The following is a 98548-nucleotide window of genomic DNA, read 5'->3' as shown; positions in this document are numbered from 1 at the left end:
GTGTCGCCGTGGGTGGGTCGGCGCCCGCCCCCCGCGACGCTGAGGAATATGCCAACGATCGGCTGGACGCCCGCCGCCTTGCACGCCTCGCCGAACGCCATCGCGCCGTACAGCCCGTTGCGGTCGCAGATCGCTACCGCCGGAAATCCGCGCTCGCGCGCCGCTTTCGCAATGGCTTTCGGGTCGATCGCCCCCTCCAGCATCGTGTAACTGGAAAAGACGCGCAGGGGGACAAAGGGGCTGTAGGCCATCGAATGACGCTAGGCATATGTGACGATTCGGGGAAGGCCCGATACGGTCTCCCGCACTCATTTAATCGCGTCGCGCTCCGCCCATTTCCGCGCGATCATCGGCACGACATATCCGATCGCGAAGGCGACCGGCACGAGCAGGAGAACGCCTGTCCACCCGAAATTTTCGCGCACCACAAAATAGACGGCAAGCCATGCGCAGATGATCGCGAACCGCTTCAGGACCATCCGCGTCGTCCGCTTCATCCCCGCCACCGGCTACTCCTCAGCCCAGCAATTCCTCGATCTCTTTGCGCAGCGCTTCGGGCTTGGTCGTCGGCGCATGGCGCGACACCACCTTGCCGTCGCGGCCGACCAGGAACTTGGTGAAATTCCACTTGATCCCGCTGCCGAGCAGACCGGTCTGCTCCTTCTTCAAATGCTTGAAGATCGGGTCGGCATCGCTGCCATTGACGTCGATCTTCGCCATGAGCGGAAAGGACACGTCATAGGTCAAGGAACAGAAATTCGCGATTTCCGCCGCATCGCCGGGCTCCTGCGCGCCGAACTGGTTGCACGGAAAGGCGAGGATTTCGAGCCCTCGATCCTTATAGTCGCGGTACAATTCCTCCAGCCCCTCATATTGCGGGGTGAAACCGCATTTCGACGCGGTGTTGACGATCAGCAGCACCTTGCCCTGATAATCGCCCAGCGATTGCGTGCCGCCGCCCGGCAGCTTTGCCGAAAGATCATAAAGTCCCATCTCGCCCTCCCCTCAGATCCGCCATGATGATTTCTTCCTCGATCCGCCCTTCGTGCAGCCGCAGGACGCGGTCCATCCGCGCCGCGAGCCGCTCGTTGTGCGTCGCGACCAGCGCCGCCGATCCATTGTCGCGCACCAGCGCGACGAACTGGTCGAACACCCGGTCCGCGGTCGCCTCGTCGAGATTGCCGGTCGGCTCGTCTGCGAGCACCAGCAAAGGCCGGTTGGCCAGCGCACGCGCGACCGCGACGCGTTGCTGCTCGCCGCCCGACAGCTTGCTCGGCTTATGATGCAACCGCTCGCCCAGCCCCAGCCGGGTCAACAGTTCCTCGGCACGCGCCTCCGCCTCGGCTTGCTTCGCGCCGCGGATGAGTTGCGGCAGCACGACATTCTCGATCGCGTTGAAATCGGGCAGCAGGTGGTGGAACTGATAGACAAAGCCGATCTTCTCGCGCCGCGTCTTGGTGCGCTCGCCCTGGTCGAAGCGCGTCGCATCCTCGCCGTCGATCATGATCTTGCCGCCAAAGCCGCCTTCGAGCAGCCCGACCGCCTGCAGCAAGGTCGACTTGCCCGACCCTGAAGGGCCAAGCAGCGCCACGATCTCCCCCGGACGCAACCGCGCATCGATGCCGCGCAGCACATCGATGCGCGCGCCGCCCTGTTCGAAGTGGCGCGTCAGCGCTGTCAGCTGCAAAATATCATTCATAACGCAGCACCTGCACCGGATCGGTATTCGCCGCCTTGAACGCCGGATAGAGCGTCGCGAGGAAGCTGAAGACGATCGTCATCACCACCACCACCCCGATCTCGACCGGATTGGGTTTCGACGGCAATTCGGTCAGGAACCGCACCGATGGATCCCACAGATTCTGCCCCGACAAATAGCCGATCCCGTTCAATATCCCCTTGCGGAAATAGAGCGCGACAAAGCCGAGGATCAGCCCGACCAGCGTCCCGCCGACCCCGATCGCCACGCCGATCGCGACGAAGATGCGCAGCACCGAATCGCGCGGCGCGCCCATCGTGCGGATGATCGCGATGTCGCGCGTCTTGGCGCGCACCAGCATGATCAGCGACGACACGATGTTGAACGCCGCGACGAGGATGATCAGCGACAGGATCACGAACAGCGCGACGCGCTCGACCTCCAGCGCCTCGAACAGGCTGCTGTTGGTCGACCGCCAGTCGGCGACGATCGCCGTCGCCGCGAGTTTTTGCGACAGCGGCGCTAGGATTTCGCCGACCTTGTCGGCATTTTCGGTCTGGACCTTGATAATGCCGATCTGGTCGCCGGTCAGCAGCAGCAACTGCGCATCGGCCATCGGCATGATGATATAGCTTTTGTCGAAGTCATAGACCCCGATCTCGAAGATCGCCCCGACCGAATAGCTGATCTCGCGCGGCACCGTCCCGAACGGCGTCGAACGCCCGGCGGGATTGATGATCGTGATCTGCGACCCGACGTTCGCGCCCAGGTTGCGCGCCAGTTCGGACCCCAGCGCGACCTCGCCCGACCCGTCGGTCAGGCGATTGAGATTGCCCTGCAGCACCTCGCCCTTCAGCACGTCGTTCTTGCGGATGTCGTCGACCAGCATGCCGCGCACCGCAACGCCCTCGACCCGGCCGTTGAAGGTGGTCAGCAGCGGTTGTTCGATGATCGGCGTCGCCGACGTCACCCCGGGCGTCGCGCGTACCTCTTTCAGCACGTCGCGCCAATTATCGATGCGGCCGCCAAAGCCCTGCACCACCGCATGGCCGTTGAGCCCGACGATCTTGTCGAACAACTCGCCGCGCACCCCGTTCACGACGCTCATCACGATGACGAGCGCCGCGACGCCGAGCATTACCGCGACGAAGCTGAACGACGCGGCGACGAAGATGAACCCCTCGCCGCGCGCCGGAAGCAGATAACGTTTGAAGATGGTGCGCTCATAGGGACGCAGGATCATAGGGTCGGTCCGTGAAACGCGCTGGAAAATGCCATCATAGCGCCGCTTTAGGGGGCCTCCCGGTTGCTGGCAATGGGCGCCGTAAGCGGGGAGTCCTTGCGAGTGATTCGCAAAATCTGTTGCCCATCGGCCACAGGGCTGCGCAAAAGCATCGCAAGCTAACTGCCAGAGGGTGACAAGCGGTGCCCGGGAGCCTAGCCCGATGACTTCTGGATCACGCGGCTAAAGGCCCGGTTTCAGGGAGTGTGGACGCTTCGCCTCGTCCACGCAAAGGGGGATGGCGGTAGTTCGTCACAGGCGCCCGGGTCTCGAGATCGAGGCCCGGGCGTTGTGATTCTACCCCTCGCTCTCGCTGATATCCTCGAGCATGTCGGTATCGAGCACGCGCACCCGCCCCTGTTCGAGCGAGATGACCCCAGATTCCTCCCAGCTGCGCAATTGGCGGTTGATATGTTCGCGGCTCATCCCCGCGAAATTGCCGAGTTCGGTCTGGCTGAGTTCGACGCGGTGCGTCGTCTCGATGCTGTCCTTGCGAATCAGGCGCTTGAGGTAGCGCGCCAGCCGCGGCCCCGACGCATAGGCGCGGTCGCTTTCGATCGTCTGGTCGGCGGTGCGCAGCCGCCGCGCCAGCTGCTGCATCAGCGACCAGGCGAAATCGGGGTGGCTGGTAGCAAAATCGCGCAGCGCGTTGCGGCCGAGTTGGAGCGCGCTGCCGGCGCTCGTCGCGGTGACCGAAGCGGTGCGCTCGCCGCCGTCGAGCAGCGCGATCTCGCCTAGTACCGCGCCGGGTTCGGCATAGGCGAGCACAATCTCGCGTCCCCCGGCGGTCAGCATCGACACGCGCGCCGTGCCTTCGGTCAGGATCAGCATCATGTCGCCGGGATCGCCCTGGACGAGCAATTCCCTGCCCTTGACGAAGTTGATCTGCACCGCGCGGCTCGCGATGTCGGCCCAATCCTCGACCGACAGGCCGGAAAATATGCTGTCGGGACCCTGTAGCTCGGCGAGTTTCGCGTGATCCATAAGCCCCGTTGCCCCTGTTGCCCGGCGTCAGACCAGCCGGCTGTGCTTCACCGCCGCTTCGATGAACCCGGCGAACAGCGGGTGCGGATCGAAGGGTTTCGATTTGAGTTCCGGATGGAATTGCACCCCGATAAACCAGGGATGATCCGGCCGCTCGACGATTTCGGGTAGCATGCCGTCGGGCGACATGCCCGAAAAAACGAGACCGCCCGATTCGAGCCGCTCGCGATAGGCGCCGTTGACCTCGTAGCGGTGGCGGTGGCGCTCGCTGATCGCATTGGCGCCATAGACCGCCGCGACATGGCTGTTCGGCGACAGCTTCGCTTCATAGGCGCCCAGCCGCATCGTACCGCCAAGGTCGGTGTCGGCGCCGCGCTGCTGCAGCCCCTCATCGCTCATCCATTCGGTGATCATGCCGACCACCGGCTCGTCGGTCTTGCCGAATTCGGTGCTCGATGCCGCCGCGATGCCGCTCGTGTTGCGCGCGCCCTCGATGCACGCCATCTGCATGCCAAGGCAGATGCCGAAGAAGGGCACATTCCGTTCGCGCGCGAAACGCACGCTCGAAATCTTGCCCTCCGACCCGCGTTCGCCGAAGCCGCCGGGGACGAGGATGCCGTGCAGCGGCTCGAGATTGGCGGCGAGATCCTCACCGCTTTCGAACATCTCGGCGTCGAGCCAGCGGATGTTGACCTTGACCCGGTTCGCCATGCCGCCATGGACCAGCGCCTCGTTCAGGCTCTTGTACGCATCGGGCAGCGAGACATATTTGCCAACGACGCCGATCGTCACTTCGCCCTCGGGGTGCTGCTTGCGGTCCATGATGTCGAACCAGCGCGTCAGGTCGGGGTCGGGCGCATCGTGGATGCCAAAGGCGCGCAGCACTTCGTTGTCGAGGCCTTCGCCATGATATTGCACCGGCACCGAATAGATGCTGTCGGCGTCGAGCGCGGGGATCACCGCTTCCTTCCGCACGTTGCAGAATTGCGCGATCTTGGCGCGCTCGCCATCGGGCAGCGGCTTTTCGCAGCGGCAGAGCAGGATGTCGGGCTGGACGCCCAGCGACGCGAGTTCGCGCACGCTGTGCTGGGTCGGCTTGGTCTTCAATTCGCCCGCGGCGGCGATGTACGGCACCAGCGTGACATGGACCGACAGCGTCTTGTCGCGGCCCTCCTCGTTGCGCAGCTGGCGGATCGCCTCGATGAACGGCAGCGATTCGATGTCGCCGACCGTACCGCCGATTTCGCACAGCACGAAATCGAGGTCGTCGATGTCGGTCCGCGCGAACGCCTTGATCGCGTCGGTGACGTGCGGGACGACCTGCACCGTCGCGCCCAGATAGTCGCCGCGACGTTCCTTGGTGATGATCTGCTGATAGATGCGGCCCGAGGTGACGTTATCGCTCTGCCGCGCCGCGACGCCGGTGAAGCGCTCGTAATGGCCAAGATCGAGGTCGGTCTCGGCGCCGTCGTCGGTCACATAGACTTCGCCATGCTGATAGGGCGACATCGTCCCCGGATCGACGTTCAGATAGGGATCGAATTTCCGGATACGGACGCGATAGCCACGCGCTTGCAGCAAAGCCGCGAGGCTTGCCGCCATCAAACCTTTGCCAAGCGAGGAGACCACGCCGCCGGTGATAAAAATGAACCGCGCCATGGGAGGAAAGACTTACTCAACAGGAGGGGGACGGCGCAAGCCGTCGAATCGCAAACGGCGGAAATAATTCCGCCGCGCACGAATGCGGGCAGCGGGAGGCGCCTTGCGGCGCCGCCGCTTATTTCTTGGCGGGAGCCGGCGGTGCGGCGGGGGGCGTTTCGGCAGCGGCGGCCGCCGCGGCGGCGGCCAGCGGATCGTCGCTCGGCAGTGCCTGCGCCGGGGCGCCGTTCGCGGGGGCCTGCGCCGGGGCGGTCAGCCCGGTCGCCGCACCGCTTGCGGGCTGCGCCGATTTCGACAGCGAGGTGTCGAGCGTGGTGCTGCCCGAACCGCCGACCGAAGCCATGGCGGCGAGCACGATCGACAGGCCGACGAACGCCGTCGCGAGGATCGTCGTGGCGCGCGTCATGAAATCGGCCGCGCCGCGCGCCGACAACAGACCCGCGGGGCTGCCACCGACGCCAAGCCCGCCACCTTCCGACTTCTGCATCAGGATGACGCCGATCATCGCGGCCGCCACGACGGCCTGGACGACAAGCAGGAAGGTGAAGAGGTTCGACATCATATCATCCTGAAACGGGGTGCCGCAAATGGGCCAATCTGGCGGTGCACATAGAGATGGCGCGCGAAATCTTCAACCCGCAAGGACCAGCCAGGGTCCACGCAAGAAAAACGATGCTGTCGGCCCTCCCCTTTCCCATTCGTGTCGAGCGAAGTCGAGACACCCCGCGACCGCGCGCGACCGATCGGCATCTCGACTGCGCTCGATGCGAACGGACTTGGAAGCCTATTGAGAGAGGCTCCCTCCCGCCGCGACGATCGGCAGGAACTTGCCCGCCGTCAGGCTCGCCCCGCCGACCAGCGCGCCGTCGACGTCGCCGGCGCCCAGCAATTCGGCGGCATTGTCGCCATTGACCGACCCGCCATAAAGCAGCCGCAGCACGTCCGATCCCGTGCCGATCCGTGCGGACAGCGCGGCGCGGATCGATCCGTGCATCGCCGCGACATCCTCGGTCGTCGGCACCAGCCCGGTGCCGATCGCCCAGATCGGTTCATAGGCGATCGCGAGCCGCGTCGGATCGAAACTGTCGGGCAGCGATTCCCGCACCTGCGCCAGCACATGGTCGATCGCACCGCCCGATTCGCGGACGCTGCGCGGCTCGCCGACGCACAGGATGACATCGAGTCCGGCGCCCAGCGCCGCCTCGGCCTTCGCTTTTACATCCTGGTCGCTCTCGCCGCAGCCTTCGCGGCGTTCGCTGTGTCCGACGATCACCAGGCTGGCGCCGGCATCGGCCAGCATCGCCGCGGCGACCGACCCGGTGAAGGCGCCCGATGCGGCGCTGTGGCAATCCTGCCCGCCGACCGCCCCGCCCGGCACGGCGGCGACCATCGCGCCGATCAGCGTGAAGGGCGGGCAAAGCGCGACATCGACTGCCTTGTGCTCGGCGGCGGCGGCGAAGATCGCCTGCGCCTCGGCGAGCGATGCCGACACGCCGTTCATCTTCCAGTTGCCGACCACATATTTGCGCCGCGCCATCGCCATTTCCTCTCGCTGTTGTTCCGGTTGCGACGCCCCTAGCGGCGGGCGATGGCGCTAGGCAAGACGCGCCTGCGGCGCGCCGGGCCACTTTCGCGCCTTGATGCCGCTGCCCGACCCGCCTAAAGCCGCACCGAATTGCGCGCCCGCGCACCCTATTCGAAAGATTGCCCCTTCGATGATTACCGCGATCCGCAGCCTCTTTTCCTCCACGATCGGCAAGATTCTCGCCCTCGCCTTCGTCGCGCTCGTCGGCGTTGCCTTCGCGCTCGGCGATATCGGCGGCAATTCGCCGCTCGGCGGCGGGGTCGGCGGCTCCAATGTCGCACGCGTCGGCGATACCGACATCGGCTATGCCGAACTGCGCGACCAGGTGCGCCGCTCGTTCGATCAGGCACGCCGCGACCAGCCGACCCTGACGATCGACGCCTTTGTCGAGGCCGGCGGGCTCCAGCAGACGCTCGACCAGCTCATCGACGGCGCGGCCTTCACCCAATATGCCGACACCCTCGGCTTGGGGATCAGCAAGCGCCTGATCGACAGCCGCATCGCCGACCTGCCGGTGTTCAAGGGCGTATCGGGCAATTTCGACAAGACGGTGTTCGACGCGTTCCTGCGCCAGAACAACATCACCGAAGCCGCGCTGCGCAGCGACATCGCGCAGCAGATTTACGCCGAACAGCTCGCGGTCCCGGTCGGCAGCATGCCGCGCGTCGCGCCCGCGATGGCGCAGCCCTATGCCGCGCTGCTGCTCGAACGGCGCGAGGGCCAGGCGACCTATATTCCCTCCAGCAGCTTTGCCCCGACCGCCGATCCGGGCGACGCGGTGTTGCAGAAATATCTGGGCGAGAATCGCGCCCGCTTCAGCATTCCCGAGCGCCGCGTGCTGCAATATGCGGTGTTCGACCGCAGTATCGCGCCGGTCGCGGCGGTGACCGACAAGGAAATCGCCGACATCTACAAGGCGAACGCCGCGCGCTTCGCCGCGACCGAGACGCGCCGCTTCGCGCAGGTCATCGCGCCCGACCAGGCGAGCGCGAACAGCATCGCGGCCAAGGTTCGCGGCGGTTCGTCGATCGCCGCCGCCGCGCAGGCCGCTGGCCTCACCGCCGGTTCGTCGGGCGACGTCACGCTGACCGCCTATTCGGGCATGACCAACAGCGCCGCCGCCAAGGCCGCCTTCGCCGCCAAGCGCGGCGACATCCTCGGCCCGACACAGACCGGCCTCGGCTGGACCATCGCGCAGGTCGAGACGATCACCGCGACACCGGCCAAGACGCTCGCCGACGCCACCCCCGAAATCCGCGCCCAGCTTCAAAAGAGCAAGGCCGAAGAGGCGATCATCAGTTTCTACAACGGCGTTCAGGACGCGGTGAACGAGGGCGTGTCGATCGACGAGATCACTACCGACCGCAAGCTCACGCTCGTCGAAACCCCGGCCTTGCTGCCCAGCGGCCGGGCGCCTGCACAGCCCGCCTTCGCGCTCGCAGCCGACCTCGCGCCGATGATCAGCCAGGCGTTCCAGGGCAGCGACGCGGGCGAGACCCATCTCGCGACGCTGGTCGAGAACGAGAAATTCGCCGTCTATGCGATCAAGTCGGTCGTCCCCGCAGCGCCGCCGCCCTTCGCGCAGATCCGCGCCGACCTCCTCGCCGACTGGAAGCTCGCACAGGGCCAGAAGGTCGCCCGCGACAAGGCGCGCGCGATCGTCAAGGCGGTCGAGGGCAAGCAGAGCTTCGCCGACGCGGTGCGCGCCGCCGGGCCGAACATCGGCAACGTCCAGACGATCGGCGGGCTTCGCGCCGAACTCGGCGCGGGCGGCCAGCGCGTGCCCCCCGAACTCGCCCTGCTCTTCTCGATGGCACAGGGCAGCGTCAAGACGCTCGAAATCCCCGGCAACCGCGGCTGGATGGTGATCGCGCTCGGCAAGGTCGAGCGTCCGAACCCGAAGGATATCCAGCCCGAACGCGTCGCCGCGATCGCCGGCCCGCTCGGCCCGGCCTTCGGCAACGAACTCGTCGCCCAGATGATGCAGGACGCCCGCAAGCGCGTCGGGGTCAAGCTCAACCAGAAGCTGATCGACCAGCTGCGCAAGGAGCTGACCGGCGACGCACCGGTCGCCGAATAAGGGTGAGCCTGGAGGGTAGAGCTGCCGCGCTCGAAGCGCTGGCCGGGGGCCGCGGCGCGGTCGTCTGGCAGCGGCTGATCGCCGATATCGAAACCCCGGTGTCGGCGGCGCTCAAGCTGATCGCGCCGGGGCGCGGCGACTGGGTCCTCGAATCGGTCGAAAGCGGCGAGACGCGCGGCCGCTACAGCCTTATCGGCCTCGATCCCGATTTGATGTTCGAGGTACGCGGCGACGCCGCGCGCATAAACCGCGACTGGCAGCGCGACCGCGATAATTTCGCACCCGTCGCCGCTCCGGCGCTGCAAGCGCTGCGCGACCTCGTCGCCGAGTGCCGTTTCGACGTGCCCGACGCGCTGCCCAAGGCGCTCGCGACGCTCGTCGGCTTCTTCGCCTATGAAACCTTCGGCCTCGTCGAGCGCATCCCGCGCGCGCCGGGCGCCGGGCTCGGCCTGCCCGACATGGTCTTCGTGCGCCCAACGGTGATCCTCGTCTTCGACCGGCTCGCCGACGAACTTTTCCTCATCGCCCCGATTTGGCCCGACGACGATGCGCCGATCGACCGCGCGATCGACACCGCGCAGGACAAGCTCGACGCCATCGCCGCGCGCCTCGCGACCGGCAATCCGCATGCCGAGCACGCGACCGCGCTGACCGACCCGGCGACCATCACCGCCAATCCCGCGACCACGCCCGAGCATTTCGCCGCAATGGTGGCGACCGCGAAAGACTATATCGCCGCGGGCGATATCTTTCAGGTTGTGCTGTCACAGCGCTTCTCGACCCCGTTCGACCTGCCGCCCTTCGACCTCTATCGCGCGCTCCGCCGCATCAACCCCTCGCCTTTCCTCTATTTCCTCGACCTGCCGGGCTTCGCGCTGATCGGCTCGTCGCCCGAAATCCTCGTGCGGGTCAGGGATGGCGAGATCACGATCCGCCCGATCGCGGGCACCCGCCCGCGCGGGCGAACCAGCGCCGAGGACGCGTACAACCGCGAATCGCTGCTCGCCGATCCCAAGGAACGCGCCGAGCATCTGATGCTGCTCGACCTCGGCCGCAACGACGTCGGCCGCGCGGCAATCGGCGGCAGCGTCGCGGTGACCGACAGCTATACCGTCGAATTCTACAGCCATGTCATGCATATCGTCTCGAACGTCATCGGCCGCATCGCGCCCGACAAGGACGCGATCGACGCGCTGTTCGCGGGTTTTCCCGCCGGTACCGTCAGCGGTGCGCCAAAAGTCCGCGCCTGCCAGATTATCGCCGAACTCGAGGCCGACGCGCGCGGGCCTTACGCGGGCGGCGTCGGCTATTTCGCCCCCGACGGCAATATGGACAGCTGCATCGTGCTGCGCACCGCGATCGTCAAGGACGGCGAAATGCACGTCCAGGCCGGTGCCGGCATCGTCGCCGACAGCGACCCCGCCTACGAACAGCGCGAGTGCGAGGCGAAGGCCGGCGCGCTGTTCGCGGCGGCGCGCGAGGCGGTACGGCTCGCCGGAACGCCGGGTTACGGGCAGTGAAATACCGCGCGGCGCTCGTTCTGAGCGCCGTCGCGATCGCAACCGGCTATTTCGCGCTCCACGATAACACACCCACCGCGCCGTCGGCCAAGCCGCCGATCCCCGACGCCTGCAAACCGCTAACCTTCGAGGGCAAGCGCTTCACCGAATGCATCGCTGTGCCCCGCCAGCACCGCATCGGCACCCGGATCACCGGCTCGAACGGCGTCCTCTACCGCGGCTTCGCTGGGCTCGCCGAGGATGTAGACCCCGCCAGCGTCGCCTTTGCGGTCAACGGCGGCATGTACGACACCGGCAGCGAGCCGATCGGCTATTATGCCGAGGATGGCAAACGCCTTTACCCGATCAACACCCGCGATGCCGGCGGCAATTTCTACCTCAAGCCCAATGGCGTCTTCTTCGGCGACGCCGACGGCCAGTGGCAGGTGATGACGAGCGACGATTTTGCCGCCAAAGTGACCGCGCGCCCCACTTTCGGCACCCAGTCGGGCCCGATGCTGCTGATCGGCGGCAAGCTCCACCCCGACATCGCGCCCGACGGCACTTCGCTGAAAATCCGCAACGCGGTCGGTGTCGACGCGCAAGGCCGCGCGCATTTCGTCATTTCGGACGAACCGGTCTCCTTCGGCACCCTCGCCGCGCTGATGCGCGATCATGCAGGGGCCAGCGACGCGCTTTTCCTCGACGGCACCGTCTCAGCGCTCTGGGATCCGGCGAACGGCCGCATGGACGGCCGCTACCCGCTCGGCCCGCTCATCCTTGTCACTCATCGCTCCCCGGACTAGCCTCACGCCATGCACAAAATCCTCGCCCCTCTCGCCCTGCTGCTTGCCAGCGTCACCCCCGCCCACGCGCAAGTCGAAGGCGCGACCGAAGCCGATGCGATCCTCAAGGATTTCACCTTCGCGACCGGCGAGAAACTGCCCGAACTCAAGCTCCACTACGCCACGCTCGGCACGCCGCAGCGCGACAAGGCGGGCAACGTCACCAACGCGGTCATGGTCCTCCACGGCACCGGCGGCACCGGAAAGCAATTCTTCCAGCCGCAGTTCGCCAACGAACTCTATGGCCCGGGCCAGCCGCTCGACACGTCGAAATATTACGTCATCCTGCCCGACAATATCGGCCATGGCGGCTCGTCGAAGCCCAGCGACGGGCTGCGGATGAAATTCCCCAAATATGACTATGCCGACATGGTCGCGGCGCAGCACCGCCTGCTCACCGAAAAGCTCGGGGTGCAGAAGCTGAAGCTCATCCTCGGCACCTCGATGGGTTGCATGCACGCCTTCGTCTGGGGCGAGACCTGGCCCGGTTTCGCCGAGCGCCTCGCCCCCTTCGCCTGCCTGCCGGTCGAGATCGCAGGCCAGAACCGCATGTGGCGCACCTTGTCGATCGACGCGATCAAGGCCGATCCGCTGTGGCAGGACGGCAATTACGGCGCGCCGCCCGCCGCAGGCCTGCGCACCGCCGCCGCGCTCAGCATGATCGCGGGCGCCAATCCCTATGCGCTGCAGGCGCAATATCCGACCCGCGAGGCCGCCGAAAAATATAAGGATGAGGCCTTTGCCCGCACCTATGGCCGCAACGACGCCAACGACACGATCTACCAGCTTGAAAGCTCGCGCACCTACAATCCCTGGGCCGACCTCGAAAAAATCACCGTCCCCGTGCTCTGGATCAACAGCGCCGACGATTTCATCAACCCGCCGCTCTACGGCATCACCGAAAAAGCCGCCCCGCGCATGCCGCGCGCCAAATTCATCCTGATCCCCGCCAGCCCCGAGACCAAGGGGCACAGCACGCATACCTGGGCCAAATTCTGGAAGGACGATCTCGCGAAACTGATGGCGGAAAAGCCGTGAAGGCCCTCGTCCTCACGCGTTACGGCGGCCCCGAAGCGACCGAATTGCGCGACGTCCCGGCGCCGACGCCCGGCCCCGACGACATTCTCGTCCGCGTCCATGCCGCCGGGCTCAACCCCGTCGACTTCAAGATTCGCGACGGCATGCTGAAAGTCGTGCAGGGCTATAAAATGCCCGTCTTCATGGGCAATGAGTTCGCCGGGGTGGTCGAGGCGTGCGGCACGAACGTCACCGGCTTTTCGCCCGGCGACCGCATCTTCGCGCGCGTGCCCAAGGAGCGCATGGGCGCCTTCGCCGAACTCGCGGTCGTCCCTGCCGATCATGCTGCGTTGCTGCCTGCGTCGCTCGATTTCACCACCGCCGCCGGCGTCCCGCTCGCCGGGCTCACCGCGCTGCAGGCGCTCCGCGACGAACTCCACCTCAAACCCGGCAGCCGCGTCTTCATTCCCGGCGGCGCGGGCGGGGTCGGCACCTTCGCGATCCAGCTCGCCAAATGGCTGGGGGCAGAGGTCACCACCACCGCTTCGCCGCGCGGCCGCGACCTCGTCGAACGCCTTGGTGCCGACCGCGTCATTGATTACACGACGCAGGATTTCGCGAACGAAGTCCGCGACATGGACGGCGCCTTCGACCTGATCGGCGGCGACACGCTCGCGAAATGCTTCGCCGTCGTCAAACCCGGCGCCACCGTCGTCTCGGTCGCGGGGCTGCCCGAACCGCTCACCGCGACAAAGGATCTCGGCCGCGGCCCGCTCCTCGCCGCGCTCTTCTGGTTCGCAAGCTTCGGCATCCGCGCCAAGGCCCGCAAGCATGGCGCGATCTACCGCTATCTCTTCATGCACCCCAGCGGCGCCGAACTCGCCGAATTGGCGGCGCTTATCGAGCAAAAACGGCTCGAACCCGTGATCGACCGCGTCTTTCCCTTCGCCGCCATCGCCGACGCGATCGCCTATCTCGAATCGGGCCGCGCCAAGGGCAAAATCGTCGTCCGGATGGTCGACTAGGCCCGAAAAGCCGGACTTGCGCCTTCCCAAGCTTCTATCCCTTCCCCCACTCCCGCAAAATCGCTACCGCCCCATCCCATGATCCTCGTCATCGACAACTACGACAGCTTCACCTTCAACCTCGTTCATTATCTGATCGAGCTGGGCGCCGAGGTGCGCGTCGAACGCAACGATGCGCTCACGGCTGCGCAGGCCCTCGCCAGCGGTGCCGATGCGATCCTCATCTCGCCCGGCCCCTGCACGCCCAATGAAGCGGGAATCAGCCTCGACCTCGTCGCCGCCTGCGCCGACGCCGCGCGGCCCTTGCTCGGCGTCTGCCTCGGACATCAGGCGATCGGCCAGCATTTCGGCGGCATCGTGCAGCGCGGCCATCTGATGCACGGCAAGACCTCGCCCGTCTGCCACGACGGCAGCGGGCTGTTCGCCGGCCTGCCCTCGCCGCTCACCGCGACGCGCTACCACAGCCTCGAGGTGGTCGATATTCCCGCCAGCCTTGTCATCAACGCGACCAGCGACGACGGCGCGGTGATGGGGTTCCGCCACGCCGAGCTGCCGATCCACGGCGTCCAGTTCCACCCCGAAAGCATCGCCACCGAACATGGCCATGCGATGCTCGCCAATTTCATGGCGAGCGCGGGCCTGCCGGTGCGCGAACGCCAGTCGGCATGAGCCGCTTCGGTCCCTTCCCCGATCCGGCCGCGCTGCTCGATCATGACGAGGCCGCGCACGCCTTTGCGACGATGCTCGACGGCGGCGGCAGCGACGACGATATCGCCGGCTTCCTGGCCGCGCTGTCCGACCGCGGCGAGACGATGGTCGAAATCGCCGCTGCGGCGCAGGCGATGCGCGACCGGCTGATCGCGATCGAGGCCCCTGCGGGCGCGATCGACGTCTGCGGTACCGGCGGCGACGGCCATCATACACTGAACGTCTCGACCGCGGTCGCCATTGTCGTGGCAGCATGCGAGGTTCCGGTCGCAAAGCACGGAAATCGTGCCGCTTCGTCGAAATCCGGTGCGGCCGATACCTTGGAAGCCCTCGGCCTCGACATGGACCGCGCCGACCATATGGCGCAGGAACAGCTTGCCGACCTCGGCATCTGCTTCCTCTTCGCGGGAACCCGGCATCCGGCGATGAAGCGCATCATGCCGATCCGCAAGGCGCTCGGCCGCCGGACCATCTTCAACCTGATGGGCCCGCTCGCCAACCCCGCACGCGTCACGCGCCAGCTCGTCGGCATCGCGCGCCCCGCCTATGTCGCCGTCTATGCCGAGGCGCTGCACCGGCTCGGCACCGAGCATTCGCGCGTCATCTCGGGCGACGAAGGTCTCGACGAACTGTCGCTCGCGGGCGGCAACGAAGTCGCGGTGGTCACCCCCGAAGGCGTCGTCATGCAGCGCAGCCACGCCGCCGACGCGGGGCTGCCGACACGCCCGCTCGAGGAACTGCGCGGCGGCGACGCCGCTTTTAATGCGAAGGCCCTGCGCGGCCTGCTCCAGGGCGAGCCCGGTGCCTATCGCGACGCCGTCCTCTACAACGCCGCCGAGGCGCTCCTCGTCGCAGGCGCGGTCCGGACGCGAACCGAAGGCGTCGAGGAAGCCGCCGAAGCGATCGACAAGGGCCTCGCCAACGCACTGCTCGACTGCTGGATCGCTTACAAATGAACAAACTCACCCAGATCCTCGCCACGAAGGCCGAAGAAGTCGCCGAACGCCGCCAGTCGCGAACGATGGCCGATCTCGACGGCATCGACGCCGGCCCGGTGCGCGGCTTCGCCGCCGCGCTACAGGCAAAGATCGACGCCGGCGGCTTCGCGCTGATCGCCGAAATCAAGAAAGCTTCGCCGTCCAAGGGATTGATTCGCGAAGATTTCGATCCGACCGACCATGCCCGCGCCTATCAGGCCGGCGGCGCGGCGTGCCTCTCGGTGCTCACCGACGCACCTTATTTCCAGGGCCATGAAGAATTTCTGATCGCCGCGCGCACCGCATGCGACCTGCCGGTGCTGCGCAAGGATTTCATGATCGACCCCTGGCAGGTCGCCGAAGCACGCTCGATCGGCGCCGACGCGATCCTGATCATTGTCGCCGCACTGGAAGACGCCGAGATGCAGGCCATCGAGGCCGCGGCGATCGAACGCGGCATGGACGTCCTCGTCGAGGTTCATGACGAAGCCGAGCTAAGCCGCGCGCTGACCGCGCTCCAGTCGCGCCTGATCGGCGTCAACAACCGCGATCTCAAGACCTTCGAGACCGACCTCGCGGTCACCCAACGCCTCGCGAAGCTGGTTCCGGCCGGCACGCTGCTCGTAGGCGAAAGCGGCATCGCTACCCACGCCGACTGCCAACGCCTCGCGGCCAGCGGCGTGAAGACCTTCCTCGTCGGTGAAAGCCTGATGCGGCAGGCGGATGTGGCCGCGGCGACGAAAGCGTTGCTGGAGGGGTAGTGTCTGCTTTGGGGTGGGGAGCGGACATTCCGCCACGACCCGTTCCCCGGCGAAGGCCGGGGTCCAGAGCAGTATAAAGCCGACGTCGCGTTATGACGCCCTGGACCCCGGCCTTCGCCGGGGATCAGCTCTTCTATGCCCCCTTCCGCCCGGAACCGGTTTTCGTAACCCGCAGCAGAACCAGCTCGCCCCCCATCACCGACCGGTATCCTATGCGAACCGGTAATATCTCGCCGGTTACAGCAGGCGGTTACAAGAACCGGATCGACACCGGGAACCAGGGAAAGAAGGATGGCGGGAATCAATCGGCTATCATGGCTTTTGGCGCTGCCGATGGCCGCCCCGTTACTGGTTCAGGCGGCGTGGGGGCAGGAAAGTGGCTCGGCCCAAGCGGCCGAATGGCCGAAAACCATGTATCAATGTCGTCACCGCGCGCCCCTCGACGGCTTCGGCGGCACGCTCGAATTCGACACGCTGTACACTGAAGCGGGCGCGATCTTTTCCGAAAGCGGCCGATGGACGTCCGATTATCTGCCCAGGCGCGCCCCGCCCCTCCCGGCCGGCCTGATGGCGGAACGGTCCATCATCCTCCCCGCCGGACAGCCAAGCGGCATGACGGTCATGATCGAATGGCCCGGCGGCAATGTCTGGGACAAGACGCCTACGCCCGATCCGTCTGCCAAAGCGATGATCCGCATCGTCAATATCGACGGCGTCGCCCGGTCGATGCGGAAAAAGGAGCGCTGGCACCAATCGGTCGTGGTCCGCAACAGCGAAGTCCTCCCCTACGCGAACGGCAATGACCGCATGCTTTTCCTCAGCCCGCTCGAACCCGCGCTGATCAGCAATTATGGCGATACCTCCAACATGGACCTGACGATGCCGGTCGCGAACCTCCTGGCTTGGGGCAGCGGGCTCGAAGCGCTGACGGTCTTCGATGTATTCGTCGAACCCCGGAAATATGACCCGCATAGTTTTCCCAACGGACCCGCCGGACCGATGCGGGTCGTCGGCGAATATCACATCGACATGACCGCGCTCGCCGCAGGCTTCGACAAGATCCGTGCCGAGCACCGGTGGTGGCGCGCCGGCCTCGCCGATTTCAAGACGCGCTGCGAAGCGACGCAGGTGTCGGACCCATCGCTGGAAATCATCGTCACCTGACCGCCTGTCATTATCTCTACTTGCCTTTCCTCCGCAGCGTTGCTTGGCTTCATCGCCATGACCCAACGCCCGACTCATCTCGACGAAAGCGGCGCCGCCCATATGGTCGACGTCGGCGCCAAGCCCGCAACCGCGCGCCGCGCCGTCGCCACCGGCCGCATCACCATGTCCCCTGCAGCGCTCGAAGCCATCCGCACCGGCAACGCGCCGAAGGGCGACGTCCTCTCGACCGCGCGCATCGCCGGGATCATGGGCGCCAAGCGCACCGCCGACCTCATCCCGCTCTGCCATCCTCTCGCGCTCACCAAGGTCGGCGTCGAGTTCGAATGGGAGGAAACCGGCATTTCGGTCACCGCGACCGCCGCGACCACGGGGCCGACGGGGGTCGAGATGGAGGCGCTCACCGCCGCCTCGGTCGCGCTGCTCACCCTCTACGACATGGCGAAGGCGCTCGACCGCGCGATGGTGCTCGGCGATATCCGCCTGCTCGAAAAGAGCGGCGGCCGCTCGGGCGACTGGCACGCCGAATGAGCAAGCTGCTCCCCGTCGAGGAGGCGCAGGCACGCCTGCTCGCGCTCCGCGCGCCGCTTCCTCCAGAAAATATCGCCTTTTCCGAATCGCTTGGCCGATATCTTTCGCACGATGTCATCGCATTGCGCGACCAGCCTGCGGCGCCGCTTTCGGCGATGGACGGTTATGCGATCCGTTTCGCCGACCTGCCGGGACCATGGACGATCATCGGCGAAGTCGCCGCAGGCTCCGCGCCCGCCCTGCCCCTCGGCGCGGGTCAGGCGATCCGCATCTTCACCGGCGCGATGGTCCCCGACGGCGCCGACACGGTCATCCTGCAGGAAGATGTCGCCGCCGACGGCACGGTCCTGACGCTGACCGGCGATGGCCCGGAGGCCCAGGGCGCCCATATTCGCGACCGCGCCAGCGACTTCGCGACCGGCGCCATGCTCGTCGCCGCCGGAACCCGGCTCAACGCCGGTGCGATCGCCGCGGCGATCATGGGTGGCGACGCGCAGCTTGTGGTCGGCGCCCGCCCGCGTGTCGCGATCCTCACCACCGGCGACGAACTCGTCCAGCCGGGCCGTGCGCTCGCGCCCGGCCAGATCCCCGACAGCAACGGCACGATGCTCGCCGCGATGCTCGCCGCCGAGCCCGCCGTCGTCAGCATCCCGCTCCACATCCGCGACGATCGCGAAATTTTATCCAAGGTTCTGAAAGACCTGGCGCGACGTCACGACGTCATCGTCACCGTCGGCGGCGCCTCGGTCGGCGATCACGACCATGTCCGCGGCGCGCTCGACGATGCCGGCGGGCGGCTGGATTTCTGGAAGATCGCGATGCGCCCCGGCAAGCCGCTGATCGCGGGCACGCTCGGCGACGCGCTGCTGCTTGGCCTGCCCGGCAACCCCTCGTCGGCCTTCGTCACCGCGACCCTGTTCCTGCTCCCCCTCGTCCGCCATCTCGCCGGCGCGCGCGATCCGCTCCCGCCACTGCGCACGGCCCCGCTCGCGGCCCCCCTCGGCCCCGGCGGCGCGCGACGCGACTATTTGCGCGGACGGATCGACGACGGCCTTCTCTCGCCCTTCGACGGACAGGACAGCGGCCGCACCTTTCCGCTCGCCGCAGCGAACGCCCTCGTCATCCGCGAGATCGGTGCGCCGTCCCGCGCGGCAGGCGAAGCGGCGGATTATATCGACATCGCTTGACAAGTTCGCTTCTGTTCCATTATCGTTCTCCTTATGTCCGAAACCGGCATCATGGAGAACGCCCGATGTTGACCGCCAAGCAGCATGAACTGCTCCACTTCATCCAGCAAAAGCTCGACGCGAGCGGCATCTCGCCGTCGTTCGAGGAGATGAAGGAGGCGCTCGGGCTCAAGTCCAAATCGGGAATCCACCGCCTGATCAGCGCGCTCGAGGAGCGCGGCTTCCTCCGCCGCCTCCCCAACCGCGCCCGCGCGCTCGAGGTCGTCAAGCTTCCCGAGGGCGGCAAGGCGGCCGTCAGCACCGATCGCGACAATGTCGTGCCGCTGCGCAAGCCCGCCCCCGCGATGCGCCCGATCGCCGCGAACGACATCGTCGAGGTCCCGCTCCACGGCAAGATCGCCGCGGGTGTGCCGATCGAGGCGTTCGAAAATCATGACAATCTCGCGGTCCCCGCCGCGCTGCTCGGCTCAGGCGAACATTATGCGCTCGAAGTGTCGGGCGACTCGATGGTCGAGGCCGGCATCTTCGATGGCGATTATGCGCTGATCCAAAAGGTCAGCACCGCGCGCGAGGGCGACATCGTCGTCGCGCTCGTCGACGGGCAGGATGCGACGCTCAAATATTTCCGCCGCGAGGGCAAGATGATCCGCCTCGATCCCGCGAACAGTGCCTATGAGCCGCAGCGCTACGCCGCCGAGCGCGTCATCGTGCAAGGGAAGCTGTCGGGACTGCTTCGTCGTTACCACTGACCTGCGGCGGGCGGCGCCACATATGCTCGTCGCCCGCGCCTAGTGCCGTCACCGCGCGCGGTCGCTCACCGAGGTAAAGCGCCAGCCCGCCGGTCTGTGGCAACGTATCGCGATCGATCGTCAGCCAGCGGCCGGCGCATTCGCGCGGCAGCCAGCGCTCGCTGATCACCACATCGGCCGCGGCGCACGCCGCCGCCATGTCCGCCCCCTCGATCCGGTCGCGCCCGCGCGCCGCCAGGATGGCGCGGCCATCCTGCGTCCAGCGACAGAAATCACGATTGCAGTCGACATGATCGAGGTCGGTGAGCGCGGCGAGCGGCGCATCGATCCCCGCTGCCTCGGTCATGGCATCACGCACATAATCCCCCGCCCGCTCGCGCAGCAACGCATAGCTGCCGTCGGGCAGCGCCGCGGCGATATGCTTGCCGTCGCCGGTAATCAGCACATCGGGCCGCGGCTGGGCGAGCAGGACGGCCATGCCGAGGACCAGCGGCACCGCCCCCGCCCAGCGCCAGCGCGTCCGCCACAGCAGCAGCCATATCCCGCCGAAGATCGCGAGGCCGAACCCCCAGGGCGGGAACACCGGCAGCGTCGCGACCGCGCCGGGCGCATCGGCGACGCTGTGCGCGAGCCAGATCAGGGCGTTCAGCGCCTGCTCGGCGACCCACCAGAAGGGCGCGCCGAGCCCGACGCTGTCGAACAGCAAAGCCAGCGCCTCGGCGGGCATGATGACAAAGGTCGTCAGCGGGATCGCGACGACATTGGCGAGCGCGCCATAGAGCCCCGCCTTGTGGAAATGGAACAGCGCGATCGGCGCCAGCGCGACCTCGACCGCGAGCCCGGTGATCACCAGTCCCGCGACCCCGCGTCCCAGGCGAAACACCCATGGCTCCTCGCGCCGCGCCATGAACCGCTGCATCGCGCGGCTTTCGTGGAGCGCGACGATCGCGGTGATCGCCGCGAAACTCAGCTGGAAACTCGGCCCCGCCAGCGATTCGGGGCGCCAGATCAGCACGATCAGCGCGCCCGCCGCGACCAGCCGCAGCGTCAGCGCCTCGCGCCCGAGCAGGAACGCGATCAGCACCAGCAGCGCGGCAATGAACGAGCGCAAGGTCGGCACCTCGGCCCCCGCGAGCAGCGTATATCCCCCGCCCGCCAACGCCGCGACCGCCGCCGCCAGCGGCAGCACATAACCCGCCAGCGCCAGCCGCCGGCTGAGCGCGAGCAGGCTCATCGCGCTCAGCATCGCAAAGGTCACCACCGCGGTCACATGCAGCCCGCTGATCGACAGCAAATGCGCCAGCCCGCTCCGCCGCATCGCCTCCTCGTCGGCCTCGCTGATCGCGCCGCGATCGCCGGCGACGAGCGCCGCGGCGATCCCCCCCGCCGATCCGTCGATCTGCCCGTGGATATGATCGCTCAGCCGCGCGCGCAGCGTCTGCACCCCGTCCCCCGCACCCGGCGCCCGCCCGATCTCGCCGAGCACCGTGCCGACCGCGCCGATCCGGTCGAACCAGGCGCGCTGCGCGAAATCATAGCCGCCGGGCAGGCTCGCGGTCGGCGGCGGCATCAACCGCGCGCGCAGCCCGATCGCCTCGCCCGGCGCGATGCCCTTGCCCTGCTCGCCCGCCGCGGTGATCCGCAACCGCGGCGGCAGATCCGGTCGCTTCAGCGGCCGCACGATCAACCGGACCTGATCCTTCGCCGGCAGCGGCTCGACGCTTTCGACGCTCGCCGAAAATTCGGTCACCACCGGCAGCGCCAGCACGGGCCCGGACACCCACAATGCCCGTCCCCACACGAGCAACAACCCCAGCGCCATCACCGCGCACCCGACGACGACCGCGCGCCCGAACCGGCGTTGCCAGCCGATCAGCAGCCCGGCGAGCGCGCCGGCGCCCAGCACCAGCAGCAGCCCGATCCAGTGGGTCCGGGTGGGCAGCGCGAACCAGGCGGCGATCCCCGCGCCAAGCGCGACCGGCAGCCAAAGCGCGATCCGTTCGCGCTCGGCATCGAGCCGCGCTTCGATCGACTCGGGCATGCGCCGCACCATCGCCGCCGCGCGCAAACCAATGGGCGTTTGAAGCGGCCTTGTCGCCATGCTAGGGGCACCCCCGATCCCCGTCCCCGCCGTCCGCGGGGACCCGCAAAACTGAGTGAAAGAGGCCGTTGTGGCAACCGAAAATCAAACCATATCCGGCGAAGCGACCGGCGCCGATGTGGTGACGCGCTTCGCGCCGTCGCCCACGGGTTTCCTCCACATCGGCGGCGCGCGCACCGCGCTGTTCAACTGGCTGTTCGCGCGCCACCACGGCGGCAAGTTCCTGCTGCGCATCGAGGATACCGACCGCGCGCGCTCGACCGACGCGGCGATCGACGCGATCCTCGACGGGATGCGCTGGCTCGACCTCGATTGGGACGGCGACACCGTCTATCAATTCGCTCGCGCCGACCGCCATGCCGATGTCGCCGCGCAGCTGCTCGCCAAGGGCGATGCCTATCGCTGCTATCTGACCCAGGACGAACTCGCCGCGATGCGCGCCGAGGCCCAGGAAAAGCGCCTGCCCTTCCGCGTCCGCAGCCCTTGGCGCGACCGGAACGACGGCGACCCCGCCGTGCCGCACGTCGTCCGCCTGCGCGCGCCGCAGGACGGCGCGGTGACGATTCCGGACAAGGTCCAGGGCGACGTCACCGTCCAGAACGCCGAGCTCGACGACTTCGTCCTGCTGCGCAGCGACGGCACCCCGACCTATATGCTCAGCGTCGTTGTCGACGACAATGACATGGGCGTCACCCATGTCATCCGCGGCGACGACCATCTCAACAACGCCTTCCGCCAGCTCGCGCTGATCCGCGCGATGGACTGGCGCGAGCCCGTTTACGCGCACGTCCCGCTGATCCACGGCGCCGACGGCGCGAAGCTGTCGAAACGCCACGGCGCGCTCGGGGTCGACGCCTATCGCGACGAATTGGGCTATCTGCCCGAGGCGGTTAACAATTATCTGCTCCGCCTCGGCTGGGGCCATGGCGACGACGAGATCATCAGCCGCGCACAGGCGACCGAGTGGTTCGACCTCGCGCATGTCGGCCGTTCGCCGTCGCGCTTCGACTTCAAGAAGCTCGAAAATCTCAACGGCCATTATCTGCGCGAAGCCGACGACGCCCGCCTCGCCGCGCTCGTCGCGCCGATGACCGGCAAGCTTCTCGGCCGCGATCTCTCCGCCGCGGATCAGGCGCTGCTCGCGCAGGCGATGCCCGCGCTCAAGCCGCGCGCCAAGACGCTGCACGAGATCGCCGACGGCGCGTTCTTCCTCTTCGCCGACGAACCGCTGGTGATGGACGAGAAGGCCGCAGCGGTGCTACAGGACGCACCGGAGGGGATGCTCGCTTCGGTCGCCGACCGTTTGCGCGCGCTGTCCGGCTGGTCGCAAGAAATGGTGGAGGCCGCAATTCGCGAAGAGAGCGAAGCGGCCGGCGTCGGGCTCGGGAAACTGGCCCAACCGCTGCGGGCGGCCCTCACCGGGCGGACCGTATCGCCGGGGATTTTCGACGTGCTGCTGCTGCTGGGCCGCGATGCCAGCCTGGCGCGACTTGACGCAGCGCACAATAATCCGGCAGGGGCGTAGCCACAGCGACTCCCGCCGCCACAACAGGGGAAGAATATGACCGACCAGACCGCAAAGATCACCCTGGGGGACACCACCGTCGAGAACCCCGTGCTCAAGGGCACCGTCGGCCCCGACGTCATCGATATCCGCAAGCTTTACGCGCAGACCGGCGCCTTCACCTATGACCCCGGTTTCACCTCGACCGCGAGCTGCGAATCGAACCTGACCTATATCGACGGCGACGAGGGCGTCCTGCTCCATCGCGGTTATGCGATCGGCGACCTCGCCGAAAATAGCAGCTTCATGGAAACCTGCTACCTGCTGCTCAACGGCGAACTGCCGAGCGCGGACGAACTCGCCACCTTCGACACCACGATCACCCGCCACACGATGCTGCACGAACAGCTGTCGACCTTTTATCGCGGTTTCCGCCGCGACGCGCACCCGATGGCGGTGATGTGCGGCGTCGTCGGCGCACTCAGCGCCTTCTATCCCGACTCGACCGAGATCCACGACCCGCGCCAGCGCATGATCGCCAGCCACCGGCTGATCGCGAAAATGCCGACGATCGCCGCGATGGCGTATAAATATTCGGTCGGTCAGCCCTTCGTCTATCCCGACAATTCGCTGAGCTACACTGGCAATTTCCTGCGCATGACCTTTGGCGTGCCGGCGGAGCCCTATGAGGTGAACCCGGTCGTCGAACGCGCGCTCGACCGCATCTTCATCCTCCACGCCGATCATGAGCAGAACGCGTCGACCTCGACCGTCCGCCTCGCCGGCTCGTCGGGCGCCAATCCCTTCGCATGCATCGCGGCGGGCATCGCCTGCCTGTGGGGTCCGGCGCATGGCGGCGCCAACGAAGCCGCGCTCAACATGCTGCGCGAAATCGGCCGCCCCGAACGCATCCCCGAATATATCGCGCGCGCCAAGGACAAGGACGACCCGTTCCGCCTGATGGGCTTCGGCCACCGCGTCTATAAAAACTACGACCCGCGCGCGACGGTGATGCAAAAGACCGTGCGCGAGGTGTTCGACGCGCTCAAGGTCAACGACCCGGTGTTCGAAGTCGCGCTGCAGCTCGAGGAAATGGCGCTCAACGATCCCTATTTCGTCGAGAAGAAGCTGTTCCCGAACGTCGATTTCTATTCGGGCGTGATCCTGTCGGCGATCGGTTTCCCGACGACGATGTTCACCGCGCTCTTCGCCCTCGCCCGCACCGTCGGCTGGGTCGCGCAGTGGAACGAAATGATTTCGGACCCCGCCCAGAAGATCGGCCGTCCGCGCCAGCTCTACACCGGCCCGACGCAGCGTCCCTATGTGCCGGTCGACAAGCGCTGATCGAGCGACAGACGAAAACGAGAAAGGGGCCGGTTTTCGGCCCCTTTTTTGTGGGTGATGGCGACGGCCGGTAACGACCAAAACATGACGTCGCCCCCGCGAAGGCGGGGGCCGCTGTCGGCTTACGCAGCGATACGGAAATAGGCCGCTAGCGGCCCCGCCTTCGCGGGGGCGACGGTTTAAAGGAACGCCCGCTTCCCACCCCTAAGCGGTCAGTTCGCCGCAAGCGCTAAACCTCAATCCCGCGCCGGCAAACTCAGCGTAAACCGCGCCCCCTGCCCCGGCGCGCTGTCGACGGTCAGGTCGCCCTCCATCGCGCGCGCCAGTCGCCGCGCGATATAAAGACCCAGTCCCGACCCACCGCTGTCGGTACGGCCCAGCCGCTCGAATTTCTCGAACACCACCGCCTGCTGCCCGGCGTCGATCCCCTGCCCCTGGTCGGCGACGGTGACCATCGTGCGGTCGCCCTGGCGGTCGAGGCGGATCCAGATCAGCGAATTCTCGGGCGAATAGCGGATCGCATTGCCCAGCAGGTTGAGCAGCACCTGCAGCACGCGGCGGAACTCGCCGGTCGCCGGCATCCGCTCGTCGGTCGGCGGAGCATCGATGCGGATGCCCTTTTCTTCGGCTTTCATGCCCAGCAATCCGACCGCGCGGCGCGCCAGGTCACCAAGGTCGATCTCGTCGCGCGCCGCCTTGAACCCCGGACGCTCGATATTCTGGAGGTCGGCGAGGTCGTCGACCAGCCCGAGCAGGTGGCGCCCGGCATGCGCGATATCGCCGGCATAGCGGGCGTAATCGGCGCGGATCGGTCCGTCGAACTGGCCCGAAATCGTCTCGGCGGTCGCGATGATCCGCGCCAGCGGCCCGCGTAGCGCGCCGTCGATGCGGCGTCCAAAGGCCGGATCGGACAGCGGCAGCGAACCGAAGGCGGGGTCGGAAAGCGCCGCCGGGGCGGGTGCCGGGGTCGAAGCCCCCGCCTCGGGCAAGGCGGTCCCGCGAAAACCGGTGAACCGCCCGGTGGCGTCGAACAGCGGATCGGCGGCGAGCGTCGTCACCAGCCGCCCGCCGGGACCGTCGGTCCGCGCCCGCTGGCCGGTGAACCGCGCCTGCCGCGCCAACGCCTGCAGCACCGGGAAATGCCCGTCGTCGTCGGGCTGGAGTTCGAACAGTTCGGACAGCGAGCGCCCCTCCCAGCCCGATGCGACCGGCGGCGCATCGGCCCCGCCGCGCAGCGAGACGAGCCGGAGCTGCCCGTCGCATTCCCACGTCCACGCCCGCGGTGAGGCGACCGCGGCTTCGGTGATCGGCGGAATCTGCGGCTGGGCGACCGGCCGCGTCCGCCAGTCGGTGATCTCGAGCGTCGCGCCATCGGCGTCGGGAACGATCCGGACGAGCGCATGGATGTCGCTATGGTCGTCGGCGGCGATCAGCGGCCGGTTGATCTCGCGCTGCAACCGCTGCGCCAGCGCGACGAGCCGCGCCAGATTGGGCAGCGCGAGCGGCTTTTCGAGCGCCCCGCCGGCGCGTTGCTGCAGGCGCAGCAGCGCCGGGTCGCCGCTGACCAGTGCTCCGCTGCGGTCGATCCGGCCGCTGATCATCCGCTCGCTCATCGCGAAACGCCTTCGGGTCCGTCGCCCAGCGTCGCGGCGCGCGCCTGCAGCGCGGCGGCATAATCGTCGGGCGCGGCGCTCGCCACCGCGCGGTTCGCCAGCATCGCCAGCGACCCTTCGAGCGGCGCCAGCGCGGCATGATCGCGCAGCAACGGCGCGAGCAGCGGCGCGAGTTGCGCCGGCTCGGCGGTGATCAGCGCCAGCGCCATGTCGGCATAGCGATAATTCTGTGCCGCCGCGGCGAGCGCGATCAGCGCCGGCCAGTCGTGGCGCGCGATCGCCGTGGCCGCGCTGTCGGACTGGACGCCGACGGCGGCAAGCGCCGCATGATAGCCCATGGCAGCGCGGTCGATGCCCCGCGCGGGGTCGTGCGCGGCCAGCGCCCCCCGCACCGCTTCACCGAGCCGCGCGGCCTGCGCGGGATCCTTGCCCGAGCGGACGAGCGCCCAGGCGGCGACGTCGAGCAATAGCGAGCGAAACAGGTCGGGATCGAGATCGTCGATCGCCACCACCGGATGGCCGATCGCGTCGAACCGCCGCCGGTCGGCGATGCGCAGCGCGAGATAGCCGCGGTCGACTTCGGACAACGGGTCGTCGGCGGGCGCGGGCGCCGCGAGCGGCCCATCGCTCGTCCCGCTCGAAACCGGCACGACGGTCTCGCTGCCATGCCGGTCCGATTGCTCGCGCCAGCGATGCTCCTCGGCGCGCGCGAAACACAGGCCGGCAAGCTGGGTTGCACCGGGCAGCCCGTGCGCCGACCAGTCGTGCCACAGCGCCGCCGAATCGACCGCGTCGCCGAGCAGGTCGGCGGCATCGCCGACCAGCCGCCGCGCGACGCCAAGCGCCAGCGCGCGCTGCTCCTCCGAAAGCCGCGTCGCGCCGGGCGCGGCGAGATATTCGGCGGTTTCGTGCAGGCACGCCGACAGCGCCGGATTCACCGACGCCAGTTGGGAAAGAAGCGATGCTTGCACCATGTCAGTTCGCGGATAGCAGCTTGGCGTTAATGCGCGCTAAACCTTGAAGCGCTTTGTTTTCTCAGCCCGCGGGACGCCGCGCAAGGCGCAGCCAAAGCAGGATCTGGAACAAGGCGAGCAGCGGCAATATCGCGAACATCAGCGGTGCGATGCCGAAAATCAGCGCCGGAGCCAACATCATCCACGCCTGATCGGCGTCGGGCAGCAGCCAGTGAAACCGCCGCCGCTCGCCCGAATCCTCGTAAAGCCAGCGCGCCAGCAGGATCGTCGCGGCCAGGCACGGCGCCAGCGCCGCTTCGGAAAAGGGCGGCATCCTGTGGTCGGCGCCCGCCAGCGACAGCAGCCAGGGAAAGACCGCGAGCAAGACCCAGGCGAAGGTCCGGATGACCTCGCGCACCCGGTCCTGCGCCGCGCTCTCGGCACGGAAAGCGGACAGGAAGCGCATCGCCGCCAGCCCCAGCCCGCCGAGGATCGCGACGAGCGCCCCCGCCGCCGCCAGCCCGCTCGCCGCGAGCAGTGCGACGATCACCCACAGCAGGCCGGTGACATAGGGCAGATAACGCGCCGTCGCGGGTGACTTGACGAGCATCGGGCCGAACAGGCGCACGATCGGCATCATGATCGCCGAACGCCCCAGCCCGATGCCGCCATATTCGACCTGCTGCAGGCTCGATTGTTCGAGCAGCGCCGCAGTCGGCCGGTCGGTGACGATCGCGATGTCACCCTGTTCGAACAGCGCCGGCTCGCAATAGAGCCGCCGCGCGCCCGACTGCACCGCCATCCGCAGCAGCGTCAGGATCATGTCCCATTCGCCCGGCATCTCGGCGAGTTCGCGCACCATATGGTCCGAAATGCTCGCGAGTCCGCCCCAGCGCCGCGTCGCATCGATCCGCTCGAAACTCTGGGTCAGCGGGGTGTCGCCGGTGACGAGGATCGCCGGCGACCCCGGCTTGGCGATCGCGGCATAATGCATACCCCCCGCCTGCAGCCCGTCGGTGACGAGGATGATCCGGTCGTCGCCTTCGACCAGCGCGAGCAGGTCGGCGGCGGCGCGCACCGGGGTCACCTTGACCCCGCGGCGGCGGATGCGATCGCAGGTGGCGAGCAGGTCGGCGGGCACCGCGCCGACCGCGACCGCGACATGGGTAACGCCGACGTCGGCGAGGCGTGCCGCCTGCCGTTCGATCAGCGTTTCCCCCGCGACGGTGACGAGCGCGCGCAACCCGCCATCGGGCAGCGTTTCGCTGGCGCCGATCAGCGCGATCAGGGCCATCGGCGGGCGCAAGGCTGCTTGGGTCTCACCCGCCCGACCTTTAGGGGCGAGCCGCCGATTGGCAAGCCCCGCGTTCGCGGCGGCGTGACGTCACTTTTGGCGTTCGGCGCCCCTGTTTTGGCGTGGAAATATTCCTGTCGAAATCGCCCGAATCGCTGGCCTTTGCCTGCCCCATCGGCTAGACCAAAACCACCTCCCGAAAAGCAGAAAAAAGGCCGGGTCTTGACCGAAGAAAATACGCCTACGCCGCCGCCCAGCGACGGCATTTCGCCGATCAACATCGTCGACGAAATGAAGACCTCCTATCTCGATTACGCGATGAGCGTGATCGTCAGCCGCGCGCTGCCCGACGTGCGCGACGGCCTGAAGCCCGTGCACCGCCGCATCCTCTATTCGGCGTTCGAAAGCGGCTATGTCGCCGGCCGCCCCTATCGCAAATCGGCGCGCATCGTCGGCGACGTCATGGGTAAATATCACCCGCATGGCGACAGCTCGATCTACGACGCCCTCGCGCGCATGACGCAGGACTGGTCGATGAGCGTGCCGCTCGTCGACGGCCAGGGCAATTTCGGCTCGATGGATCCCGATCCGCCGGCGGCGATGCGCTACACCGAATCGCGCCTCGCCAAGGTCGCGAACACCCTGCTCGGCGATCTCGACAAGGACACCGTCGATTTCCAGCCCAACTACGACGGTTCGGAATCCGAACCCACCGTCCTCCCCGCGCGCTATCCGAACCTGCTGGTCAACGGCGCCGGCGGCATCGCGGTCGGCATGGCGACCAACATCCCGCCGCATAACCTCGGCGAAGTGATCAACGCGACGCTCGCGACGATCGACGATCCCGACATCAGCCTCGAAGACCTGATGGCGATCGTCCCCGGCCCCGATTTCCCGACCGGCGCGATGATGCTCGGCCAGGGCGGCGCGCGCAACGCCTATGCCACCGGCCGCGGCTCGATCATGATGCGATCGACCTATGTCATCGAGGAAGGCCGCGGCGACCGCCAGTCGATCGTCCTCACCGCCATCCCCTTCCAGGTCGGCAAGTCGGGCCTGGTCGAGAAGATCGCCGAGGCGGCGCGCGACAAGCGTATCGAGGGCGTCGCCGACATCCGCGACGAATCGAACCGTGAGGGCGTGCGCGTCGTCATCGAACTGAAGCGCGACGCGACCGCCGAGGTCGTGCTCAACCAGCTCTGGCGTCACACCCCCGCCCAGTCGAGCTTCCCCGCCAACATGCTCGCGATCCGCGGCGGCCGCCCCGAAATGATGGGGCTCAAGACGATCCTGTCGGCGTTCATCGACTTCCGCGAGGAGGTGATCACCCGCCGCTGCAAGTTCGAACTCAACAAGGCGCGCGACCGCGCGCATATCTTGCTCGGCCTCGTCGTCGCGGTCAGCAACCTCGACGAGGTCGTCCGCATCATCCGCGGATCGCCCAGCCCGGCGGCGGCCCGCGACGCCTTGCTCGCGCGCGAATGGCCGATCGGCGACATCGCGCCCTATATCCGCCTCGTCGAGGCGATCGACGGCGAGATGGACGATAGCGCTTCGTATCGCCTGTCCGAAGTCCAGGTGAAGGCGATCCTCGACCTCCGCCTGCACCGCCTCACCGCCCTCGGCCGCGACGAGATCGGCAAGGAACTCAAGGAGTTGGCGGACGAGATTGAGGGACTGCTTGCGATCCTCGCCGACCGCGAAAAACTCTATGCCGTCATGCGCGAAGAGCTGGTCGCGGTGCGCGACGAATTCGCCAAACCGCGCCGCACGCTGCTCGCGCCCGCCGCCGACGGCATCGACGACGAGGATCTGATCGAGCGCGAGGAGATGGTCGTCACCGTCACCCTCGACGGTTATATCAAGCGCACCCCGCTCGACACCTTCCGCGCCCAGCGCCGCGGCGGCAAGGGCCGCGCCGGCATGGCGACGAAGGACGAGGATGTCGTTACCGAGCTGTTCGTCACCTCGACGCACACCCCGGTGCTGTTCTTCTCGACCCTCGGCAAGGTCTACCGCATGAAGGTGTGGCGCCTGCCCGAGGGCGGGCCCGCGACGCGCGGCCGGCCGATGATCAACCTGCTGCCGCTCGGCAAGGACGAGACGATCTCGACCGTCCTCCCGCTGCCCGAGGACGAGGATGAATGGGGCAAGCTCCACGTCATGTTCGCAACCGCGAAGGGCAATGTGCGTCGTAACAGCATGGACGCCTTCACCAACGTGCCCTCGAACGGCAAGATCGCGATGAAATTCGAAGGCGAGGACGAGGATGATCGCCTGATCGGCGTCGCGCTGCTCGACGAAAGCGACGATGTGCTGCTCGCCAGCCGCCAGGGCAAGGCGATCCGCTTCGCCGGCGACGATGTCCGCGAATTCCAGAGCCGCAATTCGACCGGCGTGCGCGGCATGCGCCTCGGCGAGGGCGACGAGGTGATCTCGCTGTCGATCCTCCACCGCGTTGGCACCACCGGCGACGAGCGCGAGGCTTATCTGCGCGCCGCGCCGTGGAAGGACAACGAGAATGAGCCGACGCTGACCCCGGACCGGATGGCCGAACTGACCGCGCGCGAGCAGTTCATCCTGACGATCTGCGCCAACGGCTATGGCAAGATGTCCTCGGCCTATGAATATCGCCGCACCGGTCGCGGCGGTCAGGGGATCACCAACATCGACAATATCGGCCGCAACGGCCTCGTCGTCGCCAGCTTCCCCGCGGTTCAGGCCGATCAGCTGATGCTCGTCACCGACCAGGCCAAGCTGATCCGCATGGGACTCGATTCCTTGCGCGTCATCGGGCGCGGCTCGGCGGGCGTGCGGCTGTTCGACGTTGCCAACGACGAGCATGTCGTGTCGGCGGCGCTGATCGGCGACCGCGACGAGGACAGCGAGGAAGGGGACGACGAAACGCCCGCGGTCGACGACGCCGCCGAATCCGCACCCGACGGCGCGACCGAATGACCGCGACCACCGCCTTCAAGGTTCTGACCGCCCAGCAATGGACCGACTTCGAACGCGAACGCGTGTTCCGTGGCGCCACGGTGGATATCGCCGACGGCTATATCCACCTGTCGACCGCCGAGCAGCTCGAAGAGACGATCGCCAAATATTTCGCGGGCCAAACCGACCTGATGATCGCCGAGGTGGACCTTACCTGCCTCGGCGACGCGGTCCGCTGGGAACCGGCGCGCGGCGGCGCGCTCTTCCCGCATATCTACGCCGAACTGCCGATGCATGCGGTGGTCGGGCTGCAGAGGCGCGGCTGACAGGATCGCCCTTGATCGAAGGCTCGTCGCCTTTGGTCGCATCTTGCTTCGCGCGGCCCACCTCCCCTACCAACGTCGCGCCCTACCAACGTCGGGCTTTGCGATGTCCGCGCTCAGGGGAGATTTGACGATGCGCCTGTTCTTGATTGCCGCCCTGCTGGCCTCCGCCGCTCCCATTACCGCCTATGCGCATGACGCCGCGCCCGCCACTGCCGCCCAGTCGAAGCCGGTGCCCAAGGAAGAATTGCTGAAACCGCCCGCCGACGCGGTCCATTATGTTGTCGTCTCCGAAGCCGGCAAGCATGGCGACCAGTGGCGCTGGCAGATGCCCGACGGACGCATCGCCTATCGCTGGTCGCAGGAATTGCGCGGCTGGATCACCGAGATGGACCAGGTCGACAGCCTCGCGCCCGACGGCGCGATCGCCGCGACGACGATCCGCGGCATCACCCTCGCCGGCGACGCTGCCGAGGAGTTCCGCGTCGCCGGCGGTCGCGCGACTTGGAAAACCGCGACCGACGCGGGCGAGGCGCCGGCGGGCGGCTGGTATATCCCGGCCGGCGGCGTCGGCATCGCCAACGCCCCGCTGATCGACGCGCTCGCTGCGGCGGGCGACGCCGGGCTGGCCTTCCTGCCCAGCGGTAGGGGCCACATAACCCTCGCCGGCACGCAGGTCATTCAAGGCCCCGCTGGGCCGAAGACCGTCCAGCTCGCCTTCGTCAGCGGCATCCTCTCCTCGCCCTACCCCGTCTGGCTCGACGACAAGAAACGCTATTTCGCCAATATCGGCTTCATCTCGGTGGTGCCGGAGGGCTATGAAGGCGCGCTCAAGCAGCTCCGCGACGCGCAGGACGCCGCCACCGCAGAGGCTGTCGCGGGCATCGCCAAACGCTTCCTCGCCCCCGCCGCGAAAGCCCCGGTTCTGTTCGACAATGTCCAGCTCTTCGACGCCGACAAGGGCGCCTTCCTGCCCGCGCGCGCCGTGCTCGCGCAGGACGGCAAGATCGCCGCGATCGGCGCCGCCGGCTCGCTCAAGGCGCCCGCGGGCACGCGTGTCATCGACGGGCGCGGCAAAACGCTCGTCCCCGGCATCTGGGACAGCCACCTCCACATCGGCGACGATTGGGATGTGCTGTCGAACATGGCGAACGGCATCACCAGCTTCCGCAGTCCCGGCACCAACATCGACCGCGCGATCGACGCGACCAAGCGGCGCGCCGACGGCACGCTGCTGATGGGCGAACCCTTCATCTCGGTCATCATCGACAAGAAGGACCCGCTCGCGGCGCAGGGCGCCGAGGTGGTGAGCAGCGAGGAGGAAGCGATCGCCGCCGTCCGGCGCGTCAAAGCCGCCGGCCTGTGGGGCGTCAAATTCTACACCTCGATGAACCCCGCGTGGATCGCCCCAGCCGCCGCCGAGGCGCACAAGCTCGGCCTCCACGTCCATGGCCATGTCCCCGCGGGCATGCGGCCGAGCGAGGCGGTGACCGCGGGCTATGACGAGCTCACCCACCTCAATTTCGTCGTGATGGAAGCGATGCCGCGCGACGTGCTCGACAAGGCGAACACGCGCCAGCGTGTCGAGGGGCCGGCGCGCCTTTTCAAGGATATCGACCTCGACGCGCCGCCGATGAAGGGCTTCATCGCCGACCTCGCCGCCAAAAAAACCATCGTCGACCCGACGATCGTCATCTTCGAAGGCATGCTGACGCAGGACGGCGGCACGCCGCAGCCCGCCTATGCCCCCTATATGGGCATCATCTCGCCCGTCCTCGAACGCTCGGTCTTCACCTCGGCGGGCTATCCGCTGGTCGAGGGCTATACGCGCGACGATTATCGCAAAAGCTATGCGAAGATGGTCGAACTCGTCGGCCGGCTGCACAAGGCAGGCGTGCCGATCGTCGCCGGCACCGACGGCTGGGGCATCGAACTGATCCGCGAACTGGAAATCTACCGTCAGGCGGGCTTCACCCCCGCCGAAGCGCTGCAAAGCGCGACGATCCTCCCCGCGCGCGTCGTCGGCGCCGACACACGCACCGGCTCGATCGCGGTGGGCAAGGAGGCCGACATGGTGCTGGTCGACGGCGACGCATCGACCGACCTCGGCGCGCTGCGCCGCGTCGTGACGGTGGTCAGCGACGGCTATGTCATGGACGCGGACGAATTGCGCAAGGCGGCGGGATATAGCGGGCGGCCGAAATAGGTTGCTAGCGCCAACCGAACTCTCTTCGTCACCCCGGGCTTGACCCGGGGTCCCGCTGAGCCGCCTTACGGCGTGGATGATCGATTTTGGGTGGGAAGCGGACCCGCCGATCCTCCCTGTCGCGCAGCGATGGGGAGGTGGCAGCGCGAAGCGCTGACGGAGGGGCCGACGCCGTCAGGCGTCGCGCAACCTCTCGGCCCCTCCACCATCCGCTTCGCGGACGGTCCCCCTCCCCATCGCTGCGCGACAGGGAGGATTGAATGTGCACTTTCGCCCGTCAGCGGTCATCACATCCACAACGGTAGCGAACGACTGAAATGGGGTGGGAAGCGGGCGCTCGCGGTCACGTCGCATTCCGGCTATGGGCTTCCGGCCAGCGTGACGGAATTGGTAGACGTATCGCTACAGCGATCCCGGCGACGGGTGCAGGTTCGATCCCTTGCCGCTGGCATTTCCGAAATGGGGTGGGAAGCGGACGTTGCCACAGTTTGATTTTAGGGTACGAATGTTCGGGTGAACCCGGAACACTACAAAGTCAGAATCGATGGACGCCGGGTCGTGGTCGCTGTGGCGCGCGAGGACACGATACGACGCATCTCGACCAATCTAGTCGCGCTTGGAGCTTCGCCGGTTGGCCCGGGAGCGTGGGTTTGCGATATCAATATCCCTACGATCGACCTGGCTTCGGCCGTGGGCGAGTTAGCTGACGGTGAAGTTGTATATCTATCGACAAATGGGGATTTTGGTTTCCTTGTCGCTCCGAAAACCGACGGAGGGATCATCGTCACGCCGCGCTGACAATGGCTGCAATCGGTCGAAAGTCGCCTTCTGAAATAATTCGCGCGGAGGCGCAGAAGCCGCAGAGCCGATTTCTCTTCTTCTCTGCGGTCTCTGCGCCTCCGCGCGAATATATGATAAACTAACGGCCGCTATCGGCGCTTGGCCACCCGGTTCCCACAAGATCAGCGCCGCGCATTCCACGCGCGCACCGCCGCCATCGTCTGTTCGATATGCGCTTGCGGCTTGCTGTCGGTGTAGCTCAGCAGGATCGTGCCGTTCGGCGCGATGACATAGGAGGTGCGGCTGGACAGCGTCGTCCCGTCGGGGCGCTGCATCGTCGCGTCATAGGTCGCCGCGACCTTGGCGCCCGGATCGGCGGCGACGGCGAACTTGTCGCGGCATTCCGATCGCGAAAACTCGGCGACGCGGTGGATATTGCCGGCGGTCACCCCGATGACGCGGGCGCCGAGCTGGTTGAAACGGCTGTTCGCTTCGGCGAACAGATGCGCCTCCACCGTGCAACCGGGCGTGAAGGCCGCCGGAAAGAAATAGAGCACCACCGGCCCGTTGCGCAGCGTCTGTTTCAGCGACAGGCTGAATTCCTTGCCGCCCTGCGCCGCGTTCAGCGTGAAATCGGGTGCCTTCGCACCTTGCTTGAGGGCCGCGATGCCCTGCGCCGGAAGCACGGCAAGCGACAGGCCCAGGCCGAACGACATTGCGATTTTCGTCAGGGTTTTCATCGGCGGTCTCCACGAAAGGCGGAAAACTTGCTCCGCCCGTCGACCTTACCGCGAAATTCGCCGGTGCATGGCAAAAAAATCAGCCTTACCCGCCACGACCGACGGCAGCGGGCCGGTGTCGGCCCGCTGCCGCCGCCGGATCAGCAGCGACGACCGCCGCGGTCGATCTCGCGGCCGATCAGCGCACCCGCGGCGCCGCCGATGATCGTGCCGGGAACGCGGTCGCCATAACGATCGACTTCGCGGCCGATCAAGGCGCCCGCCGCTCCGCCGACGATCAGGCCCGTCGTGCCGCTGCCGCGTCGGCAATGATAGCGGCGATCGCGATAGTCGCTGCGCCGATAATCGCGGCGATAGTCCCGCCGATAGTCGCGGCGATAATCGCGATACCGGTCATTGTCGCGGTGACCATAATAGGACTGGCGGTGGTGCCGGTCGCGCGCATCGGCGTCGGCGGGCAGCGCCGCGAGGGTGCTGGCACCGATCAGCGCCGTAAGCGCCAGTTTCTTGAGCAGGAACATATGTCTTCTCCGTCTTGGTCCCCGCGGATCAAATTAGGGCTGCGAAGATGGCGCCTGGCTGAACTGCGGTTGCGCAAAGGCTCCATTCGCATCGGCTCGGCCAGCTTTCAGGGCGGTTTGCCGCGCCCGATTGACCCCGCGCCGCAATCGGCGCAGCATCGCACCATGACCCTCACCATCACCCCCAGCGGTCAGTCCTGCGGCGCCTCCGTCACCGGCGTCGACCTGACCCGGCCCCTCGATGCCGACACCATCGCCGCCATCCGCGCCGCCTGGCTCGACCATCATGTCCTCGCCTTCCCCGACCAGAAGCTGGGCGACGACGATCTTGAGCGCTTCACCCGCTATTTCGGCGGTTTCGGCGACGATCCCTTCATCAAGCCGATCCCCGGCCGCGACCATGTCATCGCGGTCAAGCGGCGCGCCGACGAGACCGCGCCGCTGTTCGCCGAAAACTGGCACAGCGACTGGAGTTTTCAGGCGCGTCCACCTGCTGGCACCTGCCTGTTCGGCATCACCATCCCGCCCGTCGGCGGCAACACCGAATTTGCGAACCAGCATGCCGCGCTCGACGCGATGCCCGCCGATCTGCGCGCGCGGGTCGAGGGGCTACAGGCGATCCACAGCGCCCGCGCGGGCTACGCCCCTTCGGGCATGTACGGTGCGAAGGACAAGGATCGCAGCATGGATATCCGCTCGGGCGACGAGGCGCTCGAAACGCAGCGCCATCCCTTCGTCCGCGACCATCCCGAAACCGGCCGCAAGGGCCTGTTTGGCTGCGCGGGTTATATCATCGGCTTCGACGGGCTCGACGATAGCGAGAACCTGCCGCTGCTCTACGAACTGATCCAGTGGCAGGGGCGCGAGGAGTTTCGCTATTCCCACGCATGGGAACCCGACATGCTCGTCATGTGGGACAATCGCTCGGTCCTCCACCGCGCCACCGGTGGTTATGACGGCCACGACCGGCTGTTGCACCGCACGACGATCGCGGCGTGGGACGGCTAGAGAAACTGCGCGACTTTCCCCTGCGTTTCTAAAGGCTTCGCGGCTCAATCGGGCTCAGGTAAGCGCCAGTCCGCCGTCCACATCGACGATCGCACCGGTCATGAACGGGTTCACGGCGCAGGCCAGAATCTGGAAGGCGATCTCTTCGGGGCTGGCAACCCGCGCGACCGGCTGCGGCGGTGGCGGACTCGAAGCCGGACGGACCGATCGCAACAGCGGCGTGTCGACCAGCCCCGGCGAAACGCAATTGACGCGAACCGGCGCGAACTCGCTTGCCAGCACCCGGGTCAGCACCTCGACCGCGACGGTCGCGGCGGCCACCGCCGCCCGGCCGGCACGCGGTCGACGTCCGCCCGCTCCCGACGTCAGCGTCAGCGAACCGCCGTCGGCAATTTTCGCGTGTCTGGCGATCAGGTAGCTGCCCCAGAATTTCGAATCGAACGTCGCTTTCGCGTCCGCCAGCGGCAGGTCGCGGATCGGCCCCGACCGGAGCTGCGCGGCGGTGACGATGACATGATCGAACGGTTCGCGGCTGGCGAAAAACGCTTCGACCGCGGCCTCGTCGAGCATATCCAGCGCCGCGCCTTCTCCCCCGACCGTCGCCACCGCCGCGGCCAGTCTGGCCGCATCGCGCCCGGCGATCGTGACCGACGCGCCGTGCCGCGCCGCCATCGCGGCGACCGCCTGCCCGATCCCCGAACTGCCTCCGACGACCAGCACATGCTGTCCCGCCAGCCCGTCAAAGCCCGTCATATGCCCTCCCGCGTGCCACCAATCATTAGCATGCTAAGCTCTATGGAGGCGCGCGGCAAGGATCAACGGCGACGGGCGCGACCCGCTGTCTTTCAGGACCTCTGGTCTTTCAGGCGGTCACCCGCCCGGCATGGCTTTCGCGCGACAGCGTGCTGACCACACCCCACGCGATCAGCGCCTGCCCGGCGAAATAGAGCGGCCAGACGAGCCACATCGTCACCGACCTCGACAAGGTTCCGCCTTCGCCGGCAAAGATGAACAGGTCGCTGGCCAGGAAGATCATCGCGCCGATCCCGGTGCGATAGCGCGGGAACCGGCTCGCCCAGGCGGTCGCCGCCATCACCGCGACCCCGCCGGTATAGGCCATCGCCGCGATCATCTGCCCCGTCTCGGCCGCGTGCGTCAGGCCCCAGGCGATCACCAGCGCGAGCGGCACCGTCCCCCAGACGAGCAGCCGTTGCGATCCCGACAGGCTCGGCCGCCGGTTGCGCAGGTACAGCGCGATCGCGATCAGATGCCCGGTCGCGAACGCTGCCGCGCCCTGCAACATTCCCAGCGCGTCGAGCAGATAATCCCCGAGCGCTCCGAAACCAAGCGCCGCCGCGATCAGCCAGCCGTCGGTGCTCCGCGCATTGGCGGCGGCCCACAGCGCGAGCAGCGCGACCCCCGACGTCTTCCACGCCCAGATCGCCGGCCCGTCCTGATGCTGCAGCACCGCCCAGAAAAAGCTTACGCCGCCGATCAGCGCCGCGACCCACAGCCACCGCGCCCGATCCCAACCGCCGTCACCCGACATACCGCCCCCTTTGCATCTTGTGCCCAAGACGCCTACTGCGCGGCGCACCAACTGCAAGTCAACGATTAGGGTAAAGAGTGGCGCACGACATCCACATCATCGGCGGCGGCCTCGCCGGCTCCGAAGCCGCCTGGCAGCTCGCCGAGGCGGGCTATCGCGTCCGGCTGTCCGAAATGCGCGGCGGCGGCGACATGACACCCGCGCATCAGGGCGACACCCTCGCCGAAATGGTCTGCTCGAACAGCTTCCGCAGCGACGACGGCGACAGCAATGCGGTCGGCCTGCTCCACCGCGAGATGCGCAGCCTCGGCTCGATCATCATGCGCGAGGCCGATGTCCACAAGGTCCCCGCCGGCTCCGCCCTCGCCGTCGACCGTGACCTCTTCTCGGGCGGCGTGACACAGGCGCTGTCGCAGCACCCGAACATCAGCATCATCCGCGAACGCATCGACATACTGCCGACCGAGGGCCTCACCATCGTCGCCACCGGCCCGCTGACTGGCGCGGCGCTCGCCGACAGCATCGGCAGCGCAACGGGCAAGGACGCCCTCGCCTTTTTCGACGCGATCGCCCCGATCGTCTACCGCGACAGTGTCGACATGGACATCGCCTGGATGGCGAGCCGCTGGGACAAGGTCGGCCCGATCGGCGACGGCAAGGACTATATCAACTGCCCGATGGACAAGGAGCAGTATCATGCCTTCGTCCAGGGACTCGTCGACGGCGACAAGACCGAGTTCAAGGAGTGGGAATCGAGCACCCCCTATTTCGAAGGCTGCATGCCGATCGAGGTCATGGCCGAACGCGGCCCCGAAACCCTGCGCTTCGGCCCGATGAAGGGCGTCGGCCTCGACAATCCGCGCACCGGGCGCTGGCCCTATGCCGTCGTCCAGCTGCGCCAGGACAATGCGCTCGGCACTTTGTGGAACATGGTCGGCTTCCAGACCAAGCTGAAGCATGCCGCCCAAGTCGAGCTGTTCCGCACCATCCCCGGCCTCGAAAAGGCCGAATTCGCGCGGCTCGGCGGGCTCCACCGCAACAGCTTCATCCGCTCGCCTGAACTGCTCGACCATCAACTGCGCCTGAAATCGGCGCCGCATATCCGCTTCGCGGGCCAGATCACCGGCTGCGAAGGCTATGTCGAAAGCGCCGCGATCGGCCTGATCGCCGCGCGCTTCGCCGCCGCCGAGCTTGGCGGCCGCACGCTTCCGCAGCCGCCACCCGAAACCGCGCTCGGCGCGCTGCTCGGCCATATCACCGGCGGCGCCGACGCGGCGAGCTACCAACCGATGAACGTCAATTTCGGTCTCTTCCCGCCGCTGGCCGAGGATGTCCGCAAAAAGGACCGCAAGCTCGGCTACACCCAGCGCGCGGGTGCGGCTTTGGCGGAATGGATGAAAGTCGCCGAGGGAGTCGCGGCGTAAAGATCCTCCCCTTGGCGTAGCCATGGGGAGGGGGACCGCGCCCGCAGGGCGTGGTGGAGGGGTTTCGACGCCGGCGCCATTACCCCTCCGTCAGCGGCTACGCCGCTGCCACCTCCCCATCGCTTCGCGTGGGGAGGATCTTTTGACTCAGCATTTGCATTTCGCCACCGCCGCCCTTTTCGGCGCGGTCGTCGCGAACTCGGCGCGGCTCAGCCCCCCCGACTTGTCCTTGTCCGCCCCCGCGAACCGCTCGCCGGTCGCTGCCGCCCATTCCTCGAAGGTCAGCAGATTGTTGCCGTCCTTGTCGAGCTTGCGGAACGCCGCGGTGCGCGTCGACATCATTTCGACCCGGCTGACCACTTCGTTGCGATCGCGGTCGTAGCGATTGAAGCGCCGCTCCTCGCGCGACGCGTCCTTGGCGGCGGGAAGCTCTGGCGGCGCCGCGCCGCGTTTCGGCGCCCCCGCGCCCGCCACCGGGATCGGCCCCGGATCGGGCGGCGCGTCGGGGATCACCGCCTCCTCGGCGATCTGGCTATACCCCTTCCAGATGAAGACGCCGCCGCTGAGCAACAGCGCGCTGGCGATACCGCCGATCAGGAACCGCGAAACCGCCATTGCCCATCCCCTCGCCCGAAGAGCCAAGGCTATCATGGACCGGCCGCAGCGAGCAACCGGATGCCGCGCAGACCGGATCAAAGCCATGATCGAATGACCTGTTCAAATCCGGCGGGATGATTGCTATATTCGATCAATGCAAAATTACCTGCCCTCGCTGAAACAGATGCAATATCTCGTCGCGCTGCACGAACATGGCCATTTCGGCCGCGCCGCCGACGCGTGCAACGTCACCCAGTCGACGCTGTCGGCGGGCATCCGCGAACTCGAAACACTACTCGGCCAGACCCTCGTCGAGCGCACCCGCCGCGTCGTCCGCTTCACCACCCTCGGCAACGCGATCGTCGCCAAGGCGCACCGCGTGCTGCGCGAGGCCGAGGAACTGGCGGACATGGCGGCCGCCGCCGCCGCGCCGCTCGTCGGCGAACTGCGGATGAGCGTCATCCCGACGATCGCGCCCTTTCTGCTCCCCGGCATGCTGCGCCTGCTGCGCAAGACCCGCCCCGCGCTCAAGCTCTTCCTGCGTGAGGAACCGAGCGCGCAGGCGTGCGAATCGCTCCACCACGGCGCGGTCGACTGCGTCCTCCTCGCCCTCCCCTATGCGTGCGGCGACGTCGAGAGCGAGGCGCTGTTCGACGACGCTTTGTTCGTCGCTTTCCCCGGCGACCAGTCGGAGGATCTTCCCGCGATGGTCAGCGCCGACCAGATCGACCCGGCGCAGATGCTGATGCTCGAGGACGGCCATTGCCTCAAGGACCATGCGCTCGCCGCGTGCAACCGCCCCGAACTGCGCGCCGGCGCGCGGATGATGGGGACGTCGCTGCACACGCTGGTGCAGATGGTCGACAATGGGCTGGGCATCACCATGCTGCCGCAGATGGCGATCGAGGCGGGCATCCTCGACCACACCGACATCGACACCCGCCCGCTCGATTCGGATCACGACTGGCGCACGATCGCGCTGGTCTGGCGCAAGGGCAGCCCGCGCGCCGAAGAGTTTCAGATGCTCGCCGAGATTTTCCGGCAGCATAAGGCGGGATAATCTCGAACCTCCAATACCCGTTCGTGTCGAGCGAAGTCGAGACACGTGAAGGCATGCGCGAACCCAGCGTCTCTCGACTTCGCTCGAGACAAACGGAGTTTAGCTTAGCCCCACCGCTCCGCACGCTTATGGTCGCTGCCACGCTGCTCGACCCATGCCGCCCGCCCGTCGCCGAACGTCTCGCGCTTCCACAGCATCACATCGGTCTTCAACCGGTCGATCAGAAACTCGACCGCCGCCAGCGCCTCGCCGCGATGCGGGCTGCTCGCCAGCACCAGCACGATCGTCTCGCCCGGTGCCATGCCGCCGACGCGGTGGATCAAGGTCAGCGCCGAAATTCCCCAACGCTTTGTCGCCTCGGTCGCCAACTCCTCCAGGCCCGTCACGGTGAGCACCGGATGATGGTCGAGGAACAGCTCGGTCAGCCCGCCGTCGCCGCGCACCCGGCCGACAAAGCTTGCGCTCGCTCCGTGCCCGCCGGCATCATGCGCGGCCAGTTCGGCGGCGACGTCGATCGCCGCGGGCTGGACCGCGACGCGGATCATCCGCCGGTCACCGGCGGAAACAGCGCGATCTCGGCCACGCCAACGATGATGGCATCGGGACCGACCATCTGCCCGTCGACCGCCGCGCGAATGCGCGCGGGTTCGGCGAAGGCCAGCCCGCCGCGATCGTCGCGCGCGGCGAGCCAGGCGATCAGGTCGGCGACCGTCCGCACATCGTCGGGAAGCGCGACCGCCTCGTCGGCGATCCCCATCCGCTCCCGCACCCAGGCGAAATAGCTCAGCGTCAGCGCCATGCGCTCAATCCATATGCTTCAGGCCGACGCGCAGATAATCCCAGCCGGTGATCAGCGTCAGCACCGCGGCGCCCCACAAAGAGGCGAGGCCGACCGCCTTGATCCAGACCATCGCGGGCAATGCGCCGGCGAGGATCAGCGCCCCGAACGCCACCAGTTGGAACGTCGTCTTCCACTTGGCGAGTTGGGTCACCGGCATCGACACCTGCAGCGTCGCGAGGAATTCGCGCAGCCCCGACACGATGATCTCGCGCAGCAGGATCATCAGCGCGGCGATGACATGATATCCGGTGATGTCGCGCGTGAAGACGAGCAGCAGGATCACCGCCGCGATCATGATCTTGTCGGCGATCGGATCGAGGAAGGCACCCAGCCGCGACACGATGCCGCGCGAGCGTGCAACATAGCCGTCAAAATAATCGGTAATGCCCATCAGGCAATAGAGGACGAAGGCGAGCGCATAGTCGATCGGCTTCGGCTGCATCGACCCTTCGACCACCCCCGGCCACAACAGGAAGAGCAGGATGGGCACCGCCAATATACGCGACAGCGTCAGGATATTCGGAAGGCTGAGCATGACCCCTGTTTCCCGCTCGCGCGGCCTTTTGGCTTTGACCCTGCTGTCCCTAGCCGATAAGCCCGCCGGGCGACAACCATAATGCCTGTAAGGCCCAAGGCGGTCGGACGAATTTTGACGGGATGGACCAATATATGACCGGCACCTTTGCGCTGTTGAAGCAACGCCGGTTCCTGCCCCTCTTCGTCACCCAGCTGCTCGGCGCGTTCAACGACAATCTGTTCAAGAACGCGATGGTGCTGTTCGTCGTCTATGGCGTCTACAACGACGAGACGCAGGAAACCCTGTTCAGCGCGGTCGCGACCGCGGTGTTCATCCTGCCCTTCTTCCTGCTTTCGGCGCTCGCGGGGCAACTCGCCGACACCCGCGACAAGGCGCGGATCATCCGCATCGTCAAATTCTGCGAGATCATCATCATGATCGTCGGCGGCACCGGGCTGGTGCTCGCCTGGATGGGCTGGGGCATCGAATTGCTGGCCATCCCGCTGATGATGCTCGCGCTGTTCGCGATGGGGGTCCACTCGACCTTCTTCGGCCCGATCAAATATGCGATCCTGCCGCAACATCTGAAAAGCGACGAAGTGCTCGCCGGCACCGGGCTGGTCGAGGCCGGAACCTATATCGCGATCCTCGCCGGGACGATCCTCGCCGGGGTCATCGACGTCGAATGGGCCGCGCTCGGCGTCGTGCTCGTCGCCGCGCTCGGCTATATCACCTCGCGCCAGGTGCCGCCGGCCCCGCCCGAACATGAAGAACATGGCATCGACTGGCACATCATCCGCTCGTCGAAAACGCTCGTCAGCGGCACGATGCATATCCCGCGCCTCTATCTCGCGATCCTCTCGATCAGCTTCTTCTGGACGATCGGCGCGGTGCTGTTCATCCAGTTCCCGCCGCTGGTAAAGAACATCCTCCACGCCGACAAAAGCGTCGCCAGCCTGTTCCTCGCGGTCTTCTCGATCGGCATCGCGATCGGCTCGGTCGCGGTCAACCGGCTGCTCAAGGGCCAGGTCTCGGCCAAATACAGCCCCGCCAGCGTGATCGTGATGGGCGGCTTCGTCCTCTGTTTCTATTGGGTGTGCCGAAACTGGGAACAGGACCCGGCGGGGGTCATGTACGGCGTGTCCGGCCTGCTCGCGCACGCCGACGTCATCCCGTTGCTCGCCAGCCTGCTCGGCATCGCGATCAGCGGCGGCATGTTCGTCGTCCCGCTCTACGCCTTCCTGACCACCACGGTCCCCAAGGACCAGACCGCGCGCACCGTCGCGGCCAACAATATCGTCAATTCGGGCGCGATGGTCGCGGGCTCGCTGCTCGCGATCGGGCTGGGTTTCGCCGGCGTCGGCGTCGTCGACCAGCTGCTGATGAGCGCGGTGATGTGCCTGATCTCGGCATGGCTGGCGGTCAAGCTCCACCGGGCGTGCGACTGAAGGGAAACTGTCGGTACGCTGCAATGGTCGGCTTAGGGGTGGGAAGCGGATTGTCTGGTATTGAGTGCAGCAGATCGACGGTGAGACGTTCTCGCGCGACTATTGCGCTTGGCCGTGACAAAACGATTTAATGACATCATCTTTTTTAACGGGCGCCTCGCTCAAAGATCGAGCCATTGCCGGAGCAATCATTTTCATCCCGTTGGCCGCTCTGGCTTTTTTAGCGGGTATATTTATGCGTCCCGAGCCGATTGACCAGCGGGCGGTATGGGGATGCTACGTGGCGGTCGGTGCGCCTGCACTGCGTATCGAAGGAAGTAGAGTATATATTCTCGACGGGACGCACCGTTCGATGACCTATGTCGCTGCGCATGACAAAGGATATCACTTGACGGTGCAACCGCCCCTTCTGCTCAGTCCGTCCACAGATGGTAGCTACGGCTTCGTGAGCGGTCGGGGCACAAGTTACTTCTGGTCACTGCTAGCAGAAGGTTCAGACGATCAGCGGGGAGTTAACTCTCCGCACGATTTCGACGGAAGAATTGGACTCGTAACAGCGGATTCAAAAACCGTGGTCTACGTCCGCTCTGGAAGCAACAAAGGCTGTAAGTGAACGTCCAAAATTGGTCGCTTCCCGCGCCTCAGATCAAAAACATCATAGTCGCGGTAAAAAAGATCGCGAAACTCTGCAGGAACAGCTTCAGGTCGGTCGACCCGACCACCGGCTGCGGACGCCGGTGCTGCGCAAGATCGTAACGCAGCGCGCCTTCCCAATCGGCCGGCGCGCTCATGCGTGCGATGACCAGTTGCCGGCGGCCGTGCGAACGCAGCCGGTCGCGGATGTCGATACGCAGTTCGGGGTCGAATTCGTTCATGCCCCCAAGCTAATGCGGGGTTAACGAGTCGGTAAGGTTAAAAAATCGTTAACGCCCGCCTGTCCCGCCCGGGGACGCGCGGCACAGCAACCGTTAACGCGGCATCGGCCGCACCTTCACCGCCCGCTTGTCGGCCAGCCCGCGCTGGAACGGCAGGCAACGCTGCGGCTTCATCCGCGGCCCAAGACAATAACGCACCTCCGACAGCCAGCCGTCGCGGTCGGTCGCCACCGCCAGCATTTCGGGCCTTATGCCCCGATTGCGCGCCACGAACGCCTGGCGGATCGACCCCGCGGTCTGCGGCCGCGCCGCCAGCGCCGTCATGTCGGGGAAGTTCACGGTGCGGAACAATATTTCGGCGGCGCGGAAATAGGAGGCCGGATCGGGGCTCATGCAGGTGCCATGCTTCGCCCATTCATGCTGCAACAGCTGCGCCGACGGCGTCATGCACATATGGCGGCGCAGCACCGGCTGCGGCACGATCTTCGCCGGGCGGCACCATTGTGGATAGCCGGGGGTCGCCGCCTCGGGCCACAGCCCGTGCAGCACCCAGCCGAACCGGCCGTTCTCGCCCGAACATTGGAACCGGTCGCGCGTGTCCTTCGCGTTGCGCACCCCCGCGCAATGCTCGGGCGACCAGCTCAGGCTCAGCAGATAGCCCGCGATCGGCGGATTGCGCACCGGCTCGCCGCGCTTCGGCTGTTCGAGGCGCGGGATGATCGTGCGGTCGGGGGCGACGCACGATGGCGCCTGCGCCAAAGCGACAGTGGGCGCCAGCGCCAACAGCGCCGCGGCAGCCCTAGGCCAGCGCAAAATCGAGCCCGATGTCGGCCGCCGGCGCCGACTGGGTCAGCCGCCCGACCGAGACGTAGGTCACCCCGGTCGCGCCGATGTCGCGGATCGTATCGAGCCGCACCCCGCCCGACGCCTCGACCGGCACCCGGCCCGCAACGATGGCGACCGATTCGCGCAAGGCGGCGAGGTCCATATTGTCGAGCAGCAGGTGCGTCGCCCCCGCGCTCAGCGCGGGTTCGACCTGGTCGACCCGGTCGACCTCGACGATGATATTTGCGATTCCCGCGTCGACCGCGCGGCGCACCGCCGCCTCGACCGATCCCGCGACCGCGACATGATTGTCCTTGATCATCGCGGCGTCCCACAACCCCATGCGATGGTTGGTCGCGCCGCCCATCCGCGTCGCATATTTTTCCAGCACCCGCAGCCCGGGGATCGTCTTGCGCGTGTCGAGCAGCGTCGCCTTGCCTTCCAGCGCATCGACATAGTCGCGCGTCAGCGTCGCGATGCCCGACAGATGCTGCACGGTGTTCAGCGCCGAGCGTTCGGCGGTGAGCATCGCCCGCGCGTTGCCCGACAGCCGCATCAGGTCGGTCCCGGCGGGCACGCGCGCGCCTTCTTCGACCAGTATCTCGATCTCCATCGCCGGATCGAGCGCGCGAAAAAAAGCTTCGGCGATCGGCAGCCCGGCGACGATGATCGCATCGCGGCTGTCCATCACCCCGCTGAAGCGCGCATCGGCGGGGATCACCGCCAGCGACGTGATATCGCCGCCTTCGCCCAGATCTTCGGCAAAAGTGGCGCGGACGAAGGCGTCGAGGTCGAAGCCGGGCAGGGAAAAATCGCTCATGCCGTCCGCGATAAAGCGACGCTCGCGCAAATCAACTTGACGTTTACGTAAACTAGCGCTGACATGGGCGATATGCGTGAAGATCGACAAAATAGACAAGCTGGAGAGACCTGATGCTATCCCCCATTTGCGCGATGCTCGGCATCGAATTCCCCCTCCTCGCCTTCTCGCACTGCCGCGACGTCGTGGTCGCGGTGTCCAAGGCGGGCGGCATGGGCGTCTTCGGCGCTGCCTCGCTGCCGCCCGAACGGCTCGAGGAGGAACTCGCGTGGATCGACGAGCATATCGGTGGTCGCCCCTATGGCGTCGACCTGATCGTTCCGAACAGTTTCGCCGGCAAGGGCGAGGAAAACGCCGCGCTGCCACCGATCCCGGACGAGCATAAAGCCTTCATTTCGGGGCTGCTGCAAAAGCATGGCGTCGATGACAGCGACCTGTCGCTGCCCGGCGCCGCACGTACCAGCCTCGGCGACAATATGTCCGATGCCGGCGCCGCCGCGCTGCTCGAAGTCGCCTTCCGCCACCCGATCGCCCTGATCGCCAACGCGCTCGGCGTGCCGCCGCCGCTGATGCTCGAACTCGGCAAGCGCAACAACGTCCCCGTCGCCGCGCTCGTCGGCACCCGCGACCATGCGCTGGCGCAGGTCCGCGCCGGGGTCGACATCCTCGTCGTCGCGGGCGGCGAAGCCGGCGGCCATTGCGGCGAAGTCGCGACGATGGTGCTCGTCCCCGAAGTCGCCGCCGCGGTCGAGGCGGTCGGCGCGAACACCCCGATCCTCGCCGCGGGCGGGATCGTCACCGGGCGCCAGATGGCCGCCGCGATGGCGATGGGGGCGCATGGCGCCTGGACCGGCTCGGTGTGGCTGACCACCGCCGAGGCGGAAACCAATCCGGTGGTGAAGGAGAAGATGCTCGCCGCCTCGTCGCGCGACACGGTCCGCTCGAAAAGCCGCACCGGCAAACCCTCGCGCCAGCTCCGTTCGCCCTGGACCGACGCATGGGAAGCCGAAGGCGCGCCGAAACCGCTCCCGATGCCGCTCCAGTCACTGGTCAGCGAACCCGCACTGCGCAAAATCGATAAATTGTCCGAAGGCGGTCATGAGGGTGCGAAGCATCTGGCCACCTATTGGGTCGGCCAGGGCGTCGGGCTGATGAACGAGGCGATGGGCGCCGGGCAGGTGGTGCAGGAATTCAAAGAGGATTGGATCGCCGCCTGCGAACGGCTGAACGGCTTTATCGGCGACTAAAAAAATCCCCGCCGAAGCGGGGATTTTCCTGTTCAGGCGACGGTCGCTTTCACGATCTTGCCGGGTTCGCGCGGCGGCTCGCCCTTGGGCAGCGCGTCGACATTTTCCATGCCTTCGATCACTTCACCCCAGACGGTGTACTGCTTGTCGAGGAAGCGCGCGTCGTCGAAGCAGATGAAGAACTGGCTGTTCGCGCTGTTCGGGTTCTGCGAACGCGCCATCGAACAGACGCCGCGGACGTGCGGCTCGGCGTTGAATTCCTGCGGCAGGTCGGGAAGCTTGCTGCCGCCCATGCCGGTGCCCGTCGGATCGCCGCCCTGCGCCATGAAGCCGGGGATCACGCGGTGGAAGACGACGTCGTCGTAAAAGCCTTCGCCGGCGAGCTGGCTGATGCGCTCGACGTGCAGCGGCGCGAGGTCGGGGCGCAGGCGGATGACGACATCGCCGGTCGACAGCGACAGGGTGAGGGTCTGTTCGGTCATGAAAAACTCCTGTGAAGCGGGATTGGCGGTCCCATAGCCAAGGGCGGCGCAGATGCCACGCAAATTTTGCCGATCATCGCGCACGTCGTTGCCTTCGCGGCGGGCCGGGACTAGGGGGAAGACCGGTTCGCAGCCGGGTTTTCCGGCATAGGTAAGGGAGGACCGCGCGATGGACAAACGCGAAGACTCCCTGCCCCCCGACGATGTGCTGGTCGATACCGCCCTGCCCGAAACCGAGCTCGACGAGGATGACCGGCTGAAACCCGAATTCGTCCGCGACGTCATCGAACTCGCCGAGGCCGGCGAAGCCGAAGCGGCGCGCGAGCGCATCGGCCGCCTGCATCCTGCCGACATCGCCGATCTGTTCGAACTCGCGCGCGCCGACGAGCGGCCGATGCTCGCTGCCGTCTTGGGTGACCTTCTATCCGCCGACGTGCTGGCGGAAATGAACGATTATGTGCGCGAGGAGCTGATCGACCTGCTCGCGCCCGAACAGGTCGCCGAACTGGCGTCCGAGATGGATACCGACGACGCCGTCGCGATCATCGAGGACATGGAGGCCGACGACCAGCAGGCCGTCCTCGACGCGATGGAGCCCGAGGACCGGGCGGCGATCAAGGACGCGCTGTCCTTCCCGGAAGAGAGCGCCGGCCGCCTGATGCAGCGCGAGTTCGTTGCGGTGGCCGAGCATGTCACGGTCGGCGACGTCATCGACCGGCTGCGCGAGGACACCGACCTGACGAGCGATTTCTGGGAAATCTTCGTCGTCGATCCGATGCACAAACCCGTCGGCACCTGCCAGCTCAGCTGGATTTTGCGCACCCCGCGCGAGATTGCGATCAGCGACGTGATGAAACGCGAGCAGACGTTGATCCCGGTCGACATGGACCAGGAAGAGGTCGCGCTGCGCTTCCAGAAATATGCGCTGATCTCGGCGGCGGTCATCGACCGTTCGGGGCGGCTGGTCGGCATGATCACCGTCGACGATGTCGTCCACATCATCCAGGAAGAGGCGGGCGAGGATATTTTGCGCCTGTCGGGCGCCGGCGACGGTGACATCAACGAACCGATCCGCGAAACCTATGTGGCGCGCGTGCGCTGGCTGGTCGCCAATCTCGGCACCGCGCTCGTCGCCTCGTCGATCGTCGGCTTCTTCGGCGGCGCGATCGAACATATGGTCGCGCTCGCGGCACTGATGCCGATCGTCGCCGGGGTCGGCGGCAACGCCGGAACGCAGACGCTGGCGGTGACGGTGCGCGCGCTCGCGATGAACCAGCTGACCGATTCGAACAGCTGGCGCGCAGTACTCCGCGAGGTGAAGATCGCGCTGCTCAACGGCGGCACCATCGCACTGATCGCAGGGACGGCGACAGCGCTGTGGTTCGGCAATCCCCAGCTCGGCGGCGTCATCGCCGCCGCGATGATCGTGAACATCTTCGTCGCCGGCGTCGCCGGGGTCGCGATCCCGCTGTTGCTCGACCGGCTCGATCAGGATCCGGCAGTCGCGAGTTCGGTTTTCGTCACCATGACGACCGATTCCATGGGCTTTCTGGCCTTCCTCGGCCTCGCGGTGGCCAGCGGGCTCACCAGCCTGAACTGACAAAGCGCTGGAATCGCAAGCGATTCAAAAGAATCGAAAAAAATTTCCCCAGCCGCATTTTTTTAGGGAACTTATCCACCGCCTTGGCAGTTTCCCATATGAGCAGCGGTCATCGCCCCCCCGCAGCGCTGCTCAGCAACATTGGCCCGGTGCGTATTCCCTCCCCCCCTCGAAGCGCGCCGGGCCATTTTGCACACAGATTTCACGAGGTTCTGATCATGTCGAATGTCCGTATCGTTCTTGCCGCTTTGCTTGCCAGCTTTCTGGTCGCTGGCTGCAACACCGTGAAAGGTGTCGGCCGCGATATCGAGTCGGTTGGTCAGGCGGGAAGCGACGCGATTCACTGATCCCGTCGAGTCCTTACCCTAAACCTCTTCGAGAGGTTCGACAGGCGCCGTTTCGGCGCCTGTTTTGCGTCGGCGCTGGGTGAACCAGATCGCGAGTAGCGACAGCTCGTAAAGCAACACCAGCGGGACCGCGAGCAACAACTGGCTGACCGCGTCGGGCGGCGTGAAGATCGCCGCGATGAAGAAGGCGCCAACGATCATGTAGCGGCGCGCCGAAACCAGTTGGGCGCGTGTCACGATGCTCGAGCGCTCAAGCAGCATCAACAGGATCGGAAGCAGGAAGGCGATACCGAACGCCATGATGAACTGCATGATGAAACTGAGGTAATTGCCCGCCGAGGGAAGGGCTTCCTGGGTGATCCCGCCCATATTGCCCTGAAAACCAAGCAGGAACTTCAGTGCCACCGGGATGGTGATGAAATAGGCGAGACAGGCCCCTGCCGCGAACAGGATCGGCGTCGCGATCAGGAAAGGCAGCAAGGCCCGCTTTTCCTGTCGATAAAGCCCCGGCGCCACAAATTTCCAGAGCTGGTTGGCGATCACCGGAAAGGCGATCATCACGGCGGCGAACAGCGCGACCTTGATCTCGACGAAAAATGCCTCGCCGAGTTGGGTATAGATGAGTTTGCCCTGCCCGGCTGCGACCAGCGGCTGCACCAGCACGCTATAGATCGGCTTGGCGAAATAAAGGCAGACCGCGAAAGCGGCAGCCAGCGCCGCGAGCGACTTGAGCAACCGCGAGCGCAACTCGACCAGATGATCGAGCAAAGGCATCTTGCCGCCGGCGCCCTCCTCTTCCGCCGTCACCGGGGTTTCGACGCTCATGGAAGCGGGCCATCCTTCGGCGGGATGGCATGGGTCTCGGCGGGCTGCGCGGCGGCAGCCTGATCAGCCTCCGCGCTCGATTGTTCAGATGGCGTTTCGGCGGGGACACTCGCCGCCGGAATCATGGACGGGGCGCCATCGCCATCGACGCGCGGAAATTCGCGCATGATGGCTTCATTCTGCTCGCGCCATTTCTTCTCAAGTTCCTCGAGTTCGGCCTCGCGCATCATCGTGTCGAGACCCGAACGAAAATGACGCGCCATGCCGCGCGCCTTGCCGACCCATTTGCCGACGAAGCGCATCGCCTTGGGCAGGTCCTTGGGGCCGATGACCACCAAGGCCACCACCACGACGAGCAATAACTCGGTGGGCGCGACGTCGAACATCTACTAAACTTCCCCCAGCCGGCGGTCGGCGATCAGAGCTTGTCCTGTTCGCTGGTCGGCGTCGGCATCGGGGTGGCTTCGGGCGTGCGCTGCCCTTCGATGTGCTTCATCGGCGGGGCCGGCGTATCGTCGTCTGCCATGCCCTTCTTGAAGCTTTTCAATCCTTTGGCAACGTCGCCCATCATGTCGGAAAAACGGCCCTTGCCGAACAAGAGCAGCACGATGACACCGAGGATAAGCCAGTGAATCAGGCTGAATCCGCCCATGAAAAATCTCCTTTGCGCCCGACCCGAGCGTCTGTTGATGTCCTAATTAGGCGTCTTCGCCGTCTTTTACTAGGTCCAGTTCGCCCATCGCTTCCTCGAAAGCGAGATCGACCGGATCGAGCAGACCCGCCGCGCGCAGATCTTCGATGCCCGGCAAATCCTTGCGGCTGCTAAGTCCGAAATGCTGCAAAAATGCGTCGGTGGTCTTGTAGATGAGCGGGCGCCCCGGAACTTCGCGCCGGCCCGCCGGCGCGATCCACTCGGCCTCCATCAGCACGTCGAGCGTGCCCTTCGACGTCTGGACACCGCGAATTGCTTCGATTTCGGCGCGGCTGACCGGTTCGTGATACGCCACGATGGCGAGCACCTCGGACGCGGCGCGCGACAATTTGCGCGGGTCGTCGCGTTCGCGGCGGAGCAAATGCGCCAGATCGGCAGGGGTCTGGAAATGCCAGTGACCGCCGCGCTCTACGAGTTCGATGCCGCTTCCCGCGTGGCGCGCGGCGATCGCATGGATCACCGCCCTGACGTCGGCCACCGGGATTTCCTCGGCAAAGCGCGCCGCGACTTGCCGTGCGTCGAGCGGTTCGTCGCTGGCGAACAGCATCGCCTCTATCGCACGTTCGCGGTCGTCGATCGTCATGTCGGGTGTTGTCCTATCTGGGCAGCCCTCAGATACAGCGGTTCGAAGGCCCCCTCCTGCTTCAGGTCGACGCGGCCCTGCCGCGCCAGTTCGAGCGCCGCGACGAAGCTGGACGCGATCGCCGAGCGGCGCAAGGGGCCGTCATAGTCGGGCGGCAGGAAATCGGCGAGTTCGGCCCAGTCGAGCTTGACCCCAATCAGCCGTCCAAGATGGTGCAACGCCGCGTCGAGCGTGATGACCGGGCGCCGCGACACGATATGGACCACCGGCTCGGTACGCAGCTTCACCTGCCCATAGGCCGACAGCAGATCGTAGAGGCTCGCATCCCAGCGGCGCAACCTTACGTCACGCAGTCCCTCGGGCTTGGCGCGCAGGAACACGTCGCGCCCGACGCGATCGCGCGCGAGCAGGCGCGCCGCCGCCTCACGCATCGCGGCCAGCCGCTGGAGCCGCAGTTGCAGGCGCAGGGCCAGCTCGTCCGGCGACGGATCCTCCAGCGGATCCTTGGGGAGCAGCAGCGCCGATTTGAGGTAAGCGAGCCACGCCGCCATCACCAGATAGTCGGCGGCAACCTCCAGCTTGGCGCGCATTTCGGTGATGAAGGTCAGATATTGCTCGACCAGCGCGAGAATCGAGATTTGCCGGAGGTCGACCTTCTGGCTGCGCGCCAGCGTGAGCAGCAGGTCGAGCGGGCCTTCCCAACTGTCGAGCGACAGCTGGAGCGCATCCTCACGCTCGGCCGCGGGCGCCACATCATAGTCGAGCGGCAGTTCCTCCATCGGCGGATCAGGCCCTCATCACGCCAGCGCCAGCAGCGCGTCGCGCTGGTCGACCAGCAGCGCGAACTGGCGTTCGTCGTGGGTGCCCGCGATGCGGTCCATCGCGCCTTCCAGCCGCGCCCGCGAAACGGTGCTGATCGGGTCGAGCGCGCCCGCGATGCCGATCATGTCGTCCATCTTACCCCAGCAATTGAGCGCGATGTCGCAGCCCGCCGCGACCGCCGCCGCCGCGCGCGAAGGAACGTCGCCCGAGAGCGCCTCCATGTCGAGATCGTCGCTCATCAGCAGCCCGTGGAAACCGATGCGCTGGCGGATCACGCTGTCGATGACGACCGGCGACATCGTCGCGGGCCGGTCGGGGTCCCAGGCGGTGAAGACGACATGGCAGGTCATCGCCATCGCCGCGTCGCGCAGCGCCGCGAAGGGGGCAAGGTCGGTCTGGAGGTCGCGGTCGAGCGCGGTGACCACCGGCAGTTCCTTGTGCGAATCGAGCAGCGCGCGGCCATGGCCGGGGATATGCTTGACGATGCCGACGACGCCGCCGTCCTGCAGCCCGCTCAGGATCGCGCGGCCGAGCGCGGCAACGCGCATCGGTTCGCTGCCGAGCGCGCGGTCGCCGATGACATCGCTCGCGCCGGGCTGGCGCACGTCGAGCAAAGGCAGGCAATCGACCGTAATACCGACTTCGGACAGCATCGATGCGAGCGCCATCGCGTTGAGCCGCGCCGCTTCGATCGCGCTCGCCGGCGCGCGTTCGTACAGCGCGTCGAACGCCGCCCCGCTCGGGAAAGCCGGCCATTCGGGCGATTTCATGCGCGCAACGCGACCGCCCTCCTGGTCGATCAGGATCGGCAGGTTTTCGCGCCCGTCGAGATCGCGCAATTCGTCGGTAAGCCTACGCAATTGCTGACGATTATCGATATTGCGCCCGAACAATATATAGCCCGCCGGGTCGCTGTCGCGAAAGAAGGCGCGCTCGTCGTCGGTGAGGCTGTGGCCCGACAGGCCGAAAATCGCGGGTATCATCGTGCGTCAACCTCCATCGGTCGGCACCCCCTCAGGCGCGTGCATGGCACAGCCCCTATATCGAACCAAAGTCCGCTGCGGCCAAGCGGGGCGAATCAGCGGACGACGACGCAATTTTCACCCGCCACGCGCAATTTTCCGCACAGGCTCTGGGCGTTGGCCGCCGTCCCGGCGACCGCGCGCAGGCGATAGACCTGGCCGCTGTCGACCGTCGCCGGCGACACCGACTTGGAAAGCTCGGACAGATAGGCAAAGCGTTTGGACAGGTTTGTCCAGGCCTTGGCCGCGGCCGCCTCGCTGCTGAACGCGCCGAGCTGGATCATCGCCGATCCCGAAGCCGCCGGTGCCGCCTTGGCCGGTTCGGCGGTCTTCGCCGAGGTCGCAGCGGGTTTGCCCTTGTCTTTGTCGGTGACGGTGCGCGCCGCTTTGGCGGCTGCGATCTTGTCGGCCTCGGCTTTCTTCGCGGCCTTGGAAGCGGCTTCGCGTTCGGCGGGGCTGGCGGCGGGTTCCTCAGGCATACGCGAGGCATCGACCTTGCCCGACGGCTCGGCGCCCTCGCTCGCGGCGAAACTCGCGTCGCCCTCGCCCTCGAAGGTCTTGGCGGCGTCATTCTTCGGCGCGACCTTGTAGTCGCCCTTTTGCGCGACGATCAGTTCGCCCTCACCGCGCGCCCCGCCATTCTGGATCCACCAGAGGCCTCCGAGAACCGCGCCGATCAGCAACAGGCCGCCGAGCACCATGACGAGCAGCCGGGTCGGCGAAACTTCACCGTCATCCTCGAACTCGTCGGCCGCTTCGAGCCAGGGCAGACGATCCTCGTCGCCCAGCCCCAGTCCGGCTTCGCCCTGCCCCTTGTCGCTGTCGCCCGCCATCAATGCATCTCCTCGAGCGCTTCCACACCCATAAGGTGGAGCCCGCCCCGGATAACCTGCCCGATTCCATCGGCCAAATAAAGGCGGGTCGCGGTCAATTCGGCGTCGTCGGCAATGATCACACGCGCCTCGGGCCGGTCGTTGCCCATATTCCACCAGGCGTGGAAGGCTGCGGCGACGTCGCCCAGATAAAAAGCGATCCGATGCGGCTCGCGCGCCGCCGCCGCCGATTCGACGATTCGCGGATATTGCGCGAGCAATTTCACCAGTCCCAGTTCCTGCTCGTCGAGCCGCGCGGGGTTCGGCTGTGCCGCCGCGATTCCCGCTTCGGCAACCTTGCGCTTCAACGACGCGATCCGCGCGTGGGCGTATTGGACATAGAAGACCGGGTTGTCGCGCGATGCCTCGACGACCTTCGCGAAGTCGAAATCCATCTGCGCATCGGCCTTACGCGTGAGCATGGTGAAACGCACCGCGTCCTTGCCGACCTCGTCGACGATATCGGCGAGGGTGACAAAATTGCCCGCGCGCTTCGACATCTTGAACGGCTCGCCGTTCTTGAGCAGGCGGACCATCTGCACCAGCTTGACGTCGAACTTCTTCTTGCCCTCGGTCATCGCGGCGACCGCGGCCTTGATCCGCTTGACCGTACCGGCATGGTCGGCGCCCCAGATGTCGATCAGTTCGTCGGCAGTCTCGGCCTTCTGGAAATGATAGGCGAGATCGGCGCCGAAATAGGTCCAGCTGCCGTCCGATTTCTTGATCGGCCGATCCTGATCGTCGCCGAACCGCGTCGAGCGGAACAGCGGCAGTTCGACCGGCTCCCAATCTTCGGGCGTTTCGCCCTTCGGCGCTTCGAGCACACCGTCGTAAACGAGGTCGTGATCGCGCAGCCATTTTTCGGCGTCTGCCGGCTTGCCCGCCGCCTGCAGTTCGGCCTCGGACGAGAAGAGATTGTGATGGATGCCCAGCTTGGCGAGATCGGCGCGGATCATGTCCATCATCGCGCTGACTGCCTCGGCACGGAACAGCCCAAGCCATGCACTTTCGGAGGCGCCAACGAAGCGGTCGCCATATTCGGTGGCCAGCTTCTGCGCGACGGGGATCAGATAGTCGCCGGGATAAAGCCCCTCGGGCACCGCGCCGACATCCTCGCCGAGCGCCTCGCGGTAGCGCAGGTGCACCGACCGCGCGAGCACGTCGACCTGCGCGCCGGCATCGTTGACATAATATTCGCGGATGACGTCGTGCCCGACATATTCGAGCAGCGCGGCGAGCGCGTCGCCGACGACCGCGCCGCGGCAATGGCCGACGTGCATCGGCCCGGTCGGATTGGCGGAAACATATTCGACGTTGACCGTCCGCCCCTTCCCCGTCGCCGAGCGGCCATAATCGTCGCCGCTGGCGTGGATCAGCGCGAGTTCGTCGCGCCAGCTGGCGTCGGCGAGGCGCAGGTTGATGAAGCCCGGCCCGGCGACACTCGCCTCGGTCACTTCGTCCAGCGCGCCGAGTTCGGCGACGAGCAGGTCGGCGAGCGCACGCGGGTTCATGCCTGCGGGCTTCGCGAGCACCATCGCGGCATTGGTCGCGACATCGCCGTGCGAAGGGTCGCGCGGCGGTTCGACGCTGATCGACGAACGATCGAGCCCGTCAGGAAGCGCGCCGCGCGCTACCAGCGCATCGAGGGCGGTGCCGATATGGGCGGAAAAACGGCTGAACAGGGTCACGGGCATGGCCTATCTTTGAACAAAGCTGCTGGCGCGCGCCCTATAGCAGCTTGGGCAACGCGAAAAGCCCTGCGTCGCCCGATGGCGCCGCAGGGCGAACCGACGCGAACGGCGCGAAACGGCGCCGCCGCGGTGCCTATCGTCGGACGTTATATTCGAGCTGATCCTGCGTCAGCTGAAAGCCGACGAGCAGTTCGAAGCTGGCGCGGGCGACCGCGGCGCGGACCTCGGGGATGCTCAGCGGATCGATCGCGGCATCCTGATCGCCGGCTTTGCGCTTGCGCGTGATGCGTTCCATGATGTCGGCGGGCAACGTCGCCGCCGCGCGGTCGACATAGGCCGACGCCTGGCCGCGACCGGTGCCACGGGTCTGGCCGTCGGCGAAGCTGACGGTCACCGCACCGATCCGCTTGGCCACGACAGCGGTGCCGCCCTGCACGACCGTCGAGAAATAGGGGATGGTGACCGAACGCGCCGGGCCGGCGTCGCGACGCGTCGCGACGACATCGAAACTGGCGAGCTGATAGACCTTCTCGCCGGTGTCGTTGCACTGGGGTGTCAGGTTGGTGATCGTCGCCACGACGTCGATCGCCGCCGCATCGCGGCTGGTCGCCGGGTCGAACAGCGTGACGTCGCCGGTCTGGAGCGGAACCGCCACCGCGGGGCAGGCCGACCGCGTCGCGGTGATGCCGACGCCGCCCGACAGGTCCAGCTCATTGTCCTTCGCGCAGCCCGCGACCGTCGCCATGGCCGCCGTGCCACACAGCACAGCCAGAAATTTACGCGACGGGGACGAAATGGGCATCATGATGGTCAAGGCTTTCCACTTGGCTGGGGCGACGAGGGCGATTGATCCCTGCTCCATGCGCGCCGCTTCTTATCGGGGCGATGAACGGGGCGCAACGGTGCGAAGTTGCTTTACCGCACCGCGGCCGCTGCGCTAGAGCGCCCGCGAGATGAACGCACCCCGTAATATACCCGCCGCAAATGGCAGCGAAGCGGCAGAACTGACGGTTTTGATCGCCGCGCCGCGCGGTTTTTGCGCCGGGGTCGACCGCGCGATCCGCATCGTCGAACTGGCGATCGATCGCTATGGCGCGCCCGTCTATGTGCGGCATGAGATCGTCCATAACCGCTATGTCGTCGATACGCTTAAGGCCAAGGGCGCGATTTTCGTCGAATCGCTCGAACAGGTTCCCGACGGCGTGCCAGTCGTGTTCAGCGCGCATGGCGTGCCCAAGGCGGTCCCCGCCAAGGCCGAGGCACGCGGACTCGATTATATCGACGCGACCTGCCCCCTGGTGTCGAAAGTCCATCGCCAGGCCGAACGCGCGCATGAAAGCGGCCGCCACATCATTTTTGTTGGCCACGCGGGTCACCCCGAAGTCATCGGCACGCTGGGCCAGTTACCCGAAGGGGCGATGACCCTGGTCGAATCGGTCGACGATGTTGCCGCGCTGTCGCCGCCCGATCCCGAAATGCTGTCCTTCCTGACCCAGACAACCCTCTCGGTCGACGACACCCGCGACATCATCACGGCGCTCCAGCACCGCTTTCCCGCGATCGCAGGACCGCGCGGCGAAGATATCTGTTATGCGACGTCGAACCGCCAGGAAGCGGTGAAGGCGATCGCCGGCCGCTGCGACCGCATGATCGTGATCGGTGCGCCCAACAGCTCGAACAGCGTGCGACTGGTCGAGGTCGCCGAACGCATGGGCACGCCCGCGCATCTCGTCCAGCGCGGCGGCGACATCGACCCCGCATGGCTGGCCGATATCGGTACGCTCGGCATCACCGCCGGCGCCAGCGCGCCCGAGCAACTGGTGCGCGAGGTCATCGACGCGGTCGCGGCACACCGCCCGATCATCGAAGATATAGTGGTAACCGCCGAAGAGAATATGGTGTTCAAGCTGCCGCGTGGCCTCGAGCCGGCAGCGGCCTGATGGCGGTCTATACCGGGGTCGACCCCGACGATCTCGCCGCGCTCGTCGCCCGCTACCACATCGGCACCGTCCTGTCGTGCAAAGGCATCGCCGAGGGCGTCGAAAACAGCAATTTCCTGCTCGAAACCACCGCCGGGCGATTCATCCTGACGCTCTATGAAAAACGGGTGAAGGTCGAAGAACTGCCCTTCTTCGTCGACCTGCTCGCGCATCTCGCCGCCAGCGGCTGCGCGGTGCCGCCGATGATCCGCGACCGCGACGGCCTTGCGATCCAGCGCATCTCGGATCGCGCCGCCTGCATCATCCAGTTCCTGCCCGGCATTTCGCTGAACCATCCGACACCGGGACAATGCGCTGCGGCGGGTGCGGCACTGGGCGGCATGCATGGCGCCTTGGCGAACTATGCGGGCGGACGCGAAAACAGCATGGGGCATCGTCACTGGCGCGCCATCGCCGAGGCAACCGGTGACCTCGATGCGGTGCGCCCCGGCCTCGCCGCGATCGTCGGCGATGAACTCGACTATCTCGACGCGCACTGGCCGACCGATTTGCCGGCGCATGTCATCCATGCCGATCTGTTTCCCGATAATGTGCTGATGCTCGGCGACCGGGTCACCGGGCTGATCGACTTCTATTTCGCCGCGACCGATTTCCGCGCTTATGACGTCGCGGTCACCCATGCGAGCTGGACCTTTTCGGCCGACGGCACGCGCTGCGACGCCGCTCGCGCCAAGGCATTGATGCGCGGCTATGCCAGCGCGATCACGCTCAGCGATACGGAACAGGCGGCGCTGCCCCTCCTCGCCCGCGGCGCATCGCTGCGCTTCCTGCTCACCCGCGCGCACGACTGGGTGCATACCCCCGCCGACGCGCTGGTAACGCGCAAGGATCCCTCGCCGTTCCTCGAACGGCTGCGCCGCTATCAGGCTGCCGACGCCGACAGCCTCTTCGCCGCCGCATGACCGAGGCGGTGGGCAAAACGGTGATCGTCGCGACCGACGGCGCGTGCAAGGGCAACCCCGGCCCGGGCGGCTGGGGGGCGGTGCTGCGCTGGGGCGACGTGGTGAAGACCCTGTCGGGCGGCGAACCCGATACGACGAACAACCGCATGGAAATGATGGCGGCGATCGAGGCGCTGGCGGCGCTCAAACGCCGTTGCAGCGTCGAACTGTCGACCGACAGCGTCTATGTTCGCGACGGTATTACCAAATGGGTCTTCGGCTGGCAGAAAAACGGCTGGAAGACCGCGGCGAAAAAGCCGGTCGCCAACGCCGATCTGTGGCAGCGACTGGTCGCCGAGGCGGCGCGCCACCAGATCGAGTGGCTGTGGGTCAAGGGCCATTCCGGGCACCCCGACAACGAACTCGCCGACCAGCTCGCCAGCGACGCCGCGCTGGACATCATGCGAAAGGCGCGGGCGCGCTGAACGCCCGCGCCCGATCGCTTATTCGGCTTCTTTGGTCTCGGCGCCCGGACCGTTCTTCTTGATCGATTCGATGGCGTTCACCGCGGACGCCTTGCTCGAATAGCCCTCGGTCCAGAACATCGTTTCGCTGTTATATTTGAAATAGGCGACAAACTCGCCGGCCTTGTTCTTCTTGATCTCGAAATAATGGGCCATCGGGGGTTCTCCAAAGATACAGCCGCCGGTCCGTGCGGCTAACCCATGTTAGCCCGGCGATTGCCGTGCGCAAGCGTGCCGTTGAGATATCAGGCGAAGCGTGCCCGCGCATAAGGCGATGGGTCGACGCGCGCGATCGCGCCGTCAGGCGCAGGCGCGCCAAGTTGCCAGGCGAGCAAACCCGCGATCGCGGGCGCGGTCTGGATACCGAACCCACCCTGCCCCGCGCACCAGACAAAACCCGGTACGTCGGGGTCGGGACCAAGGACCGCAAGCCGGTCGGGCGCAAAACTGCGCAGTCCGGCCCATTTGCGCTCGACCGCCGCGATCGGCCAATCGACGACCGCCTGGAGCCGGTCGATCGCCAGGGCGACGTCAAGCTCCTCGGGCGCGGCGTCGCAGGGATCGCTCGGCGTCTCGTCGTGTGGGCTCAGCCAGATCCGTCCTTCGCTCTCGCCCTTGAAATAAAAATCACCACCGACATGCCCGATCAGCGGCAGCGCGGCGGGTGTAGGAACCCCGAGCCGGACCTGCGCGATCGTGCGGCGATAGGGACGGATACCGACCGGCGCGACGCCGCAGGCGCGGGCGACCGCATCGGCCCAGGCGCCCGCGGCGTTGACGATCAGCGCGGCGCGGATCGTGCCCTGTCCGGTTTCCACCCTCCAGCCGCCTTGTTCGCGGTGCGCCGAAACGAGCGGCGTGCGCACCGACAGCAGCGCCCCCGCCCGCTTCGCCGCGCGCAGATAGGCGGCATGTAAGCCGCCGACATCGATGTCCCGGCATGACGGTTCGAACGCCGCCTCGCTCCAGTCGGGGCGAAGCCCGGGGATATGATCGGCAAGCGCGGCGGCCGACAGGCGCGACACCGCGACGCCCTGCGCCTCGAACGCGGCGACAAAGGCATCGACCGCCGGCGCCTCGTCACGACGCCCGATCATCACCGCCGTGCGCGGCAAGAGGAAGGGGCGATCCGAAAAATCGGGATGCGGGTGGGCGAGCGCTTCGTAGGACGCCGCCGTCAGCGGCTGGACGCCGGTTCCGCCATAGCTTTCCTGCCAGAAAGCCGCCGAGCGGCCCGTCGCATGATATCCAGGTACATCCTCTGCTTCAATCATCAGCACACGCCGATGCAACGCGAGCCCGGCGGCGAGGCTGGCGCCCGCGATCCCAGCGCCGACGATCAGGACGTCGATGTCGGAAGGGAGCGCGCTGGTCATGCCCCGCCGCATATCTTCTGGGTGCCGGAATGCAAGCATGCGCGGCGCTCGACATGGTTACTATTTGGTAAGCCATGACCTCTATGGGATCGGGGCATGAACGGCCATGTTCCTCAGTTGATCCTGATGCTGCTCGCGGCGATCCTGATGATCTGCTCGGCGATCAGCGATCTGCGCTGGCGCGAGATTTCGAACGGCCTCAATGGTCTTATCGCCATCCTCGCTATTCCCTTCTGGTTTGCCGCCGGATGGCCGCTGTGGCCTGATCTCGCGATTCTCGTGGGGGTTGCCGCCACGATCTTCGCCGCTTTCCTGGTGATGTACATGTTCAACGCCATGGGTGGGGGCGACGTGAAGAACGTCTTTGCCGTATTCCTGTGGGTGCCGGTTCCGCTGACGATGCCGTCACTGATGGTGATGGCGCTGTCCGGGGCGGCGGTGTCGGCCGCCATGCTCGTCTGGCAGATCGTCAAGCGTCCGGAGGCCAAGCCGCAGGTCCCCTATGGCGTTGCGATCGCCGCTGCGGGCCTTTGGGCGCTTCACCAACAATATCTTAACCAGTTTCAGGCTATCGCATCGAGTTGAGGGCAAGCACCGCCGCGTCTGGCGAGTGTTAGGAGGCGAAAAATCGTCATGGATACGCGAAAGATAATGCTGATCGTCGGCGCGCTGGTCATTGCGATCGGGGCCGCGTTCGGGGTCAACCAGATGATGCGCGGCGCATCGGCACCGCAGGCGCGCGCCGCCGCGGCACCGGAAGCACAGGGTCCTATGATCCTGGTCGCCACCCGCCAGCTGCCCGTCGGAACGATTATCGGCCCCGACAGCCTCCGTTTCCAGCCTTGGCCCAAGGAACTGGTCGAGAAGGCCTATTTCCTGAAAGAGAAGACCGACGTGAACGGTCTTGTCGGCACGGTGGTTCGCTATCCGATCACCGCCGGCCAGCCGCTGACGCAGGGCGCGCTCGTCCATCCCGACGATCGCGGCTTCCTCGCCGCGGCGCTTGGCCCGGGCATGCGCGCGGTGACCGTCAAGGTCAGCCAGGAACAGGGCGTCGCCGGCTTCGTCTTCCCGGGCGACCGCGTCGACGTGGTGCTGGCCCAGGAAATCAAGGTCAAGGAAGGCAGCGCCTATCCCGACGACCAACTGTTCACCGCCGAAACGATCGTGCGCAACGTCCGCGTGCTCGCCACCGACCAGCGCTATGACGCCGAGGACGAGACGGGCAAGACCCCGGTTCGCACCTTCGGCTCGGTGACGCTCGAAGCGACGCCCGAGATCGCCGAAAAGATCGCCGTTGCACAGGACATGGGCAAATTGTCGCTCGCCCTGCGCCCGCTGGCCGAAAGCGCCGGCGAACTCGACGCCGCGATCGCTTCTGGCGAAATCAACGTGCCGACCAAGGGCGGCACCGCCGCCGAAAAGAAGATGATGGCCGAAGCCGCCGCACGCCCGACCTCGGGTCGTGGCTCGGCGACGACCGGCGGCGATGTGTCGCGCTTCTGGGTCCCAGTCAGCGGCCGCGTGTCGGCACCGCGTCAGCAGCCGAACAACAACTACGGCGGCGGACAGAACTCGAATTATGGAGGTGCAGCACCGGCGGCACCCCGCGGTCCGATCGTGCGGGTGACGCGCGGCGAAAAAGTGACCGAAGTTCCGGTTGGGGGTAAGTAAGATGAGCAGCAAACCCAAGTTCAAGGCAGCGGCGCTGGCCCGCACCCTGGCCATCGGCCTGGTGGCAGCCACGCTGGTAACGGCCCCCGCCCACCAGGCGTTGGCACAAGCGGTCCAGAATGCCAGCAGCAGCGTCGACCTGTCGGTGGGACGCGGCCGGCTGATCAGCCTTCCCGCCGCGATGACCGATGTTTTCGTCGCCAACGACGAAGTCGCCGACGTTCAGGTCCGCTCGAGCCGCCAGCTCTACATCTTCGGCAAGAAGCCGGGCGAAACGAGCATCTATGCCACCGACGCCAGCGGCCGGGTCGTCTATTCGACCGTCGCGCGCGTCGGCAACAATATCGAGACCATCGACCAGATGCTTTCGCTGGCGATGCCCGAGGCGACGATTTCGGCGAACACGATGAACGGCTTTGTGCTGCTCACCGGCACCGTCCAGTCGCCTGACGACGCCGCCGAGGCCGAGCGGCTGGTCCAGGCCTTTGTCGGCGACCAGACCAAGGTCCTTTCGCGTCTGCGCACCGCGACGCCGCTGCAGGTCAATCTGCAGGTCCGCATCGCGGAGGTGAACCGCTCGCTGGTCAAGGAAATCAGCGGCAACCTGCTGACCCGCGACAAGGACGGCCCGTTGGGGAACGGTTTCCTCGGCGGCGTGTTCGGCGGTCGGTCCGCCGGCGAGATCAACTATCCCCTAGCCCCGACCGCAGTTTTTCCAGGCAGCCCGGTTCCGCGACCGTATAACCCGGTGACGGGGCAGCCGATCGATACGATTTATCAGGGTACGACCTACGGCATCTCCAATCCGGCCGGCATCCGTAGCCTCGCCGGCGCGGGTCGCCTGTTCGGCCTCGACCTGATCGCCTCGCTCGATGCGGGCGAACGTTCGGGCATGGTCGTGACGCTGGCGCAGCCGAACCTCACCGCGATTTCGGGTGAAACCGCCGACTTCCTTGCCGGCGGCGAATTCCCGGTCCCGATTCCCGGCAACTTCGCCGGCACGACGATCGAATATCGCAAATATGGCGTCAGCCTGGCCTATACGCCGACGGTGCTGTCAAACGGCCGGATCAGCCTGCGCGTTCGCCCGGAAGTGTCGGAACTGTCGACCGAAGGCGCGATCGAACTGCAGGGCTTCCAGGTTCCCGCACTGACCGTCCGCCGCGCCGAGACGACCGTCGAACTGGGATCGGGCGAAAGCTTCATGATCGCCGGGCTGATGAACAATCGTTCGATCGGGGCCATCGACAAGATGCCGGGGCTTGGCGACATGCCGCTTCTCGGCATGCTCTTCAAATCGGACAGCTTCCGCCGCGGCGAGACCGAACTGGTCATCATCGTGACGCCCTATCTGGTCCAGCCGGTCTCGGCCAACGACATCAAGCTGCCCACCGACGCCTATCAGGATGCCAACGATGCCGCGCGCCTGCTCATCAACCAGACGAGCAACGGCGTGACCGGCGGCGACCGCCCCAAGCCGCGCCTCGACACCTCGCCAGCCGACGCCGATCGCCTGCGCGCCGGGGCCGATGTGTCGCCGGGCTTCAGCATCAAGTGACGCGCTGGTTTTCAGGAGCAAGATTATGAACAAGATCGCAACTTGGACGACCCTCGCAATAGCCGCGACGCTCGCCGGCTGCACGGGCGGCGCCCATTCCAATACGGGTCTCGATTCGGTCCATCAGCCGATCGTCCGCAACAGCATCTATCAATTCGATGTCGCAACCAGCGGCGGCGAATTGCCGCCGAGCGAACAGGGACGCCTGCAAGGCTGGCTCGACGCGATGGGGGTGCGTTATGGCGATCGCATTTCGATCGAGGATCCTTCGCCCTATGGCGCAAGCGTGGCCCAGGCGTCGATCCGCGCGATGATCGAACGCCGCGGCATGCTGCTCAGCAACGCCGTTCCGGTCACCACCGGCACGGTGGCGCCCGGCAGCCTGCGTGTCGTCGTCACCCGTGCGACCGCTTCAGTCCCAGGATGCCCCGATTGGTCGAGCAAGTCGTCGATCAATTTCAACAATGCGACCTCGTCCAACTATGGCTGCGCGACGAACAGCAATCTCGCCGCGATGGTCGCCGATCCGAACGACCTGATCAAGGGCGCCAGCAGCGATCGTCAGGATCCCGCGTCGGCGACGCGCGCGATCAAGACCTACCGCGAGAGGCCGCCCACGGGCGCCGGCGAACTCAAACAGACGTCAACCAGCGGGGGAGGCAACCAGTGAACGCGCCATTTAAAATTGCCGGCTTGCGCGAACCCTTCAACGCCTTCGTGTGCGATGATGATACGCTGGAGTTGATCCGCGCGGCCGCCAACGACATGGGCTGGCCTATCGAGAAGTGCAACAAGGGCGGCCTGCGCAACGCGGTCCAGTCGCTGTCGGTCTCGGCGAGCCCTAACATCCTGTTCGTCGACATGTCCGAATCGGGCGATCCGATCAACGACATCAACGCGCTGGCCGAAGTCTGCGAGCCCGGTACGGTGGTGATCGCTGCCGGCCAAGTGAACGACGTGCGCCTGTATCGCGACCTGCTGTCGAGCGGAATCCAGGACTATCTGCTCAAGCCGCTGTCACTCGACCAAGTCCGCGAATCGCTGACGATGGCACAGGCGATGCTGTCCGCACCGAAGCATGCCGACATGATGGACGACAAGCCGCATCACATGATGGCGGTAGTTGGCGTTCGCGGCGGCGTCGGCGCCTCGCTCGTATCGACATCGCTCGCTTGGGCGATGAGCGAACAGGCCGGTCGCCAGACGGCGTTGCTCGACCTCGACATCCATTTCGGGACCGGCGCGCTGACCCTCGACCTCGAACCGGGCCGTGGGCTGATCGACGCGATCGACAATCCGAGCCGCATCGACGGCCTGTTCATCGAACGCGCGATGGTGCGGGCATCGGACAAGCTCAGCCTGCTGTCGGCCGAGGCACCGATCCACCAGCCCGTGATGACCGACGGTTCGGCCTTTTTCCAGCTGGAAGAAGAATTGCGCAACGCATTCGAGATGACGATCGTCGACATCCCGCGCCACGTGCTGATCCCCTTCCCGCACCTGGTGTCGGAAGTCGGAACGATCCTGCTGGTCGCCGACGTGACGCTCGCCTCGGCGCGCGACACGATTCGGATCCTGTCTTGGTTCAAGCAAAACGTACCGGGTGCCCGCGTCATCCTGGTCGCCAACAAGTTCCAGACCGCGATCGGCGAGCTGTCGCGCAAGGAGTTCGAATCGTCGATCGAACGCCAGATCGACATCGTGATTCCGTTCGACCCCAAATTGGTCAGCCAGTCAGCAAAGCTTGGCAAATCCTACGCCGAGATTTGCAAGGGCACCAAGGCCAGCGCGGTGTGGAACCAGTTGATGCGGCTTATCCTCGATGGCGCGGACACCGAGGCTGATGAGGCGGTGGCACCGTCCGCCAAAGGCAAGTCGGGCGCCTCGCTGCTCGGCAAGCTTGGCGGGATCGGCGGCATGATGGCCAAAAAGGGCACGAAATAAGGACGATGGCGGCCGGGTGACCGGTCGCCAGCCGGCCTTGGGACGAGAAGCGGACGAAAACCGACTATGGACCTGTCAGTCATCCTTATCATCGGTGGCGCCTTTCTGGCCTTCACCATGCTCGTCCTGTTCAGCGGCCCTTCGATGGGCAAGGCGAAAACTCGACGGCTGGCGATGGTCAAGGACCGCCACGCCGCGTCGACCGAAGCGGTGGTCGCAGCGCAAATGCGCAAAACGATCCAGTCCGGAAGCAACAGGGGCAGTCAGAGCCTGTCCAGCTTCATGCCGCGTCGCGAAGAGATGGAAAAACGGCTCCGCCGGACCGGAAAGACCTGGACCGTCAGCCAGTATATGATGGCGTCGATGGCCCTGTTCGTGGTCGTTGCGGGCTTGCTGCTGCTGATCCGCAGCCCGTTCCCGCTAGCCGCCCTGATTGGTGTGATCGCCGCGCTCGGCTTGCCCTATTTCGTGGTCAACCGGCTGATCAAGAAGCGCGTCGCCAAGTTCAACACGCGTTTCCCCGACGCGATCGACCTGCTCGTCCGTGGCTTGAAATCGGGCCTTCCCGTGACCGAGACCTTCCAGGTCGTCAGCCAGGAATTGCCCGGCCCGGTCGGCGAAGAGTTCAAGGGCGTCGTCGAACGCATCCGCATCGGCAATACGATGGAAGCGGCTTTGCAGGAATCGGCCGAGATGCTCGGCACGCCGGAATTCCAGTTCTTCTGCATCACGATCGCAATTCAGCGCGAAACAGGCGGCAACCTCGCCGAAACGCTCGCGAACCTTTCCGACGTGCTCCGCAAGCGCGCGCAGATGAAGCTGAAGATTCGCGCGATGTCGTCGGAAGCCAAGGCGTCGGCCTATATCGTCGGTGCGCTGCCCTTCTTCGTCTTCGGTATCGTCTATTCGATGAACCCCGAATATCTTCATGGCTTCTTCGTCGAAGAAAGGCTGATCATCACTGGACTCGGCGGACTGGTATGGATGAGCCTCGGCGCCTTCATCATGTCGCGCATGATCAGCTTTGAAATCTAAGGGGCGCGACGAATGAACATCACCCTGCTCCTCGCCTCGTTCACCGGTTCGACCAGCGGCCCGACCATCATGGGCGTCGATGTCATCTGGGTCGCGACCACGCTCGCTGCGGTCGGCGTCGGCGCAGTACTGATCGCGCTTTATGGCGCGCTGACCGTGCGCGATCCGATGGCGAAGCGCGTCAAGGCGCTGAACGACCGCCGCGAACAGCTCAAGGCCGGTATCACTGCGTCGACCGCGAAGCGCCGCGCGAAACTTGTCCGAAAAAACCAGACCGCTGACAAGATGCGCACCTTCCTCGGCAAGCTTCAGGTGCTGCAGGAAGACCAGATCAAGGATGTGCAGCAGAAGCTGGCGCAGGCGGGTATTCGGTCAAAGGATCTCGCGGTCGCGGTTATCTTTGGCCGCCTGATCCTGCCGATCGTGTTCGGCGGCGTCGTCGCTTTCCTGATCTATGGCGTCGACATGTGGCCCGACCTGACCCCGTTCAAGCGGTCGGGGGCGACGATGGCGGCGTTGTTGTTGGGTTACAAGGCCCCTGACCTGTTCGTAGAGAACAAGCGGTCGAAGCGCACCGACGCGATCCGCAAGGGCCTGCCCGACGCGTTGGACCTTCTCGTCATCTGCGCCGAAGCGGGTTTGACCGTCGACTCCGCGTTCAGCCGCGTGTCCAAGGAACTGGGCCGCGCCTATCCCGAACTGGGCGAAGAGTTCGCGCTGACCTCAATCGAGCTCGGCTTCCTGACCGAACGCCGCCAAGCGTTCGAGAACCTTGCCTATCGCGTCAATCTCGATTCGGTGAAGGGCGTGGTCACGACCATGATCCAGACCGAGAAATACGGCACGCCGCTCGCCAGCGCGCTGCGCGTGCTGTCGGCCGAATTCCGCAACGAGCGCATGATGCGCGCCGAGGAAAAGGCCGCTCGCCTGCCCGCGATCATGACGGTGCCGCTGATCCTGTTCATCCTGCCGTGCCTGTTCATCGTGATCCTTGGCCCGGCCGCCTGTTCGCTCAAGGACGCGCTCAGCGGAATGTGACAAAGCCCCTCCCGCCGCGCGGGAGGGGTATTTGCTCCAGATCAGCCGACCTGCTGCTCGATTGCACCGAAAATGCTGTGGTGGCGATCGTCGTCCATCCAGATGCGGACCGTATCGCCCTTCTGCATGAAAGGCGTCTTCGCTTCGCCCTCCAGAATCGTTTCGACCGTGCGCACCTCGGCGAGGCAGCAATAGCCCAATCCGCCCTGCGCGATCGGTTTGCCCGGTCCGCCATCGGCATCGCGGTTCGACACCGTGCCCGAGCCGATGATCGTACCCGCGCCAAGGTCGCGGGTCTTCGCCGCATGCGCGATCAGCGCACCAAAATCGAAAGTCATGTCGATCCCGGCATCGGCACGGCCGAGCGGCTGGCCGTTGAGGTCAACGCACAGGGTGCCGTGAAGCTTGCCATCGCGGAACCGCTCGCCAAGCGCGTCGGGGGTGACGAACACCGGCGACATCGCGCTCGAGGGTTTCGACTGGAAGAAACCGAAGCCCTTGCCGAGTTCGGCCGGAATCAGCCCGCGCAGCGACACGTCGTTGGTCAGCCCGACGAGCAGGATATGGCCGCGCGCCGCGACCGCGTCGGTACCGGCGGGCACGTCGCCGGTGACCACGACGACCTCGGCCTCCATGTCGCAGCCCCACGCGGGATCGCCGAGCGGGATCGGGTCGCGCGGCGCGAGAAAGGCGTCGCTGCCGCCCTGATACATCAGCGGATCGTGCCAGAAGCTGTCGGGCATTTCGGCGCCGCGCGCCCGGCGCACCAGCGCGACGTGGTTCACATAGGCGCTGCCGTCGGCCCATTGATAGGCGCGTGGCAGCGGCGATGCCGCGTCGCGCTCGTGAAACCGATCCTTGGGGATCGCATCATGGTTGAGATCCTCGGCCAGCGCTGCGAGGCGGGGGGCCGCATAAGCCCAATTGTCGAGCGCCGCCTGCATCGTCGGGACGATCTGGCCAGCGTCGGCATACCAGGCGAGATCGTCCGAAACGACGACCAGCCGCCCGTCGCGACCCTTCTTCAGCGAGGCTAGTTTCAAGCGGATTTCCTTTGTCTGGTGATGCGGGGGGAACCGTCATCGCCAACCAAGGAAGCGATGATCAGCGTTGCATCGTGATCGAGGCGAAACAGGTAAACCCGCTCTGCCCCGCCCGCAAGCGCCGGATATATTCCAGATAGGCCTGCGACTGGCTGGAGGTCGTGCCCGGCAGCGTCTGGCCGCGAAAGGCGCGCTTCACCTCTTCGCCGGTGAACGGCCGCGGCGAGCCGGGAAACGCACCCTTGGTGCCCGCGGCGACCAGATTGCCCCTGCCGTCGATATATTTGCCCGCACCCGACACGTCGGGCACCGGGATCTGGCAATTCATCACCGATACCGCGGTCTGAGCAAAGGCGGGACGTATCGTCAGTGCCGCCGACACGCCGACCGCGCCGAGCGCGAGCATCCGGCGCCGCGACGGAACGGCTTCCATGGCTTCATCGGAATTGGGCGCCCCCGCGCCATTCGGCTGATCCTGCTGTTCCATGATCGGCGCATAAACCATGGACGACGCGGGGAAAAGCAAAAGACCGCATGTGCGCCGCCACTTCCCGTTTCGGGACATTTGGCGACAAGGCGTTAATGGCTGCAAAGCCGCTTGCGCCGCGCCCCCGCTTCGTGCGAGGCCGAGCGCCGATGTTCGACCGCCTCTCCAGCCTCGTCGTGGCGCTGACCCTGGTCGCCATCGCGGTCATCCTTGCCGCGCTGGCCGGCGGCGACGCATTGGCGATCGCGATACTGGCCGCTGCGGGCGTCGCCGCCGCCGCGCTCGTCTATTCGGCGCTGCCCAGCCCCGTGATGGCCGAGAACCGCGCCGGCACAGCGCCGTCCCCCGCCCCGCCGCCGGCGTCGCTGCTCCGCCATCCCGATTTCGCACTGTGGGCCGACCAGGAAAAGGAACCCCTGCTCGGCTGCGATGACAATATCGTCACCCTCGCCAACGACGCCGCTATCCGCCTGCTCGGCCGCCACATCGTCGGCGCCGACGTGCGCACCGCGATCCGCCACCCCGCAGCGACCGAATGGCTGTCGGGGATCGAAGGGCCCGCGACGCCGGAACCGATCAACCTCGTCGATTTCCCGCGGCCGGGCCAGCGCTGGACGATGCGCATCGCGGCGCTGTCGGGGGGGCAGAAGATCATCTTCCTAGCCGACCGCGCCGCGATCGACGCCGCCGACCGGATGCGGTCGGACTTCGTCGCCAACGCAAGCCACGAACTGCGCACGCCGCTCGCCGCGATCCTCGGCTATGTCGAGACGCTACAGGACATGAACGGCGACGCCGACACCGCGACCCGCCACCGCTTCCTGTCGATCATCGAGCGCGAGGCGCGGCGGATGCAGCAACTCGTCATCGACCTTTTGTCGATCTCGCGGGTCGAGGCCGACCGGTTCCGGCGCCCCACCACCCCGGTCGATCTGACCTCGATCGTGCGCACGACGATCGCCCAGCTGCGAGACAGCGAAAGGCCGCGCGCCCGCGATATCGTCGCGGTCTTCGACGATATGCCGCTGCCGATGCTCGGCGACGAGGCGCAACTTGGCCAACTGGCGCACAACATCATCTCGAACGCGATGAAATATGGCCGCGCCGACACCCCGGTGACGGTCGAACTGATCCGCGAAGGCCAGCGCGCGCGGCTGTCGGTGCGCGACGAAGGCGACGGCATCGCCGCCGACCACCTCCCCCGCCTGACTGAACGTTTCTATCGCGTCGACGAGGCGCGCAGCCGCTCGGTCGGCGGAACGGGGCTTGGGCTGGCGATCGTCAAGCATATCAGCGAGCGCCATCAGGGACAGCTCGATATCGAAAGCGACGTCGGCAAGGGAACGCGGGTGTCGGTGGCCTTTCCGTTGGCGAGCGGAGCTTAGCCTTCGCGACCTGCCTTTTTCGCGTTCCGGCGACGCCAATAGAGGAGGCCGCCGACGCCGAGACCGAAGAGACCGAACATCCCCGGTTCGGGCACCGGCACCGGCGTCGCGCCGCCCGAACTCGAACCGCCACCCGACGAACTTCCGCCCGACGAACCCGATCCACCGCCCGGCGAGCCGATATTGCCGCCGTTGTAGGTGCCGGTATGCATCTCGCCATTCTGGTTGAGATTGCGGAACACCGCCGAACCCTGAATGTAATTTGCGGTCTGCGCGTCGGCAAGCGGCGCCAGCACCGAACCGCCCCAGGCGGTGGTCAGGTTCAGGTCCTCCGCCTGATGAAAATTCCAGATCAAATGCTCGCCAAGGTTGTTCGTGCCGCCGAGGAAATTGTCGTTGAGGCTGACCGAACGGCCGCTGACGTTGACGATCGCTGTGTTTGCCCCGTTCAGGTTGAACTGGATCTCGCCGATCCGGTCGAGATCGGCCGAACTGATGTTGAATATCGCCGTGCCGTTCGCATCCGGCTGGGCATTGAACGTGCCGCGATTGCCTTGGATGACCAGTTGGCTGTTCGCGGTCAGCGTGCCCATGTCATAGGACAGGCTGGTCAGGCTGCTGCCGAGCTGGCTTTTCTGATTTTGCAAACCAGACACGAACGACGGGTTGCTGGTGCCGAGGTTGGACACCACCGTGTTCTGGTTGACATTGGTATTGCTGATCGTGCCACCCACCTTCACCGTCTGCGCAGCGCCGTTGAGGTTGAAGCCACTGTTGACGTTGCCGCCGACGATCGCGCCGCCGCCATTGTTTAGATTCTTGTGCCCGCCGTTGACGTCGCCCACAACGGTCAGTCCCGGCTGTCCGGTGGGTGAAGTGCCGAGCGGACGGATGCTGTAGTTGGACGAGTTTCCAGTCAGATTGCCACCGACGAAGGTCCGCCCCTCGACTTCGGACGAGGATTGCAGGTCGCCCAGCACCACCAGGTTCCACTCGCGCAGCGCATCGAGGCCTGTAACCGCCGTCGTCGACTGCGCGACGGCGGGAGCAAGGGGGAGCGCCGCGACCAGGGCGAGCGGGGCGAGCGAACGGAAAGCGATGAACACGGGTGAAGATTCCAGATTTTCAGGAGGAGGAGAGGCGGCGCCCCTAGCAATTTTCGGTCTGATTTTGTAGAAGGAGGCGACGAGCCGTTGTGCCGTTTCGGGACGTTCGCCCTTCAATCTATCACCGCTAGCACGTCACCGAGTTTGGCGAACATCTGGTCGATCTGCACTTTCTCGACGATCAGCGGCGGCGAGAGCGCGATGATGTCACCGGTGGCGCGGACGAGCAGGCCGTTGTCGAAGCAGGTATGGAACAGCTCGGTCGCGCGCGCGGTCGGCGCGCCGGGGCGGGGTTCGAGTTCGATGCCGGCGACGAGACCGATGGTACGGATGTCGATGACATGCCGCCGCCCCTGCAGGCTGTGCGCGGCGTCGTCCCAATAAGCGGCGAGGTCGGCGGCGCGGTCGAACAGGCCGTCGCGGGCGTAGAGGTCGAGCGTCGCCAGCCCCGCCGCGCTGGCGAGCGGATGGCCCGAATAGGTGTAGCCGTGGAACAGCTCGATCCCGCCCGGGACGCTGTCGATCACGGCGTCGTGAAGGTCGCGCTTCACCGCGACCGCGCCCATCGGGACCGCGGCGTTGGTCAGCCCCTTGGCCATGGTCAGGATGTCGGGGGTGACGCCCCACGCCTCGGCCGCGGTGGCGGCGCCGACGCGGCCGAAGGCGGTGATCACCTCATCGAAGATCAGCAATATGCCGTGGCGGTCGCAGATTTCGCGGAGGCGCTGCAGATAGCCGACTGGCGGGATCAGCACCCCGGTCGAGCCCGCCATCGGCTCGACGATCACCGCCGCGATCGTCTCGGCGCCGTGGAGGTCGACGAGGCGTTGCAGGTCGTCGGCGAGTTCGGCGCCCTGCGGCGGGAAACCATGCGCGAAGGCGTTGCCGGGAACGCCGTGGGTGTGACGGATATGGTCGGCGCCGGGCAGGCCGGGGCCGAAGGCGCGACGGTTGTTGCCGATGCCGCCGACGCTGATCCCGCCAAAGCCGGTGCCATGATAGCCGCGCTCGCGCCCGATCAGCCGCGTCCGGCTCCCCTGCCCGCGCGCACGCTGCACCGCGAGCGCAATTTTCAACGCCGTATCAACCGATTCGCTGCCGCTGTTGGTGAAGAATATGCGGTCGAGACCGTCGGGCATCAGCGCCGCGACGCGGCTGGCGAGTTCGAAGACGAGCGGGTGGCCGAGCTGAAAGGTCGGCGCGAAATCGAGGGTCCGCGCGGTTTGCGCGATCGCCTCGGCGATCTCGGGCCGGCAATGGCCGGCGTTGCAGCACCATAGCCCCGCGGTGCCGTCGAGGATATCGCGGCCGTCAGCGCTGCGGTAGAACATACCGCTTGCCGAGACGAGCTGGCGCGGGTTGGTTTTATACGCCTTGTTCGCGGTGAAGGGCATCCAGAAGGCTGCGAGGAGATCGTTTTCGCGGTGCATTGTCGCCTCCTTAAAGCCCCCCTCCCCTGAACGGGAGGGGAGAAGTCAGTGCGCCGCCTTCTTGCGGCCCGGCAGCAGATGGAGCGCACCGACGATGATCCCGCCAAGCAACAGGCCGAAGATGCCCGCCCCGCCGGCGTTGATCAACCATTCCCACAGGCCCGCGACCGGCAAGCCGCCGCCGACAGCCTCCGCAAAATGTTCGAGCGGTTCGGACAGGTTGGCCAGATGCAGGTCGTGCAGCCCGTGCAGCACGATCTGGCCGCCAACCCACAGCATCGCCGCGGTGCCGATCGTCGCCAGCGCCGCGAGCAGCTTCGGCATCGCCGTGACCAGCCCGCGCCCAATCGCGCGGCCGGCGCCGGTGCCGCCCTTGCTCATATGCAGCCCGATATCGTCCATCTTCACGATCAGCCCGACGACGCCGTACACCGCGATCGTGATGACGATCGCGACGACCGCGAGCGTCGCGGCGCGCATGCCGAGCGGTTCCGACAGAACTTCATTGAGCGCGATCACCATGATTTCGCCCGACAGGATGAAGTCGGTGCGGATCGCACCCGACACCATTTCTTCCTCGTGATTCTTGTCGACAACGAGCGCCGCATCTTCCTCTAGCGGAAGATCCTTGGCGGTCAGGCTGTGCCAGACCTTCTCGGCGCCCTCGAAGCAGAGATAGGCGCCGCCGACCATCAGGATCGGGGTGATCGCCCATTGCGCGAGCGCCGACAGCAACAGCAGCACCGGAAGGATGAAGATCAGCTTGTTCTTGATCGACCCCTTGGCGATCCGCCAGATGATCGGCAGTTCGCGGTTGGGCGTGAAACCGGTCAGATAGCGCGGGGTTACCGCGGTGTCGTCGATCACCACCCCGGCGGCCTTCACCCCTGCCTTGGACGCCGCGGCGCCGATATCGTCGATGCTCGCCGCCGCCACCTTGGCGATGGTCGCCACATCGTCGAGCAGCGCGAAAAGTCCTGAAGGCATATAAGCTTGATCCCCGTTGCGGTTTCCCCCGCTCTATCGAGCCGGAGCGCCATGCGAAAGGGGATGTTGCGCCGCGTCAGAGATGCTGGCGCGCAAAGGCGGCCGCCGCGCCGAACAATCCGGGCTGAGGGTGGGTGATCAGCTTCACCGGCAAGGCGGCCATAAAACCCTCGAACCGGCCCTTTTCGACGAAGCGTTCGGGGAAGCCCGATTTGATCAGGCTGTCCTTGATCCGGAGGCCGAGGCCACCCGCGATCACCACGCCGCTCGCGCCCTGCGCGAGCGCGAGGTCGCCCGAAACGCTGCCGAGCGACAGGCAGAAGCGGTCGATCGCGGCGGCGGCAAGGCTGTCGGTGCCGCTGGTGCCGTTGGTCCAGAGCGTGCGGTCGTCGAGCGGGGTCACCGCGCGCCCCTCCATCGCTGCGAGCGTCTCGTATATGTCAACGATGCCGGGTCCCGAGACGATTCGTTCGATCGATACGCGGCGATGACGTTTGCGCAGCCGCGCGAGGATCGCGTCCTCGATGCTGTCGAGCGGCGCGAAGTCGATATGCCCGCCCTCGGTCGCCTGGACGCGGTAATCGGCGCCGTCGCGCCAGATATGCGCGACCCCGAGCCCGGTGCCCGGACCGATCACACTGATCGTGCCGGTTTCGGGAAGCGGCGTGTCGGGGCCGCAGAGCGTCTCGAAATAGCCGGCATCGGCCTGCGCCACCGCATGGCCGACCGCCTCGAAATCATTGACCAGCACATAGCGGTCGACGTCGAGCTTTTCGCCGATCAGCGCCGGGCGGATGATCCACGGGTTGTTGGTGAAGCGGATCACCTCGCCGCGCGTCGGCCCGGCGATCGCGATGGCGACGCCGCGTGGCAGGGTGCCATCCTGCTGCCGGCCGAAATCCTCCCATGCGGTCTGGAAGCTGGCATGATCCTTGGTGTGCAAGGTCGTTGCTTCGCCGAGCGACAGGACGCGGCCGCCCGCGACCTCGGCGAGCGCGAAACGCGCGTGGGTGCCGCCGATGTCGACCGTGACGATGGACTCGCTCATATCTCTCCCTTGGCGCGCGCTTGACCTTGTTGCCGGGCAGACTGTCGCATGGTCCCGCGGCTGGCAACAGGGCATAGCTATGCGCGGGCTTGTCCCGACGGCGGATATCGGGTAGTTGCGACTTATTCTCAATAAGGAATGCCGCACATGACCGTCACCGCACCTTCCCGTACCCACGAATGGACCGGCGCGAGCGGCGACAACTGGGTCGTTCACCAGCAGCGGCTCGACCTGATGCTCCAGGCATTCGGCGATGCCGCGATCGCCGCCGCCGATGTCGCACCCGGCGACCATATCCTCGACATCGGATGCGGCGCGGGCGCGACGAGCTTTGCCCTGGCGACGCGGACGGGACCCGAAGGCCATGTCCTCGGCGTCGATATTTCGCCGCAGCTGATCGCCCGCGCCAAGGCCGATGCCCCCGCCGATGCGCCGGTGGCGTTCCGGCTCGCCGATGCCGCCACCGCGGCGTGGGAACCGGCGGCGGCCGACCTGCTGTTTTCGCGTTTCGGGGTGATGTTCTTCGACGATCCGGTCGCGGCCTTCGCCCATATGCGCGGCGCGCTGAAACCCGGCGGGCGGCTGGCTTTCGCCTGCTGGCGCACACCGGCGGAGAACGACTGGGTGCGCCTGCCGATGACGGCGATCCGCGATCTGGTTACGCCGCCTGTGACCGATCCACTGGCCCCCGGCCCCTTCGCCTTCGCCGACCGCGCGCGAATCGAGGACATCCTCGCGGCCGCGGGGTTTGCGGACATCGCAATCGCCCCGTTCGATACGGTCATTCCCTATGGCCATGGGGCGACGCGCGCGGCGGCGATCGACGATGCCGTGCTGCTGGCGTCGGCGGTCGGGCCGCTGTCGCGCGCACTCGCCGATCAACCCGATGATATCCGGGCAAAAGCCGCCGATGCGGCGCGCGCAACCTTCGCCCGGCAACCCGGCGAATCATCGGTACTTATCAACGGCGCAGCGTGGATCGTGACCGCAAAAAATAGTTAAAAAGCGCGACGAACGGAGAGACGACAACGCTGTCCGTCGCTCGCGAATCGCGCTATGATAGGGAACGATCACGGGAGCGACCACGGACGTCTGCCTGGGGGGTATACAGGCCCCGTGATCAGCAACCGCGAGACGTTTCGGACGTACTGCCCGGGGTATTCATCCACTTGCATCGGGCCTCGCGGCCAAGCTGCCGAAGCGGCACCAAGCCGCTTTCATATCTGCGATGAAGGAAATGGCGCACCCGGAACGATTCGAACGTCCGACCCTCAGATTCGTAGTCTGATGCTCTATCCAGCTGAGCTACGGGTGCGTGGAGACGCGCCTTTAAGGGGGAGCGTGCGGGGGCGCAACCCCCTATTTCAGCTTTGTGACCACGGAGCAGGACGACTGGTGGCGCGCCGCGTCGAGACCGCCGATTTCGCCCGGCTCTCTTAGCAGCAGGCGGATCAGTGCGATGCCCCGGTCATGGGCGGTGCGCACGATCTCCGCGCCCACAGGCACCACCTGCCCTTCGCGCGCGACAATGATTCGATAGGGCTTGCCGCCGGCTTCCAGATCGTTGCGGACAAAGATGACGTCGGTCGCCGCGTCGAACAGGCTGAGCGAACTGTAGCGGCCCGCCACCGGAGTGATGTCGATCGCCACCGGTCCGCCCGACAGATCATAGGGACAGCTCGAATAGGCAAGGTCGGGACTGGGCCGCACGACCGGTTGGCGTTCGGGCGTCGCGAGATTGCCGTAGGACATGGTGTTCACCCCGCCCTGCCCCAGCCGGTCCATCGCGACATTCATCAGGCCATAGGGGATGTAGAGAATCGCGGCCCATGCCGTCGCCGCCGCGACGAGCAGGCCCAAAAGGAGGGGGCCGAGCCAGTTCCGCATTTCAGCAGCCCTCCTTCACGATGCGCGGAAGAATCGCCTTGACGGGATCGGCGCGAAAGGCGGGGCCGGGGTTGTACATGCGCAGGGTCAGCTGGAAGGGTTGCCCCTTGATACCGGGCAGCCAGGCGGCGTCCTGCGGCTTGTCGGACGAAATGCTGACGCGCCATTCGCCCTTGGCATCGAGCGCGACATTGGCGCCGTTGACCGACCAGACCCGGCCCGGATTGTCGACCAGATAGCCCTCGGCATCATAGACGGTGACGCTCCACCAGCGCGCGTCGAGCGGCTTGCCCGACAGGCTGTAGCGGCAATTGCCGTCGAGCGCCGCGCCGCTCGCGTCGGTCTTGGCGAGCCAGTAGACGGTTTCCTTCGCGGGCAGCGCGAGCAGCCCCGAGCGCGCGACCATCGCGCGCGTCAGCGGGTCGGTCGCCTTGGTCCCGTAACCGAGCGAGGTCGACCACGGGCCGTTGCGGATCCCGCCGTCGCCTAGCCCGCCATTAGTGAGCGCCCAGGCGCCGCCAAGCCCCACCGCCAATCCGCCCACCAAAGTGATCGCATAGCGGTGCCAGCTCTTCATGCGCGCCCTCCCCGGCTATTTGCCCTTTTTCAACGCCGCCTGCGCGGCCGCCAGACGGGCAATGGGCACACGGTAAGGCGAGGCGCTGACATAGTCGAGGCCGGTCGCTTCGCAGAAATGGATGCTCGGTGCGTCGCCGCCATGCTCGCCGCAGATGCCGAGCTTGACGTTCGGGCGCGTCTTGCGGCCGCGGTCGGCCGCGATCTCGATCAGCTGGCCGACCCCCTCGACGTCGAGGCTGACGAACGGGTCGGTCAGGAAGATGCCCTTGTCGACATATTGGGTCAGGAAGCGGCCCGCATCGTCGCGGCTGATGCCGATCGTCGTCTGGGTGAGGTCGTTGGTGCCGAAGCTGAAGAACTCCGCCGTTTCGGCGATCTCACCCGCCATCAGTGCGGCGCGCGGCAGTTCGATCATCGTGCCGACCAGATAGGCGATCTCGCGCCCCTTTTCGGCGAACACTGCCTTGGCCTGCGCGTCGACGACCGCCTTCATCAGGTCGAATTCGCGGCGCGTCGCGACCAGCGGGATCATCACCTCGGGAATCGGCGCCGCACCGGTTTCGGCGGCGACGTCGCACGCCGCCTCGAAGATCGCGCGCGCCTGCATCTCGTAGATTTCGGGATAGGTGACGCCGAGGCGGCAGCCGCGATGGCCGAGCATCGGGTTGAATTCATGGAGCTCGTTCGCGCGCGCCTTGAGCGCCTCGATCCCAACGCCGGCGGCGGCGGCGACATCGGCGAAATCCTCCTCGCGCGTCGGCAGGAATTCGTGCAGCGGCGGGTCGAGCAGGCGGATGGTCACCGGCAGGCCCGCCATGACCTGGAAAATCCCGGCGAAGTCGGCGCGCTGTTCGGGCAGCAGTTTCGCGAGTGCGGTGCGGCGACCCGCCTCGTTCTCGGCAAGGATCATCTCGCGCACCGCGGTGATGCGCGCGGCGTCGAAGAACATATGCTCGGTGCGGCAAAGCCCGATGCCCTCGGCTCCGAAATCGCGCGCGACTTGCGCGTCCTGCGGGGTTTCGGCATTGGCGCGCACCTTCATGCGGCGGACCTTGTCGGCCCACACCATCAGGGTGCCAAAATCGCCGACCAGCTCAGGCAGCAGCGTCGGAACCTCGCCGGCCATCACCTCGCCGGTCGAGCCGTCGAGGGTCAGGATATCACCCTCGCGCAGTTCGCGCCCGCCGACGCGCAGCACCCGCGCTGCGCCGTCGATGCTGAGCCCGCCGGCGCCCGAGACGCAGGGGCGACCCATGCCGCGCGCGACGACCGCCGCGTGGCTTGTCATCCCGCCGCGCGCGGTCAAAATGCCCTTGGCGGCGTGCATGCCGTGGATGTCCTCGGGGCTGGTTTCGACGCGGACGAGGATTACCGCCTCACCCATGCCCGCGGCTTTCTCCGCGCTGTCGGCGTCGAACATGATCTTGCCCGATGCAGCGCCGGGGCTGGCGGGCAGCCCCTTGGTCAGCACGTCGCGCACGGCCTTGGGGTCGAGCGTCGGGTGCAAGAGCTGGTCGAGCGCGCCCGGATCGACGCGACCGACGGCTTCTTCCTCAGAAATCAGCCCCTCGGCCGCCATGTCGACCGCGATCTTGAGCGCCGCCTTGGCGGTGCGCTTGCCGCTGCGCGTCTGGAGCATCCAAAGCGTCCCGCGTTCGACGGTGAACTCGATGTCCTGCATGTCGCGGTAATGGGTTTCGAGCGTGTCGAAGACGCGGCCGAGCTCGCCGAAGGTCTCCGGCATCGCCTCTTCCATCGACAGCGGCTTGGCGCCTGCCCGCTCGCGTGCGGCGAGGGTCAGATATTGCGGCGTGCGGATGCCCGCGACGACATCCTCGCCCTGCGCGTTGATCAGCCATTCGCCGTACCAGGCGCGCTCGCCGGTCGCAGGGTCGCGCGTGAAGGCGACGCCAGTCGCCGACGTGTCGCCCATATTGCCGAACACCATCGCCTGCACATTGACCGCGGTGCCCCATTCGGCGGGGATCGAATTCAGGCGGCGATAGACTTTTGCGCGGTCGCTTTCCCAGCTCGCGAAGACCGCGCCGACCGCGCCCCACAGCTGGTCGTTCGGTTCCTGCGGGAACGGCGCGCCGGTCTCGCGTTCGACGATCGCCTGATATTCCTTGACCAATGCCCGCCAATCCTCGGCCGACATTTCGGTGTCGAGGTAGAAGCCTTTGTCTTCCTTCGCAATTTCCAGCGCTTCCTCGAATTCGGCATGGTCGAGGCCCATGACGACGTCGGCGTACATCTGGACGAAGCGGCGATAGCTGTCCCACGCGAAGCGCGGGTCGCCCGAGGCTTCGGAGAGGCCGACGACGGTGCGGTCGTTGAGGCCGAGGTTGAGGACGGTGTCCATCATCCCGGGCATTGACACGCGCGCGCCCGAACGGACCGAGACGAGCAACGGATCGGCAGGGTCGCCAAATTTCTTGCCCGTGATGCCCTCGATATGCGCGATGCCCGCGGCGACATCCTCGACCAGCCCGGCCGGGAATTGTTCGCCATTGGCGTAATAGGCGGTGCAGACGTCGGTGGTGATCGTAAAGCCCGGCGGGACCGGCAGGCCGATCGAGGCCATTTCGGCGAGGTTCGCCCCCTTGCCGCCCAGCAATTCCTTCGAGCGCTCGGCCGTGGTGGCCGCGCCGCCGAACAAATGCACCATCTTCGTCATCATATGCTCCTGCTGCCCCGGGGAGGAGGTTGCGGCTGGATAGTTATGCAGTCCCGGTTGGTCGAATCAGTTTTGCTTTGTCATTCTCAAGGCTTCTCAAATCCGTTCGCATCGAGCGAAGTCGAGATGCCCATCGGTCGTTCGTGCCTTCGCGGTGTCTCGACTTCGCTCGACACGAACGGGATTTCCTATGCCGGCCCTAGCCCTCGATCTTCGAGAAATCGGCGACGCCGTGCACCGCGCCGGTAAAGCGCGACAACAGACCGAGGCGATAGGCGCGGACCGCTTCGTCGGGGTCGTTGACCATCACGCCGTCGAAAAAGGCGTCAATCGGGGCGCGGAGGCTTGCGAGCGCGGCCATGGCGTCGGTGAAGCGCTCTTCGGTGACGGCGGCGGAGGCGGCGGGTTCGGCGGTGTCGAGGGCCTTCAGCAAGGTCGCGTCGGCATCGGTCGACGGGGTCGCGGCCGCGGTGCCGCTGACCTCGCCCGCCTGCTTCAGGATATTCGCGGCGCGCTTGTAGCCCGCGAGCAGGTTGGTGCCGTCCTCGGTCGCCATGAAGGCTTGGAGTGCATGAACGCGGGCAAGCAGGCGAACGAGATCATCCTCGCCACCGAGCGCGAACACCGCGTCGATCAGGTCGTGACGGACACCGGCTTCGCGTTGCTGGACCTTGAGGCGGTCGGCAATGAACTGGATCGAGTTTTCCTGATCGACTTTCAAGTTAACCATCTCGAAAACCATATCGACAGTGACGTCTTCAAACTTCACGGCAGAATCCGGCTTTCCGGTAAGCTGCACAAAGCCATCTTCCAGATCCCATTTACTGGAATAAATGCCGATATGGTCCGTCGAAAACTGGTAGTTGCCGATGGTCAAATTCTGGTCGTCGACATCCCATTTCCCCCTACCGAAGAATGTCTCCGATACCACCATCGCCATGGGCGCGAGCATTAGCGGCCGGGAAAGATTTAACCGCAGACCATTTTCAGTGATCAGCCGAATCGCACCAATCGCCGCTCGCCTCAGAGCAAATGGGTCTTTTGAACCTGTCGGTCGTTCATCGATGGCAAAGAACATCGCCAGAGTATCCAGCTTATCCGCCAACGCCACAGCCACCGTCACCGGTCCGGTCGGCACGTCATCGCCCTGCCCCACCGGCTTGTAATGGTCGCGGATCGCGTCGGCGACCGCGTCGGGCAGACCTTCGGCACGGGCGTAATAGCCGCCCATCAGGCCCTGCAATTCGGGGAATTCGCCGACCATTTCGGTGACGAGGTCGGCTTTCGCGAGGCGCGCCGCGAGTTCGGCCTGGTCGGCCAATTCTCGCATGTTCCCCGGCGTAGGCCGGGGTCCAGAGCCGCCTTGCGCCAACGTCTGCTCTGTGCCGCTCTGGGCCCCGGCCTTCGCCGGGGAACGGTCGGTGACAATGCCTTCTTCGACCAACCACCGGGCCAGCTTCGCGACGCGCTCGACCTTGTCGGCTACGGTGCCCAGCTTTTCGTGAAAGGTGATGCGGTCGAGCTTTTTGGCGTGGTCTTCCAGCTTGGTCTTGCGGTCCTGATCCCAGAAGAAACGCGCATCCGACAAACGCGCGGCCAGCACCTTGCGGTTCCCCGCGACGATCTCCGCGCCGCCGTCCTTCGCGTCGATGTTCGCGGTGCACACAAAGCCGTTGGCGAGCTTGCCGCCGGCGTTGTTCACGACGAAATATTTCTGGTTCACGCGCGCGGTGAGCTGGATGACCTCGGGCGGCACTTCGAGGAACGCGTCATCGAAGCGGCCGAGCAGCGGCACCGGCCATTCGGTGAGCCCGGCATTCTCGATCACCAGCCCCTCGTCCGCGACAAGCGTCAGCCCCGCGTCGGCCGCGGCCTTGGCAGCGCCGTCGCGGATGATGTTCTGCCGTTCTTCATGGTCGACGATGACGTGGCAGGCGCGCAGTTTCTCGGCGTAGTCGGAGGCCGAGCCGATGGTGATCTCGCCGGGGCAGTGGAAGCGATGCCCGCGCGTAGCGAAACCCGCAGAAATCCCGCTAACTTCACACGGCATCAGCTCTTCGCCGAAGATCGCGACGATGCCCGACAGCGGGCGGACCCAGCGCTGGCTTTCGCTGCTCGCACTCGCCTTGCCCCAGCGCATCGATTTGGGCCAGGCGAAGGCACGGACGATCGCGGGGATCGCCTCGGCAAGCACCTCGGCGGTCGCGCGGCCGGGCTTGTCGATCACAGCGAAATACACGCCGTCGCGGTCTTCGAGCTGGCCCTGCGTCAGACCGGTCTTGCGCAGAAAGCCTTCGAGCGCCTGCGGCGGCGCGCTGCTGCGCGGACCCTTGAGTTCCTCGCTGACGGCGGCAGTTGCCTGCGGCAGGTCGCGCGCGATCAGCGCGAGGCGGCGCGGGGTCGACCAGACGGTGAGATCGCCCGTTTCAAGGCCCGCGGTGGCCATCTGAGCGCGGAACAGTTTTTCGAGTTCGGCGCGCGCGCCGGCCTGCATTCGCGCCGGGATTTCCTCGCTGCGCAGTTCGAGAAGAAAGTCGGTCACAGCGTCCACCCCGGATATTTTGCGGTCCAGTTTTCGGACTGGCTGTCGATCCACGCCTTGCAGCTGCCCTTGGCGAGGTCGCGGACGCGCGCCATGTAATTGGCGCGTTCCTGCACGCTGATCACGCCGCGCGCCTGCAAGAGGTTGAAGAGGTGGCTCGCCTCGATCGCCTGGTCATAGGCCGCGAGCGGGACATTCGCCGCGATCGCTCGCTTGCACTCTTCCTCGGCCGCCTTGAATCCCGCGAACAGGCTGTCGGTGTCGGCGACCTCGAAATTCCATTTCGAGAATTGCCGTTCGTTCTCGAGGAAGACGTCGCCATAGCTGACCGCCGCGACGTCGCCGACCGCGTCCGAAAAGCGCAGGTCGTACACATTGTCGACATTCTGGATATACATGGCGAGGCGTTCGAGGCCGTAGGTCAGTTCGCCCGCGACGGGTTTGCAGTCGAAGCCGCCCATCTGCTGGAAATAGGTGAACTGGGTGACTTCCATCCCGTCGCACCAGACTTCCCAGCCCAGCCCCCAGGCGCCGAGCGTCGGCGATTCCCAATCATCCTCGACGAAGCGGATGTCGTGGAGCAGCGGGTCGATGCCGATCGCGGCGAGGCTGCCCAGATATTGATCCTGCAGGTCGGCGGGCGACGGCTTCAGGATCACCTGATACTGATAATAATGCTGGAGCCGGTTGGGGTTCTCGCCATAGCGGCCGTCGGTCGGGCGGCGGCTCGGCTGGACATAGGCGACGTTCCACGGCTCTGGACCAAGGCTGCGCAGCGTCGTCGCGGGGTGAAAGGTCCCCGCGCCCACGCGCATATCATAGGGCTGCAGGATCGCGCAGCCGCGCGCCGCCCAATAATTATGCAGCGTCAGGATCATGTCCTGAAAGCTGAGGGGGGCCTTTTCCGCCGCGTCGGCCATTTTTCGCCATCTTTCGCAGGTGCAACAATTGCCGCCGCCCTTGGCGCAGCGGGGCGCGAGGGTCAAGGCTCCGCGCCCTTCGAACCCTCGCGAAACAGCGCCCCTTGTCAGGCTCACAAAACTTTTTGTCAGGTGTTGTTGACATAGTCAGCGAATCGCGACATATAGTCAACAACACCTGACGCAAAGACAGGTGGCCATGACCAAAACCTAGCAAGCCAAGGAGATATAGACATGATGACCCGCACCCTGATCCTCGCCCTCTCGCTCACCGTCGCCGGCGCCCCCGCGCTCGCCGCCGAGCAGCCCGCCGCCGAAGTCCGCATCGCCGACCTCGACCTTTCCACCGCGCAGGGCCAGCAGCGCCTCGAAACGCGCGTGAAGAGCGCGGCACGCAGCCTTTGCAACAACGGCGCGCGCGGCGTCGCCGAAATGACCCGCCAGTCGCAGTGCATTGCTGACGTCTTGGCCAGCGCCAAGCCGCAGGCCGACCGCGCCATCGCCCGCGCCGAAGGCGGCACGCAGCTCGCGCTGCTGATGGTTCGCGCCGCACGCTGATGACGGCGGCCGGTGTTTCGCGGTTTCGTTTCGACCGATGCTCCCCGGTGTCGGTCGGCGACCTGAGCTGGAGCGCCCGCCACGGCGCCGGCGCTCCAGTCTCTTGGCCCGAAACGCTCGCGCGCTCCATTGCCCGCAATTCGCAAATTGTCCTTGGCCGGGACCCTGTCGTCCTTCATGGCGGCGCGACCGGATCGAGGAACAGGCTGGCGAGGCCCCTATGAACAACAAACTCAAAGTGCTGCGCGCGATGCGCAACTGGAGCCAGGCCGAACTGGCCGACCGGCTCGACGTATCGCGGCAGGCGGTGAATGCGATCGAAACGGGAAAATACGACCCGTCGCTCCCGCTCGCCTTCAAGCTCGCCCGGCTGTTCGACCTGCCGATCGAGGAAATTTTTGACGATGGTTCCGAAGGAAATGGCGATGACTGACACCGGCAAGACCACCAAGACCCGGCGTCCGATGTCGCCGCGGCGTAAGAAATACTGGCTGTCGCTCGGCGCCGCTGGCGTGATCGGCGGCATTATCGGCGGCTGGACCGTCGCCGACCAGCCGGCCGGGCGCAACGCGCTCGAAATGGCGAGCACCGGCTCGCTGAGCGAAAGCTTCGCGATCGGCGCCGCGCTGTTCTGGACGCTCGGCCTCGCGCTGTGCATGATCCTCTATCACCGCGCGATCGACGATCATGAGGAGCGCGCCTGGCTGTGGGCGGGGCTGGCGGGCTGGTACGCCTTCATCTTCCCCGCGCCGGTCTGGTGGGTCCTGCACCGCGCCGGGCTGGCACCGCCCGCCGACGCCATGCTGCTCTTCCTCCTGTCGATGGTCGTCAACGCGGTCGTTTACCTGTGGCTGAAGTTCCGCTGACGCTTTTCGCTCTCCCCTTTTCCTGTCCGACGGCCAAAAGGCCCCATGAGAGGTTCGTTCCCCATGAAGAAATGGTTCAAGACGCTCGCCGCCACCTGCGCGGTCATTCCCTTCGCCCAATGCGCGATAATCCCGGGCGGCAGCGTCGCCCGCGCCGCCGAACCGGCCCCGGTCAGCGCCCCCGCCCCCGCTTCTCCCGCCGCGACGGTTGATGCCGATCCCGCGCTGTGGGTGGTCAAGGACGATGACACCACCATCTATCTCTTCGGGTCGGTCCATGTGCTGAAGCCCGGCCTCGGCTGGTTCGACGAGGCGGTGAAAGACGCGTTCGACAAGTCCGACCAGTTGATCCTCGAAATGGTGATGCCAGAGGACCAGGGGGAGGTGGCGAAGGTGATGAAACCGCTCGCGATGGACACGACCGGCAAGACCATCCCGTCGCGCCTCAACGCCGAGGAACTCAAGGCCTATCAGGCGGCGATGACAAGCCTCGGGCTGCCCGCCAATGCCTTCGACAATTTCGAACCCTGGTTTCCTGCAATGACGCTGTCAGTCCTGCCGCTGACCAAGCTTGGCTATGACCCCGAACAGGGCGCCGAAAAGAAACTCACCGCTGCGGCGCAGGCTGCGGGCAAACCGATCGCGGGTTTCGAAACGCTCGAGGAACAGCTCGGCTTCTTCGACGCGCTGCCCGAAACGCAGCAAGTCGCCTTCCTCAACGCGACCGTCCGTGACCTCGACAAGCTGGGCCCGATGCTCGACAAGATGGTCGTGCTATGGGCCAAGGGCGACCCCAAGAAGCTCGCCGTGCTGATGAACGAGAGCATGGCCGGAACCCCTGAGCTGGCCAAGGTCCTGCTCTACGACCGCAACGCGCGCTGGGCCGAGCAGATCAAGGCACGTATGGCTCAGCCCGGAACCGTGTTCGTCGCGGTCGGGGCAGGACATCTTGCCGGGAAGAACAGCGTCCAGGATTATTTGAAGAAGCGCGGCCTGTCGGCAAAGCGGGTCAAATATTGACCCGCCGGGATAGTCTGTTCCGCCAACAGGGTCGCCGCTTTGCGGTCGCCCTGTTCGCGTGCCTGCTGGCAGCGTGCAGCCCCGCGCCGGAAGCCGAGGTGGCCAAACCCGCGATGTGGCTGGTCGCGGATGACGACACGCGCATCTTCCTGCTCGGCACGATGCACGCGCTGCCCGCCGGAACCGAATGGGACGGCGGCGAAGTCGGCAAGGCGATCGCATCCGCAGACGAACTGATCCTCGAACTGTCGCCCGACCAGCTGGCGGCGGTGGGGACCGAGTTCCAGCGACTCGCGCCGCGAGAGGCGCCGCTCGCGATGGACAAGCGCCTGCCCGCCCCGGCGCTCGCCGCCTATCGCACACTCGAGGCGAGCGGGGCGGGGCAGCCGTTCGGCGGCGACGCACTCGACGACTGGGCGGTGATGGTGATGATGGGCCAGCGCGTCGCGCAGAACGCCGCCTTGTTGCCGTCGAACGGCGTCGAAACCGGGCTGACCGTACAATTCAAGGACGCGGGGAAACCGATCGGCGGCTTGGAAAGCGCGCGCGCGCAGCTGATGATGTTCGAAACGCTCGATCCCGCCACGCAGCGGACCCTGCTCACCAAAGCCGCTGCCGGAGCCGGTGACGCGGTGCCGACGGTCGAGGCGCTGACCGCCGCCTGGGGACGCGGCGACGTGAAAGCGCTGGAAGCGATGATCAACGAGGATGTCGACGCGGTACCCGCCGCGCGCGCCACGATCATCACCGACCGCAACCGGCGCTGGAGCCTGTGGGCGAAGCAGCGGATGGCGAAACCCGGAACACTGCTCGTCGCGGTCGGCGCCGGGCATCTTGTCGGCCCCGACGGCGTGCCCGCCTTGCTGGAGGCCGAGGGTTTTCGGGTGACGCGGGTGCAATAGGCGCCGCAGCGCTTGCATTTCCGCCGGTTGGGCGCTAAGCGCCGCCGCTTCCGACCATGGTCATCCCTGGAGGCGTGGCGGAACTGTGTAATCTGTTTCGGAGAAAAATGATGAGCGACCAGCTGGTGCTGTCGGCCGAGACGCGTGATCGCGGAGGCAAGGGAGCCTCGCGTGAACTGCGTCGTAATGGCCGCGTCCCCGCCGTTGTCTATGGCGGCAAAGAAGAACCCCTGATGATCCACGTCGAAGAAAAGCTGCTGATGAAGCAGTTGATGACGGGTCACTTCATGAACTCGGTCGTGATGATCGAGGTCGATGGCAAGCAGGTTCGCACCCTGCCGAAGGACGTCGCTTTCCACCCGGTCAAGGATCGTCCGATCCACGCCGACTTCCTGCGCATCAGCAAGGATGCAAAGGTCAATGTCGCGGTTCCGGTCATCTTCGCCAATGAAGAAGCCTCGCCGGGCCTGAAGCGCGGCGGCGTGCTGAACATCGTGCGTCACGAGCTGGAGCTGGTGTGCGACGCGGCCAACATCCCCGACGACATCTCGATCGACGTCACCGGCTTCGACGTCGGCGATTCGATCCACATCAGCCACGTCAAGCTGCCCAAGGGCAGCGAAAGCGCGATCACCGACCGCGATTTCACCATCGCGACGATCGTTGCTCCGTCGGCACTCAAGTCGACCGGCGGCGACACGACCAAGGATGACGGCGAAACCGCCGAAGAAGCCTGAATCTGATCGGGCCGCCTTCGTTCGCGAAGGCGGCCCCTTCCGGACCCCGAGAAGGGCACTGCCATGCAACTCTGGGTCGGCCTCGGCAATCCCGGGCCCCAATATGCGATGCACCGTCACAATGTCGGCTTCATGGCCGCCGACGTCATCGCCGACGTCCATGGCTTTCCTGCCCCGGCCAAGAAATTCCAGGGCTGGATCCAGGACGGGCGCATCGGATCGCAGCGTATCCTGCTGCTGAAACCCGGCACCTTCATGAACGAAAGCGGCCGCAGCGTGCGCGCCGCGCTCGATTTCTATAAATTGACGCCGCAAGACGTCACCGTCTTTTACGACGAGCTCGACCTCGCGCCGATGAAGATCAAGATCAAGCAGGGCGGCGGCGCGGCGGGTCACAACGGCATCCGCAGCATGATCCAGCATATCGGCGACGATTTCCGCCGCGTGCGCATCGGCATCGGCCATCCGGGACACAAGGACCGCGTGACCGGCCATGTGCTGGGCAATTATCACAAGAGCGAGATGGAGCCGCTGGTCGACCTGCTCGGCGCGATCGCGGCCGAAGCACCGTGGCTGGCGGATGGCAACGACGCGCGCTTTGTGAGCGATATCGCGCTGCGATTGCAGAACTGAATCCCCGTGGAGCGGGTGCTGGTCATCGGCCCCTGCGGCGCCGGAAAATCGACGCTGTCAACCGACCTCGCCCGGCGGCTGAGCCTGCCGGTGCATCATCTCGACCGGCTCCATTGGCATCCGGGCTGGGTCGAGGGCGACAAGGACGAACTGATCGAAAAACTCGCCGCGATCACCGCCGGCGAGCGCTGGCTGATCGACGGCAATTACGGGGGCACGATGGCCCAGCGGCTCACGCGCGCCGACACCGTGGTCTATCTCGATTTTCCGATCGGGCTCTGCTTCTGGCGAGCACTGAAACGAATCTGGACATGGCGCGGCCGATCGCGCCCCGACATGACCGAAGGCTGCCCCGAGCGGTTCGACCTCGCATTCCTCGCCTATATCCTTCGCTGGAACCTAGGCCCCCGTCCCCGGACCGAAGCGGCGCTCGAAGGATTCGCGGGCGAACTGATCCGGCTGAAGAATCCGCAGGCCTTACGGCACTGGCTGACGAAGTTGCCCGAGCGTCGTTGACAGCAATTTGGCGCGCGCACCGCTTTGATGCATGATGGCGCCCCGAAAGGAGCCTCCTCATGCCCTACTCCGCATCCCCCAATCGCCGCCAGTTGCTCGCCGGTGCCGCCGCGCTGACCGCCGCCGTGCCCGGCCTGTTGCGTGCCGCCGAACCGCTGGCGCCCGATGCGCTGAAGGGCCGCACCGTGCTGATCACCGGCGCGTCGAGCGGGTTCGGGCGGATCGGGGCGCTGCTCTACGCGAAACATGGCGCGAAGGTGATCGCGACGATGCGCAACACGCCGCGACCGGAAGCCGACAGCCTGATCGCCGAGGCGAAGACGGACAAGCTCGACCTGCATGTCGTGGAGATCGACGTCACCGACGATGCATCGGTCGCCAGCGGCACCGCCGCGGCGTTGAAGATCGCGGGCGGGCGCATCGACACGCTCGTCAACAATGCCGGCATCGGCATCACCGGGCCGGTCGAGGTGCAGGATATGGAGGCGACGCGCCTCATCTTCGAAACCAATGTGCTGGGCATCCAGCGCATGCTGCGCGCGTTGTTGCCGCAGATGCGGGCGGCGAAGGGCGGGCAGATCTTCAACATATCGTCGCAGCTCGGCCGCGTCATCGTGCCCGGCGGCGGCCATTATTCGGCGACCAAATTCGCGGTCGAAGCCTTGTCCGAACAGCTCGCCTATGAGTTGGTGCCGCACGGCATCGAGGTGACGATCATCCAGCCCGGCGGTTATCCGACCAGGGTATGGGTCAACCGCAACATCTATACCGGCGCGCTGAAGGGCCGCAGCGATGGCGACCTGCTCGCAGCTTATGCCCCCTTCACACGCGGTATGGGGACCGAGGACGGCAGCGGGCGCAGCGCCGACCCCGCCGACGTGCCGCGCGCGATCGCCGAGATCATGGCGATGCCCGCCGGCACCCGCCCGCTGCGCCGCGCGGTGCATCCGGGCAGCAAGCCGCAGGAGGCGATCAACAAGGTCTCGGCCGAGGTCCAGCTAGCATGGCTGGGCGGCGGCCAGCTTGGACCGCTGGTCCGCGCGGTGCACGACTGACGGAGCCGGTTGTCACATCGGTGTCATGCAAGTCATGCCGGCCTGACATGTTCAAGCAACAACGCTGACACCTCCCCCTGCCATCGGGAGCCACCTCATCGGAGCGATCCAGCTCCGGGGCTCAACCGAACAACAGGGGTACTGCATGTCACATCTTACCGACGAAGCCCGCGCGCCGTATCGCCGCGCGACCGCCGATCTCGACGGCCCGAACAGCCTGGAAGCGATCGTCGCCGCCAACCCGTCGCGCCGCTCGCTGCTCGTCAACGGCCTGTTCGGCCTGTCGGTGCTGCCGGCGCTCGCGGCGTGCAACACCGATGGCGATCCGGTGGTGACGGTGCCGCCGACGCCCACCCCGACCCCCACGCCGACCCCGACGCCGCCGAGCTTCGCGGTCAATTTCACCTCGGTCGCCGCGAACCGCAACGACACGGTCACCGTGCCGGCGGGCTACACCGTCGACGTACTGCTGAAGGCGGGCGATTCGGTCGAGACCGGCACCCCCTATTCGGGCAGCTTCCCCGCCAGCCCCGCGGTCGCCGAGAAATGGGCCGGCGGCAACCATGACGGCATGGAATATTTCGCCTTTCCGGGCGTCGATGCGAACAACCGCGGCCTGCTGGCGCTGAACTTCGAATATCCCGATTTCAACATCCTGATGGCGGGCAACTACGACCCGGCGACCGCCAGCGCCGACCAGAAGGCGATCGCCCTGTCGGCGGTCGGCATCGGCGTCGTCGAGATTTCGAAGGGCAGCGACGGCAAATGGTCGGTGCAGGCGGGATCGACCTATAACCGTCGCTACACCGGCAACAGCGCCTATCGCGCCGGTGGCCCCGCGGCGGGCCTGCTGTCGGGCAGCATCAAGGGCATGCTCAACAATTGCGCCAGCGGCCGGACCCCGTGGGACACCTATCTGACCTGCGAGGAAACCACCGACAATTATCTCGACCCTACCAAGCCCGCGAACGATTATGGCTGGGTGGTCGAGATCGATCCGCTGCGCGAACTGGCGGCGCCGACCAAGCGCACCGCGATGGGCCGCTTCAGCCACGAGAACGTCGCCTTCATGGCGAACGCCGACCGCCGCGTCGCTTTTTATATGGGCGACGACTCGACCCCCGGGTGCATCTACAAATTCATCCCCGACCGGGCCTATAGCGCCACCAACCGCGCCGCGAACACCGACCTGCTCGACTATGGCACTCTCTACGTCGCGCGTTTCAACGGCGACGGCACGGGCGAATGGCGCGCGCTGGTCGTCGGCCAGAACGGCCTGACCGCGGGCGCGTCGGACCCCGGCAATGTCAGCCAGAGCACGACGCCACCGGCGCCGACGATCGTCAACTTCAACAATCAGGCCGACGTGCTGATCAACTGCCAATCGGCGGCGCGCGTCGCGGGCGGCACCGTGATGGATCGTCCCGAGTGGATCACGGTCGCCCCCGACAATAAGGCGGTGTTCGTCACGCTGACCAACAACAGCGGGCGCCGCGTCACCGACCCCGCCAACCCGCGCGTTACCAACCGCCACGGCCATATCCTGAAGTTCCGCGAGGAAGGCGATTCGCCGCTGGCGACCAAGTTCAACTGGGAAATCTTCCTGCTGGCGGGCGACCCGGCCTGGGCGTCGGGCGGGTCGAACCTGACGGGCAATATCAACGGCGACACCTTCTCCAGCCCCGACGGCATCCGCATCGACCCGCAGGGTCGCCTGTGGGTGCAGACCGACCATAGCGTCCCCGGCACCTCCGGCGCCTCGGGCGTCAGCATCGAGGACACGGTCGGACAGAACGCGATGTTCTACCTCGACCAGGCGACGAAGCAGTCGAAACGCTTCCTCGTCGGCCCGGTCGGCTGCGAGATCACCGGGCTCGCCTATACGCCCGACCTTCGTACCTTCTTCGTCAACATCCAGCATCCGACGGGCAACTGGCCGGTTTCGGGCCAACAGCCGCGCTCGTCGACGATCGTGGTGCGCCGGACCGACAACCAGCCGGTCGGCAACTGAGCCGCGCCGTCCGGTAACGACGGGGCCAGCCTCTCGGCGAGAGGCTGGCCCCTCTATTTTTCGGCTTTCTCCGGCCGCTGCACCACCGGCAGGCCGTCGGCGGTGCGCGCCATCAGGATCACGCACATCGTGCGATGAACCTTGTGCGTGCCGCACGCCACCCCGGCATAGCGATGGCTCTCACGCAGCAAGCTGAGTCGATGGCCCCGGTCGGGCACGCCGTCGTCGATCAGCAGCTGCTGGACGACCGAGGCCGGACTGTGATGGCCATAGGTAATCACCTCGTTGACATAGGGTCCGCCGCCGCGCGCCCTGACGCGCTCACCCGGACCGCGCCCGTTCGTCTCGTGGCCGACTGCGCCCGAGCGTGACTGCATCGCGACATGGTCGGCGGCGGCACGCGCGAGAAGCGGGCTGTACCGGAGACGGGAGAGCGGCCTGGCGGGACGCAGGTCGCGGATCGCCTCGTCGACCGCCGCCACACCCTCGCTGGTCATGATGTCGATCTCGCTGCCGCCCTCGCCGACAAGCAGCTTGCCCTCGAAACGCGGGCGATAGGCGCGCAGCACCGCCGCATAGCCCGAAGGATCGCCGCGAAAGCGGTTGAGTTCGGCAAGCACGCCGGTTTCGAAACGGCTCGTCGCCGCGCCGACCCCGGCCACACTCGTCGCCGCGATCACCGCAACCGCCGCCCATCGGATCGCTATTCTCATCATCGGCGCGATAAGGGCTCAAGACTGAACCTGCCGCAACCGCTTTCGCATCGGCGGCAAAGGCTGGTGTCGGCGGCCACTTGGCGCTAGGGGCGCGAACGACGCCGGCTCCCGCCGGAGGCATGGAGTTTTTATGGGTTTCAAATGCGGCATCGTCGGACTGCCCAACGTCGGCAAGTCCACCCTGTTCAACGCGCTGACCGAAACGGCAGCGGCGCAGGCGGCCAATTACCCCTTCTGCACGATCGAGCCGAACATCGGCAACGTCGCAGTGCCCGACGCGCGGCTCGAAAAGCTCGCCGCCATCGCGGGCAGCAAGAAGATCATCGCGACCCAGCTCGCCTTCGTCGACATCGCGGGCCTAGTGCGCGGCGCGTCGAAGGGCGAAGGCCTCGGCAACCAGTTCCTCGGCAACATCCGCGAAGTCGATGCGATCGTCCATGTCCTGCGCTGTTTCGAGGATGACGACATCCAGCATGTCGAAAACCGCGTCGATCCGGTCGCCGATGCCGAGACGGTCGAAACCGAGCTGCTGCTCTCCGACCTCGAAAGCCTCGAAAAGCGCGTCCCCGCCTTTGTGAAGAAAGCCGCGCAGGGCGACAAGGAATCGAAGATCGCGGCCTCGGTGCTGGGCCAGACGCTCGAACTGCTGCGCGAAGGCAAGCCGGCACGGTTGACCGAGCCGAAGGACGAGGAGGAAGCCCGCGTGCTGCGCACCGCGCAGCTGCTGACCAGCAAGCCCGTCCTCTATGTCTGCAACGTCGACGAAGGCAGCGCCGCCAACGGCAACGCTTTCTCCAAGAAAGTCTTCGCCAAGGCCGCCGCCGAGGGCGCGCAGGCCGTTGTCGTCTCCGCCGCGATCGAAAGCGAACTGGTGACGATGGAGATGGCCGACCGGATGGAATTCCTCGAGGAAATGGGGCTGCACGAAACCGGCCTCGCGCGGGTCATTCGCGCCGGATACGAACTGCTCCATCTGCTGACCTTCTTCACCGTCGGTCCGCAGGAAGCGCGGGCCTGGACCGTCCACACCGGCGCCACCGCGCCCGAGGCGGCGGGCGAAATCCACAGCGATTTCCAGAAGGGCTTCATCCGCGCCGAGACCATCGCTTACGACGACTATGTCGCGCTGGGCGGTGAAGCCAAGGCGCGCGAAGCCGGCAAGCTGCGCGCCGAGGGCAAGGCCTATGTCGTCCATGACGGCGACGTGATGCACTTCCTGCATAGTTGATCCTCCCTTCCCGCAAGCGGGAAAGGAATCAGGCTGGCTCGAACGCCGCCAGGATCGGGCATGGTCCCTTGTCGCTCGCCGCGCATTGGTCGGCGAGGCGTGAAAGCGCGGCGCGGGTTTCGGTCATCTGCGCGATCTTGGCGTCGAGGGCCTCGATCCGCTGACGTGCGAGGTGGCGCACCTGCACGCGATCGTCGCCCACCTCAAGTTCGAGCAATTCGCCGATCTCGTCGAGCGTGAAGCCCGCGCCCTGCGCCGCGCGGATGAATTTCAGGCGCCTCAGATCATCCGCATCATAGCGTCGGATTCCTCCGCCCCAGCCGTCGCCGCCAGTGCGCGCGGGCGTCGCGAGCAGGCCGCGCCGCTGATAATAGCGAATCGTTTCGACCCCGACGCCGCCGGCGGCGGCCAATTTCCCGATGGTGATCTGCATCGCTTGACTCCGTACCATGGTACGGATGCGATATGGGGGGCATGACGAGACAAGCAACCCTCTATCGCATGGTCATGCCCGGCCACACCTGCCCCTATGGCCTGAAGGCCAAATATCTGCTCGAACGGAAAGGCTTCACGGTCGACGACCGTTGGCTGACGACGCGCGAGGCGGTCGATGCCTTCAAGGCCGAACACGGCGTCAAGACGACGCCGCAGACCTTCATCGACGGCGAGCGGATCGGCGGCCATGACGATCTGCGCCGCCATTTCGGCCTGCGCGTGCGCGATCCCGACGCGGTCAGTTACCGCCCGGTGATCGCGCTGTTCGCGATGACAGCGCTGATGGCGGTGGCCGCCAGCCATGCGGCGTTCGGCACGGCGCTGACGATTCAGGCGGCGGAATGGTTCGTCTCGTTCAGCATGGTCGTGCTTGCCCTACTCAAACTGCAGGAAGTCGACAGTTTTTCGACGATGTTCCTGAACTATGACCTGCTCGCAAAGCGATGGGTGCCCTACGGCAAAGTCTATCCCTTCGCCGAGGGGCTGGCGGGTGTGCTGATGACCGCGCACGCCCTGCCCTGGCTGTCGATCCCCGTCGCGCTGTTCATCGGCACCATCGGCGCGGTGTCGGTGTTCAAGGCGGTCTATATCGACAAGCGCGAGCTCAAATGCGCCTGCGTCGGCGGCAGCAGCAAGGTGCCGCTGGGCTTTGTTTCGTTGACCGAAAATCTGGCGATGATCGGCATGGCGGTCTGGATGCTCGTCGGCTGATCGGGACTATTGCGCCGGGGGCTTGTCAGCCGGATCATCGCTTTCGGCGGGTTCGGCGGGCGCGATGTGATTTTCGTCCTGCCATTCGGCGGCGTCGAGCGCCGGCTTGCGCCCGAACAAGCCGCCGATCGCGTTGCGGAAAGCCGCGAACAGGGCGATGACGCCGATCACGATGAACTTGCCGAATTTGAGGAGCACCGCGAGCAGCCCGACCTTCTTTGCGACCGCCGCCGTCGCGCCGACGGCGACCAGCCCGGCAAGGCCATATTCGGCCTTTTTGTCGGTCGAGGGATTATAGTCGGCATAGCGCGCCCCGGTGCGGAAGCTGCCGACTGTAGCGAAGGTCTTGGCCGCCTCGCGGACCTCGGCAAGCTGGCCCATGTCGGCGAGGATGTTCATGCTGAGCACCCCCGAGCGGCCGAGCAGGCGGATGTCGTAGTTGAGCGTGTCCTGCGCCATACCGTCGAATTTGATGTCGCGCGCCCAGACCAGCGAGTGTTTCTGGGCGTCATAGGTTGGCGCCTGCGCCCAGCGCTGCAGGATGCCGGCCGGATAGCCTTCGGCGCGCGTAGCGGGCGCCTGTTCCTCGTCGGCCGCCTTCATATTCGCCAGCATCTCGTTGTAGTCGATCGTCTTGGCATCGTCGTCGGAGACATAGCCGGTGTCCTCGAAGGTGATGACGGCCGACCAGGTGTCGTCGGTGAAGCTCTTGCCTTTCGGAAAGACCATGCCGAGCACTCCCGTCGCGGCCCCAGGCGGGTTGCGCCAGACATCGACGAGGATCGTCCGCGCCTCCTCAGGACCCACGAAATAATAGGCGTCGCCCAGATTGAGGTCGGCGTTCGCGACCGCGATATGGATCGTCCCCGTCTGGCGCTTCATCGACTTGGTCAGGCGGTCGGCCGCCTGTCGCTGCGCCGCGATCGCCGCCTGTTCGGCGGCAGGGCTGGGCGCGGTGGTCGCGCTGGCGGCGGGCATCAGCACCGCGAGCGCCACGGCGCCGGCGACGGACAGAGCTGCACGCGATTTCAGCAGTGTGATCATGATCTTCCCCCCCGGATAGATGAGTCCCTAGTTCCAGAAAGACCAGCGCACCGCAAGCCCGATCCCGCCGCAGCCCGCAACCCTTTTGTCATGATCGCGGTACATGGGATTTCCGCATCGGCTGGGCTATGTCCGGCGCAACGCCGAATCATCAGACAATGGGAACTGCCATGTATAATCGCCGCTCTTTTCTCGCCGGAGCGACGCTCGCCGGACTCGCCGCACCGGCGATCGTGCGCGCGCAGGGACTGTTCCGCGATTTTCCCTTCAAGCTGGGGGTCGCGGCGGGCGATCCGGCGAGCGACGGGTTCGTCATCTGGACCCGGCTCGCGCCCGAACCGATGGAGCGCCACGGCGGCATGCCGCTGACCAACATCCCGGTCGACTGGGAAGTGTCGCCCGACAGCGGGTTTCGCGAAATCGTCGCCAAGGGCACCGACCTCGCGCGCCCCGAACTCGCGCACAGCGTCCATGTCGAGGTCGCGGGATTGCAGCCCGACCGGCCCTATTTTTACCGCTTTACCGCGGGCGGCGAACGCAGCCTGCGCGGGCGCGCGCGGACCCTGCCCGCCCCCGGCGCCAGGGCCGAGGCGCTGAAATTCGGCGTCGCGGGCTGCCAGCATTTCGAGGCAGGCTTCTTCGGCGCCTACCGCCACCTCGCGCGCGAGGACCTTGCCTTCGTCTATCATTATGGTGACTT

At 66.2% G+C, this 98548-nt stretch carries 100 protein-coding genes, 1 tRNA gene and 1 pseudogene (1 of these 102 running past the window's edge); 51 read left to right on the top strand and 51 right to left on the bottom strand.

All coding sequences use genetic code 11. The annotated features are described in order from the left end of the window. The 9 genes from AC07U1_RS13940 to tpiA form a co-directional block, all read right to left on the bottom strand. Positions 1 to 251: PHP domain-containing protein (locus tag AC07U1_RS13940; protein WP_495197716.1), on the bottom strand; the 251-nt coding region annotated here is incomplete at its 3' end. Between the two features lie 57 nt (positions 252 to 308). After that, positions 309 to 506: a hypothetical protein gene (locus tag AC07U1_RS13935; RefSeq protein WP_492738579.1), complete on the bottom strand. Its 198-nt coding sequence runs from the start codon at positions 504 to 506 to the stop codon at positions 309 to 311. Between the two features lie 10 nt (positions 507 to 516). Continuing rightward, complete coding sequence (locus AC07U1_RS13930) at positions 517 to 993, bottom strand: glutathione peroxidase (protein ID WP_187141532.1); 477 nt, start codon at positions 991 to 993, stop codon at positions 517 to 519. After that, on the bottom strand, positions 980 to 1699 hold the full coding sequence (locus AC07U1_RS13925) for an ABC transporter ATP-binding protein (protein WP_187141531.1): 720 nt from the start codon (positions 1697 to 1699) through the stop codon (positions 980 to 982). The genes AC07U1_RS13930 and AC07U1_RS13925 overlap by 14 nt, the downstream gene beginning before the upstream one ends. Next, complete coding sequence (locus AC07U1_RS13920; protein WP_187141530.1) at positions 1692 to 2942, bottom strand: lipoprotein-releasing ABC transporter permease subunit; 1251 nt, start codon at positions 2940 to 2942, stop codon at positions 1692 to 1694. Before AC07U1_RS13920 ends, AC07U1_RS13925 begins: the two co-directional genes overlap by 8 nt. Positions 2943 to 3278: 336 nt before the next feature. Beyond that, entirely contained in the window at positions 3279 to 3965 is a 687-nt protein-coding gene (locus AC07U1_RS13915) for a Crp/Fnr family transcriptional regulator (RefSeq protein WP_056347846.1), read from the bottom strand. Positions 3966 to 3992: 27 nt separating this feature from the next. After that, positions 3993 to 5624: a CTP synthase gene (gene pyrG / locus AC07U1_RS13910; RefSeq protein WP_495176097.1), complete on the bottom strand. Its 1632-nt coding sequence runs from the start codon at positions 5622 to 5624 to the stop codon at positions 3993 to 3995. A 118-nt stretch (positions 5625 to 5742) separates the two neighbouring features. Next, complete coding sequence (gene secG / locus AC07U1_RS13905) at positions 5743 to 6183, bottom strand: preprotein translocase subunit SecG (RefSeq protein ID WP_262408028.1); 441 nt, start codon at positions 6181 to 6183, stop codon at positions 5743 to 5745. Positions 6184 to 6408: 225 nt separating this feature from the next. Further along, positions 6409 to 7161 (bottom strand): triose-phosphate isomerase, encoded by a 753-nt coding sequence (tpiA, locus tag AC07U1_RS13900; protein WP_495176098.1) that lies wholly within the window; start codon positions 7159 to 7161, stop codon positions 6409 to 6411. Positions 7162 to 7339: 178 nt separating this feature from the next. On the opposite strand from tpiA, the gene AC07U1_RS13895 reads away from it, so the two are divergent. From AC07U1_RS13895 to lexA, 12 genes are all read left to right on the top strand, one after another. Continuing rightward, positions 7340 to 9289: a peptidylprolyl isomerase gene (locus AC07U1_RS13895; RefSeq protein ID WP_495176099.1), complete on the top strand. Its 1950-nt coding sequence runs from the start codon at positions 7340 to 7342 to the stop codon at positions 9287 to 9289. Between the two features lie 2 nt (positions 9290 to 9291). Continuing rightward, complete coding sequence (trpE, locus tag AC07U1_RS13890; protein ID WP_495176100.1) at positions 9292 to 10809, top strand: anthranilate synthase component I; 1518 nt, start codon at positions 9292 to 9294, stop codon at positions 10807 to 10809. Continuing rightward, positions 10806 to 11594, top strand: a complete 789-nt coding sequence (locus AC07U1_RS13885) for a phosphodiester glycosidase family protein (RefSeq protein WP_495176101.1) — start codon at positions 10806 to 10808, stop codon at positions 11592 to 11594. Before trpE ends, AC07U1_RS13885 begins: the two co-directional genes overlap by 4 nt. Positions 11595 to 11603: 9 nt before the next feature. Next, entirely contained in the window at positions 11604 to 12671 is a 1068-nt protein-coding gene (locus AC07U1_RS13880; RefSeq protein ID WP_495176102.1) for an alpha/beta fold hydrolase, read from the top strand. After that, positions 12668 to 13675: an NADP-dependent oxidoreductase gene (locus AC07U1_RS13875; RefSeq protein WP_495176103.1), complete on the top strand. Its 1008-nt coding sequence runs from the start codon at positions 12668 to 12670 to the stop codon at positions 13673 to 13675. Before AC07U1_RS13880 ends, AC07U1_RS13875 begins: the two co-directional genes overlap by 4 nt. A gap of 78 nt (positions 13676 to 13753) precedes the next feature. Continuing rightward, positions 13754 to 14344, top strand: coding sequence for an anthranilate synthase component II (locus AC07U1_RS13870; protein ID WP_495176104.1), 591 nt, complete (start codon positions 13754 to 13756; stop codon positions 14342 to 14344). Beyond that, on the top strand, positions 14341 to 15339 hold the full coding sequence (trpD, locus tag AC07U1_RS13865; protein ID WP_495176105.1) for an anthranilate phosphoribosyltransferase: 999 nt from the start codon (positions 14341 to 14343) through the stop codon (positions 15337 to 15339). Before AC07U1_RS13870 ends, trpD begins: the two co-directional genes overlap by 4 nt. Further along, complete coding sequence (gene trpC / locus AC07U1_RS13860; protein ID WP_495176106.1) at positions 15336 to 16121, top strand: indole-3-glycerol phosphate synthase TrpC; 786 nt, start codon at positions 15336 to 15338, stop codon at positions 16119 to 16121. The genes trpD and trpC overlap by 4 nt, the downstream gene beginning before the upstream one ends. A gap of 291 nt (positions 16122 to 16412) precedes the next feature. After that, on the top strand, positions 16413 to 17285 hold the full coding sequence (locus tag AC07U1_RS13855) for a hypothetical protein (protein WP_495176107.1): 873 nt from the start codon (positions 16413 to 16415) through the stop codon (positions 17283 to 17285). Between the two features lie 57 nt (positions 17286 to 17342). Continuing rightward, on the top strand, positions 17343 to 17816 hold the full coding sequence (gene moaC, locus AC07U1_RS13850) for a cyclic pyranopterin monophosphate synthase MoaC (protein WP_056347865.1): 474 nt from the start codon (positions 17343 to 17345) through the stop codon (positions 17814 to 17816). Then, the gene (locus AC07U1_RS13845; protein ID WP_495176108.1) at positions 17813 to 19003 is read left to right on the top strand and encodes a molybdopterin molybdotransferase MoeA; all 1191 of its coding nucleotides are present in this window, start codon (positions 17813 to 17815) and stop codon (positions 19001 to 19003) included. Before moaC ends, AC07U1_RS13845 begins: the two co-directional genes overlap by 4 nt. Positions 19004 to 19068: 65 nt before the next feature. Next, a complete protein-coding gene (gene lexA / locus AC07U1_RS13840; protein WP_056347868.1) occupies positions 19069 to 19752 on the top strand; it encodes a transcriptional repressor LexA in 684 nt (227 codons plus the stop codon). On the opposite strand, the gene AC07U1_RS13835 is transcribed toward lexA, so the two are convergent. Further along, a complete protein-coding gene (locus AC07U1_RS13835) occupies positions 19706 to 21793 on the bottom strand; it encodes a ComEC/Rec2 family competence protein (RefSeq protein ID WP_495176109.1) in 2088 nt (695 codons plus the stop codon). The genes lexA and AC07U1_RS13835 overlap by 47 nt on opposite strands. Positions 21794 to 21923: 130 nt before the next feature. On the opposite strand from AC07U1_RS13835, the gene gltX reads away from it, so the two are divergent. Together gltX and AC07U1_RS13825 are read left to right on the top strand one after the other, a co-directional pair. Further along, the gene (gltX, locus tag AC07U1_RS13830) at positions 21924 to 23378 is read left to right on the top strand and encodes a glutamate--tRNA ligase (protein ID WP_495176110.1); all 1455 of its coding nucleotides are present in this window, start codon (positions 21924 to 21926) and stop codon (positions 23376 to 23378) included. Between the two features lie 36 nt (positions 23379 to 23414). Continuing rightward, a complete protein-coding gene (locus AC07U1_RS13825; protein WP_187140658.1) occupies positions 23415 to 24701 on the top strand; it encodes a citrate synthase in 1287 nt (428 codons plus the stop codon). 236 nt (positions 24702 to 24937) lie between these two features. Here AC07U1_RS13825 and AC07U1_RS13820 read toward each other — a convergent pair whose 3' ends face one another. The 3 genes from AC07U1_RS13820 to AC07U1_RS13810 all read right to left on the bottom strand — a co-directional run bounded on the left by AC07U1_RS13820 (position 24938) and on the right by AC07U1_RS13810 (position 28561). Then, on the bottom strand, positions 24938 to 26314 hold the full coding sequence (locus tag AC07U1_RS13820; RefSeq protein WP_495176111.1) for a sensor histidine kinase: 1377 nt from the start codon (positions 26312 to 26314) through the stop codon (positions 24938 to 24940). Next, the gene (locus AC07U1_RS13815; RefSeq protein WP_495197715.1) at positions 26311 to 27252 is read right to left on the bottom strand and encodes a hypothetical protein; all 942 of its coding nucleotides are present in this window, start codon (positions 27250 to 27252) and stop codon (positions 26311 to 26313) included. The genes AC07U1_RS13820 and AC07U1_RS13815 overlap by 4 nt, the downstream gene beginning before the upstream one ends. A gap of 97 nt (positions 27253 to 27349) precedes the next feature. Continuing rightward, positions 27350 to 28561 carry a hypothetical protein gene (locus AC07U1_RS13810; protein ID WP_056347877.1) on the bottom strand — a complete coding sequence of 404 codons (1212 nt, stop codon included), beginning with the start codon at positions 28559 to 28561 and terminating at the stop codon, positions 27350 to 27352. 291 nt (positions 28562 to 28852) lie between these two features. Between AC07U1_RS13810 and gyrA the strand changes: the two genes are divergently transcribed. The 5 genes and pseudogenes from gyrA to AC07U1_RS13785 all read left to right on the top strand — a co-directional run bounded on the left by gyrA (position 28853) and on the right by AC07U1_RS13785 (position 34825). After that, positions 28853 to 31519, top strand: coding sequence for a DNA gyrase subunit A (gene gyrA, locus AC07U1_RS13805; protein WP_495177449.1), 2667 nt, complete (start codon positions 28853 to 28855; stop codon positions 31517 to 31519). After that, complete coding sequence (locus tag AC07U1_RS13800; RefSeq protein ID WP_187140664.1) at positions 31516 to 31824, top strand: DUF952 domain-containing protein; 309 nt, start codon at positions 31516 to 31518, stop codon at positions 31822 to 31824. Before gyrA ends, AC07U1_RS13800 begins: the two co-directional genes overlap by 4 nt. Positions 31825 to 31954: 130 nt before the next feature. After that, entirely contained in the window at positions 31955 to 34027 is a 2073-nt protein-coding gene (locus AC07U1_RS13795; RefSeq protein WP_495176113.1) for an amidohydrolase family protein, read from the top strand. 372 nt (positions 34028 to 34399) lie between these two features. Beyond that, positions 34400 to 34478: pseudogene (locus AC07U1_RS13790) on the top strand. Positions 34479 to 34540: 62 nt separating this feature from the next. Beyond that, a complete protein-coding gene (locus tag AC07U1_RS13785; RefSeq protein ID WP_495197714.1) occupies positions 34541 to 34825 on the top strand; it encodes a hypothetical protein in 285 nt (94 codons plus the stop codon). Between the two features lie 164 nt (positions 34826 to 34989). Here the strand turns inward: AC07U1_RS13785 and AC07U1_RS13780 are convergent, their stop codons facing one another. Together AC07U1_RS13780 and AC07U1_RS13775 are read right to left on the bottom strand one after the other, a co-directional pair. Continuing rightward, positions 34990 to 35547: a peroxiredoxin gene (locus AC07U1_RS13780; RefSeq protein WP_492738629.1), complete on the bottom strand. Its 558-nt coding sequence runs from the start codon at positions 35545 to 35547 to the stop codon at positions 34990 to 34992. Positions 35548 to 35687: 140 nt separating this feature from the next. Further along, complete coding sequence (locus AC07U1_RS13775; protein WP_056347888.1) at positions 35688 to 36068, bottom strand: glycine zipper 2TM domain-containing protein; 381 nt, start codon at positions 36066 to 36068, stop codon at positions 35688 to 35690. Between the two features lie 165 nt (positions 36069 to 36233). Between AC07U1_RS13775 and AC07U1_RS13770 the strand changes: the two genes are divergently transcribed. Next, positions 36234 to 37076: a TauD/TfdA dioxygenase family protein gene (locus AC07U1_RS13770; RefSeq protein ID WP_495176114.1), complete on the top strand. Its 843-nt coding sequence runs from the start codon at positions 36234 to 36236 to the stop codon at positions 37074 to 37076. A gap of 54 nt (positions 37077 to 37130) precedes the next feature. Here AC07U1_RS13770 and AC07U1_RS13765 read toward each other — a convergent pair whose 3' ends face one another. Both AC07U1_RS13765 and AC07U1_RS13760 read right to left on the bottom strand, forming a co-directional pair. Then, complete coding sequence (locus AC07U1_RS13765) at positions 37131 to 37829, bottom strand: SDR family oxidoreductase (protein ID WP_495176115.1); 699 nt, start codon at positions 37827 to 37829, stop codon at positions 37131 to 37133. A gap of 109 nt (positions 37830 to 37938) precedes the next feature. Continuing rightward, positions 37939 to 38625 carry a lysoplasmalogenase gene (locus AC07U1_RS13760; protein ID WP_495176116.1) on the bottom strand — a complete coding sequence of 229 codons (687 nt, stop codon included), beginning with the start codon at positions 38623 to 38625 and terminating at the stop codon, positions 37939 to 37941. A 77-nt stretch (positions 38626 to 38702) separates the two neighbouring features. Here AC07U1_RS13760 and trmFO point away from each other — a divergent pair, with 77 nt between their 5' ends. Then, positions 38703 to 40049, top strand: a complete 1347-nt coding sequence (trmFO, locus tag AC07U1_RS13755; protein ID WP_495176117.1) for a methylenetetrahydrofolate--tRNA-(uracil(54)-C(5))-methyltransferase (FADH(2)-oxidizing) TrmFO — start codon at positions 38703 to 38705, stop codon at positions 40047 to 40049. 147 nt (positions 40050 to 40196) lie between these two features. Here trmFO and AC07U1_RS13750 read toward each other — a convergent pair whose 3' ends face one another. Next, complete coding sequence (locus AC07U1_RS13750) at positions 40197 to 40664, bottom strand: EF-hand domain-containing protein (RefSeq protein WP_056347893.1); 468 nt, start codon at positions 40662 to 40664, stop codon at positions 40197 to 40199. 136 nt (positions 40665 to 40800) lie between these two features. On the opposite strand from AC07U1_RS13750, the gene AC07U1_RS13745 reads away from it, so the two are divergent. Next, positions 40801 to 41706 (top strand): hydrogen peroxide-inducible genes activator, encoded by a 906-nt coding sequence (locus AC07U1_RS13745; protein ID WP_056347895.1) that lies wholly within the window; start codon positions 40801 to 40803, stop codon positions 41704 to 41706. A gap of 104 nt (positions 41707 to 41810) precedes the next feature. On the opposite strand, the gene AC07U1_RS13740 is transcribed toward AC07U1_RS13745, so the two are convergent. The 3 genes from AC07U1_RS13740 to pgsA are packed head-to-tail and all read right to left on the bottom strand — an operon-like array spanning position 41811 to position 43082. After that, positions 41811 to 42251 carry a molybdenum cofactor biosynthesis protein MoaE gene (locus AC07U1_RS13740; RefSeq protein WP_495176118.1) on the bottom strand — a complete coding sequence of 147 codons (441 nt, stop codon included), beginning with the start codon at positions 42249 to 42251 and terminating at the stop codon, positions 41811 to 41813. Continuing rightward, complete coding sequence (gene moaD / locus AC07U1_RS13735) at positions 42248 to 42505, bottom strand: molybdopterin converting factor subunit 1 (RefSeq protein WP_495176119.1); 258 nt, start codon at positions 42503 to 42505, stop codon at positions 42248 to 42250. Before moaD ends, AC07U1_RS13740 begins: the two co-directional genes overlap by 4 nt. A 4-nt stretch (positions 42506 to 42509) precedes the next feature. Beyond that, positions 42510 to 43082 (bottom strand): CDP-diacylglycerol--glycerol-3-phosphate 3-phosphatidyltransferase, encoded by a 573-nt coding sequence (pgsA, locus tag AC07U1_RS13730; protein WP_056347900.1) that lies wholly within the window; start codon positions 43080 to 43082, stop codon positions 42510 to 42512. Between the two features lie 134 nt (positions 43083 to 43216). Between pgsA and AC07U1_RS13725 the strand changes: the two genes are divergently transcribed. Further along, positions 43217 to 44512 carry an MFS transporter gene (locus AC07U1_RS13725; protein ID WP_187140677.1) on the top strand — a complete coding sequence of 432 codons (1296 nt, stop codon included), beginning with the start codon at positions 43217 to 43219 and terminating at the stop codon, positions 44510 to 44512. A gap of 641 nt (positions 44513 to 45153) precedes the next feature. Here AC07U1_RS13725 and AC07U1_RS13720 read toward each other — a convergent pair. The 3 genes from AC07U1_RS13720 to nadC form a co-directional block, all read right to left on the bottom strand. Beyond that, positions 45154 to 45387: a hypothetical protein gene (locus AC07U1_RS13720; protein WP_056347903.1), complete on the bottom strand. Its 234-nt coding sequence runs from the start codon at positions 45385 to 45387 to the stop codon at positions 45154 to 45156. 93 nt (positions 45388 to 45480) lie between these two features. After that, the gene (locus tag AC07U1_RS13715) at positions 45481 to 46170 is read right to left on the bottom strand and encodes a ribonuclease T2 family protein (protein ID WP_495176120.1); all 690 of its coding nucleotides are present in this window, start codon (positions 46168 to 46170) and stop codon (positions 45481 to 45483) included. A gap of 16 nt (positions 46171 to 46186) precedes the next feature. Beyond that, entirely contained in the window at positions 46187 to 47032 is an 846-nt protein-coding gene (gene nadC, locus AC07U1_RS13710; RefSeq protein WP_495176121.1) for a carboxylating nicotinate-nucleotide diphosphorylase, read from the bottom strand. A 113-nt stretch (positions 47033 to 47145) separates the two neighbouring features. Here nadC and AC07U1_RS13705 point away from each other — a divergent pair, with 113 nt between their 5' ends. After that, positions 47146 to 48279 (top strand): NAD(P)H-dependent flavin oxidoreductase, encoded by a 1134-nt coding sequence (locus AC07U1_RS13705; protein WP_495176122.1) that lies wholly within the window; start codon positions 47146 to 47148, stop codon positions 48277 to 48279. A 32-nt stretch (positions 48280 to 48311) separates the two neighbouring features. On the opposite strand, the gene AC07U1_RS13700 is transcribed toward AC07U1_RS13705, so the two are convergent. Further along, positions 48312 to 48761: a peptidylprolyl isomerase gene (locus tag AC07U1_RS13700; RefSeq protein ID WP_495176123.1), complete on the bottom strand. Its 450-nt coding sequence runs from the start codon at positions 48759 to 48761 to the stop codon at positions 48312 to 48314. 169 nt (positions 48762 to 48930) lie between these two features. On the opposite strand from AC07U1_RS13700, the gene mgtE reads away from it, so the two are divergent. Continuing rightward, the gene (gene mgtE, locus AC07U1_RS13695; RefSeq protein WP_056347911.1) at positions 48931 to 50361 is read left to right on the top strand and encodes a magnesium transporter; all 1431 of its coding nucleotides are present in this window, start codon (positions 48931 to 48933) and stop codon (positions 50359 to 50361) included. Between the two features lie 218 nt (positions 50362 to 50579). Further along, entirely contained in the window at positions 50580 to 50708 is a 129-nt protein-coding gene (locus AC07U1_RS13690) for an entericidin A/B family lipoprotein (RefSeq protein ID WP_056347913.1), read from the top strand. Positions 50709 to 50726: 18 nt separating this feature from the next. Here AC07U1_RS13690 and tatC read toward each other — a convergent pair whose 3' ends face one another. From tatC to AC07U1_RS13645, 9 genes are all read right to left on the bottom strand, one after another. Then, on the bottom strand, positions 50727 to 51533 hold the full coding sequence (tatC, locus tag AC07U1_RS13685) for a twin-arginine translocase subunit TatC (protein ID WP_056347915.1): 807 nt from the start codon (positions 51531 to 51533) through the stop codon (positions 50727 to 50729). Continuing rightward, the gene (tatB, locus tag AC07U1_RS13680; RefSeq protein WP_495176124.1) at positions 51530 to 51919 is read right to left on the bottom strand and encodes a Sec-independent protein translocase protein TatB; all 390 of its coding nucleotides are present in this window, start codon (positions 51917 to 51919) and stop codon (positions 51530 to 51532) included. Before tatB ends, tatC begins: the two co-directional genes overlap by 4 nt. A 32-nt stretch (positions 51920 to 51951) precedes the next feature. Then, the gene (locus tag AC07U1_RS13675; RefSeq protein WP_056347917.1) at positions 51952 to 52185 is read right to left on the bottom strand and encodes a twin-arginine translocase TatA/TatE family subunit; all 234 of its coding nucleotides are present in this window, start codon (positions 52183 to 52185) and stop codon (positions 51952 to 51954) included. Between the two features lie 46 nt (positions 52186 to 52231). Next, entirely contained in the window at positions 52232 to 52828 is a 597-nt protein-coding gene (gene scpB, locus AC07U1_RS13670) for an SMC-Scp complex subunit ScpB (protein ID WP_495176125.1), read from the bottom strand. Further along, positions 52825 to 53607 carry a segregation and condensation protein A gene (locus AC07U1_RS13665; protein ID WP_495176126.1) on the bottom strand — a complete coding sequence of 261 codons (783 nt, stop codon included), beginning with the start codon at positions 53605 to 53607 and terminating at the stop codon, positions 52825 to 52827. Before AC07U1_RS13665 ends, scpB begins: the two co-directional genes overlap by 4 nt. A gap of 18 nt (positions 53608 to 53625) precedes the next feature. Continuing rightward, on the bottom strand, positions 53626 to 54633 hold the full coding sequence (gene nagZ, locus AC07U1_RS13660) for a beta-N-acetylhexosaminidase (RefSeq protein WP_495176127.1): 1008 nt from the start codon (positions 54631 to 54633) through the stop codon (positions 53626 to 53628). Between the two features lie 95 nt (positions 54634 to 54728). Continuing rightward, positions 54729 to 55505: an SPOR domain-containing protein gene (locus tag AC07U1_RS13655; RefSeq protein ID WP_492738663.1), complete on the bottom strand. Its 777-nt coding sequence runs from the start codon at positions 55503 to 55505 to the stop codon at positions 54729 to 54731. Next, entirely contained in the window at positions 55505 to 57232 is a 1728-nt protein-coding gene (gene argS / locus AC07U1_RS13650; protein ID WP_495177450.1) for an arginine--tRNA ligase, read from the bottom strand. Before argS ends, AC07U1_RS13655 begins: the two co-directional genes overlap by 1 nt. Positions 57233 to 57368: 136 nt before the next feature. Next, positions 57369 to 58040, bottom strand: a complete 672-nt coding sequence (locus tag AC07U1_RS13645; protein ID WP_187140763.1) for a hypothetical protein — start codon at positions 58038 to 58040, stop codon at positions 57369 to 57371. 148 nt (positions 58041 to 58188) lie between these two features. On the opposite strand from AC07U1_RS13645, the gene ispH reads away from it, so the two are divergent. From ispH to rnhA, 3 genes are read left to right on the top strand one after another with little or no spacing between them, the layout of a single operon-like run. Beyond that, a complete protein-coding gene (gene ispH / locus AC07U1_RS13640) occupies positions 58189 to 59175 on the top strand; it encodes a 4-hydroxy-3-methylbut-2-enyl diphosphate reductase (RefSeq protein ID WP_495176128.1) in 987 nt (328 codons plus the stop codon). Next, positions 59175 to 60137: a protein kinase family protein gene (thrB, locus tag AC07U1_RS13635; RefSeq protein ID WP_495176129.1), complete on the top strand. Its 963-nt coding sequence runs from the start codon at positions 59175 to 59177 to the stop codon at positions 60135 to 60137. Before ispH ends, thrB begins: the two co-directional genes overlap by 1 nt. Further along, positions 60134 to 60601, top strand: coding sequence for a ribonuclease HI (gene rnhA / locus AC07U1_RS13630; RefSeq protein WP_187140684.1), 468 nt, complete (start codon positions 60134 to 60136; stop codon positions 60599 to 60601). The genes thrB and rnhA overlap by 4 nt, the downstream gene beginning before the upstream one ends. A gap of 18 nt (positions 60602 to 60619) precedes the next feature. On the opposite strand, the gene AC07U1_RS13625 is transcribed toward rnhA, so the two are convergent. Beyond that, positions 60620 to 60796, bottom strand: coding sequence for a YegP family protein (locus AC07U1_RS13625; protein ID WP_082545046.1), 177 nt, complete (start codon positions 60794 to 60796; stop codon positions 60620 to 60622). An 89-nt stretch (positions 60797 to 60885) separates the two neighbouring features. Next, complete coding sequence (locus tag AC07U1_RS13620) at positions 60886 to 62016, bottom strand: NAD(P)/FAD-dependent oxidoreductase (protein WP_495176130.1); 1131 nt, start codon at positions 62014 to 62016, stop codon at positions 60886 to 60888. A 96-nt stretch (positions 62017 to 62112) separates the two neighbouring features. Between AC07U1_RS13620 and AC07U1_RS13615 the strand changes: the two genes are divergently transcribed. The 7 genes from AC07U1_RS13615 to AC07U1_RS13585 all read left to right on the top strand — a co-directional run bounded on the left by AC07U1_RS13615 (position 62113) and on the right by AC07U1_RS13585 (position 69265). Further along, positions 62113 to 62601 (top strand): A24 family peptidase, encoded by a 489-nt coding sequence (locus tag AC07U1_RS13615; protein ID WP_495176131.1) that lies wholly within the window; start codon positions 62113 to 62115, stop codon positions 62599 to 62601. Between the two features lie 48 nt (positions 62602 to 62649). Beyond that, positions 62650 to 63690: a Flp pilus assembly protein CpaB gene (gene cpaB, locus AC07U1_RS13610; protein ID WP_495176132.1), complete on the top strand. Its 1041-nt coding sequence runs from the start codon at positions 62650 to 62652 to the stop codon at positions 63688 to 63690. A 1-nt stretch (position 63691) separates the two neighbouring features. Further along, entirely contained in the window at positions 63692 to 65248 is a 1557-nt protein-coding gene (locus AC07U1_RS13605; RefSeq protein WP_056347940.1) for a type II and III secretion system protein family protein, read from the top strand. Positions 65249 to 65273: 25 nt separating this feature from the next. Beyond that, positions 65274 to 65918, top strand: coding sequence for a CpaD family pilus assembly protein (locus AC07U1_RS13600; protein WP_492738676.1), 645 nt, complete (start codon positions 65274 to 65276; stop codon positions 65916 to 65918). Further along, a complete protein-coding gene (locus tag AC07U1_RS13595) occupies positions 65915 to 67192 on the top strand; it encodes a P-loop NTPase (protein ID WP_056347945.1) in 1278 nt (425 codons plus the stop codon). The genes AC07U1_RS13600 and AC07U1_RS13595 overlap by 4 nt, the downstream gene beginning before the upstream one ends. A gap of 66 nt (positions 67193 to 67258) precedes the next feature. Then, a complete protein-coding gene (locus AC07U1_RS13590) occupies positions 67259 to 68227 on the top strand; it encodes a type II secretion system F family protein (protein ID WP_056347947.1) in 969 nt (322 codons plus the stop codon). A 69-nt stretch (positions 68228 to 68296) separates the two neighbouring features. After that, positions 68297 to 69265: a type II secretion system F family protein gene (locus AC07U1_RS13585; protein ID WP_056348529.1), complete on the top strand. Its 969-nt coding sequence runs from the start codon at positions 68297 to 68299 to the stop codon at positions 69263 to 69265. 41 nt (positions 69266 to 69306) lie between these two features. Here AC07U1_RS13585 and AC07U1_RS13580 read toward each other — a convergent pair whose 3' ends face one another. Both AC07U1_RS13580 and AC07U1_RS13575 read right to left on the bottom strand, forming a co-directional pair. Next, a complete protein-coding gene (locus tag AC07U1_RS13580; RefSeq protein ID WP_495176133.1) occupies positions 69307 to 70308 on the bottom strand; it encodes a fumarylacetoacetate hydrolase family protein in 1002 nt (333 codons plus the stop codon). Positions 70309 to 70369: 61 nt separating this feature from the next. Next, entirely contained in the window at positions 70370 to 70813 is a 444-nt protein-coding gene (locus AC07U1_RS13575; protein WP_443028039.1) for a hypothetical protein, read from the bottom strand. 131 nt (positions 70814 to 70944) lie between these two features. On the opposite strand from AC07U1_RS13575, the gene AC07U1_RS13570 reads away from it, so the two are divergent. Next, the gene (locus AC07U1_RS13570) at positions 70945 to 72180 is read left to right on the top strand and encodes an ATP-binding protein (protein ID WP_495176134.1); all 1236 of its coding nucleotides are present in this window, start codon (positions 70945 to 70947) and stop codon (positions 72178 to 72180) included. Here the strand turns inward: AC07U1_RS13570 and AC07U1_RS13565 are convergent. The 4 genes from AC07U1_RS13565 to AC07U1_RS13550 all read right to left on the bottom strand — a co-directional run bounded on the left by AC07U1_RS13565 (position 72177) and on the right by AC07U1_RS13550 (position 76751). Next, on the bottom strand, positions 72177 to 73286 hold the full coding sequence (locus tag AC07U1_RS13565) for a choice-of-anchor A family protein (protein ID WP_495177451.1): 1110 nt from the start codon (positions 73284 to 73286) through the stop codon (positions 72177 to 72179). The two genes, AC07U1_RS13570 and AC07U1_RS13565, sit on opposite strands and share 4 nt — an antisense overlap. A 113-nt stretch (positions 73287 to 73399) precedes the next feature. Then, positions 73400 to 74716: an omega-aminotransferase AptA gene (gene aptA, locus AC07U1_RS13560; RefSeq protein ID WP_495176135.1), complete on the bottom strand. Its 1317-nt coding sequence runs from the start codon at positions 74714 to 74716 to the stop codon at positions 73400 to 73402. A 45-nt stretch (positions 74717 to 74761) separates the two neighbouring features. Then, positions 74762 to 75703, bottom strand: a complete 942-nt coding sequence (locus AC07U1_RS13555) for a DUF808 domain-containing protein (protein WP_495176136.1) — start codon at positions 75701 to 75703, stop codon at positions 74762 to 74764. 76 nt (positions 75704 to 75779) lie between these two features. Beyond that, entirely contained in the window at positions 75780 to 76751 is a 972-nt protein-coding gene (locus tag AC07U1_RS13550; RefSeq protein ID WP_495176137.1) for a glucokinase, read from the bottom strand. Positions 76752 to 76898: 147 nt separating this feature from the next. Between AC07U1_RS13550 and AC07U1_RS13545 the strand changes: the two genes are divergently transcribed. Further along, a complete protein-coding gene (locus AC07U1_RS13545; RefSeq protein ID WP_495176138.1) occupies positions 76899 to 77753 on the top strand; it encodes a class I SAM-dependent methyltransferase in 855 nt (284 codons plus the stop codon). A gap of 236 nt (positions 77754 to 77989) precedes the next feature. Here AC07U1_RS13545 and AC07U1_RS13540 read toward each other — a convergent pair. The 6 genes from AC07U1_RS13540 to AC07U1_RS13515 form a co-directional block, all read right to left on the bottom strand. Beyond that, positions 77990 to 78066 (bottom strand) — tRNA-Arg (locus tag AC07U1_RS13540). A gap of 44 nt (positions 78067 to 78110) precedes the next feature. Next, positions 78111 to 78638 carry a DUF1254 domain-containing protein gene (locus AC07U1_RS13535; protein WP_495176139.1) on the bottom strand — a complete coding sequence of 176 codons (528 nt, stop codon included), beginning with the start codon at positions 78636 to 78638 and terminating at the stop codon, positions 78111 to 78113. 1 nt (position 78639) lies between these two features. Next, complete coding sequence (locus AC07U1_RS13530; RefSeq protein ID WP_495176140.1) at positions 78640 to 79215, bottom strand: DUF1214 domain-containing protein; 576 nt, start codon at positions 79213 to 79215, stop codon at positions 78640 to 78642. A 15-nt stretch (positions 79216 to 79230) separates the two neighbouring features. Continuing rightward, on the bottom strand, positions 79231 to 81894 hold the full coding sequence (gene ppdK, locus AC07U1_RS13525) for a pyruvate, phosphate dikinase (RefSeq protein WP_495177452.1): 2664 nt from the start codon (positions 81892 to 81894) through the stop codon (positions 79231 to 79233). A 199-nt stretch (positions 81895 to 82093) separates the two neighbouring features. After that, a complete protein-coding gene (glyS, locus tag AC07U1_RS13520; RefSeq protein ID WP_495176141.1) occupies positions 82094 to 84436 on the bottom strand; it encodes a glycine--tRNA ligase subunit beta in 2343 nt (780 codons plus the stop codon). Continuing rightward, entirely contained in the window at positions 84433 to 85356 is a 924-nt protein-coding gene (locus tag AC07U1_RS13515; protein WP_495176142.1) for a glycine--tRNA ligase subunit alpha, read from the bottom strand. Before AC07U1_RS13515 ends, glyS begins: the two co-directional genes overlap by 4 nt. Before the next feature lie 234 nt (positions 85357 to 85590). Here AC07U1_RS13515 and AC07U1_RS13510 point away from each other — a divergent pair, with 234 nt between their 5' ends. The 10 genes from AC07U1_RS13510 (at position 85591) to AC07U1_RS13465 (ending at position 93654) form a co-directional block, all read left to right on the top strand. Then, positions 85591 to 85914, top strand: a complete 324-nt coding sequence (locus AC07U1_RS13510) for a UrcA family protein (RefSeq protein ID WP_495176143.1) — start codon at positions 85591 to 85593, stop codon at positions 85912 to 85914. Positions 85915 to 86134: 220 nt separating this feature from the next. Beyond that, the gene (locus tag AC07U1_RS13505; RefSeq protein WP_056347971.1) at positions 86135 to 86347 is read left to right on the top strand and encodes a helix-turn-helix transcriptional regulator; all 213 of its coding nucleotides are present in this window, start codon (positions 86135 to 86137) and stop codon (positions 86345 to 86347) included. Continuing rightward, positions 86340 to 86780, top strand: a complete 441-nt coding sequence (locus AC07U1_RS13500; protein ID WP_495176144.1) for a hypothetical protein — start codon at positions 86340 to 86342, stop codon at positions 86778 to 86780. Before AC07U1_RS13505 ends, AC07U1_RS13500 begins: the two co-directional genes overlap by 8 nt. 63 nt (positions 86781 to 86843) lie before the next feature. Further along, a complete protein-coding gene (locus tag AC07U1_RS13495; RefSeq protein WP_187140758.1) occupies positions 86844 to 87800 on the top strand; it encodes a TraB/GumN family protein in 957 nt (318 codons plus the stop codon). Continuing rightward, positions 87797 to 88702: a TraB/GumN family protein gene (locus AC07U1_RS13490; protein ID WP_495176145.1), complete on the top strand. Its 906-nt coding sequence runs from the start codon at positions 87797 to 87799 to the stop codon at positions 88700 to 88702. The genes AC07U1_RS13495 and AC07U1_RS13490 overlap by 4 nt, the downstream gene beginning before the upstream one ends. A gap of 110 nt (positions 88703 to 88812) precedes the next feature. Beyond that, complete coding sequence (locus tag AC07U1_RS13485) at positions 88813 to 89439, top strand: 50S ribosomal protein L25/general stress protein Ctc (protein WP_200938028.1); 627 nt, start codon at positions 88813 to 88815, stop codon at positions 89437 to 89439. A gap of 63 nt (positions 89440 to 89502) precedes the next feature. Beyond that, the gene (pth, locus tag AC07U1_RS13480) at positions 89503 to 90072 is read left to right on the top strand and encodes an aminoacyl-tRNA hydrolase (protein WP_187140760.1); all 570 of its coding nucleotides are present in this window, start codon (positions 89503 to 89505) and stop codon (positions 90070 to 90072) included. A 6-nt stretch (positions 90073 to 90078) separates the two neighbouring features. Beyond that, complete coding sequence (locus tag AC07U1_RS13475) at positions 90079 to 90588, top strand: P-loop NTPase family protein (RefSeq protein WP_495176146.1); 510 nt, start codon at positions 90079 to 90081, stop codon at positions 90586 to 90588. A gap of 59 nt (positions 90589 to 90647) precedes the next feature. Next, a complete protein-coding gene (locus AC07U1_RS13470; protein ID WP_495176147.1) occupies positions 90648 to 91643 on the top strand; it encodes an SDR family oxidoreductase in 996 nt (331 codons plus the stop codon). Between the two features lie 145 nt (positions 91644 to 91788). Further along, positions 91789 to 93654, top strand: a complete 1866-nt coding sequence (locus AC07U1_RS13465; protein ID WP_495176148.1) for a PhoX family protein — start codon at positions 91789 to 91791, stop codon at positions 93652 to 93654. A gap of 53 nt (positions 93655 to 93707) precedes the next feature. Here the strand turns inward: AC07U1_RS13465 and AC07U1_RS13460 are convergent, their stop codons facing one another. Further along, the gene (locus AC07U1_RS13460) at positions 93708 to 94370 is read right to left on the bottom strand and encodes a CAP domain-containing protein (RefSeq protein ID WP_495176149.1); all 663 of its coding nucleotides are present in this window, start codon (positions 94368 to 94370) and stop codon (positions 93708 to 93710) included. Positions 94371 to 94500: 130 nt separating this feature from the next. On the opposite strand from AC07U1_RS13460, the gene ychF reads away from it, so the two are divergent. Next, positions 94501 to 95598 (top strand): redox-regulated ATPase YchF, encoded by a 1098-nt coding sequence (gene ychF / locus AC07U1_RS13455; protein WP_187142207.1) that lies wholly within the window; start codon positions 94501 to 94503, stop codon positions 95596 to 95598. 28 nt (positions 95599 to 95626) lie between these two features. On the opposite strand, the gene AC07U1_RS13450 is transcribed toward ychF, so the two are convergent. Next, the gene (locus tag AC07U1_RS13450) at positions 95627 to 96031 is read right to left on the bottom strand and encodes a MerR family transcriptional regulator (protein WP_187142208.1); all 405 of its coding nucleotides are present in this window, start codon (positions 96029 to 96031) and stop codon (positions 95627 to 95629) included. Between the two features lie 41 nt (positions 96032 to 96072). On the opposite strand from AC07U1_RS13450, the gene AC07U1_RS13445 reads away from it, so the two are divergent. Beyond that, positions 96073 to 96804, top strand: coding sequence for a MauE/DoxX family redox-associated membrane protein (locus AC07U1_RS13445; protein ID WP_495176150.1), 732 nt, complete (start codon positions 96073 to 96075; stop codon positions 96802 to 96804). A gap of 6 nt (positions 96805 to 96810) precedes the next feature. Here AC07U1_RS13445 and AC07U1_RS13440 read toward each other — a convergent pair whose 3' ends face one another. Then, positions 96811 to 97848: a DUF2167 domain-containing protein gene (locus AC07U1_RS13440; protein ID WP_495176151.1), complete on the bottom strand. Its 1038-nt coding sequence runs from the start codon at positions 97846 to 97848 to the stop codon at positions 96811 to 96813. A 170-nt stretch (positions 97849 to 98018) separates the two neighbouring features. On the opposite strand from AC07U1_RS13440, the gene AC07U1_RS13435 reads away from it, so the two are divergent. Continuing rightward, positions 98019 to 98548: the beginning of an alkaline phosphatase D family protein gene (locus AC07U1_RS13435; protein ID WP_056347991.1), read on the top strand. 1036 nt of this gene lie beyond the right edge of the window; only the first 530 of its 1566 coding nucleotides appear in the window; the start codon lies at positions 98019 to 98021; its stop codon lies off the right edge, out of view.

The organism is Sphingopyxis sp. GW821-FHT02C12 (genome assembly GCF_059421785.1).
This window is presented reverse-complemented; position numbering and strand designations above follow the sequence as displayed.

Excerpts from the sequence above, each read along its gene's own strand:
- secG (WP_262408028.1), bottom strand. The coding sequence starts at position 6,183 with ATGTCGAACCTCTTCACCTTCCTGCTTGTCGTCCAGGCCGTCGTGGCG.
- AC07U1_RS13570 (WP_495176134.1), top strand. The coding sequence starts at position 70,945 with ATGTTCGACCGCCTCTCCAGCCTCGTCGTGGCGCTGACCCTGGTCGCC.
- AC07U1_RS13915 (WP_056347846.1), bottom strand. The coding sequence starts at position 3,965 with ATGGATCACGCGAAACTCGCCGAGCTACAGGGTCCCGACAGCATATTT.
- AC07U1_RS13530 (WP_495176140.1), bottom strand. The coding sequence starts at position 79,215 with ATGAAGAGCTGGCACCGCTATGCGATCACTTTGGTGGGCGGATTGGCG.
- AC07U1_RS13745 (WP_056347895.1), top strand. The coding sequence starts at position 40,801 with ATGCAAAATTACCTGCCCTCGCTGAAACAGATGCAATATCTCGTCGCG.
- AC07U1_RS13470 (WP_495176147.1), top strand. The coding sequence starts at position 90,648 with ATGCCCTACTCCGCATCCCCCAATCGCCGCCAGTTGCTCGCCGGTGCC.
- cpaB (WP_495176132.1), top strand. The coding sequence starts at position 62,650 with ATGGATACGCGAAAGATAATGCTGATCGTCGGCGCGCTGGTCATTGCG.
- ppdK (WP_495177452.1), bottom strand. The coding sequence starts at position 81,894 with ATGACGAAGATGGTGCATTTGTTCGGCGGCGCGGCCACCACGGCCGAG.
- AC07U1_RS13555 (WP_495176136.1), bottom strand. The coding sequence starts at position 75,703 with ATGCCTTCAGGACTTTTCGCGCTGCTCGACGATGTGGCGACCATCGCC.
- AC07U1_RS13535 (WP_495176139.1), bottom strand. The coding sequence starts at position 78,638 with ATGCGGAACTGGCTCGGCCCCCTCCTTTTGGGCCTGCTCGTCGCGGCG.
- AC07U1_RS13605 (WP_056347940.1), top strand. The coding sequence starts at position 63,692 with ATGAGCAGCAAACCCAAGTTCAAGGCAGCGGCGCTGGCCCGCACCCTG.
- AC07U1_RS13930 (WP_187141532.1), bottom strand. The coding sequence starts at position 993 with ATGGGACTTTATGATCTTTCGGCAAAGCTGCCGGGCGGCGGCACGCAA.
- AC07U1_RS13620 (WP_495176130.1), bottom strand. The coding sequence starts at position 62,016 with ATGACCAGCGCGCTCCCTTCCGACATCGACGTCCTGATCGTCGGCGCT.
- AC07U1_RS13690 (WP_056347913.1), top strand. The coding sequence starts at position 50,580 with ATGTCGAATGTCCGTATCGTTCTTGCCGCTTTGCTTGCCAGCTTTCTG.
- AC07U1_RS13545 (WP_495176138.1), top strand. The coding sequence starts at position 76,899 with ATGACCGTCACCGCACCTTCCCGTACCCACGAATGGACCGGCGCGAGC.
- nagZ (WP_495176127.1), bottom strand. The coding sequence starts at position 54,633 with ATGATACCCGCGATTTTCGGCCTGTCGGGCCACAGCCTCACCGACGAC.
- AC07U1_RS13600 (WP_492738676.1), top strand. The coding sequence starts at position 65,274 with ATGAACAAGATCGCAACTTGGACGACCCTCGCAATAGCCGCGACGCTC.
- rnhA (WP_187140684.1), top strand. The coding sequence starts at position 60,134 with ATGACCGAGGCGGTGGGCAAAACGGTGATCGTCGCGACCGACGGCGCG.
- AC07U1_RS13450 (WP_187142208.1), bottom strand. The coding sequence starts at position 96,031 with ATGCAGATCACCATCGGGAAATTGGCCGCCGCCGGCGGCGTCGGGGTC.
- AC07U1_RS13440 (WP_495176151.1), bottom strand. The coding sequence starts at position 97,848 with ATGATCACACTGCTGAAATCGCGTGCAGCTCTGTCCGTCGCCGGCGCC.
- AC07U1_RS13655 (WP_492738663.1), bottom strand. The coding sequence starts at position 55,505 with ATGGCGGGCGACAGCGACAAGGGGCAGGGCGAAGCCGGACTGGGGCTG.
- pth (WP_187140760.1), top strand. The coding sequence starts at position 89,503 with ATGCAACTCTGGGTCGGCCTCGGCAATCCCGGGCCCCAATATGCGATG.
- AC07U1_RS13845 (WP_495176108.1), top strand. The coding sequence starts at position 17,813 with ATGAGCAAGCTGCTCCCCGTCGAGGAGGCGCAGGCACGCCTGCTCGCG.
- tpiA (WP_495176098.1), bottom strand. The coding sequence starts at position 7,161 with ATGGCGCGGCGCAAATATGTGGTCGGCAACTGGAAGATGAACGGCGTG.
- AC07U1_RS13590 (WP_056347947.1), top strand. The coding sequence starts at position 67,259 with ATGGACCTGTCAGTCATCCTTATCATCGGTGGCGCCTTTCTGGCCTTC.
- trpD (WP_495176105.1), top strand. The coding sequence starts at position 14,341 with ATGAGCCGCTTCGGTCCCTTCCCCGATCCGGCCGCGCTGCTCGATCAT.
- AC07U1_RS13880 (WP_495176102.1), top strand. The coding sequence starts at position 11,604 with ATGCACAAAATCCTCGCCCCTCTCGCCCTGCTGCTTGCCAGCGTCACC.
- trpC (WP_495176106.1), top strand. The coding sequence starts at position 15,336 with ATGAACAAACTCACCCAGATCCTCGCCACGAAGGCCGAAGAAGTCGCC.
- tatC (WP_056347915.1), bottom strand. The coding sequence starts at position 51,533 with ATGAGCGTCGAAACCCCGGTGACGGCGGAAGAGGAGGGCGCCGGCGGC.
- AC07U1_RS13645 (WP_187140763.1), bottom strand. The coding sequence starts at position 58,040 with ATGATGCCCATTTCGTCCCCGTCGCGTAAATTTCTGGCTGTGCTGTGT.
- AC07U1_RS13675 (WP_056347917.1), bottom strand. The coding sequence starts at position 52,185 with ATGGGCGGATTCAGCCTGATTCACTGGCTTATCCTCGGTGTCATCGTG.
- AC07U1_RS13585 (WP_056348529.1), top strand. The coding sequence starts at position 68,297 with ATGGGCGTCGATGTCATCTGGGTCGCGACCACGCTCGCTGCGGTCGGC.
- AC07U1_RS13465 (WP_495176148.1), top strand. The coding sequence starts at position 91,789 with ATGTCACATCTTACCGACGAAGCCCGCGCGCCGTATCGCCGCGCGACC.
- thrB (WP_495176129.1), top strand. The coding sequence starts at position 59,175 with ATGGCGGTCTATACCGGGGTCGACCCCGACGATCTCGCCGCGCTCGTC.
- AC07U1_RS13800 (WP_187140664.1), top strand. The coding sequence starts at position 31,516 with ATGACCGCGACCACCGCCTTCAAGGTTCTGACCGCCCAGCAATGGACC.
- AC07U1_RS13485 (WP_200938028.1), top strand. The coding sequence starts at position 88,813 with ATGAGCGACCAGCTGGTGCTGTCGGCCGAGACGCGTGATCGCGGAGGC.
- AC07U1_RS13615 (WP_495176131.1), top strand. The coding sequence starts at position 62,113 with ATGAACGGCCATGTTCCTCAGTTGATCCTGATGCTGCTCGCGGCGATC.
- AC07U1_RS13835 (WP_495176109.1), bottom strand. The coding sequence starts at position 21,793 with ATGCCCGAGTCGATCGAAGCGCGGCTCGATGCCGAGCGCGAACGGATC.
- AC07U1_RS13925 (WP_187141531.1), bottom strand. The coding sequence starts at position 1,699 with ATGAATGATATTTTGCAGCTGACAGCGCTGACGCGCCACTTCGAACAG.
- nadC (WP_495176121.1), bottom strand. The coding sequence starts at position 47,032 with ATGAGCGATTTTTCCCTGCCCGGCTTCGACCTCGACGCCTTCGTCCGC.
- lexA (WP_056347868.1), top strand. The coding sequence starts at position 19,069 with ATGTTGACCGCCAAGCAGCATGAACTGCTCCACTTCATCCAGCAAAAG.
- AC07U1_RS13825 (WP_187140658.1), top strand. The coding sequence starts at position 23,415 with ATGACCGACCAGACCGCAAAGATCACCCTGGGGGACACCACCGTCGAG.
- ispH (WP_495176128.1), top strand. The coding sequence starts at position 58,189 with ATGAACGCACCCCGTAATATACCCGCCGCAAATGGCAGCGAAGCGGCA.
- AC07U1_RS13775 (WP_056347888.1), bottom strand. The coding sequence starts at position 36,068 with ATGTTCCTGCTCAAGAAACTGGCGCTTACGGCGCTGATCGGTGCCAGC.
- pgsA (WP_056347900.1), bottom strand. The coding sequence starts at position 43,082 with ATGCTCAGCCTTCCGAATATCCTGACGCTGTCGCGTATATTGGCGGTG.
- AC07U1_RS13780 (WP_492738629.1), bottom strand. The coding sequence starts at position 35,547 with ATGAAAACCCTGACGAAAATCGCAATGTCGTTCGGCCTGGGCCTGTCG.
- AC07U1_RS13760 (WP_495176116.1), bottom strand. The coding sequence starts at position 38,625 with ATGTCGGGTGACGGCGGTTGGGATCGGGCGCGGTGGCTGTGGGTCGCG.
- gyrA (WP_495177449.1), top strand. The coding sequence starts at position 28,853 with ATGAAGACCTCCTATCTCGATTACGCGATGAGCGTGATCGTCAGCCGC.
- AC07U1_RS13820 (WP_495176111.1), bottom strand. The coding sequence starts at position 26,314 with ATGAGCGAGCGGATGATCAGCGGCCGGATCGACCGCAGCGGAGCACTG.
- AC07U1_RS13510 (WP_495176143.1), top strand. The coding sequence starts at position 85,591 with ATGATGACCCGCACCCTGATCCTCGCCCTCTCGCTCACCGTCGCCGGC.
- AC07U1_RS13740 (WP_495176118.1), bottom strand. The coding sequence starts at position 42,251 with ATGATCCGCGTCGCGGTCCAGCCCGCGGCGATCGACGTCGCCGCCGAA.
- scpB (WP_495176125.1), bottom strand. The coding sequence starts at position 52,828 with ATGACGATCGACGACCGCGAACGTGCGATAGAGGCGATGCTGTTCGCC.
- AC07U1_RS13505 (WP_056347971.1), top strand. The coding sequence starts at position 86,135 with ATGAACAACAAACTCAAAGTGCTGCGCGCGATGCGCAACTGGAGCCAG.
- moaC (WP_056347865.1), top strand. The coding sequence starts at position 17,343 with ATGACCCAACGCCCGACTCATCTCGACGAAAGCGGCGCCGCCCATATG.
- AC07U1_RS13515 (WP_495176142.1), bottom strand. The coding sequence starts at position 85,356 with ATGGCCGACGCGGCGGAAAAGGCCCCCCTCAGCTTTCAGGACATGATC.
- moaD (WP_495176119.1), bottom strand. The coding sequence starts at position 42,505 with ATGGCGCTGACGCTGAGCTATTTCGCCTGGGTGCGGGAGCGGATGGGG.
- AC07U1_RS13870 (WP_495176104.1), top strand. The coding sequence starts at position 13,754 with ATGATCCTCGTCATCGACAACTACGACAGCTTCACCTTCAACCTCGTT.
- AC07U1_RS13855 (WP_495176107.1), top strand. The coding sequence starts at position 16,413 with ATGGCGGGAATCAATCGGCTATCATGGCTTTTGGCGCTGCCGATGGCC.
- AC07U1_RS13550 (WP_495176137.1), bottom strand. The coding sequence starts at position 76,751 with ATGAGCGAGTCCATCGTCACGGTCGACATCGGCGGCACCCACGCGCGT.
- AC07U1_RS13895 (WP_495176099.1), top strand. The coding sequence starts at position 7,340 with ATGATTACCGCGATCCGCAGCCTCTTTTCCTCCACGATCGGCAAGATT.
- AC07U1_RS13445 (WP_495176150.1), top strand. The coding sequence starts at position 96,073 with ATGACGAGACAAGCAACCCTCTATCGCATGGTCATGCCCGGCCACACC.
- ychF (WP_187142207.1), top strand. The coding sequence starts at position 94,501 with ATGGGTTTCAAATGCGGCATCGTCGGACTGCCCAACGTCGGCAAGTCC.
- aptA (WP_495176135.1), bottom strand. The coding sequence starts at position 74,716 with ATGCACCGCGAAAACGATCTCCTCGCAGCCTTCTGGATGCCCTTCACC.
- AC07U1_RS13700 (WP_495176123.1), bottom strand. The coding sequence starts at position 48,761 with ATGACCGAACAGACCCTCACCCTGTCGCTGTCGACCGGCGATGTCGTC.
- pyrG (WP_495176097.1), bottom strand. The coding sequence starts at position 5,624 with ATGGCGCGGTTCATTTTTATCACCGGCGGCGTGGTCTCCTCGCTTGGC.
- AC07U1_RS13765 (WP_495176115.1), bottom strand. The coding sequence starts at position 37,829 with ATGACGGGCTTTGACGGGCTGGCGGGACAGCATGTGCTGGTCGTCGGA.
- AC07U1_RS13460 (WP_495176149.1), bottom strand. The coding sequence starts at position 94,370 with ATGATGAGAATAGCGATCCGATGGGCGGCGGTTGCGGTGATCGCGGCG.
- AC07U1_RS13665 (WP_495176126.1), bottom strand. The coding sequence starts at position 53,607 with ATGGAGGAACTGCCGCTCGACTATGATGTGGCGCCCGCGGCCGAGCGT.
- AC07U1_RS13500 (WP_495176144.1), top strand. The coding sequence starts at position 86,340 with ATGACTGACACCGGCAAGACCACCAAGACCCGGCGTCCGATGTCGCCG.
- AC07U1_RS13770 (WP_495176114.1), top strand. The coding sequence starts at position 36,234 with ATGACCCTCACCATCACCCCCAGCGGTCAGTCCTGCGGCGCCTCCGTC.
- AC07U1_RS13920 (WP_187141530.1), bottom strand. The coding sequence starts at position 2,942 with ATGATCCTGCGTCCCTATGAGCGCACCATCTTCAAACGTTATCTGCTT.
- AC07U1_RS13795 (WP_495176113.1), top strand. The coding sequence starts at position 31,955 with ATGCGCCTGTTCTTGATTGCCGCCCTGCTGGCCTCCGCCGCTCCCATT.
- AC07U1_RS13575 (WP_443028039.1), bottom strand. The coding sequence starts at position 70,813 with ATGGTTTATGCGCCGATCATGGAACAGCAGGATCAGCCGAATGGCGCG.
- AC07U1_RS13810 (WP_056347877.1), bottom strand. The coding sequence starts at position 28,561 with ATGGCCCTGATCGCGCTGATCGGCGCCAGCGAAACGCTGCCCGATGGC.
- tatB (WP_495176124.1), bottom strand. The coding sequence starts at position 51,919 with ATGTTCGACGTCGCGCCCACCGAGTTATTGCTCGTCGTGGTGGTGGCC.
- AC07U1_RS13720 (WP_056347903.1), bottom strand. The coding sequence starts at position 45,387 with ATGAACGAATTCGACCCCGAACTGCGTATCGACATCCGCGACCGGCTG.
- mgtE (WP_056347911.1), top strand. The coding sequence starts at position 48,931 with ATGGACAAACGCGAAGACTCCCTGCCCCCCGACGATGTGCTGGTCGAT.
- AC07U1_RS13705 (WP_495176122.1), top strand. The coding sequence starts at position 47,146 with ATGCTATCCCCCATTTGCGCGATGCTCGGCATCGAATTCCCCCTCCTC.
- AC07U1_RS13750 (WP_056347893.1), bottom strand. The coding sequence starts at position 40,664 with ATGGCGGTTTCGCGGTTCCTGATCGGCGGTATCGCCAGCGCGCTGTTG.
- AC07U1_RS13495 (WP_187140758.1), top strand. The coding sequence starts at position 86,844 with ATGAAGAAATGGTTCAAGACGCTCGCCGCCACCTGCGCGGTCATTCCC.
- AC07U1_RS13725 (WP_187140677.1), top strand. The coding sequence starts at position 43,217 with ATGACCGGCACCTTTGCGCTGTTGAAGCAACGCCGGTTCCTGCCCCTC.
- AC07U1_RS13625 (WP_082545046.1), bottom strand. The coding sequence starts at position 60,796 with ATGGCCCATTATTTCGAGATCAAGAAGAACAAGGCCGGCGAGTTTGTC.